This window comes from Nostoc sp., from assembly GCF_036917935.1.
Taxonomy (GTDB): Bacteria; Cyanobacteriota; Cyanobacteriia; order Cyanobacteriales; family Nostocaceae; genus Nostoc.
In genome coordinates this window covers 173,015-256,737 of sequence record NZ_JBALEL010000062.1, presented here as the reverse complement: position 1 = coordinate 256,737, position 83,723 = coordinate 173,015, and the positions used below count along the sequence as shown (strand labels likewise).

Sequence of the window (83,723 nt, the reverse complement as noted above, 5' to 3'; positions counted from 1 at the left end):
AATTGTTGGTGTTTCACTAATCTCAGGCGATGTGGTGGGAAGTGGCGCGTAGATATCTAGCGGCTTGTCGTTAAACATCCCAGTTTCAGCAATCTGAGGTGATATAGCACTAATTGTTGGTGTTTCACTAATCTCAGGCGATGTGGTGGGAAGTGGCGCGTAGATATCTAGCGGCTTGTCGTTAAACATCCCAGTTTCAGCAATCTGAGGTGATATAGCACTAATTGTTGGTGTTTCACTAATCTCAGGCGATGTGGTGGGAAGTGGCGCGTAGATATCTAGCGGCTTGTCGTTAAACATCCCAGTTTCAGCAATCTGAGGTGATATAGCACTAATTGTTGGTGTTTCACTAATCTCAGGTAGTGCTAAGATTGGATAACTTTCTGTAGACTCGCTGGCAGTATTCTCAAGATTGCTGTCATGTTGCAGTGAAGTTACATTTGCTGAGACATCTAAAACATTAACAGTTACTAACTGTTCATTATTATCAGAGTTTGTGAATAAGCTGGGTGTGTCTTCAATATCGGCTGAGATAGGTGTTAACTGAACAGGTGTACTGCCTGGAGACTCACTCGTAACACTAGAGATAATTTCTTGTTGTATTGCAATAGGTTTTTTTGCAACTGAAGACTTAGAATTAGGTACACCAACATTCGGTAGGGGTACATAGCTGTGCGCCCCTACGGTATTTTCTGCATTCGCCAAAACATGAAGTGTGTCATCAACATTAAGTGAGGTAAATACTGACGATAAAGCTGCATTCTCTACAGAATTATCTGTAACAAAATCATTTGTGTTACTTTCTAATATTAAGTCTGATTCAATGGCTGTAATTTCCTCAAAATTACTATTTGTATGTGGTGATTCTTCTTCCGGCGATGGAGGGTTTAAGATTGGTAACACCTCTTTTTTCTGTATTAAATTTGTCGGCAAAGTGGTGGTTTGATTATCAACTATAGAAGTAAATTGATCTGTTTCACTATCCTGTTGTATTGGCGTTAGGCTGACTGGGATATCTGAGATATTAACTGATTCTGATGCTTCAGTGATTATTTTTGGTTCATTCTTGATAAGAAGAGGCGGAGTAAATGTTTCCTCAATATTATTAGGTAAATAAAATTCTATCAGTGAAGTTTCTGCTAGTTCATTTACATTATCGTCTAATTTCTTTTTTTGTTGTAATTGCGAAATGCTTTCTATCAGAGACGATTGTGCATTAGGTAAACTAGATGTTAACTCAGGATTTGCTTGTACTTCGCCGTTAGCAATATTCCTGAATAAAGTCGATTTATCTTCAAAGCTAGGTGAAATTGGTGCCGTTATACTAGGCGTTATGATGCCAATCGAATCACGATCATTTGTAATATTATCTGAAGCAATATCAAGTTGTAACGTGGGGAGTTCTAAATTAGCCTCAACAGGCAAAGGCTCATCTGATGCTAATAAGCTATCTTCATTGAAATTAATAGGAATTTTGCTTTTATCAACCAACTTAGTCGCTGATGATTTGACTGTTTTTTTAGTCTGAGATTTAGGCGTTGACTTTTTTTCCGGTGGCTGTTGAGATTTGTTTATTTTTTTTGATTTAGATTTACCTTTAATCTTTATTTCTGATGATGTATTATTACTGGTATTGTTGTCAATGCGAGTTGGCATTATCTCTGGAATACTGCTTTTTATTGGTTCACTACTATTAATATTACTATTTTTTAGTGGAGTTCTTGAATCAGAAGAATCCAAGTCAACTAATGGAAACTCATTATTTATATCCTGAGTATCCCAACTATCCCAACCGATCAATGGTTGTATCGATGCTTCATGTTCACGAGACAATAAAAATTTTGAGGATGTGACTAATGGTGGTTTAGTTTGTATGGAACTGATAAAATTACTTCGTGAATTTAGCAAATGAGACTCTTTTCTCAATAACATTCCGTGAGGATGAGATAAAGATGATCTTAACCCAAGAGGATGAATATTGTTTCCTAGTAGAGGTTGAATAATTTGCATAGTTATAGTTTAAAAAGAGCCAATTAACTAGAAACAAAATATCCTGTTTTTTGATTTCGTTGTACAGAAATACCTCCTCCTCTAGCTCTTGCAACTTGTAACCCTTCATAAGCTAAAGTTAATTCTTCAATGGCAACTGCCTTGCCATCTGCTTGGAGTGCAGGTGTTTTCCAGGTTATCGGAATAGCACCAATCAAAGTCCAACTCATCATCGTTTCACCGGCTTGATTGAAAATCAGAATATTGACATTACGTCGAGATGTTTTCTTTTGTTCATCAAAAACTGCATTCATCCAGTTCCAAAAACCTGGATGATCGGTAACTCCACGTTTAAGAGTGATGTCTGCAAATTCTGTATGACCTAAATAAATTCTTTGCTGATCGTTAACACCACCTTCCTGAAACACATTTTTCTTAATTTGAATACTTAATCCTGAACATTCAGCGAAAGATGCAGCAATAGAACTGTCGATCTCAACGTAGAAACGATTAGTTGTAACATAATTTAATTCGTGAGTAATGTTGCCGTTATTAGCGCCTATAGCCATCACAACCACCTTTGGGAACCATAATTACCTATCCTTTCGCGCTGCGATCGCAAATCTTCTAGCAAAAGTTTATACACGTACTCTGTCAGTTGGTTCATCAGCAATGAATCATTGAGGTATTTACTTGCCGTTTTAGCCGCCTTGCTAGCATCAGATGCCGCCGAAACCCCGGCATATCCAGCAGTACCGCCAACATCTCCATCGAACGTGAAAAAACTTTGTTGCTGTTTTGAGTCCATAAATAAAAAATCTCTCCTAAAATCAAGGCTAAAGCTACTGCATCAGAATCAAAAGTAGCCAAAAGTCGAATTTGACCTCTGCCTGGATTTAGACTTTGGTGAATTGTGTTACAAGTGCGATCGCTGTACTCTAGATGTTAGTAACAGCAAAATATTCATCTAGCTACTGCTTGGGTATCAGGAGAATGAAATGAGAGAACAGGTTAACCGGCAGAAAAAAACTACTACAGGCTTCTCAATTCCATCTCTGAAAAACCCGATACACGGCTTTGGTTTGGAGTCTTCGGCAATTTCACGCCAAGCGGTTCCTGAAATACAACCACTCCATAAACCACTGACTCACGATATAAGTCGCATACCACTGCGTACCCAAGCAAAACTCTCAATTAGCCAGCCTGGAGACATTTACGAACAGGAAGCTGATAGCGTCGCACAGCAGGTAATGCAAAGAATGGCGCAACCTGTAAATCGCCAGTCTATCCAACGAGAAGCATTGCCAGAGGAAGAAGAAGAATTGCAGATGAAACCTCTGGAGATTAGCACATTGCAACGTCAAGAAATGCCAGAGGATGAGGAAGAATTACAGATGAAATCTCTGGACAATAGGACACTGCAACGGCAAGAAGTGCCAGAGGATGAGGAAGAATTACAGATGAAGCCGATGGCGCAGCGTCAGGCTGAGGCTGGGATAGCTGCTGCGCCAGACTTGGAAGCGTCCATTAACCAAGCTAGGGGTGGTGGACAGGCGATCGCAGACAACATCCGCGAACCGATGGAACAGGCGTTTGGCGCAGATTTCAGTGGGGTGAAGGTTCACACGGATGGTCAGTCTGATCAGTTGAATCAATCAATTCAGGCGCGGGCTTTCACGACGGGACAGGATGTGTTCTTTCGGCAGGGGGAATATAATCCTGGGAGTCGGGGCGGACAGGAGTTGTTGGCGCATGAGTTGACCCATGTAGTGCAGCAGAATGGGGGAGCAGTGATGCGATCGCCTTTACCACCGCAGCAGTTATCGCAACACACAGCCATCGTAAGCCCATCTGCATCAATTGCCGATCGCGCGATCCAAGGGAAAGTGGCAATAACAGGGAATAGCCAAATTTCATCATTAGCGCAGCCCGGATGTTTGCAAATGGTTCCATGGAATTCTGCTAATACTACGGCTGTAGGTGGGTTATCATCATCGCTAAATGCAGGATACGCGTTGGCAACAGCGAGTCCGAATGCACGACCTGCTGTGCCTCCATGGGTTACTAACAGAGTTGCCGCAGATAACCCATGGAATGATTCTACAGAGCGGGCAGAATCAGACAAGACTGCCTTAGATGCCTGGAATAGGCTCCCAAAGAGTGCTCAAGACAAGATTCCTGATGAGATTACTTGGAAGATGAACAGATCAGATAAAGATTACAATAATAGAATGACGGTACATCACAACCAATGGCCAATAACCGCGGCTGCAAAATGGTTAACGGCCAGTTGGAATGCGCCTTGGAATAATAACGATAGTGACTTACCCGGACTCGCGGGAGCCGGAGGGTACGCTGAATACTATGCGGAACCAACAGGAGCTATAGCGGCTGAAGGGTTCTGGGGGAGAAATCGAATTGTAAGGGATACGACAGGGGCAGGGCCACATGCGAATCATTGGTGGGCTACAAGCGATCACTACAATAATTTTACCCGAGTTACATAACTATTGCTTAATACAATCGTAATTTACAACAAAAAACCAATAACAAGAGTAAAAAAGGAATGCCACGATGAAGAATATAGGATTTGATATAACACGACCATCCATCATAAATGTGGTAAATAAAGTAGCATATACAGACTTATCAAACTCCCTGTGCCAATCATATAAGCTGTACACTCTAAATGGCAAAAACATCGTAAATATAGAGACATTTCTAAGTGAATTTTCCGATCAAATATTAACGAAGGGCAAAGCAGACAATTTGAGTAATTTTGAGGATCACTTTTTCCAATACCTCGTAACTTGTCCTGAAGTACGCTCTGCCTTCATTTGGACAGAAGTCGATAACATGTTGAAAGGTGCATTGATCGATTTAATTACCTTTTCGGATATCCTTTCGTCCATTACCAGAAAGTTATACAAGCACGGTCATACACATATAAATATATTAGTTGGCAGCGATATAAATTTTCCGATGCCCATTGAATTATAATTGCGATCACCGCTCTTATAGGGTTCAAAAACGTGCGTGTAACGCGCCATGTATTAGATGGCTTAGTATTCTTATTAAGAAAGTTAACCCCCCCACCTTAAAAATTAATGCGACGAGAGATTTCAGTTAGGGGAATTTCTATGTTTAAACAGTGCAGAACTAGCGCCCACTCAAGGTTAGAGTGAACTTTCCATAGCCAGCGATCATTAGTGTTACAATCTCAGTTTAGGGTTGAAGAATTGCCAATTTAATGAGAACGCAACATGACTTGTGCGATCGCCCGATACTATAAAACGGGGTTCCCGAAAATTTAGACCTTGAGTGAATTGTATTAAAAGTGCGATCGCTGTACTCTAGATATTATTAATAGCAAAATATTCATCCACCTACTGCTTAGGCATCAGGAGAAAAAATGAGAGAACGCATAGTCCAGCCCAAAAAAGCTACTACTGCTTCCTTCTCAATACCTGCACTCAAACAACCGATACGTGGTTTTGGTTTAGAGTCCTCTGGTGCTTCATCCCAAGCAGCAAATGAGGTGCGATCGCAAAATTTACCTTTAATGCACGACATCAGTCGAATATCACTGCGTCCACAAACAAAACTCACGGTTAACCAGCCAGGAGATATTTACGAGCAGGAAGCTGATAGAGTAGCACAGCAAGTGATGCAGAGGATGAGTGACCCTGTGAGTAAACAGTCTGTGCAACGGGAAGCATTGCCAGAGGAAGAAGAAGAATTACAAATGAAATCTCTGGCGGATACCAATACTTCGCTGCAACGGGAAGCATTACCAGAGGAAGAAGAAGAATTACAAATGAAATCTCTGCCTGATGCCAATACTTCGCTGCAACGGGAAGCATTGCCAGAGGAAGAAGAAGAAGAATTACAAATGAAATCTCTGGCTGATGCCAATACTTCGCTGCAACGGGAAGCATTACCAGAAGAAGAAGAAGAATTACAAATGAAATCTCTGGCGGATACCAATACTTCGCTGCAACGTCAGGGTGGTGGTGTTGCAGCCACATCCGATCTGGAAACTTCAATCCAACAGGAACGGGGAAGTGGACAGCCACTCTCAAACGATATCCGCCAACCAATGGAGCAAGCTTTTGGGACTGACTTCAGCAGTGTCAAAATCCACACAGATAGCCGCTCTGACCAACTCAATCAATCTATCCAAGCTCGTGCCTTCACAACAGGACAGGATATATTCTTCCGTCAAGGAGAATATGCTCCAGAGAGTCATGGAGGAAAGGAATTACTTGCCCATGAGTTAACTCACGTTGTCCAACAAAATGGTAGTGCGCTTGGGCGTAAATTGCTTCCTGACCAGGAGATAAAAAAAAACAATATCCAAGCCAAAGCCCTTCTTAACTCCCCTTCTGGGTATCAACAAGTAATCCAGCGTAACCCTTTTAAAAAGGTTAAAAAATTCTTTTCCAAAGACAGTGGCGATATAGATAACAGTGGCGATGAAATAGAAGAAATACAGGTGAACGGGGAGGACTGGAAAAAATACTTGGAGTTAGATATCTTGACGATGCAGCCTAGCGATATCATAACGGACAGGCAATTTGGGCATAATTTATATATAAATATCAGATGGTACAACAAATCGCAGAAAAGATTGCGCCTTTTGACACCGCCACCATTAGAATATTTTGAGGAAATAACAAAGATCACGACAGACAACGGCGGCAATAGAACTACAGAAACAGAATCGCTGGATCAGTACGCAAACAGGCCAAATTCTAATACTTTCCGTAGCTACGCACTCGGAACTCAGGGCATGATTATAGATCCAGGTAAGTCGCTCACGGCAAGATTTCTTGATCCGCCGCAGATCACAATCACACAAGAGTATAAATCCCGCACTGTTAAGTTCAAAATCGGGTTACAGGGGTCGCAACAGTGGCTAACTGGTGTGCAGCTACTAACGTGCGAGAATAACAAGATAAGAGAGCATGAGTTTATCCCAACAAGACTCAGGGCTGGCTAAGAATTACGGCACAGTTAGTTTTTATAAACTATTAATTATCTTGCAAAAGTCCCATCAGAAATTAAAGACTCTTGAATAATCAGGACTTACGCAAACAATAGCCGAAACCCTTATTTTCAGATAGGGGCAATTCATGAATTGCCCCTACAGCGTGTACTTTTGCGTAAGTCCTAATAATGACTAATAACGCTTAAGAAGCCGATCGCTGCTGCTCAATTTGCAGTGGGATATTTTCCCGCACGAGTTGCCAAAAGTGCTTGATGGGGGGAATTTGCAGACGGTCTTGAGTTGTTACCATAACTACCCGACGAGTCAAACTGGAACCATCTGCTAAACCACTAGTATTATTGCTGGCTAAGGAACGAATCGCCAGGGTAGGGTCAAGACGAGCTTCTATTAATGCTGATTGAGGTAGCAAAGCTATTAGTTCTCCTTGGCGCACGACTCCCCGGAAGGCATCTAGGGTATTTACTTCTAAAACCGACTGGAGTGTAGCTTCCATGCGCTCAAATCTATCTTGTATTAAGCGTTGCATCCCATAGCCATCTTTAAAAACCACTTGGGGATAACGAATTAGCTCCGACCAAGGAACGAATTCATATTGTGCTAGGGGATGATTGGCTGCGGTTAAAACTTCTATAGGTTCATCATAAAGTACTTCTACCACCATTTCTCTACTGGTGGTTAAAAAGCGATTATTCATCACAATTGCTAAATCTACCAATCCATCTTTGAGGACTTTGAGAGCGCGATCGCTTCCCAATGAAGTTACCCGCAATTGCACATCTGGATAATCATGACAAAACTTTTGCAACACTGGTGGTAAGTAAGATCCACATAGGGAGTGAATCACGGCAATGCAAAGTTCTGGTTGCTTTCCGGCGATTAAATCGGCTAATTCTTCTGTAGCAGTCTGCCACTCTTGGCAAATTTTGCGGACGCGGGGTAACAAGCGTTCACCTCCTAGCGTCAGCTTGCCATGACTGCTTCTGTGAAACAGTTCTATCCCCAAATCTGCTTCTAATGCTTGGATTTGGCGACTAATCGTCGATTGGGTAACACCAGATGTTCGCGCTGCTTGTTGAAAGCTGCCGGTTTGGGCGATCGCTAGAAAGGCTTGCAACTGCTCTAGGCGCATTTTTATGTAGCCTGAATTACATTTATCAGTTTTATTAAGTTAACGGATTTTTATCCACAATTTAGTAGAGTTTGTTACAGGCCTTTTGTCTGATTTACATTTATAGCGGTTCTCGGCCCAAGTGATGTACAAGAACCCCACCCCCAACCCCCTAAGAGCAAGCGAAGAGGGGGCTAAGATAGTACCTAATATGATTAGGAAACGCTATATGTAAATCAGGTTTTATCGCCTTTGTCGTCAATTATCCGCTTTGCACGGATTTTTTCGGAAAATATCGCCAAAAAAGAACTGACTATTTTCTGCTGAAATATCTGAATTTTTAGATAAGATTTTTAATTCATTATGCGACTGATTATAACGTCTGATACGGATACAGCTGCGATCGCATCAGATATAGGACTAGTATTTGATTTTTGAAATGCACGTAGTGGACTGTCATGGCTTTAATAGTGCATTAGACGTAGGTTGGGTGGAGCGGAGCGCAACCCAACTGATTATCAGGATGTTGGGTTACGCAAAGCCTCCACCCAACCGACAATTTTTTTGCAACATTAAAGCCATTACAGTCCACTACAAGACTACCGAGATTTTTTCAGAAATCAAATATGATTCCTATATTGCATTCAGGACTTACGCAAACGATAGCTGAAAAGAATGATTTTTAGGTAGACGCATTCGCAAAGCGTCTGTCTGTGACACGCTGTTCGCGTTCGTAGAGAAGCGGCTTCTGTAGGGTATTGCCCCTACAGCTAATACTTTTCGGTTAAGGGGAAAAGGGGAAAAGGGGAAAAGGGGAAAAGGGGAAAAGGGCAAAAGGGGAAAAGGGGAAAAGGGGAAAGGGGAAAAGGGGAAAGGGGAAGAGAAAACCTTTCCCCTTTCCCCAAAAGCAAATTCCTATTTTGAAAATGCACGAACCGAGAAGTATTGGTTTGTTATCTGGGGCGAGAACCTGTTACTTCATCAGGATCGCTATAAGCCCGGACTTTTTCGCGATTACGAACCAGACCTCCTAAACCCGCTAGACCAAGCAAACCTAGCCAACCCCAATCGAAACCGCGATCGCTATTTCTTTCGGAAGTTGCGACGCCTGCATTCCTGTTAGTACCTGTGGCATCAGTGCCTGTGGAATCAGTACCTGTTGTGCCAGTACCTGTACTATCAGTGCCCGTAGTGCCAGTGCCTGTAGTTCCAGTGCCTGTAGTGCCAGTACCTGTAGTTCCAGTGCCCATAGTGCCAGTGCCTGTAGTGCCAGTACCTGTAGTATCAGTACCTGTAGTGCCAGTACCTGTAGTTCCAGTGCCTGTAGTTCCAGTGCCTGTAGTGCCAGTACCTGTAGTTCCAGTGCCCGTTGTGCCAGTACCTGTAGTGCCAGTACCTGTAGTTCCAGTGCCGGAGCTAGTACCCGTTGTGCCAGTACCCGTTGTGCCAGTACCCGTTGTGCCAGTACCTGTAGTGCCAGTGCCTGTAGTGCCAGTGCCTGTAGTTCCAGTGCCTGTAGTTCCAGTGCCTGTAGTTCCAGTGCCCGTTGTGCCAGTACCTGAGCTAGTGCCAGCACTGCCGGAGCCAGCACTGCCGGAGCCACCACTGCCGGAGCCTCCACTTTGGGCAGAAACTGAAGGAGGTAAGGATACAGAAGCGAAACTGATGGCAAAGACAGTAGCTAAAAAAGCTTTAGATAAATCGAGAGGCTTCATAATTTATGGTTCCTTTTATGTTCTAGATTTCTGTGGTCGATTGATTTTCAAAACCGATATTGTCTACTCAATCCACTGGTAAATTAGGTAAATCTTGACAATAATTGAGTAGTTTTTTCCCCAGCTTCTTTTGAAAAATTTGAAAGCGTTTGAAGATACCACAACAATTTAGTATTCCTCAGAGCGATCAAAATAATTCATAATCAGTAATTACTAATTTATGATTAGGAACCTACGACCAAAGTCGCTTGTTCACAATAGAAAAAAACAGTATTAATTTATTTTTAATCTAATAAAACTATCTTCACTTCTATTCACATTTTCATTTAATTACTTATTATGAATTATTTTGTTGCTCTTAGACAGCATAACTGCTAGTTTATCGCCGGACTTCTACCATAAGTAAGAATAAAACCCTTCTATCGCAGGAATTAATTTGGCATTAAAGCTAAGTTAGTCTATGAGCGTGAAAAGAATGAAACGTTTTAGAGCTTGCAATTAGATAAATCGACCTACCTAAGAAGTACAAGCGATCGCTAAATTAAGTAGGATTTTTACCTGAATAAATATAATTACTTTTTTGACATTAGCTTTTACTTACTGAGATAGAAATGAACTAGAAACTTTAAGCAGTTAGATGCTGCCAGCGGTTGAGACTCTATTAACAATACTTTACAATCATATTTCACCTGAGAACTTATAACTTCATACTCCAGGTGTGTCTTACTTTAAACTTAAGGAATACTTTTATTGTCGGTTAAGTAGGATGCCGTAAATAATTAAAGGTTTGTAGTAAAGACTTTAATCCTCTCTTTTCTACGCAAGGGTGCGCCAACGAGACGCTACGCGATTAAAAGTTGACAGTTAACAGTCCTAAAATTTACCATTCGGCTAAAGCGATCGCTATTCCTTGTTTTAAATCTGGTGTGAGTGCAGCATTATTTGCTAACTGCTGCAATTGTTGATGTGTGGCTTCCCCATCCAGATTTTTCAGTGCTGCGATCGCATGTAGTCTCACCGATGCATTAGAATCGCCTAGCAGCGAAATCAATGGTTCAATTGCTTGCATTTTGCCTAACTGTCCTAAAGACAAGGCGATCGCACTTTTGATGCTAGCAATCTCTGTGGCTGGATGTTGCGATCGCAGTATTTGCAGTAAGATTTCGGCGGCTGGTATAATTAACTGCGGTTTTTGGACTCGCCCCAAAACTGTGACAATTTCTTGCCATACTGTCTCAGAAGTACTTTGATTAAGTACTTGTTGCAAATATTCCAAACTCGATAACGTCCCCACCCAACTTAAAGCGCGGATGGTTTCTAGTTGCAGCGTTATCGGTGTGTGGGGTGAAATCAGCAAATCAAATAAGTATTTGGCAGCGTCATCATTACCCATCCGAGAAAGGGTAACTGCGGCTGCACAACAAACATCAAGGTTAAAGTCGTAAAGTTTGGGTTGCAGTCTCGTTGCTAAATCTAATGCTTGGTGCAAGTCGGGACGAAAACCTAAACCAAGCACTGCTGCACGCCTGACTGTAGCGGCTATATCATCCAAAGCGTTCAACAGGATTGGTGGTACACGTTCGTCATGAAAACTGCTGAGGGCTTCAATTGCGGCGGCGCGGATTGCTGCTTGTGAATCTTGCACTACACTCAACAACGGTGTGATGGTTTCTGGTTGCCGAATACAACAAAGCGATCGCACTGCTAACAATCGTGTATCTTCATCTATTAGAAGTTCAGTTAGTGAAGCAATAGCAACAGTACCCATTTGTCCCAGTGCCGTAGCTGCGATCGCTTTAAGTTCTTCATCCTGATCATTTTTCAACAATTCAACTATTGACGCGATCGCTTTTGGGTGTTGAAATTCGCCCAAAGTCCTTGCTGCATACCAGCGCAATTCTTCTTCTGCCTCTTCATCTTCTAATATTTCAATCAGAGGTGGGATGGCAACATTTCCCAAGTGAGTCAACACTTTGGTAATTTCCCAGCGTTGCTGAAAATCCCCCATCTCTAAGATTGAAAGTGTTAATTTTAGGAGATATTCTCGATTTTTAACTATCTCTGGATCTTCCGAGTCTGCCCCTAAAATTAACTGTTGTAAATATTGAATTAGTGATGACCAATCAGCTGCATGATATGCTGCCTCGGCTTGCACCAAAAGCTGTTTGATGTTACTCACAATATCTTGCTGGAATTATCAATTTTATGCTTCCTGCCTCCACTAAGTTGGCTTGACTACAACTGAATTCCCCTCAATCTTGGCGGCGTAAGTTTTCAACGGGTTTGTCGCTGGGCCTTTTTGCACTTTACCATCAGCTGCATATTCCGAACCATGACAGGGACAAGCGAATTTTTTGGCATCAGCTTTCCATGCTACAGTGCAACCTGCGTGAGTACACGTAGGGTCAACAGCAGTTAGATTTCCGGCTTTAGATGTGCCGACTACCAGCACCGGGCCAGCAGGTGAGTTTTTTGCCAGCAATTGACCTGTTTTATCTAATTCTGCCGATGTACCTACTGTTTGCCAATCTTTAGATGCTGGAGGTGTTTGAGAAGAACAAGCTGCGATCGCTACAGGTAGAGAACTCGCAATCAAACCCAAACCTACCCAATTAATAAAATCACGACGTTTCATAGCTACTGAAATAATATCTAAGTTTTAACTAACATCTGCCACTCAATTTGGGATTTTAGGTTAATCTATGGCGATTTAAAATTGCTTCAGTCTTCTCAAATACCGTTGATTAAGCGTTCTAGATCGTTCATTGGTGACTTTGATGCAAATAATGCATAGTATTCATGCACTTTCTGCAAACTTTACCAAAAAACGTAACAATCTATACGATTTTAACAAAAATCTCATCTTAAGTTATGAGTATCGAAATTGTTACATGAACATGATCTAAACCTGCTTGACAAATTCCCAAGATGTAAATAGCGACAAGTTTTCCTTAACTAACCACGGATTTGAAGTTTCGCGTTGGAATCCTCTTGAGTAAAAATAATTAGCCGTAATTAAATATTAAGTTTTTATTCCCTAACCCTCGTAGATACAGCACCTGATGTAACTACGGATTGATTGGTATTGGGCAATTACCATCACACTTCCCGATCATATCAGTAATTTGCAACGAGAGTCAGCCTGATGACAGACACAGCAACTACCACTAGCCTCAATAAGTTCGAGAAATTAAAAGCAGAAAAAGATGGACTCGCCATCAAGAGTGAGATAGAGAAATTTGCCGCCCTGGGTTGGGAGGCAATGAATGAAACAGATCGTGACCATCGACTCAAATGGGTAGGCGTGTTTTTTCGCCCAGTTACCCCAGGCAAGTTTATGATCCGGTTGCGGATGCCTAACGGTATTCTCAGCAGCAGTCAGATGCGTGTTTTGGCCCAAGTGGTGCAGCGTTACGGTGATGATGGTTGCGCTGATATTACTACCAGACAGAATATCCAATTACGGGGGATCAGAATTGAAGATTTACCAGATATCTTTAATAGATTTGACGCAGTTGGTTTAACCACTGTACAGTCAGGGATGGATAACGTCCGCAATATTACAGGCGATCCGGTAGCGGGGTTAGATGCAGATGAGTTGTACGACACGCGAGAGTTGGTACAACAAATTCAAGATATGCTTACTAACAAAGGGAAAGGGAACCCAGAGTTTAGCAACTTACCACGGAAGTTTAATATTGCGATCGCAGGTGGAAGAGACAATTCAGTTCACGCTGAAATTAACGATTTGGCTTTTGTGCCAGCATTTAACGAGGGGACTGGGGATAGGGGACAGGGGATAGGGCAAGAATTTTCCCAATCCCCAATATTTGGCTTCAACATCCTTGTGGGTGGCTTTTTCTCAGCTAAACGCTGTGAGGCGGCGATTCCTCTAAATGCTTGGGTGGCTCCTGAAGATGTGGTAGCTGTATGTAGAGCCGTTTTGGAAGTTTATCGCGATCGCGGTTTACGCGCTAATCGGCAAAAATCCCGCCTAATGTGGCTAATCGATGAATGGGGTTTAGATAAGTTTCGAGCAGAAGTAGAAAGCCGTTTGGGTAAATCATTAATATCCGCAGCCGCAAAAGACGAGATCGACTGGGAAAAACGCGACCATATCGGGGTATATAAACAAAAACAAGCAGGCTTAAATTACGCAGGTTTGCACATTCCTGTCGGTCGCTTGTATGCCGAAGATATGTTTGAAATCGCTCGTATAGCAGAAGTTTACGGCACTGGCGAAATCCGTTTCACAGTTGAGCAAAACATTGTTATCCCCAATATTGCTGACTCGCGTTTAGCAACATTTTTAATAGAGTCTTTGCTGGAGAGATTTTCGATTAACCCTGGTTTGCTGGCGCGATCGCTAGTATCTTGCACAGGCGCACAATTTTGCAACTTTGCCCTCATCGAAACCAAAAATCGCGCCCTGGCAATGATTAAAGCCTTAGAAGAAGAGTTAACCTTCACCAAACCAGTGCGAATTCACTGGACAGGTTGCCCCAACTCTTGCGGACAGCCTCAAGTTGCAGACATCGGCTTGATGGGAACTAAAACTCGCAAAAATGGCAAAACCTTGGAAGGCGTTGACATCTATATGGGCGGCAAAGTTGGTAAAGATGCCCATTTAGGAACTTGCATCATCAAAGGCATACCATGCGAAGACTTGCAGCCAGTATTACAAGATTTACTCATTAAACATTTTGGGGCAAAACCCAAGCAAGAAGCCCTACTAGTTAGTAACTGCTAGTACTTATCTGGGGTATTGCAATACCGTTCGGAAAGAAAGATCCCCCCGCCTGTGGCGACCCCCTTAAAAAGGGGGTAAAGGAGGAAAATAGCCCCCCTTTTTAAGGGGGGTTGGGGGGATCTCCGCTCAATAAACAAGTTAACCGAACCGTATTGAGAGGCATTGGGCATTGGGCAAAACTCATACTTCAACCTTAAAAGCTCAACCTTCAAGATAAAAGGCTCAACCTCCGAGTTCAAAGGCTCAACCTCCGAGTTCAAAGGCTCAACCTCCGAGTTCAAAGGCTCAACTTCCGAGTTAAAAGGCTCAACCTCCGAGTTCAAAGGCTCAACCTCCGAGATCAAAGGCTCAACCTCCGAGATCAAAGGCTCAACTTCCGAGATCAAAGGCTCAACTTCCGAGTTCAAAGGCTCATCTTCTCCGTATTTTATTCAATTAGAAAGATTGGAATGCTTAAACAATTATTTTCATTTAGCGATCGCTACCGCATTTTACATCAGACTTGGTTTGCCTTTTTTCTCACCTTTGTTTGTTGGTTTAACTTTGCCCCCTTCGCTACAACCATTGGCAGAGAACTACATTTAGCACCAGAGCAAATTAAAACTTTAGGCATCTGTAACCTTGCTCTCACAATTCCCGCACGGCTAATTATTGGGATGCTTCTGGATCGTTTTGGCCCCAGAATCACCTATTCAATCCTGCTGATGTTTGCGGTTGTTCCTTGTTTAGCGACAGCGCTAGCGCAAGATTTTAATCAACTAGTCATCAGTCGTTTGCTGATGGGAATTGTCGGATCTGGGTTTGTGGTTGGTATCCGCATGGTGGCCGAATGGTTCCAGCCGAAAGAAATGGGAATTGCCCAAGGTATTTATGGCGGTTGGGGTAACTTTGGGGCTTTTGGCGCAGAGTTTGCCTTACCCATACTTGCAGTTTCTACGAGCTTTTTCGCTGGTGGTGCTTCTAACTGGCGGTTTGCGATCGCATTTACAGGGATCATTGCAGCCATCTACGGCGTAATTTATTACAATAGCGTCCAAGATACGCCCACAGGTAAAATCTACAAGAAACCTCAGAAAAATGGTTCTCTAGAAGTAACCAGTATTAAAAGCTTCTGGGCGATGATTGTCTCGAATTTTGGTTTGATTTCCGCCTTGGGTTTATTAGCTTGGCGCTTGGAACAAAAGAATATTCGCTTCCTAACTTTGAGCCAAATGTATCTGACTTGGTTGCTATTAGTAGGATTGTTTGCTTACCAAAGTTACAAAGCTTGGCAAGTAAATCGCGAACTACTAATTGGCAAGAAAACTTATCCTCCATCTGAACGCTTCCAATTTGGTCAAGTAGCCTTACTCGAATTCACTTACATAACTAGTTTTGGCAGCGAACTAGCAGCCGTTTCCATGCTCCCAGCATTTTTTGAAAAAACCTTTGGTTTAGAGCATGTTGTCGCTGGGATGATTGCCGCTACCTATCCCTTCTTAAATTTGATTTCTCGTCCTAGTGGTGGCTTAATTTCTGATAAATTTAACTCCCGTAAGTGGACAATGACAATTATCAGCGTTGGCATTGGTATTAGTTATTTGATGGCACATTTTATTAGTAGTAACTGGCCAATTCCGCTAGCGATCGCAGTGACAATGTTTGCCGCCTACTTTGCCCAAGCTGGCTGCGGTGCAACCTATAGCATCGTTCCCCTAATTAAGAAAGAAGCCACTGGACAAATTGCCGGTAACGTGGGAGCCTACGGTAATTTTGGCGGCGTAGTTTACCTGACAATTTTCAGCTTAACCGACGCTCCCACACTATTTTCTACAATGGGTTTAGCGGCACTAATCTGCGCTTTTATGTGTGCCTTTTTCCTCAAAGAACCAAAAGGTTCCTTTGCCGCTGTATCTGAAGGTGAATTCCCAGAAACCCCAACTAAAAACCCGATCTTCTTAACTGAAGAATAGACCTGTCTTGAAAATAGAGAGTAGACAGTAAGGCAAATAAATTCTCATAGTTCGTAGTCAGGACTTTAGTCCTTTTTTCTAAGCACTAAAGTGCTTAGAAAAAACTCTCTTGCACTAGCTTAACAAAGTACTCAGTTACGCTTTTCAACCTGTCGCAACATCTGAGGTTACACAATCACAATAACAAAATGGTACAACTGCCATGAGTGAATTTACCAAAACTCTCTGTCCCTACTGTGGTGTTGGCTGCGGTTTAGAAGTTTCACCTCCAGCCCAACTTGGCAAAGCAACTAATCGAGATAGCCAAGGAAATCCAACTTGGCGAGTCCGGGGTGACAAAGCCCATCCATCCAGTCAGGGAATGGTTTGCGTCAAAGGTGCAACGATCGCAGAATCTTTAGATAAAAATAGATTACATTACCCAATGATGCGAGACTCCTTAGATCAAGAGTTTCGGCGCGTTAGTTGGGATGAAGCTTTTGATCTCATTACCAAGCGGATTCAAACTGCACGCTTCACCCAAGGGCCAGAAGCCTTATGTATGTACGGTTCCGGTCAGTTTCAAACCGAGGATTACTACATAGCCCAGAAACTCATGAAAGGCTGTCTGGGTACTAATAATTTTGATGCCAACTCCCGTTTATGTATGTCTAGTGCTGTAGCTGGCTACATTCAAAGCTTTGGTTCAGATGGCCCCCCATGCTGTTACGAAGACTTGGAGTTAACCGACTGTGCATTTTTAATTGGTACTAATACGGCTGAATGTCACCCCATCGTTTTCAACCGACTAGAGAAATATCACAAAAAGAACCGCAAAGTCAAAATGATTGTGGTTGATCCCCGTCGCACACCAACCGCAGAAGCGGCTGATTTGCATTTAGCCATTCGTCCCGGTACAGATATCGACTTGTTAAACGGCATCGCCCACTTGTTGATGCGCTGGAACTATATTGATCCGATGTTCATGGACGACTGCACCAGCAACTTTCCCGCTTATGCTGAAGTGATTCGCCACTATCCGCCAGAAGTGGTAGCTCGTCAATGTGGAATCAGCATTGAAGATTTAGAAACAGCAGCACGTTACTGGGGTAAATCTGAGCGGGTACTGTCTTTGTGGTCAATGGGTGTGAATCAATCGTCAGAAGGAACGGCGAAGGTAAGAACAATCATTAATCTGCACCTGATGACTGGACAGATTGGCAAACCTGGAACAGGCCCTTTTTCCCTCACTGGTCAGCCAAACGCAATGGGAGGACGGGAAGTTGGAGGTTTGGCGAATTTATTACCAGGTTATCGGGCGGTGAAAAATCCTCAGCATCGCGCAGAAGTGGAGGAGTTTTGGGGACTCAAGTCAGGACAAATTTCGCCCAATCCCGGTTTGACTGCTTGGGAGATGATTACGGGCTTGGAAAATGGCGCTGTAGAGTTACTGTGGATTGCAGCTACCAACCCAGCTGTAAGTATGCCAGATTTGGAGCGGACTAAAAAGGCGTTATTGCGATCGCCTTTCACCATTTATCAAGACGCCTATTATCCCACAGAAACCTCTGCCTACGCTCACGTTTTGCTACCAGCAGCCCAGTGGGGTGAAAAAACTGGCGTGATGACAAATTCCGAACGGGTGGTAACTCTGTGTTCAGCATTCCGCCAACCCCCAAGAGAAGCTAAAGCAGATTGGGAAATTTTTGCTGAAGTTGGACGTAGATTAGGTTTTGAGAAAGAGTTTACCTTTGCTAACTCCGCCGAAGTTTATGCTGAGTTTGTCAAATTAACTAAAAATCGCCCCTGCGATATGACAGGTATCAGTCACGCCGAATTACAGACACAAGGCCCGACTCAATGGCCTCATCCTGAAGAGAGCAGGGGGAGCAGAGGAGCAGGGGAAGCAGGGGGAGAAGCATCTGCCAATCGCTCTGGGAAACGATTATACACTAACTTGCGCTTCCACACCCCTGATGGACGCGCTCGATTTGGGGCATATTACTCCAAGGGATTGGCAGAACCACCAGATCCAGATTATCCCTTTGTGCTAACTAATGGACGACTTTACGGACACTGGCATACGCAGACACGCACCGGTCGAATTGAAAAAATTTGCAAAATGCATCCCGAACCGTTTATCGAAATTCATCCCCGTGATGCTGCTCGGTTAGGTATTGTAGATAGTATGTATATAGAAGTGCGATCGCGTCGGGGTAAAGCGAAGTTTCCTGCTAAAGTGACAAAAGCGATCGCACCTGGTACAGTTTTTGTCCCCATGCACTGGGGTTCGCTGTGGGCAGATAATGCCGAAGCTAACGCCCTCACCCATCCAGAATCGTGTCCAGATTCACTACAACCAGAATTAAAAGCCTGTGCAGTGCAGTTGATACCAATTTCGGTGGAAGTTCCCATCAAAAATCATCAACTCCAGTCCTCACAATGGTAAGCTGCCAAGTGTAGCTCGAAAGTGGTAATTTAAAACCATCAATAGGTAATTTCGTCAATAATCAATAGTCAATAGTTATTATCATTTTTTATGACTCTCTAATTTTGACTGTTAGCAATTACTATATCTAAAGAGCTAAAATTTTAGTAATAAGAGATTTTACTAGAGCTAATTTTAGCTATAGATAAAGAATCAAAAAACTATAGAAAACTTACAAAACATCAGCAATTAATCTTTTTCCAATCCTCTAGATTTATCTATGGGATTTTCTTTTATTTTAGAACTGGGTGCAGCATGATGAAAAAGTTACTGAGGCGAATTCTAGGAGCTACCAAAGATGAGAACTTCATGCACATCATTGAAAACATAGAAGTGCTAGTTTCTAAAACTCTATCTATTTTCATGGTAATTGTGATTTTGGTAGCAATCGCAGATTTAGGAATATTTATTTTTAAAGAATTATTTACAGTCCCTTATGGTAACTTTAACACAACACTGTATAAGGTTTTTGGTTTATTTTTAAATATTTTAATTGCGTTAGAAATTTTAGAAAATATTACAGCCTATTTACGAAGACACGTTTTTCAGGTTGAATTAGTTATTGTCACTTCTTTAATTGCTGTTGCCAGAAAAATTATTATTCTTGACTTAGAAAAAATTGGAGGTCTTGATATAATTGGTCTAGGTGTAGCTATTCTTGCCTTATCGATTAGTTATTTAATAATTCGTTTCAGTAATTCTAGAGATGCAAGTTGAAATAATTCGTAATTCGTAATTCGTAATGGGGATTTAGATCCCGCCACAAAACTTGCCGCTTCTCCGACTCCCCATCCTCCCCAATCAACTTTGGGTTTGTTGAACAATGACAGATTTATTTCAATTTGAAGCAGACTTTGTTGATTCCCTGCGTTGCATTCCTATGCAGGTACGCTGCAAATTAGATACCTGTGGCATCAAGTTAAAATTGTCTGATTGGAATCAAATGACGACAGATGAGCGTCAAGCTTTAGTCAAATTAACTTGCACTACAGAAACGGAAATTCAGTCTTACCGCGAGTATATCCAGCAATTAATCATCCAACGTACTGGTATCCCAGCGACAAAATTGCCCATCGAGCCTCATCCTGCATGGCTAGACTCTGCTACTGTACCAGCTAGCCTTCAGGAAAAAGCTCAAGAAATAGGTGTAACCCTCACACAGCAACATTGGGCAGGTTTAACGCCCTTACAGCGTTTTGCCTTGATTAAACTCAGCCATCCAGGACATGAAAACAAAAATTTTCCGAGAGCGATCGCAGAGTTTCATCTGCTTTAATTAGTCAATAGTCGTTAAAAGAAAAAATCTGTAGGGTGCATTACACTTTGTTAACTTGCCGCCCTCAAATGATACATTACAAAACAGTTAGTGTTGTAATGTATCAAAAATTTATACGAATGGTAACGCCTCAAATAGCTGACTCTAAATTAATATTTACTTTATATAGCGTTTCTCGTTTGTGTGAGGTACACCCGTAGGGGCACGGCAGTACCGTGCCCCTACACCCCGTGATAAATGTTGTACCGCATCTGAATGGGAAACGCTATATAGCGTTTCTTAATGTAAGAGTGAGGGTAATAAAAATATGGCTGCAAAGAAACTTTTGATGATTGTTGGCGACTATGTAGAAGACTATGAAGTAATGGTTCCTTTTCAGGCATTGCAAATGGTAGGACACACTGTCCATGCAGTTTGCCCCGACAAAAAAGCTGGCGATAAGGTGCGGACAGCAGTTCACGACTTTGAAGGAGATCAGACTTACAGCGAAAAACCCGGACACAATTTCACTTTAAATGCTACGTTTGCAGAAGTAGAAGCCGCAACCTACGATGCTTTAGTCATTCCCGGAGGACGGGCACCAGAATATATTCGCCTCAATCAGCAAGTACTAGAAATCACCCGTCACTTTGCCCAAACCAATAAACCGATTGCTGCCATCTGCCACGGCTTGCAGGTATTAGCCGCTGCTGATGTACTGCAAGGCAAAAGATGTACTGGCTACCCTGCTTGTAGCCCAGATATCAAGAGTGCTGGAGGGATCTATGTTAATATCCCTGTTGATCGGGCAATAGTTGATGGTAACTTGGTGACAGCACCAGCTTGGCCTGCTCACCCGCATTGGCTAGCAGAATTCCTCACAGTACTTGGAACTAAGATTGAACACCCAGAACTGACTACAGCTGTTTAAGGCAAGATACCGGAAATCTTTTGGTTCAATCTTCATAACAGTTTCTTTCCCTACTCCCCACTCCAAAAGAGCTTTGGCAAAAACAACTGACAACAGACGACTGAAAATTATATATTTTTGAAATGGAACTAAATGCAGTAAAAAATACTATTTTTTAATAAATTGCGGTGGGTTTAATTTGCAGCTAGGATGTCAAAAGTACAGCATCAAGACAATCTGATTTATCCGTCTAACAAGCCAGTTTTAGGACAAACTCTCAGCAGATGGAATACTTATTTACATGAGGTGAAACAATTTTAAATTTTGCATCAAGAAATTTAAATTTCTTAGCAGTAAGTGAAGCTATAGTGGATTTAGCAATGCTGCTGTTAATGTGGCTAAGGTTAGTCCGGCTGCCAAATTATGTGAAGAATTAATTTAGAAACGCACTTCTTATCGATGACAGGCAAAAACGCAAGACATAATGCATTTCTGCGGCTAGTGTCTGGTAATGGGGCAGCTTTTGGAGCAGAATCTCGCTACCCCCTGCCCCCCAGTAAAGAGATGGTCATTGGACGCGACCCCAGCTGCCAAGTTGTCTTGGATGCCATGATGTACCGAATGGTATCTCGTCGTCATGCAGTGGTTCGTCCCCTCTCTCTATCCCCAGATAGCAAATTTAGCTGGGTGCTTTGTGACTTGAATAGTGCTAATGGCACTTATTTGAATGGACAACGTTTGTATGAATGTCAAGAATTGCACCCAGGCGATCGCATTTCTCTAGGTGCTGATGGGCCGCAATACGTTTTTGAGTACGAGTATACCTCACTGACTCCGGCGACCACAGTGAACCAAGTTACACCACTGCCTTCGGCGACGAACTACCACAACCACACGCAATTAAAGCAGCCAGATTCTGTTAGCTTCACCCAGCTTTTTCCGATTATTTCCACTGGTAAAGATTTAACTACTAAAGCTTACCTCGTACCGGGAATACTGACCGTAATCTTCGTGGTGCTGATGTTCGCTACAGTCGGTCGGCCCCAAGCTAATCAAGTGATCGTAGCATGTTACATCGCCTTCGCTGCCTACTATTTTGTTTACCAACTTTGCGGTAAACAGAAGCCTTGGTGGGTATTAATGGCTACGGCTTTGGGTACAATCCTGATTTTGCTCAGTCCGCTGTTGGATCTATTTATCTTCGTGTTTCGCACCGTCCTACCTGGAAGCTTGCCCACACCCCAAGAATCTATCACCTTCACAGAGTTGCTAGTGCGGATGTTTTTTGGCGCTGGGTTAATGGAGGAATTACTCAAGGCATTACCTGTACTAGGGGCCTTTGCCATCGGTAGAATGTTGTCTTCACCTTGGCGAGAACGTATAGGCGTCTGGGAACCTCTAGATGGTATTCTCCTGGGAACAGCTTCTGCTGTGGGCTTCACTCTCTTAGAAACCCTCGGTCAGTATGTACCTGATATCACTCAAAATGTCACTCAACAGGTGGGTATAGGGGCTGCTGGTCAACTGGCAGGTTTACAACTGCTAATTCCGCGAATTTTAGGCTCTGTAGCCGGACACATGGCTTATAGTGGCTACTTGGGCTATTTTATCGGGTTGGCTGTCCTCAAACCTAGTAGAAGTTGGCAAATTCTTTCTATTGGTTATCTGAGTGCCTCTGCACTCCACGCTCTGTGGAATGCTACAGGATCAATCAATGCCTTGCTGTTGGTAGTTGTTGGGGTGTTATCTTACGCCTTTTTGATGGCGGCAATTCTCAAGGCACGGGCGCTGTCACCGACGCGATCGCAAAATTTTGCTACCCGATTTCTGGGCCCAAAATAGGCGATAAAATCAATTCAAAATTGTATCCTTGCAGGGAAGCAAGCTAGCAAGAGCGTCTGTCTGTGACACGCTGTTCGCGTTCGTAGAGAAGAAAAAGACAGGGGAGATGAGGGAGAACAACCAATGCCCAATGGTTAAGTATTTATGTCTTGAGATAGATGGTCTAGTTTGAAAATTAGCGTATTGTTAGTTTACTCTGGGGTAGTTCTACTTACGAAAATAAAAATCATTAAACTTGTTGCAAAAGTCTTGATTTTTGACTCTTTTATTGCGTCTTTGCATAAGGCAAACCAACATCTTTGCAAAAGACACCTCTGAACAGAGTAAAGGCAAAGCGCTGGTTACAGGAACACAACGCATAATGAAAACTTTCCCCATTCCCCATTCCCCATTCTCTATTCATAGTTCAGACTCAGACTTGTTGAGTTGAGTGAAAGCATAAGAAGCGATCGCTAAACTAACCTTTGCTTTCTCTACTTCTGATAAAGCTGTCCACTCGGTATTTTGAAGATTACTGAGCGCAGATGCCGCGTTTTGCGATTCGCTACTTCGCATAGCGTAAGCAAAAGGACGAGCCAAAACTAGAAGATCCTCTGTTCCCCAGGTTGGTAGTATTGTCTGAACGCACTCAACCAGTTGCTCACTAATTAATTGACGAGCAGCAAATATCTCGGCAGCTTTGGTAGCTATGGTGTTGAGCAATGCTTGGGGAACACAGGCGGAAAAATTATTACGTAATATTTCTTGAAGATTAAGTACTACTGACTGTTGTCGGTTATTATAATCTGGGGTAGGAGTAATACCAGACCAAAGCGTATCTAGATGGCTGTAAAAATCTTGCGATCGCCTCATTAGTTCTTCATCAAGCAAATCTTCCATTCCGAACTGTTGTTCTAGTTCCTGAAAATAAGCTTCTGATTCATCATCGCCTGGATTCCAGGGATAGGTATGATCTTCTGGTTCGAGTAACGCTTCTAAAAACTCTAGGTCTAATTGAGATGGCAAAGAGGAGAAAGTGTCTGAGCCGTTAATTTTATTAGCCATATTTTCTTACCTCACTATATATTTGGTGGTATTGACAGCTACAACTTCTAAGAGGAGATTTCCGCAAAAACTATTGATTTTTTCTCCAAAAAAACAGATTTTAAAAGCTGATGTTTAACATCAAAATCTATTTAGGCAATAGCTCCGCTAGGAGTCTTCAATAACAAACTCCCAGGTTTCACCTCTAGCACTTCCAAACTTTAACTGCATTCCCGATTTCAAAGGGACTTCCTCGCGGAGGATTTGTTGCCAACCATTAGGGCCTAAAAACCAGGTTGTCCCGTAGGTGGAAAAATCTTGCAAGTAATAAGTTCGTACTAATGTAGCATCAGTAAGAGTATTGCGGCAGAAGATTTCGGCGTGGCGTTTGGATACAGATGGTTCGGGGATGACAATATCATTGTCCTTCGTGCGGCCGATACGGGTGACTCCATAACGCAGTAGCCAGGTTTTACCTTTTGGGGTTAGCGATCGTAAACTTGCAATCGGAAGCGAGGAACCAACATCAGGAATGGCTGTATCTGGAAGTTCGGTAATACCTTCATCCAGATTCTTAATGAGTTCGCCATTAAAATCTGGATGCAGGTAGAGAACAGGCAAAGTCCAAGCAGGTTGATTAAATTTATACAGTGTTAACAACTCTTGCCTAGCCTGTGCTACGGCTTCATCAATTGGCTTGTGCGATCGCAAAGCTTCGGTAAAGGCTTGAATAAAACTGTGGCTTTCGTGGTCAGCGATTTCATCGCGCATCCCCAAAACTGCGGGCACACCATGACGAATCAGTACTTCTGCTAAACTGCTGGCAGGTATCGCTTGATGATTGATTGCAGCTGGTTGTGCGCCCCAACAGGCATTGAAAACCGCTAGTTTCACACCTGTACGGGTCAATACTTGCGCCAATTCTATTCCATTCAGGGGCATATCTGGCCGCAAAAACAGTAACCCCCCGTCTGGATCTGGTAAACCATGTCCAGCGTAAAAGAAAACATTATATGCTTTGGTTTCTAATTCATCAATCAACTGTTGCGGAGTTGGTTGGATGAGTTGATTAACTACACAAGGTGCATATCTTTGGGAATTACCAGGCGTATCTGCAAGAGTTTGCTGTAATATCGCGGCTTCTTGTTCTAGTTGCAGCTTGTCATCATGACCTAAAACCAGCAGGATACTTAAAGCCTGGTCAGTTCGTAAATACGGTAAAGCATCAACTTCAGTGCTGGTGCGACTAAATAGCAAATCTGGGGAGAGAGACATCGCCGATTGACCAGGCTCACGCTGCATAATTTCCCAAGGGAAAGCGATGAGATCCGGGTCGCGAATTTCTAGTCGAAAGCGCAAACGTGTATGCTGACCCATAGCAATACCGCGACTGCGTTCTAGACTACCAAGAATTTGCCCGTCGAATACCCAGCGCCATAAATTCATTCCCAAGTATTGCATCAGACGACTGCTGTAGGGGCCAGTAGTTTGACCTGAAGGGGGTGAAATCAAATCTATGGGCAATGGGTTGCTCTTTTGAGATGTTGAGTTAGGGGAAATATCTAGGCGACCATGACCAGCAAACATCTGCTGCCATTCGTGCCAGACGTGGGTCAGCTCAACAGGCCATACACAGTCACGTAAAACGTAGCCACTGGGATAGGGAGCCTTGACCACCCAAATGGCGAAGTTGTCAGTGCCAGTGTTTAGGAGACGGGCGATCGCCAAATTCAGGGATGGCATGGATTCATTAAACTAAGAGCTAAAAAAAATAATTTCAAATAACAATTGTTCAAGGTAAAAATTTTCTATTTTTTTGACCTTGTAAGTTTTTACTCTGATTGTTACCTGTTATTATTCCAGGTTTTTACCAGTTTATCGACTATTTGATTAAGTTGGACTGGTGTCAGGTGGTTCGGTAACTGGCGGTTGCGTGACAGTTCTACATGGATTTGGTGCGTCTGATTGTAAAACAACGCCAAAACGGTTGAGTTGGGAGGAGTTTAGCAATACTGTTGCTGGCAAAGGTTTTGAATTTGGTGGAACTGAGGTAGTTACATCTGGGTTATTAGTATTAGCTGGAGTTTGTGTACTTTTATTAGCACAGACTCGCATAGACATCAAAAAACTCCCAGAAGCGGGATTTGGATTTGATTTTTTCTCAATAACTTCTAAAAAAGTCCCACGGGGAAGTGATTGGTTGTTTTTTCCCAAGGAGATGTCATTATTGGTTTTAATTACCCAACCAGGAGAAAGATTAGCCAGCGATCGCGGTGTGGGTGTCGCTTCGATGGTAGGGTTTAAAGTTTGTATGGGATTGGAAAAAATTGGAGAGGCTCCTGATGGCGATCGCAGTTGCTTGACGAACAATCCTAAACAACCTGCGGCTAGCACAAATATTAATGGAACTATCCACTGTAGGGGGAATTGACGAGTTTTAACCGGCTCTTTTTCGGGAATGACCTGAGTTTTGTGGTTTGGGCTGCCTAAAAGGGTTGTATCTGTCGCCCTGGATGCCAAATCAACAGTTTTGGCAGAATAACTCTCTGGAATCACTGCTTTGATCGTGATTTCTGGTTCCCAATATTGGACTTGATAGTGAACTAAAGCGACGGTGACATTATCGTGTCCATTTTTAGTATTAGCAATTTCGACTAATCTATCGGCAACAGTTGCTATATTTGCTTCCCCAACTAGAATCGGCAAAATTTCTGTTTCCCAGTACTCCTCAACCCGATCGAAGTCACTCAAACCATCAGATGTGAGCAGAAAAACAGCATCTTCGTCGAGCATAAACCGTCCCGATGTGGGATGCAATGCAGTGCTGGGGCCCATACCCAAAGCTTGGACGAGAGAGCCAGCAGCAGCCTGTTGCACAGCATCGCGGTAAATGGCATAACCTAGTCGCACTTCGCGGGAGGCGACATCATCATCAAGGGTAACTTGATAACAGCCGTGGCGTGTTATCCAGTAGGCACGACTATCGCCGACGTGGGTAATGTACATTTCATGAGCAACAGGCAATGCCATGACTAAAGTCGTGCCCATGCGTTGACGCCCTTGGCGATTTTCACTGTCATTGCGCTGACTAATTTTGTCATTGGCCATTGCCACTGCCTTATCTAGGTCATTCAGCAGCAGTGAGGGGTCTATGTGGTCGTAGGGAACCTTTGTTAGTTGTTGTACCTGCTGCTGGATCGTTTCAATGGCTAAATTTGAGGCGACATTGCCGCCCTCGTGTCCACCGATGCCATCACAGACAATTGCTAAGGCTGTTGACTGGGGTGGTTTGCTCACCAGAGTTCCACTGGGAGGGCTACAGGCATCTTCGTTACGTTGGCGACTTGGCCCGGTGTCGGTTTTGGTGATAATTTGGATCGTGGGTGTTTGCGATCGCCCCAATTGTGCCAGTCCCTGATCTAAAACTGCGATTAATTGATCGGTTGAATTAATTTCTCTCTGAATTAAGGAAAGGCTAACGCGATCGACAAATTCAGTTATCGCTGGTTTGGCATTGCTGACCAACTGCTGCCAAAATTCACCTAGTTGGGGCAATTCTGGTGATGTGGCGCTGTCAAAACGCAATTCCAACAAACGTACTAACGATCCTTCTACCCGTAATACATAAGAGTCAAGTAAGCTAGAGGCGACACCTTCACTTGCAAGAGGTTGCCACAGATGAGCTATTTGCCATAACCAATTCAGTTGGCGCATCGATGTTGCATCACGCCAAGCGGTGGTTAACTCGCTGCCCAAATGCACTTGTTGGATAGTGTCATCTACTAATAGTGGCGGTTTTTCTAAGAGTAATATTTCTCGCTCGGAAGACCCGTCAGCAACAAAAATCACTCCATATACCTGCGGTACGTGTATGCGGTAGGGAATTAGTCTTAGGTAAGCTTTTAGAGGCTGCAAATTATCTAACTCAGGCGTTAGCGCTAATAAACCAGGCTTCGTATCTAAAAGAACAAATTTATCAACGATTAAATAGCGATCGGCTAATATTTCTCCAGGGCTACCCACACTTGGGCTATCTACCACAACCCAGAGATAATTTTTGGGAAGGGGCGTGGAACATCGCTGGCAAAACTTGTGAGTCAGGGGGTTGGCAGCCTGACAATTCTCGTTTGGACAGTAGAGCGTTGCCGCGTCATTTTCCATAGTTTTCGCACCGATCAGCGATTGGCAATTTCTTTAATAGCATTAGTAGGGACAATCTAGACCGCTCATCTTTCTTAAACTTGACATACCCAGACTTTAGATGATGATTTTAGCTGGCGGATATCAGCAGGTGCTAATACAAAACTTATCCAAAAAATACGCTCCTAAGTCAACCCTACAGCCTAATCATAGCTTCTATTGCCCTGTGACTCTTCATCGCCAAAGCAACTAACTCCAACCCTGTCACCAAAGCATAACCCAAGCATAACTGCGCGATTTGCTTTGGCGAAATTACCCGATCATCAATAGGCAGATAATGTTGGTATTTATTTAGTTTATAAGTAGGATAGCAAGAATTAACTTTAATTAAGAATTAAGAATAGCAAATATAATTTTGGCAAAAGTACCTGACGAATGAAGTGGCTCTAAAAACCTGATTTTTCAAGGTATCTAGAAAACCTCACTTCTATTTCTCTCTCCTAAAAGGAGAGAGAAATAGAATTTTCCCCCTTAGAGCGTCGGGAAGGGCGTTAGGGGGTTAGGTTTTTTGTGAGCTTTTCCAGATGACCTGAATTATCAGAAGGGTTCAGGCAGCCCGCTAGCAACTCATTCGCTTATTGTCTGTCGTCAATGGCAACTTGAGGGACTCCCATGCTGTAGTTGGTAACACGGGCAGAAAGATTGTAGCTGACTTCGCCGACTTGTAGGAGCGATCGCAGATAATGCTCTAAGTCTGACCCCACACGGCGCAAGTTATAGTCTGTAAGGTCTGCGCCACTAGATGCTTCTACTAGTTCATCAAATTTTCGATAAATTTTTTGCAGGGCATCTTCATTCCAATTAAATTCGTTATCTGGGTCAACATCTAACGTTAAGACTTGTTGACTAGGAACCAGATCGCCATCCCGGTCAATTTCACCTGCAAAAATGCGGATATGCCGGGTTGTGGACTTGAGCAGCATCGGGTTATCCATAAAAGGGTGTAAGATTTGCGTGGATTACACTGAAATTATTGTAGACGTTATTCTGAGCTTGAATGCTCTCAATTTACAAGCTTTGAACGCAGTTTCAAAAGGGTATATTGAATGGGCGTAAGTAAAAATATCACCTTTACTGATTAGCTTGCTACTTGTGTGATGAGTTGAAGACAGAATTAACTGCTAGTACTGACAGTAGTCCAATTATTTTTCTGTAAAAATTACTGGATAGAGTATTTTCATCTGGTGTACTAATCTTACCTACTGCTAAGATTTTTTTTACTCATCAAGCCCAAAAGACACTAGGGTAAGGCACTTAGCAGGAATAATTTGATCTGTGTACATTTTTTATGGAGAACAAAAGTTTTGACATTAATAATTATGCCGATCAATTTCTCCGGAATTTTCTATTGCAAAAAACGTACATCAAGTAATTTCACTGAATAGGGCTACATCGACCGCTGGCTTTAATAAACTCAAAAAACTTCAGCGGTTTTACTTACGTATAAACACTAAATTTAGAGTAACAAGTAAAACTGTTGTTGACGTTCACATAAAGTTGATGTAAAAACCTTTAAAAAGGTTGAACAACTTCTTACAGAAACTTTATTGTGTAGAATCTTAAAAACTGAATAATAGTTATGGCTTACCATAAGCTACATCGGGCACAGAAACGTCAAAATCTAGACACTGAAAATCTAGCTTGAAAATCAACACAGGAGAGTGAAATGGAATACAAAGGTGATTGATGAAGAAAAATTCTTAATTCAAGCACTTTGGATTCAAAAGAGATATAAAGAATTTTTGCTGGACATCTACCTCCTTACCCTCATGACAACCAAGTAAAGGAATCTCAATAGCTATGAACTCCAAAGCATTACCACGCCAGATAAATAATCTCGAAGTAGGTGTTTATGAGTGTGAAATACATCTCAAATTCCGGTTGATTGAGGAAAAGAGTCTATTGAGCGATCGCGAGCAACTATTACAGGTGCTACTTGATGCTTTAACCGAAGGTTCTGATGACTTTCTAGAGACGCTACAAGCGTCCGTTAAAGCGCAGGAAGTGTCTGAGTTTAAAGCCTCACCTCAAATGCGGCGTCAGCTAATGCGCTTGCGTAATGTTGCTGAAAATACCCCAACTTAAATGTGTAATTTAAGTTGTGAAAAACGTGGATTGGGCATCAAATCAAATGTTGATCCCATACCCCCGTTGCCATAAAAACTAAGCAGTAAGTAGATTTCATAAAATATTGTGATTTCTACTTTGTGAAAGTCTTATTTAGCAGCACAAAGTCCCAGGAACAGTTTCCGCTATTAAAAACTTTGTAGCAAAGGGTACTGGTAGAATCTGAGAGCAAATTCAGCCGGGTGCATTTTACCGAGTTTTTATCAAAACATTGCAGAAGAACAAAACCCTGTGTCTTTACAGATGGGGAATTGGACAACAGGCACGAATCAAATGAAAACCTAAAAGACCAAAGTAAAAATAAATCACCTTTCTTTGAGCTTTTTGCTGAAGCTAAGTGCCTGATTTGCTGAAATACTTATGTTTTATCTATTACCAGTAATAGGTCATTGTTTAGCAGCCAGTTACCTATTACCAATTACCCAGGAGTAGGGGAGCAGGGTAGCAAAAATTTTAGATTTTAGATTGAATAATCCAAAATCTAAAATTGAATTGCCCAATGCTCAATGCCTATTTAGCAAGACCGTGTTCGAGAGCAAAACGAACTAACTCTGTACGGCTATTGGTGCCGGTTTTACTAAACAAACGGCTGACATATTTTTCTACATTGCGGACGCTGGTTTCTAAGCGACGGGCGATTTCTTTGTTCATCAACCCTTCCGCGACCAAATTTAATACACTTTGTTCTCTGGGAGTCAAATCAATTTTAAAAGGGGCTGGCGATTGGGAAATAGCATTTCTTTGAGTTAACAATGCCTTGATTTGGGCAATCTGATTGGCTAGTTCAGCAAGATCGGGGGTTTCAGCGTCATCTCCCGTACTTGCGGCCTTAGCGGCGCGACGGGCTAGCAAATTTTCGACTATAGCCACTAACTCATCTGGATCAAAAGGTTTGGGTAGATAGGCATCAACACCAGCATGATAGCCTTGGATGCGATCGCCTGTCATACCTTTAGCAGTTAAAAATACTACCGGTAGTGCTTGGAAGCGGGGGTCTTCTCGTAGTTGCTTGAGGAACTGATAGCCATCCACTTGAGGCATCATCACATCGGAAATCACTAAATCAGGTGTATTCAGCTGCATCCATTCCCAACCTTCAAGGGCGTTACTGGCGACTTGAACGCTGAAACCGCTCTCTTGCAAATAGTCTTTCACGGCTTCCCGTATCCCTGGTTCATCATCCACCAGTAACAATTGTGCTGACATTTAAGATTCCCTTGAGTTTTCCTTTTTCCAATTTAGCGAAAGTTGACAGGGATTGAACAACTTGAATTCACCTCTACCGCCCCCAAAGCTTTTAAAGTTGACATCTCTGCCTCAGTCAACCCTTTAACCTCTGTAATAATTGTGCCTTCATCGGGACGGGCTGGCCGAAAAGTTTTCCAGCATTGCCCTTAGAGGATGTCTGAAAAGTTTTTTCTATACAGCGAATGCTTAGAGATCCCCCTAAATCCCCCTTAAAAAAGGGGGACTTTGAGACTCTTATTCCCCCTTTTTTAAGGGGGGTTAGGGGGGATCAGCAAATATCTGATACTTCTCAGACATCCTCTTACCACTGAGGATTTTGCATAATTAATGCCTCTGCTGCCGAGCTATTTAATGGAACTGAGAAAAAATGTCCCTGGCCATATTCACAGTTTAACTTTCTTAGAAGTACTAGTTGCTCTTTTGTCTCTACCCCTTCGGCAAGCACATCCACACCTAGCTTGTGTGCCAAAGTGACAATTATCTCAATAATTTCTACATTCTTACTATTAGTACCCATCGGGCTGATGAAAGAACGGTCAATTTTCAACACACTAATTGGAAAGTTATGAAGACGACCTAATGAGGAGTAACCTGTACCAAAGTCATCAATTGATAACTCAATGCCCATCTCTCGAAGTTGTAAAAGTGCGGCAGTTACCTTATCGCCATTTTCCACAATTACGCTTTCAGTAATCTCTAGCGCTAGAGTGCCAGCATCAAGACCAGTTGAGTGCAAAATTTGCCCAATCTGCTCTATCAAATCCGGCTGAGAAAATTGCTTAACGGAAAGATTAACACTAATTTTCTTTAGTAAGTTGGAACGATGGCATACCCGCCAAGCTTGCATCTGGCGGCAGGCTTCATGTAACCCCCATCTGCCAATGGATAAAATTAGTCCCGTTTCTTCTGCTAGGGGAATAAAATCTGCTGGATTAAGCAGACCACGCTCTGGATGCTGCCAGCGCAACAGAGCCTCAAAACCTAAAATAGAGCCACTAGTAAGCGAAATAATCGGTTGATAATAAACCCGAAACTCAAGGCGTTCAATTGCTCGGCGCAAATCGGTCTCTAACTGCAATCTCGCCACAGCATTAGCATACATATCTGAGTTGAATAGCTCATAACGCGCTCTGCCTAACACCTTGGCATGGTACATTGCTGTATCAGCATCCCTCAACAGTTCTTCTGGGTGTTCATAGTCTACTGTCGAACTCAACGCGATGCCAATACTTGCCGTGATGAATACTTCTTGTCCGTCAAGCTCAAAGGGTAACGCTAGTTCCTGTTGAATCCGTTCAGCTACTGTGATGGCGTCTGAAACATCCTGGACTCCCTCAAGCAGGATTGTAAATTCGTCTCCCCCAAGCCGTGCGGCTGTATCTATGGAGCGTACACATATTTCTAGCCGACTTGCAATAGCAAGCAGAAGTTGGTCTCCATTTAGGTGTCCAAGACTGTCATTAATCACCTTAAACCGATCTAGGTCGATAAATAGCACAGCAAATAGATAATCTGAATGCCGTTTTGAATAATTTATCGCATGTTTTAGGTGTTTCATAAATGCAGCGCGGTTTGCCAGACCCGTCAGTGCATCGTGAAAGGCAAGGTGCAGCAGTTGTGACTCGACTCGTTTACGCTCTGTAATTTCATTTAGCAATTTCTGATTTGCTTTTACCAGTTCCGCTGTCCGTTCCGCCACCCGTATTTCTAACTCACGGTAAGTTCTGTGCAACATTTCTTCAGCTTGTTTGCGTTCACTGATGTTGCACAGCAGCCAACGCCAGCCAAGCTGCTTCCCCTCAAGGTCATATACTACAGACGCTTTCACACTAGCAGGGAAAGGCCTTCCTCTCCGTGGTTGGAGGTTAATTTCCCAGTTCAGTAGCTCCTGCAAATTTTGCATTTGAGAGCTAAAGCACTGGCGGTCTTGTTGAGCAATAAAGAGAATTAATGGTTTACCGACTAAATACTTTTGTTGGAGACCGAGCAAACTTGCTGCTACATGGTTAGCCTCTTGGATTGTCCCGACGGTATTAGTTACCAAGTAACCATAGGGAGCAAACTCAAACAAATCTTGGTAATGCTGGCGCTCTTTCTCTACTGCCGCTCGTGTTACCTCTAACTCCTCGGAAGCTGTTAATAGTTCTTCCATTGCGGTGTTAAGTTCCTCGAAAGCCTCTGTTATGATCTCCTGTTGTGAGTTTGGTTTAGTTCTGTTGCATTGCAATAGTCCCTGTACCTGTGAGCGCAATTTCTCTATCTGTTGGCTAAATCCATCCACTTTCATGTTGCTCAACTCACAAAACTATGAAGCGTAGCTGTGAATGAAGAGAGCAAGGGAAGCAAACCCCATGCTTTCCTCAAGGCTTCAGACGCTATTGAGCAGGCAAGGAACGGGTTACTTGCAAGAGCGGACACTTTATAAATAAATATGGCAGAACTTGTTTTTTTTGATTTACTAACTTATCTATCAATGATGAGGGAGCAATCAAATATGTCAACGTTCAAATTAACTTTTCGCCCTATTCAGTGCCAAAAACTTGTCCAATAACGACCAAAGTGCAAAGTTGCAGCAAGCCCTATCTACTGAAATTTTTATTTTATTAAATACAAGCTATTAAAGTTAAAACTTGATCAATAACAGCATATTTGCTTTCCCTATTTTTGAAAATACTTCTTAAGATATATTCACTTTTGTGAGCTAAGGAAAGAATAAGGGTCTTAGTCAATGCTTTTGGGCTGACAAGAGCGTTTTTGCTTAGGCGTTGCTGAATTCAGGGATGAAAATGATTTTGCGTGATTTCAAAACCTTTGTAGAGACGTTGCAATTGCTAGTCTCTACACCAAGATTTATATATCTAATCAGCAACGCCGTTTTTCTTACTTACAGTCGAGCAATTATCTTGGCATTTTCTGGTAGCTTGGCGTCTCTTTGCCCAGCAGTACGCGCCCTAGCTGTGAACAAACCAATGGGAGTATTTAATAAATCTACAAGGGTGGCTTGACCAGCGATGCCTGCGGTGGGCTGCGCCAACGCCTTTTTAATATCCCTTGGTATTTCTTTCAATAACCAACGTGCCAAACGATAGCCGTATTCTTTGGGTGTCATCTCTCGCATTAATTCTACACCATGCAGTTCGTGCAGATAGCGATTTGAGCGTCCATAGCGCCGCCATTGACTTTCCAGTTCTGGAAGTGTAGCGCGGTGGCGGTGCTGAACGATCGCATTTGGGGCAAATTCCAAACGCCCAATGTTTTCCCCCAAAATCCGCCAACAAATATCGGCATCGCCACCAGTTGTAAGATAGGGACGAAATAAACCCACTTTTTCTAAGGCAATGCGTCGAATCGCCAAATTAGCGGTTTGACCATAGGGACGAAAGGAATGCTTAAGGGTATGCTTTTGCGACAAAGTTTCTTGACGGTCTGCGTGTTGTTCTAGCAGAGTTGTGCCTGGTAGTGCCAAAATTTCACCAGCAACAATTACCACTTCTTTATTGACAAAAGGCTGGATTAATGCATCTAACCATTGCGATTGTGGACGACAATCTGCATCGGTAAAAACGATAATTTCACCCGTAGCGGCGCGAATCCCAGTATTACGAGCAGCGTAAGAGCTTTGAATTTGGGTTTCGCTCAAGGGGTGAATTGTAATTGGGCAATTTTCGGCAGATGTTTTGAGGATGGTGAGAGTGCGATCGCTACTATTATTGTCCACCAACAAGTATTCTACCCGGTCTTTTGGGTAAGTTTGAGACAACAGACAATTGATTAACTCTGGTAAATCCGCCTCACCGTTATAAATAGGAACAACCACCGACACCATTGGTAAAAAGCTGGTGGCGGTGGTTGCATCAACTGGCTGATGATTCATAAATCTGAGATTTTGATTTGGGATTACTTACTAGTATTCCCAAATCAAAATCTTGGAACGGTAATATCAAGTAGTTTCCATAACTCCAAAAATCTGGATTTGGGAATATATGAACACCTGCTAACAAATTACTCACCTAAAATTTCAAGTCACCAGCGCGGCTCATGGGTCGAGTCGGTTGATTTGCTGGCGGCTGGGCAAAGTTGTTATTTGATAGAATTGCGATCGCCCGAGCATATTGGGGATCGCTCTTAGTTCCGATTAAATCTGGATTAGAAGCCAACTGACGCTCTTGTGCCTCTGTCAAGTCTAACTTGATATCTGGCGTAATCCCTTTATGGTTAATATCCGTTCCCGCCGGGGTGTAGTAATGGGCAATGGTGACAGCCAAGCCGGAACCATCTGCGAGTTCATGAACTGACTGCACTAAAGCTTTGCCAAAGGTTTGACCACCTACGACTACCGCCCGCTTATTATCCTTGAGCGCCCCTGTAAGGATTTCACTAGCACTAGCTGAATTACCATCCACTAAGACCGCCAAAGGACGATTTGTCAGAGCAGTGCGATTGGCTTTAGTTTCCTCACTGCTGCCCACACGGTCTATTGTCTTGACAATTCCGCCGTTATCGTACCACATCCGAGCAATTTCAATGCTGGCCTGCAACAAACCGCCAGGATTTCCTCGCAAATCCAAGACATAAGAATCAACTTTCTTAGTGTTCAAATCGCGGATGGCTCGTTGCATTTGGTCTGCGGCGTGGGCGCTAAATTCCCGCAAACGGATATAGCCAACGCGGCGATTCCCTTCTTGTCTGAGGGTATAGCGTACCGTTGGGACTTCAATACTTGCCCTAGTCAGCTTCAAATCAAAAGCATTTTGGCCTGCGCGTCCCAGGCGTAGCTTGATGGGAGTACCCGCTTTGCCACGGATTAGCTTCGAGGCGTCATCCACTTTCATTTTGAGAGTGGGTTTGCCGTCAATTGCCAAAATTTCATCACCTGCTTTGATCCCAGCTTTCAGCGCCGGAGAATTTTCTATGGCTTCGACAACAGTCAGCCGCTGAGTTTTTTGGTTCACTTCCATCCGAACGCCGATACCAGAGACTTCCCCAGATGTTTGGCTAGTCAGGGCTTCAAACTGTTGGGGGTCCATGAACCGAGTGTAAGGATCTCCCAACTTTTGTAAAGCTTCGCGGATGGCAGTGTATGCTTCTTCCTTAGAAGAGTAGTCTTTGCTCAACAGGGTTTGTCTGGTTGCTTGCCAATCTTGTTGATTAAATTTACCATCAACATATTCATGATTCACCAGTTGCCAAACTTGGTCAACTATCACTTTTGGGCTGTCTTGTAGGGCTAGAGCAGCACGGACACCACGAGTCCAAGCGGGGCCGAACACAGACATCGTAGCAGTTGTGGCGATCGCTCCACCAATCAAGGCTACTTGGAGCGGTGAGTAACTTTTCGCAGATTGGTTCATGTATACTTTAGCTGGAATAATTGTGTTGTTGACAGTTTAGCAATCAGGCTTTCCAGAAATTTTTAAGTTTTTATACCCCAAAATAAACTATGCTCCTTCATCATTGTTCTCGTTGAATGATGTCAAAAATACCGCATTAGTTATTAACAATCATTTCTCAGTTTGTTAGCCTTCTCCGGAAGGCTATACTGACGATGTGACACTTTGATTAGCGTCATGTTTGCATTCTAGATTACTTTTATAAGATAGCACTTTGCTTACTGAATTGTAGCACTGTTAGACAGCCATTAAATCAGCTTTTCTTACCTAAGTCATGAAACGCAAATTTACCATCAAATCATTAATTTCTATTAAAAAACATTCTGTTAATCTGTGGCAATTGTTACAAAAACTCAGTGGTGGATTGTACCTTGTCCTGGGTGTTTGGCTGATTTTTACTACTATAACCTTAGTTTTTGCTTCTTCGCAGCCAATAGATGCCTTCTTTGTGCTTGGTGGCAGTATTCGTCGAGAAACTTATGTTGCCCAACAAGCAAAACAATACCCGCAAACCCCAATTTTAATTTCTCATGGTTCCCCAGATCCTTGTATACGGTTAATTTTTCAGGCGGAATTAGCAGAGTTGCAAAACGTTTGGTTAGAAAACTGTGCGAATTCTACCTTTGAAAATTTTTATTATAGTATTCCAATTCTGCGACGTTGGGGAGTGCATAAAGTCATGTTGATTACCTCGCCAAGTCACCTACCCAGAGCTAAATGGATGGCACAAATTCTTTTGAGCGCTCATGGTATTTGGGTAGAGTCAGAAATTGTTCAGGAGTTGGGTGTTCCTGGTAATAGTGAATCTTGGCTCAAAACTGGATTAGATGTAACACGCAGCTTATTTTGGGCAATTTTAAGTCAAATTATGCAACCGCAATGCTCAAATATTACAAGACTTACTGAAGTAGATATGCAAGCTTGGGAAAATCGAGGTTTTCATTGTGAACATCAAGGGGGGGTAGGGAGATAACTTACTCGTAATGCGTCCACATAGGAATTATCTTGACTACTTGCTCAGATTCGATGACCTCATATACTAACCGATGCTGTATATTTATCCTACGAGAATAAGCACCTGATAAGTCACCAACCAGCTTTTCATAAGGTTGAGGATTTTGAAAAGGATTTTCTTCAAGGACTGCGAGTAATTCCTCGGCCTTTTCCTTTAAGTTACTAGAAGCTAATTTCTTGGCGTCTTTTTGCGCTTGTTTTGTGTAAATCAACCTCCAACTCGCTCCTTCGGGGTTTGGAAGTGGCTCCTCAGAAGCTTGTTGACTCACCAATCCAACTTCCCATCACATTCTTGAATCGGGGTTGCTAGTCCTTCTTTTATAGATTCTCGCATTCCAGGGACAGATAATAAGTAAAGAGTCTCCTGAATTGCAGACCAATCTTTTTCCGCAAGCAGAATTGCATTACCGCGATCGCCTCGAATAATCACAGGTTTACCCTGCTCTGCAACTTGGTCGATGATCTGTTGCAAATTATTTTGAGCTTCGTTGACGGGAAGCGAAGACATCATACTTTTTTGGCTCACGATAACTTTAATTTAGTATACTCGCATAGCATTTGAATTAATGACCTATATCGAATTTGCTTTATATGAGCTTGTAAATTAAAAGCGAGGTATTACACCTAGTACGGCAATCAGGTTATCAAAATTTTTTGGAAATAACTCAGAGCTTTGGTTAAACCTGCAACAAAATTGGGAACTTTACCACGTTCTCAAGGAAGAAGAAGAGGAACTAAAAAGTATTTTGCAATTTGGAATCACAAAGTAGCGATCGCCTTGAAAAGTAAGCAAGTTCGTAGTCAGGACTTTAGTCCTTATTTTCTAAGCCATAAAGTGCTTACTACAAACCCTGTCCTTCAAAAAACTTGTCATATTTACTTTATAAAAACCAAGGATAAAAATATGGGGGAGAAATTTGTCAACTATCAAATCCGTTCGATGGGGATTTAGACCCCACCACAAAACTCGTCGCTTGTTAGTTGCTCTTTACTTAACCCCCCAGAATTTGTTAATGCAAAAGTTCCCAATCTTGCAGCATTAAAATAGCATCTCTATACAAAGACAAATCCACCTGGTTAACTTCTATTCCCTGTCCAATTCCTTGTAGAAGGGTAATTGTTAATTGTCCTCCCAAATGTTCACGGAACTCGGTAAGCCCCCTAAATAGACAATGCGGATGGTCTAGTTGATCTAACTGCTCTGTCAGTGCCGATACGTACAAAGTAAAGCCTAATTTTTTGAGTGTAGTTAGAACCTTTTGCAACTCTGATTGCAAGAGTTGCCCTGTTAAATATGAATAGGTTGTGTCCAAAGCAATGCCGATCGCAACAGCTTCACCATGACGTAGGCTGTAATTAGTTAAATGCTCTAGTTTGTGAGCCGCCCAGTGTCCAAAATCCAAAGGACGTGATGAACCCATTTCAAAGGGATCGCCACTACCAGCAATATGCTCTAAGTGCAACTGAGAACAACGATAGATCAGCCTTTCCATTATGTCCATGTCTCGATTAGCCAATTTCTCGGCATTAGTCATAATGAAATCGAAGAAATCTGCATCTTTAATCAGTGCGACTTTCACTGCTTCTGCAATACCCGATCGCCAATCTCGCTCGTCAAGGCTAGTCAGAAAATCAAAGTCATTCAAGACAGCATAAGGTGGCATGAATGTACCCAAAAAGTTTTTCTTACCGAAGGCATTGATTCCGTTCTTTACCCCTACACCCGAATCGTTTTGCCCTAATACTGTTGTCGGTACTCGTAGTAGCCGAATTCCTCGGTGAGCCGTTGTTGCTGCATATCCTGCCATGTCTAGGACGGCTCCACCTCCAATTGCTAAAACGTAGGAGTGACGGCACAATCCAGATGCATTGATCTGCTGATGAATTTGCTCTATAAATCTAGAATCGTTCTTGACTGCTTCTCCACCCGGAACTACTATCGGTTCACCACTCAGTGTTAGTACATCTTCATAACATTGGGCATAGACTGATAATTTTTTTAGCAGCCCATTCTGGTACTGTAAAAATCCTCCATCTACCACTACTAGTACTCGTTTTGGGGTTGTCTCCCCATCTGCGGCAATCACTTGGGCGAGTAAAGGATTATCTAACTGAAACAGACCTCTAGTGAAGTGAACATCATAATTGAAAGTCACACGGACACATTGATTAATTGGTTGCAGATTTAGAGCGCTTTTTTGTTGAATAGCCATTTGAATATTAGTACTTTTTAAGTAACTGTAAATAGATTTGCTACTGCAATTAAGATTGACAGTAAAATAGACATGATAAATCAATTAAATAATTCAATATTGAAATGAATTAATAGAGAAATCTCGTTACTGAATTAATCATAGTTTTTAAGATTTTCCGCCTAACAGATAAATTTAAAAATAACATGAATTTATAATTTATATTGATGCCTAGATTTTATATCTGAGGCTAGTAATGGAGATCATTATTACATAAGATTCTAATTTTTTTCCCTAAGATAATTTTATGATTTATCCAATCAAAATGGTATCTTTACAGTATCTTCTTTAAAGTCAGGAGATTTTTATAGATTCAGTGAAGTTATGATCTCAGTAGTATATTATCTAACTGCTTTAATCCCAAAGTATCAAGTTTAGTGGTAGATTTTATACTTAGTTGTCACAAAAAAGTTGGGCAACTTATCCTGAATTTATCATGAATAAAGTAAACAAATTACTGCATCACTGGCTGTTAAAGTCTGTTTCAGAGAAAGCTTTTACTTGGTTGGAACAGAAGCAGGCACAGATTGCTAGCGGCGCTGCTGAGAGAGTGTTTTTTACGGCTTTTAGTGCTGTGCCGCGTTATCTAGGTAAACAGGATTTGCAGCTAACATTCCAGGACTTGCAAGCAGCAGAGGATCTGATTCCCGGCTGGTATCCTGGTAATTGGAGTGTAGATCAAGCAGGTCGCACACTTTTGCTTTTAGCTTTGCCCCACGATGATGCTGAGGGCTATGTGCGATCGCTCGATCAAGTCTTCTCCACTGCCGATATGGGGGAGTTAGTTGTTCTTTATCAAAGTTTGCCGCTATTACCACATCCAGAGTTACATCGCCACCGTACTGCTGAGGGAATTCGCAGCAATATGAGTAATGTATTCCAAGCCATAGCACTACGTAACCCTTATCCAGCGAATTATTTAGATAATGCTGCTTGGAATCAAATGGTGTTGAAGGCTGTGTTTGTCGGCAGTCCGTTGCATCTAATTTGGGGTCTAGATCGGCGTGCTAACCCAGAATTGGCGAGGATGTTGGCAGACTATGCCCATGAACGCTGGGCAGCTAAACGCTCAGTTACGCCAGAACTTTGGCGATCTGTAGGGCGGTTTGCCGATAGCGCAATCATCACAGATTTGGAAAAAGTACTGGCTAATGGGGCTGTAGAAGAGCAAGAAGCAGCAGCCTTAGCTTGTGCTGAGTCTCCTTTACCCCAAGCGCAAGCATTACTTTCTCATTACCCAGATTTACAGTCATCCATTCAACAAGGTAATCTGACTTGGAGCAGTTTTAGCCGCCAACGCCTCTTTGTTTACAAATAAAAGTGACTGGGGACTGGGAATCAGGAAGACAAGGAAAATAACCCATACCCAATGCCCAATGCCCAATTCCCAATAATTAAAACCATGATGTTCATCGATCCTCATATTCACATGTGTTCCCGTACTACTTACGATTACTTGGTAATGCGGGAATATGGAATTGTCGCCGTTATTGAACCAGCCTTTTGGTTAGGACAACCCCGAACTAACGCTGGCTCATTTAAAGACTATTTCAGTAGTCTTGTGGGCTGGGAACGGTTTCGTGCTAGCCAGTTTGGCATCCAACACTACTGCACAATCGGACTAAATCCGAAAGAAGCTAATAACGAAGCGCTAGCAGATGAAGTTATGGAACTGCTACCACTTTATGCCTGTAAAGAGGGAGTTGTTGCCATTGGTGAAATTGGCTATGACGATATGACAGAAGCAGAAGATAAGTACTTTTGTCAACAGTTAGAAATAGCCAAAGAACTTGATATGTTAGTACTAATTCATACTCCTCACCGCAATAAAAAGGCGGGTGCTAGTCGGAGTATGGATCGCTGTATTGAATATGGCTTAGATCCTTCACAAGTAGTTATCGATCACAACAACGAAGAAACTGTTGAAGAAGTATTAGGACGGGGTTTTTGGGCAGCTTTCACGATTTACCCACAAACGAAGATGGGTAACGCCAGGATGGTAGAAGTTGTCCGTAAGTATGGGTGTGATCGCATCATTGTAGATAGTAGCGCTGATTGGGGTATTAGCGATCCTTTGGCAGTCCCGAAAACGGCTCAGTTGATGCTAGATAGAGGCATTCCTGAAGAACATGTGCGAGCAGTTTGTTATGAAAATGCCCTAGCTGCTTACAGTCAAACTGGGCAGATGAAAGCTTCAGATTGGCTCAATCCCCAATCTATCGATCAACGTCAAATGTTCAGTGGTAATTCTGTGCTACGGGGACAAGAACCAGGAATCAAATCAGTTTCAGATTTTGTGTTGATTGAGTAGAAAATTGGGGAGAGACGCGATTAATCGCGTCTGTACTGGGAAGAGAAATTGCATAAATATCTAATTCATTTGTAATATGCGGTTTATTTTGAAAAATTACTAGGCATGGAGGCAGATAAATAAGTGAATGTTGCAAGCTTAAATTTTCAAAGCTGGCGGGGTTATCTGGAATTGATGCGTCCTGCTAATATTGTTACTGCTTGGGCGGATATTCTTCTCGGTTTTGCTGCTTCTGGCTCTGGGATAATTTTTACTAAATTAATTAATGGCGAAGCAACTTTTGCCATACTAATTCCATTAGCTTGGTTGTTATTGGCTACAACTGGTTTATATGGAGGCGGTATAGTTTTTAATGATGTTTTCGATGCAGACTTAGATGCAAAAGAGCGACCAAATAGAGCAATTCCCAGTGGTCGCGTATCTCGTCAAAATGCTACTTTATTGGGGAGTATACTCTTTGCAATCGGGATTATAGCTGCTTTTCAAGTATCGTTGTTGAGTGCTGCGATCGCAACATTTATCACTCTTTCATGCCTCCTCTATAACTCACTCGCCAAACATCATCATTTTTTTGGCCCTTTAAATATGGGTTTGTGTCGTGGCAGTAACTTATTATTAGGTGTAAGTGCTGTACCAATAATGATCGGAGAACGTTGGTATTTAGCGCTGATTCCTGTTCTTTATATTGCTGCTATCACCGCAATTAGTCAGGGTGAAGTTCATGGAGGTAAGCAGATTACGGGACTACTAGCACTACTGCTAATTGCAATAGTTGTGACAGCAGTTTTAGCTTTAGGACTATTAGAAGAGTATAGAGCGATCGCAGCCCTACCATTCGCTATTTTATTAGCTATCAGAATCTTGCCTAACTTTATCAAGGCGGCGCGGGAACCGATAGCCGAAAATATCCGAAGTGCTGTGAAAATAGGCGTTTTATCTCTAATAGTTTTAGATGCAACCGTTGCATCTGGTTTTGCTGGTTTGTATTACGGTTTATTCGTTCTAATCTTGCTACCAATTTCGATGAAGTTAGCAAAAGTATTTGCTGTTACTTAAACTTGAATGTATACACCCAGTAATACTATTAATCGGCTGTAGGGGCGCACATCTGTACATTAGTCTCAACTTAAGCCAAAACCCTTTTAAAATCTCGTTTCCAGCAAGAGGCTGGAAATGCTGCTTCTGGCGGCAGAGCCGCCAGCAAAGGAGGCGGAGCCTCAACGACGGGCATTCCCAGTCTGAGACTGGGAACGAGACAACGAGACAATCTATAAAAGCTGGTTTTAGAGGCTGTTTGAAAAGTCCTATTGTAGGTATCAAAACGTTCTAGATCCCCCTAAATCCCCCGATAAATTGGGGGACTTTGATTCCGGTTCCCCCCTTTTTAAGGGGGGTTAGGGGGGATCGCTAAGTGCATAAAATCACAGCAAAATACTTTTCAAACATCCTCTTAGACTGGCTTTCACCTTAAGTTGACACTAATGACAGATGTGCGCCCCTAACCATGAATATGTAGCAAGTATTTTGTGAAATAGTTTAAGCCAAAGAAAACAGATTACATATACAAGGGATAGAGCTAGAAAATGAAAATTACCAAAAACAATAATTTTCACTTAACTTATTGCAGCAATATTCATCCTGGTGAAAGTTGGTTAGAGGTTTTCGCCAATTTAGAAAAGTTTATTCCCGAACTCAAATCACGTTTATCGCCAACAGAACCTTTTGGTATTGGCTTGAGATTAGCAGATGTTGCCGCAAAACAACTTTTAGAAAGTAATAACTTAGCTAAATTCCAAGCTTGGCTAACTCAACAAGATTTATATGTTTTCACCTTAAACGGATTCCCTTATGGCGGATTTCATCGACAGGTGGTAAAAGACCAAGTTTATGCACCAGATTGGTCTACACAAGAACGGGTTAATTATACATTAAACTTGGCACACATTTTAGCTACTCTGTTACCCGAAGGACTTGATGGTGGAATTTCTACACTACCATTATCCTATAAACCTTGGTGGGTAAAAGACCAAGCAACTTTCGAGACAGTTCTGAAAAAGAGTTGTTTGAATATAGCATCAGTTGTTGTAGAAATGATTCGCATCAGCGAAGAAACAGGTAAGATACTTCATATTGATTTAGAACCTGAGCCTGATGGTTTAATTGAAAATACCTCAGAAGTAATTGATTTTTATCAAAATTGGTTATTGCCAATTGGTGGTAGTTATTTATCAGAAAAATTAAATATCGAGCCGGATTTAGCAGAGACTAAATTGCTAGAACATGTTCGTATTTGCTATGACACCTGCCATTTTTCAGTTGAATATGAACAGCCAAATTCTGTATTTGCACTTTTACAATCGGCAGGAATTAAAATTGGTAAAATTCAAATCAGCGCTGCAATTAAAGTAAAAATACCTGCTGAGGTTGAGAAGCGTAGTTTGATAGTTGAACGCTTACGCCCTTTTGCTGAATCTACCTATCTTCACCAAGTAATAGAACGTCGCAGCGATGGTACACTCAATCACTATCCTGACTTAATCACTGCATTACCGTATTTAGAGAAATCTCTAGCTGAAGAATGGCGCACTCACTTTCATGTACCAATTTTTATTCATGATTATCAAATTTTACAATCTACACAAGATGACATTGCTACTGTTTTGCATCTACTTCAGACAAACGATGCTTGCTCACATTTAGAAATTGAGACTTACACTTGGGATGTATTGCCGTCAGAAATGAAGATAGATCTGCTAACTTCTATTCAGCGTGAATATGAGTGGGTATTAAAAGAACTCGCCGCCAATTAAGAAGGAACTAAGTTTGTGAAAAAAACAGTTATTTTAAATGTCGTGGGATTAACGCCCAGTTTACTAGGAGAAAATACGCCGTTTTTATCTTCTTGGGCGGCTAAAGGGCAAGTGGTTCCCATCAAAAAAGTGCTACCTGCTGTAACTTGTTCGGTTCAAGCTACTTATTTAACAGGAAAATTGCCTGATGAACATGGAATTGTCGCTAATGGTTGGTACTTCCGTGATGAGTGTGAAGTTAAGTTTTGGCGACAATCTAATAAACTAGTACAAGCTCCCAAAGTTTGGGAAATAGCTAAATCAATCGATCCAAACTTTACTTGTGCCAACCTTTTTTGGTGGTACAACATGTACTCTACAGCAGATTATGCGATTACGCCGCGCCCAATGTATCCCGCAGATGGGCGAAAATTACCTGATATTTATACCCATCCTAGTGATGTGCGATCGCAAATTCAATCTGATTTAGGAAACTTCCCTCTGTTCGATTTTTGGGGGCCAAAAACTTCCATTAGTTCTAGCCAGTGGATTGCCAATTCGGCAAAATGGATTGAGGAACGTTACAGCCCGACATTATCACTAGTTTATCTGCCACATTTAGATTACTGTCTGCAACGATTTGGTAATAATGAAACACAGATTAAAGCAGATTTGCGAGAAATTGATGCTGTTTGTGGCGATTTAATTGAATATTATCAAGCACGTAATACTCAAGTAATTATTCTTTCTGAGTATGGCATTACTCCAGTTTCTAAAGCGGTAGATTTGAACCGTGTATTACGGGAAAATGGTTTAGTTGCTGTGCGAGAAGAACTAGGGCGAGAACTGCTGGATTTTGGTGCTAGCATTGCCTTTGCCGTTGCCGATCACCAAATTGCTCATGTATATGTGAATGAGCCGGCGTATATCCCGAAAGTGCGATCGCTTTTAGAAGCGACTGAAGGCGTAGCGCAGGTATTGGATGATGAGGGTAAACAAGCCTACCATCTTGATCATCCTAGATCGGGTGAGTTGGTAGCGATCGCTCAATCTGACGCTTGGTTTACCTATTATTATTGGCTCGATGATGCAAAAGCGCCTGATTTTGCTAGAACAGTAGATATCCACCGCAAACCTGGTTACGATCCTGTAGAACTTTTCCTCGATCCGCAAATAAAATTTCCTCAAGGAAAAATTGCTCTCAAGTTACTTAAGAAACAACTGGGTTTTCGCTACCTTATGGACGTGATTCCTCTGGATGCTTCTCTGGTGCGTGGTTCTCACGGTAACATCACCACTTCTGTTGCTGAAGGGCCTCTATTTATCACCCATCAAACTCATCTAGTTGACGAACATCAAATTGAGGCGACAGATGTTTGCTCGTTGATTCTCAAACATTTAAATACCTAAAATGAAAATAAGCTTATATCACAAACCTCGTTCCCAGTCTCAGACTGGGAACGAGGTTTTAAAAGGGTTTTGGCTTAAGTTGACACCACTGCACAGATGTGATCCCCGACATATCCCAAAAATACAAAACAAATTTCTGGTAAATCATAATCATATCCAGTATGATTTATATATAAACTCGTTATGACTATGAATTGGTTTGCCCTATCAGTGGGCACCCGTCTATCTACTGATTAAAATGTACTGTGGGCAATCTGAGTAACTTAATGGAGAGCTTCTTTACCCATGACTGAACCCCAAAAATTGACAACTGCTGACGGTATTCCTGTTGCGGATAATCAGAACTCACTCACGGCGGGATCGCGTGGCCCTGTATTAATGCAGGATTTCCACCTCTTAGAAAAGCTGGCTCATTTCAACAGAGAACGTATTCCTGAAAGAGTTGTCCACGCTAAAGGTGCGGCTGCTCACGGCACTTTGACTATTACCAATGACATTACCCGCTACAGTAAAGCCAAACTTTTTTCTGAAATTGGCAAGAAAACAGAACTTCTTCTGCGCTTTTCTACAGTCGGAGGAGAAAAAGGTTCAGCAGATGCCGAGCGCGACCCTAGAGGTTTTTCCCTCAAGTTTTATACTGAGGAGGGTAACTGGGATCTTGTAGGTAACAATACCCCTATTTTCTTCATCCGCGACCCTTTGAAGTTTCCTGATTTTATCCATACCCAAAAGCGCAATCCCCAAACCAATTGCAAAGACCAGAATGCAAAGTGGGATTTTTGGTCACTCAGTCCAGAATCGCTTCACCAAGTAACGATCCTCTTTTCAGATCGGGGAATTCCGAAAGACCATCGACACATGGACGGTTTTGGTAGCCACACCTTCAGCTTAATTAATGCTGAAGGCGATACTCTTTCAGAGTCACTTCGTGAACGCGTCTGGTGTAAATTTCACTTTAAGACACTGCAAGGGCATCAAACTTTGACTGAGGAAGAATCGGCGAAGATTAAGGGCGAAGATCCCGATCATGCGACTCACGATCTATTTGAAGCGATCGCTAATAAAGATTATCCCAAATGGCGGATGTGTATTCAAGTGATGACCGAGGAGCAAGCGGAAAAACATCCAGATAATCCTTTTGACTTGACCAAAGTTTGGAAACAAGGAGAATATCCTTTAATTGAAGTCGGGATATTAGAGCTAAATCGTAACCCTGAGAATTATTTTGCCGAAGTAGAGCAAGCCGCTTTTAGCCCTAGTGCAGTGGTTCCTGGCATTAGTTTCTCTCCAGACAAAATGCTGCAAGCTCGGATCTTTTCTTACCCAGATGCTCAACGGTATCGCTTGGGTGGTAACTATCAGCAACTACCTGTTAACCAGCCCAAATGTCCAGTGATGCATTATCAGCGAGATGGCTTTATGGCGCCGGGGAACAACCACGGTAGCGTTCCTAACTATGAACCCAATAGTGCTGAGGGTACGCCTAAAGAAAATCCAGCTTATGCAGAGCCACCTAACCATTTGGGCGATGTCACTGTCGATCGTTACAGTCATCGTGAAGGAAACGACGATTATACCCAAGCAGGTAATCTGTATCGGTTACTAACTCCTGAACAGCAAGAGCGTCTTGCTCATAATATCGTCGGTAGTCTCTCTCAAGCAAGGGAGGACATCCAAATGCGCCAACTTTGCCACTTCTTCCGGGCAGATGTTTCTTATGGTCGTCGTGTAGCTGAAGGATTGGGCATTTCAATCGATCCCTCAATGCTGGGTGCTACTGCTCAACCTGTAGGTAACTGGTAAGCCTTATCCAATTTTGTGCGGTGGGCATCTTGCCCGCCTTAAGAGGATGTTTGAAAAGTCCTATTGTAGGTATCAAAACGTTCTATATCCCCCTAAATCCCCCGATAAATTGGGGGACTTTAATTCCGGTTCCCCCCTTTTTAAGGGGGGTTAGGGGGGATCGCTAAGTGTCTAAAATCACGGCGAAATACTTTTCAAACATCCTCTAAAGCAAATTCATTTGATTAACTTATAAACTAAATCGAAGTAATTAAACATGAAATTAACAGCCACAGAAGAAGGCTTACTAATCCCTAAAGAACTATTAGGAGAAAGCCAAGAATTTGAGATTATTCAAGAAAATGGAAAAATTATAATTACTATAGCGGTTCTCGCTTAAGTGAGGTACAAGAACCCCACCCCCAACCCCCTCCCCGCTCTTCGAGAGGGGACTATGATGTACCTCATGTGATTAGGAAACGCTATACCATTAAAGAAACATCTTCTATTTGGGATTTAGGTTCAAATCCTGTGGAATCTGATGTAAAAGATGGTGCAATTAACCACGATCGCTATCTCTATAACCCATAATAGAATTCAGAAGTCAGAAGTCAGAATGAATTCTGTACGACTGGCGGATGTAATCTGAAATAGTAAGGCTCATTAATGGAGCTAAAAGACTCGTTGACGGAGATAAAAGACTCGTTGACGGAGCTAAAATACTCGTTGACGGAGCTAAAAGCCTCGTTGACGGAGCTAAAAGCCTCGTTAACGGAGCTAAAATACTCGTTAACGGAGATAAAAGCCTCGTTGACGGAGCTAAAAGCCTCGTTAACGGAGATAAAAGCCTCGTTAACGGAGATAAAAGCCTCGTTGACGGAGATAAAAGCCTCGTTAACGGAGATAAACAAAAATATTTACAGCTATTACGATCGCACCATTCGCACATCATATCGTAGAGAAGTAGTTCTAGGGGTTGCGATCGCATTATTTTGCTTTGGTGCGATCGCAATGACATTGTGTAATTAATTATCTTGCCTACTTATTAGACTAGGATTTGAATCCCAGGCGGGTAATACAGCCGATGCAGATTACCTAAATTACTGAAACCAACGGCAGACAAAAGCAACCATTCTCCTGAATAAAGGCTGACGATTCCGCCGCAAGTCTTCCAGATTTTCACGAATGGTTATTGTATAGCCATCAACTGCATGATGACCTAGCCTCTCACATTATGGGGAAAATTACCTAACCCACTAGGGCGTGTTTTCAAACCTTTCTTGAAGCACCTGAGCCTTTGGAGATCCCCCCAACCCCCCTTAAAAAGGGGGGCTTTTAGAGTTTCTTTTCCCCCCTTTTTAAGGGGGGTTAGGGGGGATCGAGGTTTCAGGTTTTCAATGCGTAAGTCCTGGTTTATTAAAAACTTCTAAAATCTGTCGGCAAATCTGTTTGAGCTTATGCTCGATTTCACCAGAAGGCGAAGATGTGCCGACAATACTCCAATTTTCTACCGTAGAAAGTCGCCACGCTTCACCGCGATGATCGAATCCAGCGACTTCCACGCCGATCGCCCGGCGGGAATTATTGATCGGATCTTGATAAAATCGGATTTGAATTAAAATACTACGACTTCGCCAAGATTTGCTAATACCAGGAAAGTGAAAGCCAATATCTATAGAATCTGGATCGACTAACTCCCTAGTTTCCGGGTCATTTTTCCAGGGTTTGAGATCAGATTTGGCATCAGGAAACTCGAATTTGAACAAATTAACCACTGTAGCAATGTTGCTGGCGAGTTCAAGGTTCGTTGCCTGTTCAGCTGCGTTCACTAAAAAACACTCCTATATCGCGTCGGCATCTTCAAGGATGTGAAGACAGAAAAACCGCCAGAAGGCTTATATTATTGGTGTTTCAGCTTATCAAGACCTTTGAGATTTAGCAACTCTAAATCATATTTCCCTAACAATATCAGTTAACGTGAGTTCGACAAGTTTTATTTGACCTCTCCCCCAGCCCCTCTCCGTGTCGGAGAGGGGAGCAAAAAGCTGAATTTTTCGTTGCTCCTCCCTTTCCGTTTAGAGGGAGGCTGGGAGGGAGAGGTTCATCGAACTCACGTTCAGTTACTAACAGAAGCCAAAAATCGCTTCTTGTTGGGACTGGGTAACACCTATTAAGTAATTGTACTTAAAAATTACTCAAAAGCAGATGAAACTCTGCCCTTTGGAGAAAATATCAAGATTTTCTGCAAAATCCTTGGCTGACAAGAACGATAAATTGCGCTAGCGATCTAAAATGACACTGTGAATCGGTAAACCAAAAGCAATTAAGTTGAATATATGGTGCGTCAACGCTCGATTTTTTCATTTTTCCTAGTATTATTGGCCACATTCCTCATTAGTTGTGGTGGCCCTGGTGTTGCGATCGCACCTCCGACTTACACAGCAGTACAACTTGAAAAAATTCAGGCTTATGTTCCTGAAATTCAGGCTGTGCGCGATCGCTCAGAAGAATTGAAAACCCTAATTAAACAAGGTGATTGGATCAATGTGCGTAACTTTATACATGGCCCGATAACAGAAGCAAAGCTGAATCTGACTTATGTCACTCCCAACCTTCTACCCAAAGACCAACCCGAAGCACGTCAAATAACGCGAGATTTTTTTAAAGACCTGGTTAAACTCGATAAAGCTACTAGTGCTGCCAATCCTCTAATTGCCTTGAATCAATCCCAAGCTGCTTTCGCAGAGATTGACAAATTCCTCCAACTGCTTCCTAAGACCAACACAGAGGCAAGTTAAGCGCAAGGTTAAGATGATCTCAGGGGGATGAGGAGGATGAGGGAGAGTAAAAATTCCTCCCCCTTGTCCCCCGACTCTCCCATCTCCCCCATTTCCGCTTCCAAACAGCAATGAGTCATGTAGTTATTATCGGTTGTGGTGTAGTCGGGGCTGCGATCGCTTACGAACTGAGTCTAGTAAAAGGGCTGAAAATCACAGTTTGCGATCGCCAACCACCAGCACAAGCTTCCACGGGCGCTGCACTTGGCGTTTTGATGGGCGTAATCAGCCAAAAAATCAAGGGTAAGGCTTGGCAGATGCGACAAACTAGCATCCAACGCTATGAAGCCTTGATTCCTGAATTAGAAGCTTTAACAGGTCGCAAAATTCCTTTTAATCGCCAGGGAATTCTCATGCTTTTGTCTGATTCCTCCCTAGAGGTGATATCAGCATGGGAAAAACTAGTAGAAGTTCGCCACTCTCAAGGCTGGGATTTAGAAATTTGGGACACTGCTAAACTCCAGAATATTTGTCCTCAAGTTGACCAAGAAAAAATTACTAATGCTATCTATTCTCCCCAAGATCGCCAGCTTGATCCAACTGCCCTGACATTAGCTTTAGTTGAGGCTGCCCACCGAAATGGTGTAACTTTCAAATTTGGCGTAACTGTTTTGGATGCCACAACCTCAACACCTGAATTTTGCAATCAACTTGAGACTACAGAAGGAAAAATAGCCGCTGATTGGTTTGTCATTGCAGCAGGGTTAGGTTCAACCCCATTGACAGCAAAATTAAATCAGATAATTGATATCCGCCCCGTACTTGGGCAAGCGTTGCAAATGCGTGTGGGGCATCCATTAGGCAATCCCGACTTCCAGCCAGCGATAACAGGTAACGATGTCCATATTGTTCCTGTGGGCGGTGGAGATTATTGGGTAGGCGCAACTGTGGAATTTCCTAGCAATGGCGATGAGATACCGCCCAATCAAGAACTGCTGGAATCTATTAGAGAACAAGCGATCGCATTTTGTCCAGAATTAGCCACAGCAACCATTCTCCGCACTTGGTCGGGGTTACGTCCCCGTCCTGAAGGACGCCCAGCCCCAGTTATTGGTAAGCTGCCAGGGTTTAGTAACGTCCTTCTAGCTACCGGACACTATCGCAATGGTGTTTTACTAGCGCCCGCTACAGCTTATACGATTCGTGAGATGATTATTTCTCAGGGAATGGGGGGATGAGGGAGATGAGGGAGAGCAGGGGAGGCAGGGGAGGCAGAGGAGCAGGAGAAGAATAACAAACAATGCCCAATTCCCAATGCCCCATGCCCAATTCCCAATGCCCAATATAGGAAAATAGCGTGTCAATAACAGAACATAAAATCAAGGTAGATTCACTGGAATGGTTTTATCGGGAATCTTTACCAATCGGCAGAACTGACTTAGCGCCTGTGTTGTTGCTACACGGCTTAGTTTCACAAAGTTACAGTTGGCGTCATATTATACCTGCTTTGGCGAATCAGGGGACAAGAGCGATCGCTCCAGATTGGATTGGTTACGGCTTTTCTGCCAAACCAGAAAAACGAGATTTTGCTTATACTCCCGATGCTTTTATCACAGCTTTAGAAGGATTTATTAGAGCTTTAGAACTTGAACATTTTTCTTTAGTTGTCCAAGGCTTTTTAGGTTCTGTAGGACTACAATATGCTTTGCGTCATCCAGAACAAATTGCTAATTTAGCTATTTTAAATACACCAATTTCAACTGCTGCCAAATTACCCTGGAAAATTAAACAAATGGGTTTACCTTTGGCAGGTGAAGTAATGACCCAAGACCCCTTATTAGTTGATCGGACACTAGAAGGTGGAAGCCGTTATCGCATAGGAGATAAAGATTTAGATATTTATCGAAAACCATTTTTGACCGCTTCTACATCTGGTCGAAGTCTCTTAGCAAGTATTCGCAATCTACAGCTTGATTCAGCCATGACAGAAATACAAACTGGCTTTAAAGAATGGCAACAGCCAATTCTGATTCAATGGGGTATGATTGACCCTTGGCTACCTGTAGATATTGCCGAAAACTTTGCCAATTCCGTACCAAATACCGAATTAATAAAACTTAATAACGTCGGACATTACCCTCAAGAACACTACCACGAGGCAATTTTGGAAGACCTTTTACCCTTTGTACGTCGTAAAGATGCTCATTGACAATATAGCTCTGGCAAAAATCGATATTATAAAAATGAACCCACAGATAAACATAGAGAAATCATAGATATTTATCTTTGGTAAAAAATCAATTCGGGATTTTTGCTAGATTTATCAATAGACCTCTTGCATAAATTAAAAATAAGAATCCCACTCTGCCAAAGCTACGCTTTGTCTCTCCTCCCCTTACTAAGTGGAGGAGTTGGGGGTGGGGTCTTAGGGACTTTTGCAAGAAGTCTAATGTTATCCCCGCCGGCATTTGTGAGCTTTTTATTACCATTAAAAATGCCTCACAACCACAAGTAAAGGAGATTAGGATTCATGGCTTATTCATGGTTTAAAGCATTTCATATTGTCGGATTTGTAGTTTGGTTCGCTGGTTTGTTCTACTTAGTACGTCTTTTTATCTATCACGTTGAAGCGAACGAAGAACCTGAACCAGCACGAACGATACTGAAAAATCAGTATCAAATTATGGAAAAGCGCCTTTACTCTATCATCACTAACCCAGGAATGTACCTGACGATCGCAATGGCCATCGGTTTAGTAAGCACTGAACAGGATATTTTAAAAGAGGGTTGGTTGCATATCAAACTACTGTTTGTGGCTATTTTAATTGGCTATCATCATTACTGCGCTCGGCTGATGAAGAAATTAGCAGTAGATGAATGTGGCTGGAATAGTCAGCAATTACGTGCTTTAAATGAAGCACCTACAGTTATGTTAGTTGCGATCGTTTTGCTGGCTGTGTTTAAGAATAATCTACCTACAGATATCGCTGCTTGGGCTATTTTCGCCATGATTATTTTGATGGCAGTCACTATTCAACTTTACGCCAAAAAACGCAGGCAAGATAAAGAGAAATTGACGGCACAAATCGGGCAACCACAAGAACAAAGTTAGACATTGAGTTCATTCACTTACGGTTACTCACCGCATCACCCCACCCCGGTTTTGTCTAAAGCCAAAACCGCCCCTCCCCTTGGTAAGGGGAGGGGTAAAGCGTATGTGGGACAAGCGTTTGAGCTTAAGTTTACACCAATGAATTGTGCGCCCCTACTACACGTTGCATCACAACAACAAATACTACCAATTAACTATTACTTCATCCTGGAAACGTTTACAGTAAATCATCCCCAGGAATCACGGTACTGTAAAAAGTATATTTGCGATTAGCGACATAACGGCGGTCTTGTTTAATAATTGCCATAAACTCTCTATGTCCCTCACGGCTACGTCCCACTAAACAACCTGCACTAGCAAGGCGAATATCATTCTGGGGAAAATCAAAGCCGTAGTGTTGATTCACATAAAAATTATCACCTGTATCAAGCTTGTCGCCAGTCCGTTTAAAATCTTGGTTGAAATCTCTACAAACAGTTATATCTCCAACTTGCACTAATGCTTCGTGAGGTTCCGCTGTGCCGTGGGTGCCAACAGCCCAAGCTTTGTATTGCCCAAACTGAATCCTAGCTGCTCCTTTGGGATTCATCGGATTGTAAGTGTAGTACTTCCCTGGTTCTGTAGTAGCTTCCCAGTGATCTACGATTTTGGGAACACCATTTACTATTTCAATCACAATCCGCCGATCGTTAAATTGATTGGGTGTATCACTGTTGAGAGTCCAGTCTCCATTGATACCCTCTACATAAACAATGTTGTATTCTTTGGGATTGGTAAATACCTGATAACCTTTGGCTAGCATATATTTCACAATCTTACTAGCGATGTCATCGCCTAGTTTTAAGGGGGGTTTAGGAAGATCATCTATTTTAGTTTCAATTAGTTTCTTAGCTGTGACTGCTCCTAAAAAGCCACTCTCTTCAGTCTTTGCTAATTCTTGAAATTTTTTGATAGATATCACAGAAACAGGGCCAAATTTCCCATCGGCTGGAGGTTCTAGCAAACCTAAGCCGATTAATAGTATCTGAATCTGACGAGTCAAGTCTGCATCCTCAGCGATCGCGTCGAATGCCCATTTCTCATTTTTTCCCAAGAAATCTTGTAGTTTCATTATGCACCTGCTTTCATTTACTGAGTTCTAAGTATAAACATCATTTTAAAAATTGATGTTGTTTGAAACTATACTTTATCTTGAAGTATGATGTTACAAACTTTACTATTAATTTATGATTCAGCACACAAAAATTCACAGAATTATACTGAATAAAAAACTATTTATTGGGAATATATTAAATCCAGAATGGGTTACGAACGGAGTTTACAAGATCCTTAACGACAATCGGCTAATGACTGAATTTCGGGGTATTCTGGATCGCACTCAACTTAAGCGGATTTGAAATAACTCCCGCTATCCTGGCAATAAGTCACTATTTATCGTCGATATGATGCGGAAGTTTGACCTCTGCTTTCCGCTAGAGGATGGCAACGGCGATCGCGCTTCCTAATCCCCGACTTGTTACCTAAAGAAGAACCCGCCACAGGCGATTGGGAAAGTGGTTTGGCATTCCAGTATCATCTCCCGCTTTATTGTACGGATGCACCACAACAGCGATCGCCAGACTTGATGGCGTAGCGGCATTGTTCTCAAACACCTTGGTAATCGGGCACTTGTCAAAAGCGATCAGGAAGACCGCAAAATCTTGATCACCATCAGCGCCCTCCCACAATCGCAAAAAGCCAGCCTTTCACCTCCAAGGTCATCCTGAAGGGCTAGCTAGTCACCAATGACCATGAAAATTGCAAATCCCTCAAAGCGTGGGCTAGAGAGGGATTTTGGGTATTGGGTATTTGGTATTGGGTTTTTTGACTGCTAAGTTAAATTACTTGCTTTCTCAACTGCTTCTTTTAACTGTTCAAAGGTAATACTACCGTCTTCGTCTGAATCATACCGTACCAGTAACTCCTGGGGGCTACTGGTATTTGTTTCTGATGAGATGATTGCACTTAAGCCAGGACTTAAAAAAAGCTCATTAATGGAGACTTTGCCGTCTTGATCGCGATCTAACTTATTAAAAAGAGATTGAAGCTCTTGCTCGGTTGCCATAAGTTTCTATCTGAATTAATTTTTCAATTTAACATCTCAATTAATATATCAAAATTAAACACCAATTATATCCTTAGACGTAGAAACGGGTATCGCTGAGGCTTAGATCAGGTGTAGGCTATGATACATTTTATATACAGTGGAGATAGACACTAAAAAACCGATTCAAATAAGCACTCAATGGGTAATTAAGGTTGAATGATAAGGTTTATTTACCATAATGCTCAATCAATGCTCAAAGCGTGCAAGTCAGTTTTTAGATAAATGAGGTATAAGCATTATATACTATCGGCATTTTGTCCATCCCAACAGACTAAGGTAGGTGTAGCTATGCTTTTAGTCTGGTAAGTATTTTTGATGCCAACCCAGTTACTAGCAATAGGCATTCGCCAACCAGTTCCAAAGGCGCGATCGGTGATTTTTAAGCCGGGGGGTGCTTGTCGCCGTTTAAATTCAGCCCGCGCTACCATTTGGATTACTCGATCTACAATTAGCGGATCGTGACCGGCTGCAACAATTTGCGCTGCTGATTGGTGGTTGTGAATCAGGCGTTGCAAAATATCGTCCAAAATTTCGTAAGGCGGTAGAGAGTCTTGATCAACTTGACCCGGTTTGAGTTCAGCGCTGGGTGCTTTAGTCAAGACATTTTGTGGGATAATTTCATTATTGCGATTTAACCATTGGCAAAGTGAATACACACGAGTTTTAGGAACATCTGCAATTACTGCTAACCCGCCATTCATATCGCCGTACAGGGTACAGTAACCAACTGCCATTTCTGACTTGTTACCGGTAGATAAAAGTAGATAGCCAAATTTATTAGCGATCGCCATTAATAAATTACCGCGAATCCGAGATTGGATGTTCTCTTCTGCCAGTCCAAACTCTGTACCCGCAAACAAATCACCTAAAGTTTGATCAAAGCCTTGCATTAACTCCCCAATTGGTAAAAGATTAGTCTTAATCCCCAAATTTTCAGCTAATGCCACAGCATCACTGATGGAATGCTCGGAACTGTAAGGGGAAGGCATGAGAACACCGAGGACATTTTCTTTACCAAGTGCCGCAGCTGCGATCGCAGCTACTATTGCAGAGTCAATCCCGCCACTTAAACCCAACACTACTTTAGAAAAGCGACACTTATCGGCATAATCTCGCACTCCCAAAACCAAAGCTTGCCAAATTTCTTCATCTTCCGATTCATAGACAGGTGCTACAGAACCTAACTGAAAATCCCGTTGCGCTTCGTCAAATTCAACTACTACTAAATCGGTATCAAAGCCACGGGCACGACACATAACTTCACCTTGACGATTCAAGGCAAAACTCCGCCCATCAAAAATTAGGTCATCATTTCCCCCAACCTGATTAGCGTAAATCATCGGTTGTTGAAAACGTACTGCACTATGCCTGAGCATGGTTTCGCGAAACTGCTGCTTGCCGACAGTATAGGGGGAAGCAGACAAATTTACAATCAAATCTACACCCAAAATTGCTAAGTCAGCAATCGGATTCACTGTATAACTGCGTTTGCCCCAAAATTCCTCATCGTTCCATAAGTCTTCGCAAATAGTTACGCCAATATCGATATTATCTAAAGTGAAATAATTAGCTTGCAAGCCTGCTTCAAAATAGCGACGTTCATCAAATACATCGTAAGTAGGCAAAAGTCGCTTGTGAAAAACTTGCTTAACCTTGCCATCCTCTAACAAAGCCATGCTGTTAAATAAAGTTTTACCGCCAGTAATAGACGCTTCGAGGTTCTGTTCAACAGTCCCTACCAACACAGCTAAATTTGGTGGTAAATCCTGAGCCAAGTTTTGTAAAGTGATGCCCATCGCTTCCAGAAAACTAGGATTTAGTAATAAATCTCTTGGTGGATAGCCACACAAAGAAAGTTCTGGTGTCAACAACAAACGCGCACCGCTAGATGCTGCTCGTTGTGCCGCCTCCAGAATTATTTGGGCATTTAAAAGCAAATCACCGATTGTCGGATTAATTTGAGCGATCGCTATTTTCATTTTGTTTGTTATTTGTCATTGGTCATTTGTCAAGAGTCGTTGGTAAATGCTCAAATAACTTACTCTAAACTTGAGACTTTTAACTCTGGACTCTGAAAAGTGATTGATTAAATAAACACCAAAGGTTTATCTTTTAAGGGAGCAAAAGCTTCAGCGTCAAACTTATACAAGCTAGCTGGACGGCCAGCACCCCGTGATACCTTAATTCCGGTATCGCATAAAAAACCTAACTTGAGTAGACGCGCCCGAAAATTAGAATAATCGGAAAAGTTATCACCTAAAACTGTGGCGTATAACTGATATAAATCATTCAAGGTAAACATTTCTGGCAAGACTTCAAAAGCCACCGGGCTATACTCTAATTTATTTCGCAACCGCCTGTGTCCATAAGCCAGAATTTCGTTATGGTCAAAAGCCAATTTTGGCACTTCTTTGACTGGATACCAAGCTATGCCAGTCATGCGATCGGCAATCAATTCGGCTTCTTCAAATCGCACTAGGGCAAAGTAACTAACTGATAAATAACGCACACCATAACTATCAGTTGCTTCCCGTGGATCGCGATTTGGCCCGCCAAATGTATACAGCTGTTCTAAATAGAGATTGTTGACCTTAATTTTCTCCGCCATAATGCGATAGGCGGCATCTTCTAAAGACTCTCCTGGACGGACTAAAGTACCGGGAAGACTCCAATGATTTAAAAATGGTTCTTGCTGTCGCATTACTAGTAGAACTAACAGCCGATTTTGGGCAGTATCTACAGAAAAAATTACATTATCGACACCAACCTTGAAATCGGCCAAAGGTTGTTGGTTTAGTGGAGTTGAAATCTTTTTTTGTGAACGTCCTGGCATTCGTACAAATGCTCTCGATTAATATAGGCAACTACAGGGGCTGTGAGGGCTTGGGGATCTCCATGTTCGCGGTACGCTGTCGAGGAAACATCTAGACCGGTCAGACTAGCGATCGCAATTTTCCCTCCCAGCTTTTGCACTACCTCTGAACTAGACTCATCTATTGCATATCCCGGTCGCGGGACGATCAGTAGTTGCACTTCCTGTAACAAATCTTCAATGCGATACCAACGTGGTAGCTGACTCAGTAAATCTGAACCAATGATCATTGTTAATTCAGCATCCTCACCCCAAATAACCTTCGCCTTTTCGACTGTTTCCAGTGTTCTAAAGCTACTCAATTCTTGTTCTAAAGCAATATTGTGCCGTGGTGCGTCTATATCCGCAATCAACAATCGTAACATTGCCGCCCGATGTTCTAAGGGTGTTTGATGGGACTTAAATGGATTATCCGCGGCCCAAACCGCTACCCAATCATAACCCTCAGACAACCAACTCAGAATTTTTTGATGTCCAGCAGTTGGTGGATCGGCACTAGTACCAAACAAAGCAATTCTCATCATCTTACTTTGCGTCCTCTGCGTCCTTTGCGGTTCGTTTCTTAGTTTCTTCCGTCAACTCTTGCAGTGCGGCAGAAATCTCCACCTGCACCGAAACAGGATGATCCAAACGCCGTGTCTGTTCTGGCAAACTGGCAACCGAGGCGGCGGTACGCTGACGAATTGTTGCCAACGAATCCAACGGCTGCACCCGTTCACCCTCCTGTACTACCAACTGCAACAAAGGTTCTTCATCCAGAAGACTTTCACCTAAGAGTCCCAACCTGTCTGCTGTTACCTTACCTCCGGTAAACGAGCGAAAAATCTGCTTGCGTCCTGGATAAGTAACTTTACCACTTGACTGCTTCATCACTGGAATGCCATCAATGTCTACAAGTTTATAAACTCCATTTACGGGCGAACCTGTAACTAGTCGCGTTCCCAATCCGTAACCATCAATCTCGGCCCCAGCAGCTTTTAATCTGGCAATTTCCCACTCGTCTAAGTCGCCACTGGCAAAAATTGGCACACCGGGAAGGAGCGATCGCACCTGTTTTGATAAGGTAACTAAATCTCCTGAGTCCAATCTCACTCCTGTTAATTGCATTTCCCCAGAATTTACTTTTTCGGCCAAGCGCTGGGCAGCAGCAATGGTATCGTAAGTATCAATCAGCAATGGCGCACCCGGAAAATATCGATGAAATGCACTAAAAGCTTGTTCTTCAGTGCCTTCTATTGCTGACAACGCCATCACTAGGGCGTGCGCCATCGTACCACTTGGCTTTTGTCCCAGTTGTAGCGCTGCTAACACATTGGAGGTGGAATCTAACCCACCTGCCAAGGCCGCCCGCGCCGCCCACAAAGCAGCCTGGGGACTAAATGCTCGTCTTGTGCCAAATTCTAAAAGTGTTGCTGATTCCCCCGCGACATCCCGCAACCGTGCTGCTTTTGTGGCAATCAAAGTCTGGTAATTAATCGTATTCAGCAGGTAAGTTTCCACTAGTTGCGCTTGCCAAAGGGGTGCTTCCACCCGTAACAGTGGTTGATTGGCAAATACGGCTGTCCCTTCTGGTACTGCCCAAACATCACCCGTAAACTTTCCCTCAGCTAATAGTGACCAAAAGCGATCGCTTGCGTGAGCAAAAATTCCCGTTGCCTGTAATGCCGCAATTTGCGCGGAACTAAAGCGGAATTTGGCTAAATATTCCAATGCCTGTGTCAGCCCCATTGCAATCAAATAACCAAAACCCTCTGGCAATCGTCTGACAGACAATTCAAAGCTTGCCCGTCGTTGTTCTATACCTTCGCCTGTGTAACAAGCTGCCATCGTCAACTGATAAAGGTCGGTCAGCAAGCTGTAATCATCCGCAGATAGGTTTAGTTCCTGGTTCTGCTGGCTTTGCTGTTTATATACATAGTCCAAATCTGGCAAAGTTGTCATGCAAGAGCTTCCTTACAAGATGCTTCTACTATTTATGGTAATATTTACCATAAATAATGTCAACTCCTGGCAAGTATATTTTAGAGATTGCCGTAGAACAGTAGATTTATAGGGAAGTTAATACTAGCTTTATAAAATACTTAATATTTTTTAATAGTAATAGCTAGCAATAGTGTTAATCGAATCAGGCGGCTAATGAAAAGAAACAATATCCTGTCAGAGAAAGTTTGTTTGCCAGTCTCTTTTGCAGACGGGGGTTGAAGAAATAACTATGTTACAATTAGAATCAAAGAGAAAAATTTGATTTTTTGACAAGCTAAAGTATTGCGAAGTTATCTAAATAAACATTGCATATATTCTCAATATATTGGGAATTAGAGCCAGCTTTGAATATTCGCATTACAGTATAGACATCACAATCAAAGCGACTCGAAAATAAGGAGTCCAATCTTATGGCTATTTCCCAAATCATTGCGAAGATAACTGAGTATATTTCGGAAGCTGCAATGCGGATTTTTGGGCCTAATGATGATGCTTATCCTGTTATTGGCGTACAACCTTTTACAGGTGAGCCTTATGATAAGCGTAAAGATGATAATAATTAGGTGCTGATATAGTAGGTGCTGAGACGGCATGTGAAAAATATTTATGAACAAAAAGATCCCCGACTTATTGAAGAAGTCGGGGATCTGATTTTCTCAGTGGAGAACCAATCAAATAGGATTGCTATAGTTGCGTTGCGATTGACATAAACTACTTAGCAACAGATTGTCCAGCCGAAAATATTTGTTGTGCCGTTAGTTGTAAGTTGGGAAAGATTAAGGAGATAAGTCGATCGTTGTTTTGAAATAATTGTTTTTGATACTCATCCTCTCTTAGGTTGCAAATTGTCACCGTTGGCTGTTTGGGTTTACCAATATATTCTCTGCCACCAATATCTAAATAATCAACAATCCAATATTCAGTAATTCCTAACAGGGCGTACTCTTCGGCTTGACGGGCGTAATCGTTCTGCCAGTTGGTGCTGACAACTTCAGCAATCAGTTTTATTGAGTTTCCTGATGTAATTACAGGTTCTTGTTGCCATAATGGTTCATTAATTAATTGAGTTTGGTCTAACACAATCACATCGGGACGAAAAGCTGTTTCTGTTCCTAAGAGTTTGATTAGACAGCGATGGGGAATAAAGTAGCTTAGATCCTGACGCTCAATTTCTACATTCAGCTTTCGCCCAATCAATGCAGATACTTGCTCGTGTGGCCCGGTTGGTTCCATCTCAATTAATTCACCATCAATTAGTTCATAGCGATCGCACTCACCGTAATGGTTAATAAATTCATCAACGGTTAGAATTTTTGAGGCTGATTCAACCATTGTGATTATTCCTCATAATTTGCTGCTTGCTAATTCCCAATTAATTCTTTCACCCAACAGATTGAAGTCGTTCATGTAGCTCCTTTAGTATACATTCTTCCTCATATCTTAAATTCTTTAATAATTGTTTGGCATATTCTTCAATTTTTGAGAAATACTTACGTTAAATCTTTCAAAGCTAAAGGCGTGAGGTTTAACGTCACGCCTTTTTATTTAAACTTTTTTCCCACCGATCGCTAAGAGTTCCAGAATCGCTCCATTTGTCCAGCCGAAACCAACTTCGTTGGAACTATATCCAAAGGAAATATCGTCGGAAACGTTAGCAGAACAGCGTTCGACATCATATTTCTCAACTAGGGTATTGTGACGCTGGAATTCTTTAACTACCATAGCGAGAAATTTATTGGCAATGCGATCGCCTTCTGTATGATACCCATAGCGGTGAAGTCCCTGGACGGCAATTAACGTCAATGGTGCCCAGCCAAAAGGTGCATCCCACTGGTTTCCGGTGACATGAGTACTGGTCAAAATTCCGCCTGGGGCTTCAAACAAAGAGAGATTTTCCGCCACTCGCCGGGCTTGGGTTGGAGAAGCAATTCCCAGCCACAGAGGATAGAAGGTGGTAGCAAATTCGTAGCCGCGCCGTTTTCCACTCTGGAAATGGTAGTCTAAATATAATCCCTGCTTTTCATCCCAGAGAAACTGATCGATCCGATCGCGGCGCATATCTGCACGATCGTTCCATTGTTGTTGCAGTTGTTCGTTCCCCAAAATCTCGTTAATTTGCCCCAAGTCTTGTTCCACCTGATACAGCAAACTGTTGAGGCATACAGGAGCGTAGTGAAGGATATCAGCACTGAAAGGGCCAAATCGGTTGGTGATATCAAAACCGGACTCACGCATGGTGCGATCGCCCTTATAAAATAGATTGGTCAGTTGGTCATTTTCGCGATCGTAGTAAAGATCGACATCGTAATCCTCAACCTCAAAGGTTTGGTAATATTCCTTGACGCGATCGTAGTGGCTTTTTCCCTCTTCATCTCGCTCGGAAAACAAAACTTCTGGCGCGGGGCCTTCCCCAAAAGCATAAAATCTAGATAAGCCGGTTGCAGCATTTAGGTGGGGCGGAACTACCCAGTAATAGTAAAATTGCTCTAACAGCGGTACGGTTGCCTTCAACCACTCTTCATCTTGGGTGTGCTGGAATAACGCCAAAACCATCATACTGAGGACTGGAGGCTGCGATCGCGACAGCATATAAGTCCGGTTGGCGTTGAGGATGGTGCCGTAATGTTGCACTTGGTACAGCAATTGCTCAACTTGGCTTTCGGCTAACTCCAATTCTCCATCGTGCAAAAGTCCTAGTAATATAAAGTAGCTGTCCCAGCCATACATTTCATTGAAGCGTCCACCTGGTACGACATAAGGCCCTGGTAGGTATAGTAACCCATGCTCTTTAATCGCTTCGACTTCCGAGGGCAAAGTGCGAATTTCTAGCTGTTGCATATCTTTTGAAGATAGCGATCGCTCCAACACAGTCTGAATATTGGGACAATCTTCTGAGGGTGAAATGTAGACTATCCAAGGAGTGTCTTTTTTGTGGGCTAGCTTGGTATCCTTGGCAGATTGTAACAAGTGTTCGTGCGATCGCGTTAAAGTTTTCCACGTTTTTTTGATATGGACGCGCACGGCGTCAATCTGCTCGGTGGTAAGTGCTGGTGGAGTGTCGGTATAAGCTGGAGTTGGAGTAGTCATAATTCATCTCAAAATTCAAAATGGGGGCTGGGGAATAGAGACTAAGGACTAAAACAGAGAGTAGCGCTATCAAGGTGAGTCTGGATGAGACTGCAACTTCTATTTCATTACTAGCTCAGAACTCGCAACTTCGAGATCAGTACTTGGAATTTTCAGAATTTTAAAGGAACAAGTGAAGATTTGAGTTGAACAAATACGAAATTCAATTTACATATCACCTTGATCCGGCTAGATGGGGGATGAGGAGCAAGGGAGTAAGGCAGAAGAGTTTTCCCCTCTGCCCTCTACACTTTTCCCCTCTGCCTCTTTTGCCCAATACCCCTTAATTACTGACTAACAACGCAACTGGAAAATGGGCTAGGGCTGCTGCGATAGATAAGGTTTCTGTAGACTTTAAGGATTCCTGAGTTAGGACGTTTTTCCAGGTGTCAGAAGTTCCAGAGGGTAATTGCAGATGCGTATCTTGCCAAACTGACTCGCCCAAGGGATTGTCTCCAGCCTGGATGAGGCTAGTTAAAAAGCGGGGCGCGATCGCGATCGCTGTTTGATTCCCCTCCCGCCGTGCAAAGGCGATAATGTGATTGGCGTAGGTTCCCTGAACTTCTAACGGCAAATAATCGCCATCCTGGAATAATGAGACATAGTTGGTTCTAGCTTGGAGTAATTGAGCCGTTAAAAACAGTTTGATTCTACCGTCTGTTTTGTCGTTCAGTAACTCCTGAATTAGTCCGAGAATATCTGTTTTTGCCTGTTCGCGGATGGCGCTTAAGTAAGTACGTCGCTGTTCAAAATCCACGGGACGGCGATTGTCTGGATCTACTAGACTCAGTTCCCAAAGTTCCGTTCCCTGGTATAAATCGGGTACACCGGGTGCGGTAATCTTTAGTAGAGTTTGGGAAAGGGAATTAAATATTCCATAGTCTGCAATTCGCTGTTGAAAGGGACGAAAGGCTTCTAGAAACTCCCCGGAGATGGCAGGATCGAGTACTTTCTCAATAAAGGAAGTACAGGCTTCTTCATACTCGCTATCAGGTCGTAACCAGGCTGTATGCACCTTAGCTTCTCGAATTGCTTTAATTATATAGTCCTTCACCCGTTCCACGAAGGATGCATGTTCGTGTTCCGCAAAAGGAAACGCCCCCACTAGGGTTTGATAGAGAAAATACTCATCGTTGCGATCGGGTATAGCGAACCCTTGGCGATGGCTACGATGTCCTCGATTAATGGCACTCCAAGTATTTACCTGCTGATCCCACTCATCGGGGATTTCTGAAAGGACATTCAACCTGGCCCGCACATCTTCGCCGCGTTTGGTGTCGTGAGTGGCGGTGGTGTTCATGGTGTGAGGCCAGGCTGCTTGGTGCTGTTGGTTAAAGGCATGAAATTTGGTTACTGAAATCCCAAAATGACCAGGATTACCCCCGACTTCATTCAACGACAGCAAGCGATTGTAAACATATAATGTGGTGTCTTCTACACCTTTTGCCATTAACGGGCCGCTGTATTGCTGCATTCGCAAGACAAAATATATCCACTGTTCGCGTTCTGTTTGAGTTAGAGAATTATCAAACTCTAGCAGCATTAACTTTTCAATAAAGGTTAGTTCGTGCTGCAACAGGGGCGTTTGTTCTTTGGCTTGGCTAATTACTTTTTGAATGGTAGCGCGATCGCTATCTCCAATGCCATCGGGGGTAATGTAGGTACGGTAAATCGGGAACAGTGTCAAAACTTCAGCGATCGCTCTTTTTAATCCATTTAGCGTAAAATCATTTCCATAGCGATATTTGCTGGAAATATTCTTTAACAACAGAGCCAAATTGTCAATATCACCTGCTAAATTCTTTTCCAAAATCAGGTGTTTTTTACCATTCACTACTGATGCATAATCCACTCGTGAGCCGATAAAGTTATAGTAAATTTTATCGAACTGCGATTCATTTTCTGTTTGACAAAATACGCCATTTACATAGTTCAAAAAGTCGTATCCCGATGTCCCTTCAATTTTCCAATTCTCCGGCAATTCTTCAGTGATTTCTAAAATCTTTTCGACGGTGATATAAACATCTCCCGTCTTCTCCCGCAGCCTTTCGAGATATTGAATTGGGTTATAAAGTCCATCAATATGGTCAATGCGTAAACCTGTAAATTTGCCTTCCTCAACTAGCTTTTGAATTAGGCTATGGGTATTATTAAAAACTCGTATTTCTTCAACTTTAACGGAAATTAGTTCGTTGACAGTAAAGAAACGGCGGTAGTTCATTTCTTCTGCGCCAACCTTCCAGAAAGCGAGACGATAAAACTGCTCATTCAGTAATTCATCTAGGAGGTTAAAGCTTTCGGAATTACCCGCTTCGCCGTTGAAAGTTTGGATATTTTCGTCAATGAACTCGCGGATGGCATCGTTTGCGGTGTATAGTTCCCAAACCAATCCTTTAATAAATGCGATTTGGTCTTGTCGCTGTTTACCCGCCACTTCTGAGGGCACATTTTTCAGAATATACAGAATTCCCAATAGCTTAATAAAATCGGGGTGATTGCGTCCTAGTGTGCGGGTGAGTTTACCTAAATTATGGGTGATAAATTTTGTGTAAGACTCTAACCGGAGTGGCAGTTTTAAGCTGTAATAGTTGACAGTTAAACCGTTTTCTTCGTATTGCAGTTGAATGTGTCCGTTTTCCAGGGATGCACCATAGAAATCTCCCAGTAGTGGCGCGAGAATCCGCTCTTGGCGATCGCCAAAGGGAGCATTCCAAGAAAGGTCAAAGTAGTCGGTATAGCTGGAATCTGGCCCGTGTTCCAATACGTCCATCAAGTAATCGTTTTCGCTGCTATAGGCCATGTGGTTGGGCACAATATCTTGTAACCAGCCCATACCAAGAGATTGAACTTCATCAACTAATGCATCAAAGGATTCATTAGTTCCCAATTCTGGGTTAAGTTGAGTGGCATCTACTATATCGTAGCCGTGCGTACTCCCGGATCGGGCCTTGAAGATGGGGGAGGCATATAAATCGGAAATACCCAAATCTGCTAGATAAGCTGCGATCGCTTTAGCGTTGTCAAAGCCAAACTGAGGTGTAAACTGAATTCGATAAGTGGCGGTAGGAATTCGCATGAGTTTATTCTAATGAGAGATGGGGAATAGGGTTCGGTTAAAATGTTTGTCTCTCGGAGATCCCCCCAACCCCCCTTAAAAAGGGGGGCTTTTTCTGATTTTGACCCCCTTTTTAAGGGGGTCGCCGCAGGCGGGGGGATCTTATCTGAAACCTATTGAGAGGTAGAGGAGTTTGAACCTTTTTGCTTGAACGTTGAGCCTTTTTGCTTGAACGTTGAGCCTTTTAGCTCGAACGTTGAGCCTTTTAGCTCGAACGTTCAACCTGTTAGCTCGAACGTTGAGCCTTTTAGCTCGAACGTTGAGCCTTTTAGCTCGAACGTTCAACCTTTTAGCTTGAACGTTCAACCTTTTAACTTGAACGTTCAACCTTTTAACTTGAACGTTCAACCTTTTAGCTCGAACGTTGAGCCTTTTAGCTTGAACGTTCAACCTTTTAGCTTGAAACTTGAGGTTATGAGGCTGAAACTTTAAGTTCTAACTCTCCCCCTCATCCTTTTTCATAGAGTACTAAACTAGTAGGTTGCAATTTCACTTCTTGGCCCACAGACAGATGTTCAGCAGCTTCAGAACCATGCCCAGACCATGAGGTATCGGCAGAGTCTAACAATTTATTAGCATTTTGCTCAAACGGCAGAGTCACTGTCACCGGCGACGAATTGAAATTCATCACAAATATTAGTTCACTTGATTCGCACCAACGCCGCACGATGACCAACTGCTTGTCTCCATCGCTAGTCGCTTCGATGAACTTGCGGTCTTGGTTGAGAAGAACTGGATGTGTCTTCCGTAAATTAATTAACTGGCGATACCAATTCCACAGAACTTTGTGATTACCATTATTGCGTAATTGCCAATTAAGTTTAGAACGCAGAAAAGTTTCTGGAGATTCTGGATCTGGGGGATCATCTGCATAGTGAAATGCTTCAAATTCTTCTTTGCGTCCGGCTCGAACTGCTTGAATTAAATCGGGATCGGAGTGACTGACAAAGTAAATAAAGGGTGCAGTTTCGCCGTATTCTTCTCCCATGAATAACAGGGGTAAGTTGGGCGACAGCAGCACAGCGCCAGCGGCTAACTTTAATCCTTCAAAAGAGATCCGCTGACTGAGGCGTTCTCCTTTCATTTGATTGCCGATTTGATCGTGATTCTGAATGCAGACTGTAAACTGTGATAAAGAGCGATCGCTGCAAGATATGCCATGAAATCGTTTGCGATCGGGCGAGTATTTCCAATCGTAGACAAAAGTATCACTATAAGCTTTTGCCAAATCAGCACATTTGCCGAAATCTTGATAATATCCTTGGCGATCGCCTGTCAACAGTGTATGCAATGCGTGGTGAAAATCATCACTCCATTGAGCATCGAGTCCATATCCACCCAATTCTGCCGGACGAATTATTTGGGGATTATTCAAGTCACTTTCGGCAATTAAATGGCGCTTCCATTTTTGCCCTTGTTGTGAAAAATGATCAACTGCTTCCGCCAGTTCCCATAAAAAATGCTTCGCCCCCAAGTCGTAAATTGCTTGAATAGCATCCAGCCGCAATGCATCTATATGGAATTCGCGCAACCAGTAAAGCGCATTTTGGATAAAATAATTTCGCACACCCTGGCTATGGGCATTGTCGAAATTCATTGCTTCGCCCCACGGCGTTTTATAGGTTTTAGTAAAGTAGGGCGCGAACTGACTCATATAGTTGCCTTCTGGCCCAAAGTGGTTATACACCACATCCAGCACAACGGCGATACCGTGTTGATGGCAAGCATTTACCAGTTGCTTGAGTTCGGCTGGAGTACCGTAGGAATTTTGGACAGCAAAAGGATAAACGCCATCATAGCCCCAGTTGCGATATGCAAGCGTTGCCTCAATATGAGTGTCTCCCGGAACCTGGGAGATAGGCATGATTTCAATGGCGTTAATTCCCAGTTCCCTCAGTTCCGGTAAACGGGAAATGATCGCGGTGAAACTTCCTTCTGGCGTGAATGTACCAACATGGAGTTCATAAAAAATCATCGACTCCACAGGAATACCCGCCCATCCTTCATCAGTCCACTCAAAGTGATGATCGACAATTTGCGACGGCCCATGTACCCCTTCCGGTTGATACTGCGACGCCGGATCAGAAAAGGTGTCTTGGCCATTCAAGACATACCGATAAAGCGTACCTGGATACACATCGTTTATCTTCGTGTGCCAGTATCCCTCAGACTGAGGCTTGAGAGGAATTAACTGCTGTTCTGGCGTCAAAATTTGTACCGTAACGCTATCTAATAGCGGAGACCAAACTGTAAATTCACACTCTCCGTCACCCAAGTAGTTAGCACCAATTCTCACGCAGTATCCTCCCATCAGTTCCAGTTCAGTTTGTTGTGCCAAATCGTGGCGCGATCGCAAATGTCATTGATTGCACAATGTTTACAAACACGCCAAGATAGCATGATGGTTGGTCTAACGGGCTTTTAGCTAGCATCTGGAGGCGGATTTTTGTACCGAAAAAGTCTATCTAATTAGCTATTCATCATCTAACACCCACTCAAGCTTTTGTTTGAGGTCATTGCAGTGACTAGGCGGTAATAAATTATCGTGCTGAAGTCTACCAACTAAAATCCCCGGTGCAATGCCGATTTCAGCAGCAAACTGAATAATATTTGCTTTACTGAATTGTTGAACTGATGCCAGAAATGTTTTCAAATTGGCAGGGGGGATGAGTATATCCGCAGCAAATTTGTTTGCTTGTTCCTCCTTTTCTTGATCATTGACAGATGCAACACCTGTACCCTCAAGAAAGAAATCACGCTTACCATGCAGCAAAATGTGACCAGCTTCATGGAAAAAAGTAAACCATAAATGGTCATCAGTCTTGTAGCGCAGACTGAGTTGAATCAGCGCTTTGTCACCATTCAACCAATGAGTTGCTCCACTGGTTCGCGTTTTAGGAAGTTGTCGCACAAAAACTACAGCGACACCAGCTTCTGCACACAGTCGCTCTACTTTTAGCTGGAAAATTTCTGGTGGTTCCACAGTTAAAGCGCGGATTTTTTGCAGTGCTTCCCGAAATTTATTGGCATCATAGGGGACACAAGCAATCTCAGAAGCTTCAATTTCTCCTCGACGCAGCCAAGCGGTAATAGCACCAAAATCACTTTGAAATGCTTGAGATTTACGAAATTTTATATGAGTGTTCAACCATATTCCCTCCCAATTTTCAGGGGAGGCGACGGCGAAAAAATTTAGCACCTCCCGCAGCTGCTCAACTTTGTCCCGATATTGGCGAATCCAGCCAAACTTAATCATGGCTGTAACAGGAATTTCTTTCAGCCACGATACTTGCTGTTCTAAACGCTCTTGTTCTTCCTGTCGCGCTAAAAATTCCCGGTATCGTCGTTCGTGATTGTTCCAAAAACTAGCTGATATATTAAATACAAGTTCTAGCTGTAATGCAGTTTCAGGGGTAATTGCTGCTTTACCATTAATAATTTCGTTAATTGTTTTTTTTGGTCTTCCAGTCCGTTCCGCCAGTTCTGCTTGGGTCATCCCCCGTTCTTCCAGAACTTCTAGCAGAGTGTCCCCAGGAGGAGAAACGTAATCTGGATTATACTGATTTTGGATCTTACTTCCCATGTGTATTCTCCACGCCGATTATTCTCACGGCAGTTACTTGACTCCAGTCGATACCACCATCTAATTTGGTAGGAATTGGTTCATCTGCTGGCTCAAATATAAGCCGATATGGATGATCCAAATCGAGCGATAATTGACCTGCCCGATCATAAAGCAATTCATGGCAACGTCCAGGGAGATTTCGCATATCCTCAAGTACGTTGGCATAGTAACGTAAATGATCTAGCCGTTGTCGGATACGTTTTGCTCTATCTGCACCATGATTTTTTACTAGAAGCCGTTGGTTATTGCACTCTTGTTCAAATTTACTGTTCTCAAATACAATATCCATTATACCACCATCATAATATATTGTTAACCTTAAGGGTTAACAATATATTAAACTCGAAACTCAAAAATGATAGTAATCCTCCGGAAATGAGGGTTATCTTATTGAATACTAGAACTTATGTACTAAAGCTAGCTCAGGCTCAAAATTGCTCATTACCTGTTTTGCAGCTACCATCAACACAGTACGATGATTGATAGGTATTAGAACGTTTACCAAAGAGTGCATAGCGGTTATCGCGGATTTGTTCGTAAAAGCGATCGCCTGCCCATTTCATCCCCGGTAATGCTCGATAAGCATCTACAAATATACTTCCTGCTGGCAATAACCACCCAATTTTTTCTGCTGCATTACTGCCTTGCCAACGTCTCTGAGGTTCATTGCCATCAATTAAAATCACTCCCTGTTCGCAATCTTGGGCTGAAATTCCCCACTGTAAAAGTGTTTGCTCATCTTGGATGGGACTGTAGCGAAACAGCTTTCCTTGGTCTAGGGTTTCTAGCAATTGCACTAGGGTAACGCAGAGATTACAATTCCCGTCGTAGATTACGTAGTAATTCATATAAATAACATTATGTCTTGTTTTGACTTGACGTAGGCTTATTGTAGCGACTGCCATTCTAAAGTAGAGGAAAGGTGGGTTAATTTTTGGAAGCGATCGCATTCACAATGCAAGAGGTCGCATTCACAATGCAAGCGATCGCATTCACAATGCAAGCGATCGCATTCACAATGCAAGAGGTCGCATTCACAATGCAAGCGATCGCATTCACAATGCAAGCGATCGCATTCACAATGCAAGCGATCGCATTCACAATGCAAGCGATCGCATTCACAATGCAAGAGGTCGCATTCACAATACAAGAGGTCGCATTCACAATGCAAGCGATCGCATTTAAATAGCACAACAATACAAAAACTAAAGGGCTTGTCCTCAAACATTGTTTCAGTTTCCAGTTATCATGCCTTTGGAATGGTATTTACATCGTTTTTTTCATTAATGAGAAAATATTCATGAAATATAAACTCTTGGGCAAAAGCGGGTTAAGAGTCTCTGAACTCTCCTTGGGAACCATGACCTTTGGTGAAGATTGGGGCTGGGGTGCATCTGCTGACGAAAGTCGTAAAATCTTTGATAGCTATGTAGAAGCAGGGGGAAATTTCATTGACACCGCCAACGGTTACACCGATGGTAGCAGTGAAAAAATTGTTGGCGAGTTGATCGCTAAAGAACGGGAACGCTTTGTAGTTGCGACAAAATATTCCTTTCCCTTGCAAATGATGATTGAGAAGAAGGGCGACCCTAACGGTAGTGGAAACCATCGCAAGAACTTAATTCAGTCTTTAGAAGGTAGCCTGAAACGGCTGAATACCGATTACATTGATTTATTCTGGTTACACGCTTGGGATTTTACAACACCTATTGAAGAAGTCTTGCGATCGCTTGATGATGTAGTCCGTCAAGGTAAAGTACTTTACATCGGCATTTCTGATACCCCTGCTTGGATCGTTTCCCAAGCAAATACCATCGCCCAATACCAAGGATGGACGCAGTTTATCGCCCTGCAAATTGAGTATAGTTTGATTCAGCGGACACCCGAACGGGACTTGATCCCGATGGCAAAAGCTTTAGATTTGGCAGTAACACCGTGGTCGCCTTTGGGTGGGGGTGTGCTGACAGGTAAGTATAATCAGCCTCCTCAAACAGGTGATGAACAAGGACGATTCGCAAATGCAATGTTTGGAACTATTTCCGAACGGAATTTAGCGATCGCGCAAGTTGTCAGCCAAGTTGCAGCAGAAATTGGCCATACACCTTCACAGGTAGCATTAGCTTGGTTACGCGCTCAAAGTGGTGTGATTATTCCGATCATTGGCGCACGTAAATTAACGCAGTTTCAAGATAACTTAGCTTCAATAGAAGTCAGCCTCTCGCCAGAAAATTTGCAACGGTTAGATGAAGTGAGTCAAATTGAACTTGGTTTTCCCCATGACTTTTTGCAGAATGATGGAACTCGCGATCGCCTTTTCGGTGGCACATTTAATACCATAAAAAATCATCGCATTTAAGCTGATAGTCATATACAGTAACACATTCAGCCGTTAATTCAATCCATCGCCAGAGAGTTTCGCCCAGCCTTGCAATTCTGTAAAGTTAGATATAAAAGGCATTAACAACGTAGAATCATGAGCGATAACACCATTTCATCACGTCTGTACCCCACCCGCATTGACATTCCCGCTGAAGCGCGAGTGCAAATCGTGGTACTTCTTAACCAAACCTTGGCAGCTACTTCGGATCTGAAAACCCAAGCAAAGCAAGCCCACTGGAATGTTAAAGGAACCGACTTCTATCAGCTACACCTATTATTTGATGAAATTGCAGGGGAATTGGAAGAGTACATCGATATGGTGGCTGAACGGGTCACAGCTTTAGGCGGATACGCTTTCGGGACAGTTCGCGCCGCAGCTAGTAATTCGATCCTGCCAGAATACCCCTTAGATATTTTGGATGGCAAAGACCATGTGACAGCGTTGGCAGATCGCTTTGCATCCTATGGTAAACATCTCCGGGGAGCGATCGATAAAACTGATGAATTAGGCGACCTCGATACTGCTGACCTTTACACCGAAATTTCTCGCACCATTGACAAACGACTCTGGTTCTTAGAAGCTCATCTGCAAGTAGCAGAAATTAAGGCAGAGAATGGCAAAGCGGGTATTACTCAAACTCAAAAGATCCCTGCTGGTGTAAAATAAGCACTTTTGAGAAAAGTAGTCTTTCGTAAATCTATTAGTATCTTTTTAGTAAGTACGTCACTTTTAAGTGCGTACTTTTCATTTATATGTATATACTTTACTATTGAAATAGTTCAAAACTAAGTCGAAAAATTAAAAAATATTTTCGACAAGTGAGACATCAAGATTAATACTTCAACTTAAAGAAGTTATTAGATTACCGAAAAGGTATGCTAAATCCATTCGATTCGTAACTCTGTCAATTTTAGATTTTTTCTTCAATCCAAAATCCAAAATCTAAAATCCAAAATTGAGTGGCTCCTAACTATAAACAATTAACAACGAGGTAAATTTATGTCTCAAAATACAATTACCCACTTAATTCACGATCGCAATGCCCGCGGTCATGCTAAAACAGGCTGGCTCGATAGTTTTCATACATTTTCCTTCGGTAGTTTTTACGATCCCAACCGCATGGGATTTCGCTCTCTGCGAGTGATTAATGACGATCGCATCACCCCTGGTGCTGGATTTCCTACCCACAGCCATCGTGACATGGAAATCCTCACCTATGTCTTAGAAGGTGCTGTAGAGCATAAAGACAGCTTGGGTACTGGCTCGGTGATTCGCCCTGGTGATGCCCAGATTATGAGCGCTGGAACTGGAATCAGCCACAGTGAATTTAATCCTTCACCAACTGAACCACTACACTTGCTACAAATCTGGATTCTTCCCGATCGAGAAGGGTTAGCACCAAGATATGAACAAAAAGCTTTTCCTCTAGAAGAAAAGCGCGGCAAATTACGCTTAATTGCTGCTAAAGATGGGCGCGATGGTGCTGTGACAATTTACCAAGATGTTGATTTATATACATCTGTTTTAGAGTCAGGTGATGTTGTTAATTATCAAGTCAAACCCGGTCGTTATGCCTGGTTACAAATAGCCCAAGGCATAGTCAACTTAAATGGTGAAGAACTCAGAGCCGGTGATGGTGTACAAATCAACGGCGAAGAACAGCTAGAAATTAGCACCAACATCGGCGGCGAAATCTTGCTTTTCGATTTAGGCTAATTTTAAGTCTGATTTGCTAAAAGGCTAGCTGGTAGGGTGGGCATTATAATGCCCACCCTACTATACGTTTTAGATCCCCCTAAATACCCCCATAAATTGGGGGACTTTGATTCCGATTCCCCCCAATTTATCGGGGGGTTAGGGGGGAGCTATAAGTGCCTAAAATTACAGCCGAACACTTTTAAAACATCCTCTCAACTAAAAATGAAAGTTTGCTTATAGCGTTTCCTAATCATACAAGGTACGTCATAGCCCCCTCATCGCTTGCGGGGAGGGGGTTGGGGGTGGGGTTCTTGTATCTCACTCAACTGAGAACCGCTATATACTTAAAGGCACTCTCAAAAAACTTAATTGTCAATTCATTAGAATATTTTTAAACTATTGAACTATAAATTGAGGATGAATAATTTACTGTATCGAACAATCGGACAGGAGATTCGATAGGGGTGCGATGCCTTCTCTACGAGACGCTACGCGTAGCTTGCTTCCACGAAGTGGTACGGCGGGCGGTTACGCCATCGCACAGCGAATTTGACTACAATCCTTAGAAAGAGCAGCAAAAATCTAATGTCTAAAAAGTCCGATTCGCAGTTCCAAAATCTCTTTAGTTCAGCCAAATCAACCAACTGGGACGAAAGATTAGGCCAAATAGCTTATCGCTTTAATCGAGAGTATCAACGTGAAACCTTTGAACTCCCAGCAGAAGTACAGGCGATGCCGATATTCCGCGAGTGGACTAGTGGCATATTAGCAGGAAAAATTGCTTCCCCTTTTTGGGAAATTGCTAAACCTCAAAAAAACCAGCACTGTATAGATATTGGCTGCGGGATCAGCTTTTTAATTTATCCTTGGCGGGATTGGCAAGCATTTTTTCATGGGCAAGAAATCAGTAATGTGGCACGCGACACCCTTAATTCTCGTGGGCCGCAGTTGAATTCTAAGTTGTTCAAAGGTGTTGAGTTGGGAGCAGCTCATCAGTTAAACTATCCATCAGAGCAATTTGATTTAGCGATCGCTACAGGATTCAGCTGCTATTTTCCCCTCGAATATTGGGATGATGTACTAGCAGAAGTCAAGCGGGTGTTAAAACCAGGTGGACATTTTGTGTTTGACATCCTCAATCCAGAACAGCCTTTAGCGGAAGATTGGGCAGTTCTGGAAACCTATTTGGGGGCTGAGGTATTTTTAGAGCCTTTGGCTAAGTGGGAAAAAACGATTAAAGCGGCTGGTGCTAAAATACTGACGCAGAAATCAGGGGAATTATTCGAGTTGTATAAAATACGATTCTAAAAATATTATTACTCAGGGATAAGTGGACTCATTGGATCTAAAGAAGTTGTAAAAACAAAATAAATTACCCCAGCGCCGAGAATCATCACAGCGAGACTGAACAGCAACACCCAGCGGTCTGTTGGTTCATAAGTATCTTCTTCGATATCACGACGGACTGCGAAATAGTGTACTGTTGAGAGCCATACCGTGATTAAACCCACTAGCGAGAAGACTAAACCTAACTTCCAGCCGTTACCAGGACGGGGTATTAAAGGTACTTGGAAGGCACGCAAACGCACGATGACGACACCAAAACCTAAAAGAGCGATCCCTGTCCGCATCCAAGCGAGGTAGGTACGCTCATTTGCCAAGTGATCTCGAATTCTCGACGGATTCAGTCGTCCTGGCTTTTTTTTATCTTTATCTTCTTCTGTAGGTTTCAATTTTAACTGCATCAATAACACCCTTATCCCCAAAGCGGCTTTTCTCAAAAAAATCCGAAGGTAGTAGGAAATCTCCTTCCAGATGACTTGCATCCAGCGCAATAGTTGCGCTACTGAAATATGCCTGTTGTGATTGTACATTTTTTACAAAATTTATTTTAATGCAGATATCGAAATAAAACAAGCCTGACTGAATAATTCGGAATTCGTAATTGATGGTATATAGGAACTCTAAGTAATAAGGGTTCATAAATAAAACAGCCAATTTCAGAGAGATTTTTCAGCAGTGTTTGTCCTGTTTTTTCTCTGAAATTAGCTGTCATCCTATTGAAATTGAGAACAATCGATAAACAGTTATCAGTCTAAATTTTCTACCATACGCCTAGTAACTGTTTAGTGTTCAATGATTTAAGACTTCATGGTAGGCGCATTAGGAACCCGTGTATCTATTATAGCCTGTGATACATTCGGGATAAACCAGTTAACCTCGTTAGCTTTGACAATTTGAGCATTAGGAACGTTGATTTCAATTGCAGCAGTATCTGGATTAGTCTTAATCGCTAACTTACTGCCATCAGGTATCTTAATAGCTACTGCCTCTGTAAATTCTTGAGCTTGCCCGTCTGCGGTTAAACCTGCAATTGTGGCATCATTTGGCAGATAGAAGCCATCACAATCCCAATTATTTTTAGTGGACTGACCATCAGCTAGAAAATACAGATCGTTCTCGTAAATGGCATCTTCATCTTCTTCCTGATTTGGTCTTTTGCCATATACTGCTATGGTGTTACCTGTTTTGTTTTCGCATTGACCCCAATTGATTCCCGTCTCTAAAGCATATTTTTGGAATGTTAACTCATCGATTTTCTGCTGAATTTCTTCTGGTGTGACACCTTCTACTTGAGTTTGGGCTTCTTTTGCTTGAGTCAGTTTATCAAGTGTTTTCGTGACTTCGATATAATCAGGGTTTTTGCTAAATTTTGGTCTATCAGCAAAGGAAGGTTGAGCAAAGGCGAAATTAACGACAATCATTAAGAGAATTAGCAGAGATTTCCAGATTTTCATGTTTTGATTCCTGTTGATGGGTAAAATATTTTGTAGTTGGGAATTCCTGATGGGCTTCTTTTTAGACAATTAATTTTTCTTGTTCTTGACTCGACGGCTGAATATTAAAACCTAAAATTAATGAGAATATATAACTAGATACTACAGATAAAAGAGTCCAGGTAACATTTTCTGTGACAATAAACACGCCCAAACCAATCAAGATACAAGGTACAAAAGTGTTGCCATTTTCAGTTAAAAAGTTGGCGATCGCAGGCAAGTAGGTTAACTTGTAAGCGGTATAACACCATACACCCACCAGAGTAAAGAATACACTTAGGATCACCAGCAGACTATCTAATTCTGAGTTGGCAAACAGGGGTACGTAGACGCTGATATTATCGCTACCATTGGCAAAGGCGATCGCCGCGACATTACAAGTTTGCGGAGAGATAAAACTTTTAACTATAGAGGGACAAGAAGGCTCGGTTTCTTCTTCGGCTTCCTCAGATGAATCCTCTTCGCGTTTTAGTAAACTGCTCACACCAATGATTATTGGCATAAAACCAAGTAGTCTAATCCAGTCCTGCGGTATGATTAGTCCACCGAAGAAACCGGGAAGGCTAGCAATGATCAATGCTGCAAAACCGAGATACTGACCAGCAAGGATGTGACGACTGCGAAACGTTTTGCTTATTTGCGAAAAAAGCAACGTCAGAATGACAATATCATCGATGTTGGTGGCAGTGAATGCGGTAATCCCTGTGGTAATGGCAGTTACTAAATCGTTCATTTGTTGATGTCCTTATTTTCATGCTTGGGCATTGGGCAATTCAATTTGGGATTTTGGATTGAGGATTTTGGATTAAATTTCAATCTAAAATCTAAAATTCTTGCTCCCCCTGCTCTCTACTTGGCCGTTTGAGTCCGTGCCGAAGCCTTGATTTATACTTTAGTCAAACTAACCGATAGAATCAAATGCTTTTATTTGTCAAAATGATAAATGGAAGTGATTAAAATTTTGACACCAAGTCTTAGGGATACGATAAATGGCAGGAATGACGCTTGAGCAGCTAAAAATATTTCTGGCTGTGGCGCAGAACTTACACTTTACTCGCGCAGCAGAGGAGCTTTATATTACACAACCTGCCGTCAGTGCAGCGATCCACAACCTAGAGCAAGAATACGGAGTGAAACTATTCCATCGGATTGGTCGCCATATCGAGATTGCTGAGGCGGGTAAATTACTGCAAGTGGAAGCGCAAAAAATTCTCGATCAAGTTTCCTTGACAGAAAGGGGATTGCGAGAATTGAACAATCTGCAACGGGGTGAATTGAAATTAGGTTCGAGTCTGACAATTGGCAACTACTGGCTACCAAGTAAGATTAGTGACTTTAAGAGTCAATATCCTGGTATTCAGATTGACTGTACCCTGGCCAATGCCGAAACGATTTGTGTGGGCACAGCGATGGGACAGTTTGATTTAGGTTTGGTGGAAGGAGATGTAAAGCCAGCGCTTCAGAATACTCTGGAGTACGAAATAGTGGCGAGCGATCGCTTGCAAATTGTGGTCGGTCAAAAACACCCTTGGTTTGAGTGGGGAGAAATTGACTTAAGCCAACTAACTCAAACTCCTTGGGTGATGCGGGTGCGGGAATCTGGTACACAGCAAAGGTTTGAGGAAGCGTTGCAAAATTGGGGGATTAACCTCAGCGAACTGAATGTAATTTTAGTGTTTACCAGTGGTGAGATGGCAAAAGCCGCGATTGAAAATGGCGTAGGCGCAACTGGAATTTCTGAGTTGATGGTAAAAAAAGAAATCCAGTTGGGGACTCTGCGGGCAATTCGAGTTATTGATAACAGAGAAGGCAACGGTGCGATGCCGAAGGCGGAGCGTCTCGTAGAGAAGGCGGGCTACGCCTACGCAGAAATAGTTCGACCTTTTTTCAAAATCAAGCATCGTCAGCGTTTTCAAACTGCTATTTCCAAAGTCTTTGAACAAATGTTGATATCGTCTATGTTAGATGATTCACATCAACATGTTTCAAAATCAGTTATTTAAATAATACCTTAGCCAAAAAAAAGAGGATGAAAAGATCGGGCCGATTAGTTTAGAGTTATTATCTTCCACTACGATCAGGCATTCGCTACTTTCAGTCTATGTTCGACATACTATAGCGGTTCTCGCTTGAGTGAGATACAAGAACCCCACCCCCAACCCCCTAAGAGCAAGCGATGAGGGGACTATAATGTACCTTATATGATTAGGAAACGCTATATAGCAATTCAGAATCAAACGCGCAGATCCCCGACTTCGTAAAAGTTGTCGGGAATCTGCGGGTTGCAATTATCACAAATCAAATAGGATTGCGATCGCTAAACTACTATCGCTTTTTGTTCTTTGATCAATAGACCTCTTGCAAAAGTCCATAACACCCCACCCCCAACCCCTCCCCGCAAGCGGGGAGGGGAGCGTTTGCTTTACTCAAATGCGGGGTGGGGTTCTTTATTTTTGATTTATGCAAGAGGTCTAATGCTTTCGCAAATTTAATCAGAAAGAATCAAGGCCTCAGGCGTAGAGAATTAATGCAGCAATTCTCTACGACTGGCGGATGAATTTAAAAACGCTGTAACATCAAATCCGCTTGCAGAGCTTTTCTCCAGTCCCCAGTCCCAATCCCCTTTAAACCTTCCGCATATTTCTACTTATGGGGTCAAAACCTCTAGAAAACCGCGTGCTTTCATCGTAGTAAGCGCCAGTCAGATTCGCTCCATACAACTTGGCATAGTTGAGTTTTGCTCCCCGGAGATTTGCTTCATTCAGATTAGCACCGCTCAAATTAGCTCTGGTCAAATTCGCTTTGGCTAAGTTAGTTCTACTCAAATCTGCTCCCCAGAGTTTAGCTTTAGCTAGGTTAACTCCACTCAAGTCAGATCCCCATAAATTAATTCCAGGCAAATAGGCTTCAATCAACTTGTCCCTACTCAAGTTGACGGCTGCAAAATATCTTTCCCCTGCGGCAAAACGCCTTTTTAATTCTTCAGCATTCATGCGTCACGTTGACCTTCTTTAGCAATACAGAAGTTATTTGTTCCCATTCCTGGCTTAGTTCTCCTGAAAATTCTGGCTGACCACTGCGTTGATACCAGAAATGGGCATTGTTCAAATCGCCTTCTTTGCGGTGCAGGTAAGCATGAACCCAAGCACTGTCAGCATCGCTGGCATCTGTAACTGTTTCATGAGCTTTGTTCCAATCACCTTTGTGGTCATACCACATTGCTTGCAGCCCTTTTGGTAGTGTCTGAGGACATGGGCGCTGCTTTTCGATCAATCGCAAGAATTCCTCTGTATTCACGATCGCCACCCAACAAGATTGAACTTCTATCTCTAAGATACTCCTCAGCTTCAGTGGAGGATAGGGGACTGGGGATTAGATAAAAGTTTTCTTAATACCCAATCCCCAATCCCTCACATCTACTTGACTGGAATAAGTTCAAACTCGAAAGTACTGATCAAACGGTCATTAATATAGACTTCTATTCTATGCCTACCAACTGGATCGCCAGGAGCGATCGTCCAAAAATTCTCAATCACACCCTCTGTAGCCGATTGTGTGCGCCGTGTTACAGATGTCGTGCCGTCTGCTGATATTGAGAAGTCTTCACCATTATCTGTACCCCAAGTTTCTGGAGGTTTTGGTAAACGCAAGACTTCGCGCCATTTTACTTCACCTTGGTAGTCTTTGAGTTTAATCCGCCATCCGTAGGTGTTTCCTTCCTGAAGTGGCACTCTTTTTGTCTGGAAAATGGTAACGTTTCCTTTGGCATCAACTCTCTTCAGTCCAAACTCGATGTTACTGACAGTAATCTGTTTTGCATTCGCTGGCGCAGGAGACGATGTAGTATTTTCTACCAAAACAGAAGTAGCGTTGATTGGCTCAGAACCGATGACTCCAGATATTAGCCAAAAAGAAGCTAGCACAGCAGTAGTCCAAATTCTCATTAGTATGGTTTTCCTATCAGACTTTTGGTACTTATTCAAGTAATCTGCGATGTTTTCCGGGTCAAGGTTAGCTATGGTTAGACAAAGACGAAATTGCTTTGAGGAATTTGGGGGATTTAACCAACCCACTAACTTTGGTCAACATCCAATCTAAAATCAGTAAATCATAGTCTTTGGGAAAGGCAAACCATTGCGCTGTTTTTTCATCTGCGTAGGCGTAGCCCGCCTTCTCTACGAGACGCTCCGCGAACGGCATCGCATCTACTCTATACCTTATTCCTGGCATTTCTCTAGGAGACGCTTTGCAAACAGGACGGTGTGGCATGGATTATAGTATTCTGAATCCTGAATTCTGACTCCTTCTTTTTCTGATCACACTTTATATGAGATACCAAGTTGGCGGTAGCCTCCACAGTGACGATCCCAGCTATATTGTGCGTCAAGCAGACGAAAAACTTTATGCCAGTCTAAAAGGTGGTGATTTTTGCTATGTTTTCAACTCTCGCCAAATGGGTAAGTCATCCCTACTACAGCGAATAAGTCGTCGTCTCAAGTCAGAAGGCTATAAATGTGTTTACTTAGACGCGACTCAATTGGGTAGTGAGGATACGACATCAGCACAATGGTATAAGGGAATCATTGTCAGCATTTTCTACGCCTTAAATCTGGCGGAACAGATCAACTTTAAGCAATGGTGGGATATGCAAGCAGGTCTTTCTCCTGTACAAAAACTACACCAGTTTGTTGAAGAAGTTTTGCTGCCAAATGTCAAGAGCGATTGTGAAACAGATGGCAAAGCCAAAGGCATTTTTATCTTCATTGATGAGATTGATAGTTTACTGAATTTGAATTTTCCGGTCAATGACTTTTTTGCCTGGATTCGTCATTGCTACAATCAGCAGACACACGATCCGAATTTCCAACGTCTGGGATTTGCATTGTTTGGAGTCGCCAGTCCATCTGATTTAATTGCTGACAAACGCCGGACACCTTTTAACATTGGGACGGCCATAGAGTTATATGGCTTTCGATTGTATGAAGCTAGCCCATTGCTAAATAGATTAAAGGAAGCAATCAGCCAACCAGAAGTGGTACTGCAAGAGGTGATCTACTGGACAGGGGGACAACCGTTTTTAACTCAAAAACTCTGTCAGTTAGTTCTGCAAACTGCCTTAAAGACATCAGAGCAGAAAATTGTCCTATCCCCAAAAACTGAGGCGTATTGGGTAGAAGAATTGGTGCGATCGCACATTATCCAAGACTGGGAATCACAAGATGAACCCGAACACCTCCGCACTATTCGCTCACGCTTACTTTTTAACCAACAACAAGCCGGACGGTTGTTGGCTCTTTATCAGCAGGTATTGCAAGCGGAGGACGTGGGTATCAGGGGAGAAAGGGAAGATATTAGCAACTCTTGGCGTGTTTATGTCTCTCAGTCTCCGCATCCTCTTCTATTTCCCGTGCCTACCGATGATAGCCGAGAACAGACAGAGCTTTTACTATCGGGATTAGTCGAGAAGTACAACGGCTATCTCAGAATTAAAAATCCAATCTACCGCA

73 protein-coding genes (1 of these 73 cut by a window edge) are annotated in these 83,723 nt (G+C 42.6%); 33 read left to right on the top strand and 40 right to left on the bottom strand.

The window, feature by feature from the left end:
• The 3 genes from V7K62_RS27735 to V7K62_RS27725 form a co-directional block, all read right to left on the bottom strand.
• Positions 1-2,010 (bottom strand): hypothetical protein (locus V7K62_RS27735; RefSeq protein WP_334869840.1); only part of this gene is annotated, 2,010 nt, incomplete at its 3' end.
• Between the two features lie 23 nt (positions 2,011-2,033).
• Positions 2,034-2,558 (bottom strand): phage tail protein, encoded by a 525-nt coding sequence (locus tag V7K62_RS27730; RefSeq protein ID WP_334869838.1) that lies wholly within the window; start codon positions 2,556-2,558, stop codon positions 2,034-2,036.
• Positions 2,558-2,797: a hypothetical protein gene (locus tag V7K62_RS27725; RefSeq protein WP_334869836.1), complete on the bottom strand. Its 240-nt coding sequence runs from the start codon at positions 2,795-2,797 to the stop codon at positions 2,558-2,560. Before V7K62_RS27725 ends, V7K62_RS27730 begins: the two co-directional genes overlap by 1 nt.
• Before the next feature lie 190 nt (positions 2,798-2,987).
• Here V7K62_RS27725 and V7K62_RS27720 point away from each other — a divergent pair, with 190 nt between their 5' ends.
• Positions 2,988-4,496: an eCIS core domain-containing protein gene (locus V7K62_RS27720; RefSeq protein WP_334869834.1), complete on the top strand. Its 1,509-nt coding sequence runs from the start codon at positions 2,988-2,990 to the stop codon at positions 4,494-4,496.
• Between the two features lie 905 nt (positions 4,497-5,401).
• Complete coding sequence (locus tag V7K62_RS27715; protein WP_334869832.1) at positions 5,402-6,991, top strand: eCIS core domain-containing protein; 1,590 nt, start codon at positions 5,402-5,404, stop codon at positions 6,989-6,991.
• A gap of 190 nt (positions 6,992-7,181) precedes the next feature.
• On the opposite strand, the gene V7K62_RS27710 is transcribed toward V7K62_RS27715, so the two are convergent.
• The 4 genes from V7K62_RS27710 to V7K62_RS27695 all read right to left on the bottom strand — a co-directional run bounded on the left by V7K62_RS27710 (position 7,182) and on the right by V7K62_RS27695 (position 12,458).
• Complete coding sequence (locus V7K62_RS27710; protein ID WP_334869830.1) at positions 7,182-8,129, bottom strand: LysR family transcriptional regulator; 948 nt, start codon at positions 8,127-8,129, stop codon at positions 7,182-7,184.
• 932 nt (positions 8,130-9,061) lie between these two features.
• On the bottom strand, positions 9,062-9,823 hold the full coding sequence (locus V7K62_RS27705; protein WP_334869828.1) for a hypothetical protein: 762 nt from the start codon (positions 9,821-9,823) through the stop codon (positions 9,062-9,064).
• An 880-nt stretch (positions 9,824-10,703) separates the two neighbouring features.
• A complete protein-coding gene (locus tag V7K62_RS27700; protein ID WP_334869860.1) occupies positions 10,704-12,005 on the bottom strand; it encodes a HEAT repeat domain-containing protein in 1,302 nt (433 codons plus the stop codon).
• Positions 12,006-12,044: 39 nt separating this feature from the next.
• A complete protein-coding gene (locus tag V7K62_RS27695) occupies positions 12,045-12,458 on the bottom strand; it encodes a QcrA and Rieske domain-containing protein (protein ID WP_334869826.1) in 414 nt (137 codons plus the stop codon).
• 510 nt (positions 12,459-12,968) lie between these two features.
• Between V7K62_RS27695 and V7K62_RS27690 the strand changes: the two genes are divergently transcribed.
• The 7 genes from V7K62_RS27690 (at position 12,969) to V7K62_RS27660 (ending at position 22,999) form a co-directional block, all read left to right on the top strand.
• Positions 12,969-14,573, top strand: coding sequence for a ferredoxin--nitrite reductase (locus V7K62_RS27690; protein ID WP_334869825.1), 1,605 nt, complete (start codon positions 12,969-12,971; stop codon positions 14,571-14,573).
• Between the two features lie 449 nt (positions 14,574-15,022).
• Positions 15,023-16,525, top strand: coding sequence for a NarK family nitrate/nitrite MFS transporter (locus V7K62_RS27685; RefSeq protein ID WP_334869823.1), 1,503 nt, complete (start codon positions 15,023-15,025; stop codon positions 16,523-16,525).
• Positions 16,526-16,727: 202 nt separating this feature from the next.
• Complete coding sequence (locus V7K62_RS27680; protein ID WP_334869821.1) at positions 16,728-18,953, top strand: molybdopterin oxidoreductase family protein; 2,226 nt, start codon at positions 16,728-16,730, stop codon at positions 18,951-18,953.
• A gap of 297 nt (positions 18,954-19,250) precedes the next feature.
• The gene (locus V7K62_RS27675) at positions 19,251-19,709 is read left to right on the top strand and encodes a phosphate-starvation-inducible PsiE family protein (RefSeq protein ID WP_334869858.1); all 459 of its coding nucleotides are present in this window, start codon (positions 19,251-19,253) and stop codon (positions 19,707-19,709) included.
• Between the two features lie 106 nt (positions 19,710-19,815).
• The gene (locus V7K62_RS27670; protein WP_334869819.1) at positions 19,816-20,268 is read left to right on the top strand and encodes a nitrate reductase associated protein; all 453 of its coding nucleotides are present in this window, start codon (positions 19,816-19,818) and stop codon (positions 20,266-20,268) included.
• Positions 20,269-20,575: 307 nt separating this feature from the next.
• Complete coding sequence (locus tag V7K62_RS27665; protein WP_334869817.1) at positions 20,576-21,178, top strand: DJ-1/PfpI family protein; 603 nt, start codon at positions 20,576-20,578, stop codon at positions 21,176-21,178.
• A gap of 438 nt (positions 21,179-21,616) precedes the next feature.
• Complete coding sequence (locus V7K62_RS27660) at positions 21,617-22,999, top strand: PrsW family glutamic-type intramembrane protease (RefSeq protein ID WP_334869815.1); 1,383 nt, start codon at positions 21,617-21,619, stop codon at positions 22,997-22,999.
• A gap of 399 nt (positions 23,000-23,398) precedes the next feature.
• Here the strand turns inward: V7K62_RS27660 and V7K62_RS27655 are convergent, their stop codons facing one another.
• The 4 genes from V7K62_RS27655 to V7K62_RS27640 all read right to left on the bottom strand — a co-directional run bounded on the left by V7K62_RS27655 (position 23,399) and on the right by V7K62_RS27640 (position 29,157).
• Positions 23,399-24,043, bottom strand: a complete 645-nt coding sequence (locus V7K62_RS27655) for a hypothetical protein (RefSeq protein ID WP_334869813.1) — start codon at positions 24,041-24,043, stop codon at positions 23,399-23,401.
• A 147-nt stretch (positions 24,044-24,190) separates the two neighbouring features.
• Entirely contained in the window at positions 24,191-25,765 is a 1,575-nt protein-coding gene (locus tag V7K62_RS27650) for a CHAT domain-containing protein (RefSeq protein ID WP_334869812.1), read from the bottom strand.
• Between the two features lie 147 nt (positions 25,766-25,912).
• Positions 25,913-28,183, bottom strand: a complete 2,271-nt coding sequence (locus V7K62_RS27645) for a protein phosphatase 2C domain-containing protein (protein WP_334869811.1) — start codon at positions 28,181-28,183, stop codon at positions 25,913-25,915.
• A 614-nt stretch (positions 28,184-28,797) separates the two neighbouring features.
• A complete protein-coding gene (locus V7K62_RS27640) occupies positions 28,798-29,157 on the bottom strand; it encodes an NAD(P)H-quinone oxidoreductase subunit M (protein ID WP_334869810.1) in 360 nt (119 codons plus the stop codon).
• An 865-nt stretch (positions 29,158-30,022) separates the two neighbouring features.
• Between V7K62_RS27640 and V7K62_RS27635 the strand changes: the two genes are divergently transcribed.
• Positions 30,023-30,307 carry an Npun_R1517 family heterocyst differentiation transcriptional regulator gene (locus tag V7K62_RS27635; RefSeq protein WP_334869808.1) on the top strand — a complete coding sequence of 95 codons (285 nt, stop codon included), beginning with the start codon at positions 30,023-30,025 and terminating at the stop codon, positions 30,305-30,307.
• A gap of 552 nt (positions 30,308-30,859) precedes the next feature.
• On the opposite strand, the gene V7K62_RS27630 is transcribed toward V7K62_RS27635, so the two are convergent.
• From V7K62_RS27630 to ctpB, 4 genes are all read right to left on the bottom strand, one after another.
• Entirely contained in the window at positions 30,860-31,555 is a 696-nt protein-coding gene (locus V7K62_RS27630) for a response regulator transcription factor (RefSeq protein WP_251959533.1), read from the bottom strand.
• A 343-nt stretch (positions 31,556-31,898) separates the two neighbouring features.
• Positions 31,899-33,884, bottom strand: a complete 1,986-nt coding sequence (locus V7K62_RS27625) for a sensor domain-containing protein (RefSeq protein WP_334869806.1) — start codon at positions 33,882-33,884, stop codon at positions 31,899-31,901.
• Between the two features lie 597 nt (positions 33,885-34,481).
• Entirely contained in the window at positions 34,482-35,471 is a 990-nt protein-coding gene (locus V7K62_RS27620) for a glycosyltransferase (RefSeq protein ID WP_334869804.1), read from the bottom strand.
• A gap of 136 nt (positions 35,472-35,607) precedes the next feature.
• Positions 35,608-36,948, bottom strand: coding sequence for a carboxyl-terminal processing protease CtpB (ctpB, locus tag V7K62_RS27615; protein WP_334869802.1), 1,341 nt, complete (start codon positions 36,946-36,948; stop codon positions 35,608-35,610).
• A 313-nt stretch (positions 36,949-37,261) separates the two neighbouring features.
• Here ctpB and V7K62_RS27610 point away from each other — a divergent pair, with 313 nt between their 5' ends.
• Positions 37,262-37,960: a YdcF family protein gene (locus V7K62_RS27610; protein WP_334869800.1), complete on the top strand. Its 699-nt coding sequence runs from the start codon at positions 37,262-37,264 to the stop codon at positions 37,958-37,960.
• A 1-nt stretch (position 37,961) separates the two neighbouring features.
• On the opposite strand, the gene V7K62_RS27605 is transcribed toward V7K62_RS27610, so the two are convergent.
• Together V7K62_RS27605 and V7K62_RS27600 are read right to left on the bottom strand one after the other, a co-directional pair.
• Entirely contained in the window at positions 37,962-38,270 is a 309-nt protein-coding gene (locus tag V7K62_RS27605) for a Txe/YoeB family addiction module toxin (RefSeq protein WP_334869797.1), read from the bottom strand.
• Positions 38,267-38,512 (bottom strand): type II toxin-antitoxin system Phd/YefM family antitoxin, encoded by a 246-nt coding sequence (locus tag V7K62_RS27600; RefSeq protein ID WP_334869796.1) that lies wholly within the window; start codon positions 38,510-38,512, stop codon positions 38,267-38,269. Before V7K62_RS27600 ends, V7K62_RS27605 begins: the two co-directional genes overlap by 4 nt.
• A gap of 162 nt (positions 38,513-38,674) precedes the next feature.
• Here V7K62_RS27600 and V7K62_RS27595 point away from each other — a divergent pair, with 162 nt between their 5' ends.
• Complete coding sequence (locus V7K62_RS27595) at positions 38,675-38,953, top strand: hypothetical protein (protein WP_334869794.1); 279 nt, start codon at positions 38,675-38,677, stop codon at positions 38,951-38,953.
• Positions 38,954-39,011: 58 nt separating this feature from the next.
• Here V7K62_RS27595 and V7K62_RS27590 read toward each other — a convergent pair whose 3' ends face one another.
• Complete coding sequence (locus V7K62_RS27590; protein WP_334869792.1) at positions 39,012-40,214, bottom strand: 3-dehydroquinate synthase; 1,203 nt, start codon at positions 40,212-40,214, stop codon at positions 39,012-39,014.
• Positions 40,215-40,689: 475 nt separating this feature from the next.
• Here V7K62_RS27590 and V7K62_RS27585 point away from each other — a divergent pair, with 475 nt between their 5' ends.
• The 9 genes from V7K62_RS27585 (at position 40,690) to V7K62_RS27545 (ending at position 49,504) form a co-directional block, all read left to right on the top strand.
• Positions 40,690-41,571, top strand: coding sequence for an EboA family metabolite traffic protein (locus V7K62_RS27585; RefSeq protein WP_334869790.1), 882 nt, complete (start codon positions 40,690-40,692; stop codon positions 41,569-41,571).
• Between the two features lie 51 nt (positions 41,572-41,622).
• Positions 41,623-42,564: a TatD family hydrolase gene (locus V7K62_RS27580; protein WP_334869788.1), complete on the top strand. Its 942-nt coding sequence runs from the start codon at positions 41,623-41,625 to the stop codon at positions 42,562-42,564.
• 123 nt (positions 42,565-42,687) lie between these two features.
• Entirely contained in the window at positions 42,688-43,620 is a 933-nt protein-coding gene (eboC, locus tag V7K62_RS27575) for a UbiA-like protein EboC (protein WP_334869786.1), read from the top strand.
• A gap of 527 nt (positions 43,621-44,147) precedes the next feature.
• A complete protein-coding gene (eboE, locus tag V7K62_RS27570) occupies positions 44,148-45,374 on the top strand; it encodes a metabolite traffic protein EboE (RefSeq protein WP_334869784.1) in 1,227 nt (408 codons plus the stop codon).
• Positions 45,375-45,389: 15 nt separating this feature from the next.
• On the top strand, positions 45,390-46,763 hold the full coding sequence (locus V7K62_RS27565; RefSeq protein ID WP_334869782.1) for an alkaline phosphatase family protein: 1,374 nt from the start codon (positions 45,390-45,392) through the stop codon (positions 46,761-46,763).
• Positions 46,764-47,048: 285 nt separating this feature from the next.
• Positions 47,049-48,566 carry a catalase gene (locus V7K62_RS27560; RefSeq protein WP_334869780.1) on the top strand — a complete coding sequence of 506 codons (1,518 nt, stop codon included), beginning with the start codon at positions 47,049-47,051 and terminating at the stop codon, positions 48,564-48,566.
• 256 nt (positions 48,567-48,822) lie between these two features.
• Complete coding sequence (locus V7K62_RS27555) at positions 48,823-48,945, top strand: hypothetical protein (RefSeq protein ID WP_334869778.1); 123 nt, start codon at positions 48,823-48,825, stop codon at positions 48,943-48,945.
• A gap of 68 nt (positions 48,946-49,013) precedes the next feature.
• Positions 49,014-49,136 (top strand): hypothetical protein, encoded by a 123-nt coding sequence (locus V7K62_RS27550; RefSeq protein WP_334869777.1) that lies wholly within the window; start codon positions 49,014-49,016, stop codon positions 49,134-49,136.
• Positions 49,137-49,195: 59 nt separating this feature from the next.
• Positions 49,196-49,504: a hypothetical protein gene (locus V7K62_RS27545; protein ID WP_442937345.1), complete on the top strand. Its 309-nt coding sequence runs from the start codon at positions 49,196-49,198 to the stop codon at positions 49,502-49,504.
• A 435-nt stretch (positions 49,505-49,939) separates the two neighbouring features.
• Here V7K62_RS27545 and V7K62_RS27540 read toward each other — a convergent pair whose 3' ends face one another.
• Positions 49,940-50,374, bottom strand: coding sequence for a hypothetical protein (locus V7K62_RS27540; protein ID WP_334869773.1), 435 nt, complete (start codon positions 50,372-50,374; stop codon positions 49,940-49,942).
• A gap of 507 nt (positions 50,375-50,881) precedes the next feature.
• Here V7K62_RS27540 and psbQ point away from each other — a divergent pair.
• The 4 genes from psbQ (at position 50,882) to hemJ (ending at position 54,434) form a co-directional block, all read left to right on the top strand.
• Positions 50,882-51,343 carry a photosystem II protein PsbQ gene (gene psbQ / locus V7K62_RS27535; protein ID WP_334869771.1) on the top strand — a complete coding sequence of 154 codons (462 nt, stop codon included), beginning with the start codon at positions 50,882-50,884 and terminating at the stop codon, positions 51,341-51,343.
• Between the two features lie 110 nt (positions 51,344-51,453).
• A complete protein-coding gene (locus V7K62_RS27530; protein ID WP_334869769.1) occupies positions 51,454-52,560 on the top strand; it encodes an NAD(P)/FAD-dependent oxidoreductase in 1,107 nt (368 codons plus the stop codon).
• A 119-nt stretch (positions 52,561-52,679) separates the two neighbouring features.
• Positions 52,680-53,531, top strand: coding sequence for an alpha/beta fold hydrolase (locus V7K62_RS27525; protein WP_334869767.1), 852 nt, complete (start codon positions 52,680-52,682; stop codon positions 53,529-53,531).
• Between the two features lie 321 nt (positions 53,532-53,852).
• Complete coding sequence (hemJ, locus tag V7K62_RS27520) at positions 53,853-54,434, top strand: protoporphyrinogen oxidase HemJ (RefSeq protein WP_334869764.1); 582 nt, start codon at positions 53,853-53,855, stop codon at positions 54,432-54,434.
• A gap of 217 nt (positions 54,435-54,651) precedes the next feature.
• Here hemJ and V7K62_RS27515 read toward each other — a convergent pair whose 3' ends face one another.
• The gene (locus V7K62_RS27515; protein WP_334869762.1) at positions 54,652-55,545 is read right to left on the bottom strand and encodes a peptidoglycan-binding protein; all 894 of its coding nucleotides are present in this window, start codon (positions 55,543-55,545) and stop codon (positions 54,652-54,654) included.
• Positions 55,546-56,071: 526 nt separating this feature from the next.
• Between V7K62_RS27515 and V7K62_RS31680 the strand changes: the two genes are divergently transcribed.
• On the top strand, positions 56,072-56,200 hold the full coding sequence (locus V7K62_RS31680; protein ID WP_442937344.1) for a hypothetical protein: 129 nt from the start codon (positions 56,072-56,074) through the stop codon (positions 56,198-56,200).
• A 104-nt stretch (positions 56,201-56,304) separates the two neighbouring features.
• Here V7K62_RS31680 and V7K62_RS27510 read toward each other — a convergent pair whose 3' ends face one another.
• From V7K62_RS27510 to V7K62_RS27490, 5 genes are all read right to left on the bottom strand, one after another.
• On the bottom strand, positions 56,305-56,538 hold the full coding sequence (locus tag V7K62_RS27510; RefSeq protein WP_334869760.1) for an EF-hand domain-containing protein: 234 nt from the start codon (positions 56,536-56,538) through the stop codon (positions 56,305-56,307).
• Positions 56,539-56,816: 278 nt separating this feature from the next.
• On the bottom strand, positions 56,817-58,559 hold the full coding sequence (locus V7K62_RS27505; RefSeq protein WP_334869758.1) for an NAD+ synthase: 1,743 nt from the start codon (positions 58,557-58,559) through the stop codon (positions 56,817-56,819).
• Between the two features lie 107 nt (positions 58,560-58,666).
• Complete coding sequence (locus V7K62_RS27500) at positions 58,667-59,413, bottom strand: NUDIX hydrolase (protein ID WP_334869757.1); 747 nt, start codon at positions 59,411-59,413, stop codon at positions 58,667-58,669.
• On the bottom strand, positions 59,374-59,973 hold the full coding sequence (locus V7K62_RS27495) for a nicotinate-nucleotide adenylyltransferase (RefSeq protein WP_334869856.1): 600 nt from the start codon (positions 59,971-59,973) through the stop codon (positions 59,374-59,376). Before V7K62_RS27495 ends, V7K62_RS27500 begins: the two co-directional genes overlap by 40 nt.
• A gap of 4 nt (positions 59,974-59,977) precedes the next feature.
• Entirely contained in the window at positions 59,978-61,393 is a 1,416-nt protein-coding gene (locus V7K62_RS27490) for a nicotinate phosphoribosyltransferase (RefSeq protein WP_334869755.1), read from the bottom strand.
• A gap of 452 nt (positions 61,394-61,845) precedes the next feature.
• Here V7K62_RS27490 and V7K62_RS27485 point away from each other — a divergent pair, with 452 nt between their 5' ends.
• The gene (locus V7K62_RS27485) at positions 61,846-61,998 is read left to right on the top strand and encodes a hypothetical protein (RefSeq protein ID WP_334869753.1); all 153 of its coding nucleotides are present in this window, start codon (positions 61,846-61,848) and stop codon (positions 61,996-61,998) included.
• Positions 61,999-62,146: 148 nt separating this feature from the next.
• Here the strand turns inward: V7K62_RS27485 and V7K62_RS27480 are convergent, their stop codons facing one another.
• The 8 genes from V7K62_RS27480 to V7K62_RS27445 all read right to left on the bottom strand — a co-directional run bounded on the left by V7K62_RS27480 (position 62,147) and on the right by V7K62_RS27445 (position 72,525).
• Positions 62,147-62,767, bottom strand: coding sequence for a Uma2 family endonuclease (locus V7K62_RS27480; protein ID WP_334869751.1), 621 nt, complete (start codon positions 62,765-62,767; stop codon positions 62,147-62,149).
• Positions 62,768-62,980: 213 nt separating this feature from the next.
• Positions 62,981-64,522 carry a trehalase family glycosidase gene (locus V7K62_RS27475; protein WP_334869749.1) on the bottom strand — a complete coding sequence of 514 codons (1,542 nt, stop codon included), beginning with the start codon at positions 64,520-64,522 and terminating at the stop codon, positions 62,981-62,983.
• A gap of 322 nt (positions 64,523-64,844) precedes the next feature.
• Entirely contained in the window at positions 64,845-67,637 is a 2,793-nt protein-coding gene (gene treY / locus V7K62_RS27470; RefSeq protein ID WP_334869747.1) for a malto-oligosyltrehalose synthase, read from the bottom strand.
• Positions 67,638-68,124: 487 nt separating this feature from the next.
• Positions 68,125-69,972, bottom strand: a complete 1,848-nt coding sequence (gene treZ / locus V7K62_RS27465) for a malto-oligosyltrehalose trehalohydrolase (protein WP_334869854.1) — start codon at positions 69,970-69,972, stop codon at positions 68,125-68,127.
• Positions 69,973-70,149: 177 nt separating this feature from the next.
• Positions 70,150-71,259, bottom strand: a complete 1,110-nt coding sequence (locus tag V7K62_RS27460) for a HigA family addiction module antitoxin (RefSeq protein ID WP_334869745.1) — start codon at positions 71,257-71,259, stop codon at positions 70,150-70,152.
• A complete protein-coding gene (locus V7K62_RS27455; RefSeq protein WP_334869743.1) occupies positions 71,249-71,590 on the bottom strand; it encodes a type II toxin-antitoxin system RelE/ParE family toxin in 342 nt (113 codons plus the stop codon). Before V7K62_RS27455 ends, V7K62_RS27460 begins: the two co-directional genes overlap by 11 nt.
• A 139-nt stretch (positions 71,591-71,729) precedes the next feature.
• Entirely contained in the window at positions 71,730-72,149 is a 420-nt protein-coding gene (locus tag V7K62_RS27450) for a thiol-disulfide oxidoreductase DCC family protein (RefSeq protein ID WP_334869741.1), read from the bottom strand.
• A 79-nt stretch (positions 72,150-72,228) separates the two neighbouring features.
• Positions 72,229-72,525 (bottom strand): hypothetical protein, encoded by a 297-nt coding sequence (locus tag V7K62_RS27445; protein ID WP_334869739.1) that lies wholly within the window; start codon positions 72,523-72,525, stop codon positions 72,229-72,231.
• A 76-nt stretch (positions 72,526-72,601) separates the two neighbouring features.
• Between V7K62_RS27445 and V7K62_RS27440 the strand changes: the two genes are divergently transcribed.
• From V7K62_RS27440 to V7K62_RS27425, 4 genes are all read left to right on the top strand, one after another.
• A complete protein-coding gene (locus V7K62_RS27440) occupies positions 72,602-73,657 on the top strand; it encodes an aldo/keto reductase (RefSeq protein ID WP_334869737.1) in 1,056 nt (351 codons plus the stop codon).
• Positions 73,658-73,774: 117 nt separating this feature from the next.
• Positions 73,775-74,347, top strand: coding sequence for a DNA starvation/stationary phase protection protein Dps (gene dps, locus V7K62_RS27435; protein WP_334869735.1), 573 nt, complete (start codon positions 73,775-73,777; stop codon positions 74,345-74,347).
• A gap of 333 nt (positions 74,348-74,680) precedes the next feature.
• Entirely contained in the window at positions 74,681-75,397 is a 717-nt protein-coding gene (locus V7K62_RS27430) for a pirin family protein (protein ID WP_334869733.1), read from the top strand.
• A 567-nt stretch (positions 75,398-75,964) separates the two neighbouring features.
• Positions 75,965-76,687 carry a class I SAM-dependent methyltransferase gene (locus tag V7K62_RS27425; protein ID WP_334869732.1) on the top strand — a complete coding sequence of 241 codons (723 nt, stop codon included), beginning with the start codon at positions 75,965-75,967 and terminating at the stop codon, positions 76,685-76,687.
• 8 nt (positions 76,688-76,695) lie between these two features.
• Here V7K62_RS27425 and V7K62_RS27420 read toward each other — a convergent pair whose 3' ends face one another.
• From V7K62_RS27420 to V7K62_RS27410, 3 genes are all read right to left on the bottom strand, one after another.
• Positions 76,696-77,124, bottom strand: coding sequence for a YidH family protein (locus tag V7K62_RS27420; protein WP_334869730.1), 429 nt, complete (start codon positions 77,122-77,124; stop codon positions 76,696-76,698).
• A 396-nt stretch (positions 77,125-77,520) separates the two neighbouring features.
• Entirely contained in the window at positions 77,521-78,177 is a 657-nt protein-coding gene (locus tag V7K62_RS27415; RefSeq protein WP_334869728.1) for a hypothetical protein, read from the bottom strand.
• Positions 78,178-78,238: 61 nt separating this feature from the next.
• Entirely contained in the window at positions 78,239-78,949 is a 711-nt protein-coding gene (locus V7K62_RS27410; protein WP_334869726.1) for a cadmium resistance transporter, read from the bottom strand.
• A 256-nt stretch (positions 78,950-79,205) separates the two neighbouring features.
• Between V7K62_RS27410 and V7K62_RS27405 the strand changes: the two genes are divergently transcribed.
• Positions 79,206-80,219 (top strand): LysR substrate-binding domain-containing protein, encoded by a 1,014-nt coding sequence (locus V7K62_RS27405; protein WP_334869724.1) that lies wholly within the window; start codon positions 79,206-79,208, stop codon positions 80,217-80,219.
• A 621-nt stretch (positions 80,220-80,840) separates the two neighbouring features.
• On the opposite strand, the gene V7K62_RS27400 is transcribed toward V7K62_RS27405, so the two are convergent.
• From V7K62_RS27400 to V7K62_RS31675, 4 genes are all read right to left on the bottom strand, one after another.
• Entirely contained in the window at positions 80,841-81,209 is a 369-nt protein-coding gene (locus V7K62_RS27400) for a pentapeptide repeat-containing protein (RefSeq protein WP_334869722.1), read from the bottom strand.
• Complete coding sequence (locus V7K62_RS27395; protein ID WP_334869720.1) at positions 81,199-81,513, bottom strand: hypothetical protein; 315 nt, start codon at positions 81,511-81,513, stop codon at positions 81,199-81,201. The genes V7K62_RS27400 and V7K62_RS27395 overlap by 11 nt, the downstream gene beginning before the upstream one ends.
• Positions 81,514-81,632: 119 nt before the next feature.
• Positions 81,633-82,160 carry a hypothetical protein gene (locus tag V7K62_RS27390; RefSeq protein WP_334869718.1) on the bottom strand — a complete coding sequence of 176 codons (528 nt, stop codon included), beginning with the start codon at positions 82,158-82,160 and terminating at the stop codon, positions 81,633-81,635.
• 67 nt (positions 82,161-82,227) lie between these two features.
• The gene (locus V7K62_RS31675) at positions 82,228-82,485 is read right to left on the bottom strand and encodes a hypothetical protein (protein ID WP_442937342.1); all 258 of its coding nucleotides are present in this window, start codon (positions 82,483-82,485) and stop codon (positions 82,228-82,230) included.
• 58 nt (positions 82,486-82,543) lie between these two features.
• Between V7K62_RS31675 and V7K62_RS27380 the strand changes: the two genes are divergently transcribed.
• Positions 82,544-83,723, top strand: partial view of an AAA-like domain-containing protein gene (locus V7K62_RS27380; RefSeq protein WP_334869716.1) — the 5' portion only. Its footprint extends 236 nt past the window's final position; 1,180 of the gene's 1,416 nt are visible here — the first part of the coding sequence; its start codon is at positions 82,544-82,546; its stop codon lies off the right edge, out of view.

Excerpts from the sequence above, each read along its gene's own strand:
- V7K62_RS27405 (WP_334869724.1), top strand. The coding sequence starts at position 79,206 with ATGGCAGGAATGACGCTTGAGCAGCTAAAAATATTTCTGGCTGTGGCG.
- V7K62_RS27630 (WP_251959533.1), bottom strand. The coding sequence starts at position 31,555 with ATGTCAGCACAATTGTTACTGGTGGATGATGAACCAGGGATACGGGAA.
- V7K62_RS27495 (WP_334869856.1), bottom strand. The coding sequence starts at position 59,973 with ATGAGAATTGCTTTGTTTGGTACTAGTGCCGATCCACCAACTGCTGGA.
- V7K62_RS27455 (WP_334869743.1), bottom strand. The coding sequence starts at position 71,590 with ATGGATATTGTATTTGAGAACAGTAAATTTGAACAAGAGTGCAATAAC.
- V7K62_RS27515 (WP_334869762.1), bottom strand. The coding sequence starts at position 55,545 with ATGAAACTACAAGATTTCTTGGGAAAAAATGAGAAATGGGCATTCGAC.
- ctpB (WP_334869802.1), bottom strand. The coding sequence starts at position 36,948 with ATGAACCAATCTGCGAAAAGTTACTCACCGCTCCAAGTAGCCTTGATT.
- V7K62_RS27485 (WP_334869753.1), top strand. The coding sequence starts at position 61,846 with ATGGCTATTTCCCAAATCATTGCGAAGATAACTGAGTATATTTCGGAA.
- V7K62_RS27705 (WP_334869828.1), bottom strand. The coding sequence starts at position 9,823 with ATGAAGCCTCTCGATTTATCTAAAGCTTTTTTAGCTACTGTCTTTGCC.
- V7K62_RS27640 (WP_334869810.1), bottom strand. The coding sequence starts at position 29,157 with ATGGATAACCCGATGCTGCTCAAGTCCACAACCCGGCATATCCGCATT.
- V7K62_RS27660 (WP_334869815.1), top strand. The coding sequence starts at position 21,617 with ATGACAGGCAAAAACGCAAGACATAATGCATTTCTGCGGCTAGTGTCT.
- V7K62_RS27460 (WP_334869745.1), bottom strand. The coding sequence starts at position 71,259 with ATGGGAAGTAAGATCCAAAATCAGTATAATCCAGATTACGTTTCTCCT.
- psbQ (WP_334869771.1), top strand. The coding sequence starts at position 50,882 with ATGGTGCGTCAACGCTCGATTTTTTCATTTTTCCTAGTATTATTGGCC.
- V7K62_RS27715 (WP_334869832.1), top strand. The coding sequence starts at position 5,402 with ATGAGAGAACGCATAGTCCAGCCCAAAAAAGCTACTACTGCTTCCTTC.
- V7K62_RS27620 (WP_334869804.1), bottom strand. The coding sequence starts at position 35,471 with ATGAATCATCAGCCAGTTGATGCAACCACCGCCACCAGCTTTTTACCA.
- V7K62_RS27500 (WP_334869757.1), bottom strand. The coding sequence starts at position 59,413 with ATGCCAGGACGTTCACAAAAAAAGATTTCAACTCCACTAAACCAACAA.
- V7K62_RS27450 (WP_334869741.1), bottom strand. The coding sequence starts at position 72,149 with ATGAATTACTACGTAATCTACGACGGGAATTGTAATCTCTGCGTTACC.
- V7K62_RS27530 (WP_334869769.1), top strand. The coding sequence starts at position 51,454 with ATGAGTCATGTAGTTATTATCGGTTGTGGTGTAGTCGGGGCTGCGATC.
- V7K62_RS27590 (WP_334869792.1), bottom strand. The coding sequence starts at position 40,214 with ATGGCTATTCAACAAAAAAGCGCTCTAAATCTGCAACCAATTAATCAA.
- V7K62_RS27675 (WP_334869858.1), top strand. The coding sequence starts at position 19,251 with ATGAAAAAGTTACTGAGGCGAATTCTAGGAGCTACCAAAGATGAGAAC.
- eboE (WP_334869784.1), top strand. The coding sequence starts at position 44,148 with ATGAAAATTACCAAAAACAATAATTTTCACTTAACTTATTGCAGCAAT.
- V7K62_RS27650 (WP_334869812.1), bottom strand. The coding sequence starts at position 25,765 with ATGCCATCCCTGAATTTGGCGATCGCCCGTCTCCTAAACACTGGCACT.
- V7K62_RS27655 (WP_334869813.1), bottom strand. The coding sequence starts at position 24,043 with ATGGCTAATAAAATTAACGGCTCAGACACTTTCTCCTCTTTGCCATCT.
- V7K62_RS27665 (WP_334869817.1), top strand. The coding sequence starts at position 20,576 with ATGGCTGCAAAGAAACTTTTGATGATTGTTGGCGACTATGTAGAAGAC.
- treY (WP_334869747.1), bottom strand. The coding sequence starts at position 67,637 with ATGCGAATTCCTACCGCCACTTATCGAATTCAGTTTACACCTCAGTTT.
- V7K62_RS27410 (WP_334869726.1), bottom strand. The coding sequence starts at position 78,949 with ATGAACGATTTAGTAACTGCCATTACCACAGGGATTACCGCATTCACT.
- V7K62_RS27480 (WP_334869751.1), bottom strand. The coding sequence starts at position 62,767 with ATGGTTGAATCAGCCTCAAAAATTCTAACCGTTGATGAATTTATTAAC.
- V7K62_RS27625 (WP_334869806.1), bottom strand. The coding sequence starts at position 33,884 with ATGAAAGTGGATGGATTTAGCCAACAGATAGAGAAATTGCGCTCACAG.
- V7K62_RS27635 (WP_334869808.1), top strand. The coding sequence starts at position 30,023 with ATGAACTCCAAAGCATTACCACGCCAGATAAATAATCTCGAAGTAGGT.
- V7K62_RS27415 (WP_334869728.1), bottom strand. The coding sequence starts at position 78,177 with ATGAAAATCTGGAAATCTCTGCTAATTCTCTTAATGATTGTCGTTAAT.
- V7K62_RS27600 (WP_334869796.1), bottom strand. The coding sequence starts at position 38,512 with ATGATGTCTTCGCTTCCCGTCAACGAAGCTCAAAATAATTTGCAACAG.
- V7K62_RS27610 (WP_334869800.1), top strand. The coding sequence starts at position 37,262 with ATGAAACGCAAATTTACCATCAAATCATTAATTTCTATTAAAAAACAT.
- V7K62_RS27730 (WP_334869838.1), bottom strand. The coding sequence starts at position 2,558 with ATGGCTATAGGCGCTAATAACGGCAACATTACTCACGAATTAAATTAT.
- V7K62_RS27680 (WP_334869821.1), top strand. The coding sequence starts at position 16,728 with ATGAGTGAATTTACCAAAACTCTCTGTCCCTACTGTGGTGTTGGCTGC.
- V7K62_RS27420 (WP_334869730.1), bottom strand. The coding sequence starts at position 77,124 with ATGCAGTTAAAATTGAAACCTACAGAAGAAGATAAAGATAAAAAAAAG.
- V7K62_RS27510 (WP_334869760.1), bottom strand. The coding sequence starts at position 56,538 with ATGGCAACCGAGCAAGAGCTTCAATCTCTTTTTAATAAGTTAGATCGC.
- V7K62_RS27425 (WP_334869732.1), top strand. The coding sequence starts at position 75,965 with ATGTCTAAAAAGTCCGATTCGCAGTTCCAAAATCTCTTTAGTTCAGCC.
- V7K62_RS27685 (WP_334869823.1), top strand. The coding sequence starts at position 15,023 with ATGCTTAAACAATTATTTTCATTTAGCGATCGCTACCGCATTTTACAT.
- V7K62_RS27585 (WP_334869790.1), top strand. The coding sequence starts at position 40,690 with ATGAATAAAGTAAACAAATTACTGCATCACTGGCTGTTAAAGTCTGTT.
- V7K62_RS27400 (WP_334869722.1), bottom strand. The coding sequence starts at position 81,209 with ATGAATGCTGAAGAATTAAAAAGGCGTTTTGCCGCAGGGGAAAGATAT.
- V7K62_RS27390 (WP_334869718.1), bottom strand. The coding sequence starts at position 82,160 with ATGAGAATTTGGACTACTGCTGTGCTAGCTTCTTTTTGGCTAATATCT.
- V7K62_RS27710 (WP_334869830.1), bottom strand. The coding sequence starts at position 8,129 with ATGCGCCTAGAGCAGTTGCAAGCCTTTCTAGCGATCGCCCAAACCGGC.
- V7K62_RS27430 (WP_334869733.1), top strand. The coding sequence starts at position 74,681 with ATGTCTCAAAATACAATTACCCACTTAATTCACGATCGCAATGCCCGC.
- V7K62_RS27720 (WP_334869834.1), top strand. The coding sequence starts at position 2,988 with ATGAGAGAACAGGTTAACCGGCAGAAAAAAACTACTACAGGCTTCTCA.
- V7K62_RS27560 (WP_334869780.1), top strand. The coding sequence starts at position 47,049 with ATGACTGAACCCCAAAAATTGACAACTGCTGACGGTATTCCTGTTGCG.
- V7K62_RS31675 (WP_442937342.1), bottom strand. The coding sequence starts at position 82,485 with ATGCCACACCGTCCTGTTTGCAAAGCGTCTCCTAGAGAAATGCCAGGA.
- V7K62_RS27725 (WP_334869836.1), bottom strand. The coding sequence starts at position 2,797 with ATGGACTCAAAACAGCAACAAAGTTTTTTCACGTTCGATGGAGATGTT.
- V7K62_RS27440 (WP_334869737.1), top strand. The coding sequence starts at position 72,602 with ATGAAATATAAACTCTTGGGCAAAAGCGGGTTAAGAGTCTCTGAACTC.
- V7K62_RS27580 (WP_334869788.1), top strand. The coding sequence starts at position 41,623 with ATGCCCAATGCCCAATTCCCAATAATTAAAACCATGATGTTCATCGAT.
- V7K62_RS27490 (WP_334869755.1), bottom strand. The coding sequence starts at position 61,393 with ATGACAACTTTGCCAGATTTGGACTATGTATATAAACAGCAAAGCCAG.
- V7K62_RS27645 (WP_334869811.1), bottom strand. The coding sequence starts at position 28,183 with ATGGAAAATGACGCGGCAACGCTCTACTGTCCAAACGAGAATTGTCAG.
- V7K62_RS27475 (WP_334869749.1), bottom strand. The coding sequence starts at position 64,522 with ATGACTACTCCAACTCCAGCTTATACCGACACTCCACCAGCACTTACC.
- V7K62_RS27670 (WP_334869819.1), top strand. The coding sequence starts at position 19,816 with ATGACAGATTTATTTCAATTTGAAGCAGACTTTGTTGATTCCCTGCGT.
- V7K62_RS27505 (WP_334869758.1), bottom strand. The coding sequence starts at position 58,559 with ATGAAAATAGCGATCGCTCAAATTAATCCGACAATCGGTGATTTGCTT.
- V7K62_RS27695 (WP_334869826.1), bottom strand. The coding sequence starts at position 12,458 with ATGAAACGTCGTGATTTTATTAATTGGGTAGGTTTGGGTTTGATTGCG.
- V7K62_RS27690 (WP_334869825.1), top strand. The coding sequence starts at position 12,969 with ATGACAGACACAGCAACTACCACTAGCCTCAATAAGTTCGAGAAATTA.
- V7K62_RS27555 (WP_334869778.1), top strand. The coding sequence starts at position 48,823 with ATGAAATTAACAGCCACAGAAGAAGGCTTACTAATCCCTAAAGAACTA.
- dps (WP_334869735.1), top strand. The coding sequence starts at position 73,775 with ATGAGCGATAACACCATTTCATCACGTCTGTACCCCACCCGCATTGAC.
- hemJ (WP_334869764.1), top strand. The coding sequence starts at position 53,853 with ATGGCTTATTCATGGTTTAAAGCATTTCATATTGTCGGATTTGTAGTT.